97 protein-coding genes and 3 pseudogenes (1 of these 100 only partly in view) are annotated in these 115,343 nt (G+C 47.3%); 53 read left to right on the forward strand and 47 right to left on the reverse strand.

Annotation, left to right across the window (positions count from 1 at the left end):
• Nucleotides 1-92: 92 nt before the first annotated feature.
• Nucleotides 93-221 (reverse strand): annotated as a pseudogene (locus DWZ44_RS19335) (DUF6783 domain-containing protein).
• Between DWZ44_RS19335 and DWZ44_RS19340 the strand changes: the two are divergent.
• The 4 genes and pseudogenes from DWZ44_RS19340 to DWZ44_RS12000 all read left to right on the forward strand — a co-directional run.
• A pseudogene (locus DWZ44_RS19340) lies at nucleotides 171-290 on the forward strand (DUF6783 domain-containing protein); the annotation flags it as partial. The pseudogenes DWZ44_RS19335 and DWZ44_RS19340 overlap by 51 nt on opposite strands.
• 79 nt (nucleotides 291-369) lie before the next feature.
• Nucleotides 370-582, forward strand: a complete 213-nt coding sequence (locus DWZ44_RS11990) for a ferrous iron transport protein A (protein ID WP_022461118.1) — start codon at nucleotides 370-372, stop codon at nucleotides 580-582.
• Between the two features lie 229 nt (nucleotides 583-811).
• A complete protein-coding gene (locus DWZ44_RS11995; RefSeq protein ID WP_117804952.1) occupies nucleotides 812-2,050 on the forward strand; it encodes an MYG1 family protein in 1,239 nt (412 codons plus the stop codon).
• Between the two features lie 280 nt (nucleotides 2,051-2,330).
• A complete protein-coding gene (locus DWZ44_RS12000; RefSeq protein WP_117804953.1) occupies nucleotides 2,331-4,217 on the forward strand; it encodes a phage tail tip lysozyme in 1,887 nt (628 codons plus the stop codon).
• Between the two features lie 103 nt (nucleotides 4,218-4,320).
• On the opposite strand, the gene DWZ44_RS12005 is transcribed toward DWZ44_RS12000, so the two are convergent.
• On the reverse strand, nucleotides 4,321-5,001 hold the full coding sequence (locus tag DWZ44_RS12005) for an HAD family hydrolase (RefSeq protein WP_117804954.1): 681 nt from the start codon (nucleotides 4,999-5,001) through the stop codon (nucleotides 4,321-4,323).
• 314 nt (nucleotides 5,002-5,315) lie between these two features.
• On the opposite strand from DWZ44_RS12005, the gene DWZ44_RS12010 reads away from it, so the two are divergent.
• A complete protein-coding gene (locus tag DWZ44_RS12010) occupies nucleotides 5,316-6,440 on the forward strand; it encodes a DUF362 domain-containing protein (protein ID WP_117804955.1) in 1,125 nt (374 codons plus the stop codon).
• A gap of 87 nt (nucleotides 6,441-6,527) precedes the next feature.
• Here DWZ44_RS12010 and DWZ44_RS12015 read toward each other — a convergent pair whose 3' ends face one another.
• Nucleotides 6,528-7,925 carry an MATE family efflux transporter gene (locus DWZ44_RS12015; RefSeq protein WP_117508901.1) on the reverse strand — a complete coding sequence of 466 codons (1,398 nt, stop codon included), beginning with the start codon at nucleotides 7,923-7,925 and terminating at the stop codon, nucleotides 6,528-6,530.
• A 20-nt stretch (nucleotides 7,926-7,945) separates the two neighbouring features.
• The gene (locus tag DWZ44_RS12020; RefSeq protein ID WP_117804956.1) at nucleotides 7,946-10,351 is read right to left on the reverse strand and encodes a glycoside hydrolase family 2 TIM barrel-domain containing protein; all 2,406 of its coding nucleotides are present in this window, start codon (nucleotides 10,349-10,351) and stop codon (nucleotides 7,946-7,948) included.
• A gap of 223 nt (nucleotides 10,352-10,574) precedes the next feature.
• Here DWZ44_RS12020 and DWZ44_RS12025 point away from each other — a divergent pair, with 223 nt between their 5' ends.
• The 8 genes from DWZ44_RS12025 (at nucleotide 10,575) to DWZ44_RS12060 (ending at nucleotide 22,297) form a co-directional block, all read left to right on the forward strand.
• A complete protein-coding gene (locus DWZ44_RS12025) occupies nucleotides 10,575-11,600 on the forward strand; it encodes a LacI family DNA-binding transcriptional regulator (RefSeq protein WP_117508903.1) in 1,026 nt (341 codons plus the stop codon).
• 584 nt (nucleotides 11,601-12,184) lie between these two features.
• Nucleotides 12,185-13,156, forward strand: coding sequence for an ABC transporter permease (locus DWZ44_RS12030; protein WP_117508904.1), 972 nt, complete (start codon nucleotides 12,185-12,187; stop codon nucleotides 13,154-13,156).
• Nucleotides 13,157-13,168: 12 nt separating this feature from the next.
• The gene (locus DWZ44_RS12035; RefSeq protein ID WP_117508905.1) at nucleotides 13,169-14,071 is read left to right on the forward strand and encodes a carbohydrate ABC transporter permease; all 903 of its coding nucleotides are present in this window, start codon (nucleotides 13,169-13,171) and stop codon (nucleotides 14,069-14,071) included.
• 89 nt (nucleotides 14,072-14,160) lie between these two features.
• Nucleotides 14,161-15,792: an extracellular solute-binding protein gene (locus tag DWZ44_RS12040; RefSeq protein WP_117508906.1), complete on the forward strand. Its 1,632-nt coding sequence runs from the start codon at nucleotides 14,161-14,163 to the stop codon at nucleotides 15,790-15,792.
• Nucleotides 15,793-16,016: 224 nt separating this feature from the next.
• Nucleotides 16,017-17,762 carry a glycoside hydrolase family 35 protein gene (locus DWZ44_RS12045; protein ID WP_117804957.1) on the forward strand — a complete coding sequence of 582 codons (1,746 nt, stop codon included), beginning with the start codon at nucleotides 16,017-16,019 and terminating at the stop codon, nucleotides 17,760-17,762.
• Nucleotides 17,755-18,687: an AraC family transcriptional regulator gene (locus DWZ44_RS12050; RefSeq protein WP_158554945.1), complete on the forward strand. Its 933-nt coding sequence runs from the start codon at nucleotides 17,755-17,757 to the stop codon at nucleotides 18,685-18,687. The genes DWZ44_RS12045 and DWZ44_RS12050 overlap by 8 nt, the downstream gene beginning before the upstream one ends.
• Nucleotides 18,688-18,699: 12 nt before the next feature.
• Entirely contained in the window at nucleotides 18,700-20,487 is a 1,788-nt protein-coding gene (locus DWZ44_RS18725; RefSeq protein ID WP_117508909.1) for a family 43 glycosylhydrolase, read from the forward strand.
• A gap of 121 nt (nucleotides 20,488-20,608) precedes the next feature.
• The gene (locus DWZ44_RS12060; protein ID WP_117804958.1) at nucleotides 20,609-22,297 is read left to right on the forward strand and encodes a heparinase II/III domain-containing protein; all 1,689 of its coding nucleotides are present in this window, start codon (nucleotides 20,609-20,611) and stop codon (nucleotides 22,295-22,297) included.
• Between the two features lie 113 nt (nucleotides 22,298-22,410).
• Here DWZ44_RS12060 and pdxT read toward each other — a convergent pair whose 3' ends face one another.
• Both pdxT and pdxS read right to left on the reverse strand, forming a co-directional pair.
• Nucleotides 22,411-22,992 carry a pyridoxal 5'-phosphate synthase glutaminase subunit PdxT gene (gene pdxT, locus DWZ44_RS12065; RefSeq protein WP_117804959.1) on the reverse strand — a complete coding sequence of 194 codons (582 nt, stop codon included), beginning with the start codon at nucleotides 22,990-22,992 and terminating at the stop codon, nucleotides 22,411-22,413.
• The gene (gene pdxS, locus DWZ44_RS12070; protein WP_117804960.1) at nucleotides 22,992-23,873 is read right to left on the reverse strand and encodes a pyridoxal 5'-phosphate synthase lyase subunit PdxS; all 882 of its coding nucleotides are present in this window, start codon (nucleotides 23,871-23,873) and stop codon (nucleotides 22,992-22,994) included. Before pdxS ends, pdxT begins: the two co-directional genes overlap by 1 nt.
• A gap of 157 nt (nucleotides 23,874-24,030) precedes the next feature.
• Here pdxS and pdxR point away from each other — a divergent pair, with 157 nt between their 5' ends.
• Entirely contained in the window at nucleotides 24,031-25,446 is a 1,416-nt protein-coding gene (gene pdxR / locus DWZ44_RS12075; RefSeq protein ID WP_117804961.1) for a MocR-like pyridoxine biosynthesis transcription factor PdxR, read from the forward strand.
• Between the two features lie 124 nt (nucleotides 25,447-25,570).
• Nucleotides 25,571-26,338 carry a GNAT family N-acetyltransferase gene (locus DWZ44_RS12080; protein WP_117804962.1) on the forward strand — a complete coding sequence of 256 codons (768 nt, stop codon included), beginning with the start codon at nucleotides 25,571-25,573 and terminating at the stop codon, nucleotides 26,336-26,338.
• On the opposite strand, the gene DWZ44_RS12085 is transcribed toward DWZ44_RS12080, so the two are convergent.
• Nucleotides 26,333-27,334: a LacI family DNA-binding transcriptional regulator gene (locus tag DWZ44_RS12085; RefSeq protein WP_117804963.1), complete on the reverse strand. Its 1,002-nt coding sequence runs from the start codon at nucleotides 27,332-27,334 to the stop codon at nucleotides 26,333-26,335. The genes DWZ44_RS12080 and DWZ44_RS12085 overlap by 6 nt on opposite strands.
• A gap of 344 nt (nucleotides 27,335-27,678) precedes the next feature.
• On the opposite strand from DWZ44_RS12085, the gene DWZ44_RS12090 reads away from it, so the two are divergent.
• On the forward strand, nucleotides 27,679-29,433 hold the full coding sequence (locus DWZ44_RS12090; RefSeq protein ID WP_117761516.1) for a glycoside hydrolase family 13 protein: 1,755 nt from the start codon (nucleotides 27,679-27,681) through the stop codon (nucleotides 29,431-29,433).
• 204 nt (nucleotides 29,434-29,637) lie between these two features.
• On the opposite strand, the gene DWZ44_RS12095 is transcribed toward DWZ44_RS12090, so the two are convergent.
• On the reverse strand, nucleotides 29,638-31,038 hold the full coding sequence (locus tag DWZ44_RS12095; protein WP_117508917.1) for a sodium-dependent transporter: 1,401 nt from the start codon (nucleotides 31,036-31,038) through the stop codon (nucleotides 29,638-29,640).
• A gap of 190 nt (nucleotides 31,039-31,228) precedes the next feature.
• Between DWZ44_RS12095 and DWZ44_RS12100 the strand changes: the two genes are divergently transcribed.
• The 33 genes from DWZ44_RS12100 to rsmH all read left to right on the forward strand — a co-directional run bounded on the left by DWZ44_RS12100 (nucleotide 31,229) and on the right by rsmH (nucleotide 67,709).
• A complete protein-coding gene (locus DWZ44_RS12100) occupies nucleotides 31,229-31,741 on the forward strand; it encodes a MarR family winged helix-turn-helix transcriptional regulator (protein WP_117804964.1) in 513 nt (170 codons plus the stop codon).
• Nucleotides 31,731-33,461 (forward strand): ABC transporter ATP-binding protein, encoded by a 1,731-nt coding sequence (locus tag DWZ44_RS12105; RefSeq protein ID WP_117804965.1) that lies wholly within the window; start codon nucleotides 31,731-31,733, stop codon nucleotides 33,459-33,461. Before DWZ44_RS12100 ends, DWZ44_RS12105 begins: the two co-directional genes overlap by 11 nt.
• On the forward strand, nucleotides 33,461-35,095 hold the full coding sequence (locus DWZ44_RS12110) for an ABC transporter ATP-binding protein (protein ID WP_117804966.1): 1,635 nt from the start codon (nucleotides 33,461-33,463) through the stop codon (nucleotides 35,093-35,095). The genes DWZ44_RS12105 and DWZ44_RS12110 overlap by 1 nt, the downstream gene beginning before the upstream one ends.
• Nucleotides 35,096-35,283: 188 nt before the next feature.
• A complete protein-coding gene (locus tag DWZ44_RS12115) occupies nucleotides 35,284-36,381 on the forward strand; it encodes a hypothetical protein (protein WP_117508921.1) in 1,098 nt (365 codons plus the stop codon).
• 22 nt (nucleotides 36,382-36,403) lie between these two features.
• Nucleotides 36,404-37,069 carry a hypothetical protein gene (locus tag DWZ44_RS12120; RefSeq protein ID WP_055228134.1) on the forward strand — a complete coding sequence of 222 codons (666 nt, stop codon included), beginning with the start codon at nucleotides 36,404-36,406 and terminating at the stop codon, nucleotides 37,067-37,069.
• 18 nt (nucleotides 37,070-37,087) lie between these two features.
• On the forward strand, nucleotides 37,088-37,855 hold the full coding sequence (locus tag DWZ44_RS12125) for a hypothetical protein (protein ID WP_117508922.1): 768 nt from the start codon (nucleotides 37,088-37,090) through the stop codon (nucleotides 37,853-37,855).
• A gap of 280 nt (nucleotides 37,856-38,135) precedes the next feature.
• Complete coding sequence (mutS, locus tag DWZ44_RS12130; protein WP_117509147.1) at nucleotides 38,136-40,772, forward strand: DNA mismatch repair protein MutS; 2,637 nt, start codon at nucleotides 38,136-38,138, stop codon at nucleotides 40,770-40,772.
• 55 nt (nucleotides 40,773-40,827) lie between these two features.
• Nucleotides 40,828-42,858, forward strand: coding sequence for a DNA mismatch repair endonuclease MutL (gene mutL / locus DWZ44_RS12135; RefSeq protein ID WP_117508923.1), 2,031 nt, complete (start codon nucleotides 40,828-40,830; stop codon nucleotides 42,856-42,858).
• A 9-nt stretch (nucleotides 42,859-42,867) separates the two neighbouring features.
• Complete coding sequence (miaA, locus tag DWZ44_RS12140) at nucleotides 42,868-43,845, forward strand: tRNA (adenosine(37)-N6)-dimethylallyltransferase MiaA (RefSeq protein ID WP_117509148.1); 978 nt, start codon at nucleotides 42,868-42,870, stop codon at nucleotides 43,843-43,845.
• Nucleotides 43,839-45,125 carry a methionine gamma-lyase family protein gene (locus DWZ44_RS12145; RefSeq protein ID WP_117804967.1) on the forward strand — a complete coding sequence of 429 codons (1,287 nt, stop codon included), beginning with the start codon at nucleotides 43,839-43,841 and terminating at the stop codon, nucleotides 45,123-45,125. Before miaA ends, DWZ44_RS12145 begins: the two co-directional genes overlap by 7 nt.
• Nucleotides 45,125-46,312: an NAD(P)/FAD-dependent oxidoreductase gene (locus DWZ44_RS12150; RefSeq protein ID WP_173813255.1), complete on the forward strand. Its 1,188-nt coding sequence runs from the start codon at nucleotides 45,125-45,127 to the stop codon at nucleotides 46,310-46,312. The genes DWZ44_RS12145 and DWZ44_RS12150 overlap by 1 nt, the downstream gene beginning before the upstream one ends.
• Nucleotides 46,309-47,922 carry an NAD(P)/FAD-dependent oxidoreductase gene (locus tag DWZ44_RS12155; protein ID WP_117508924.1) on the forward strand — a complete coding sequence of 538 codons (1,614 nt, stop codon included), beginning with the start codon at nucleotides 46,309-46,311 and terminating at the stop codon, nucleotides 47,920-47,922. Before DWZ44_RS12150 ends, DWZ44_RS12155 begins: the two co-directional genes overlap by 4 nt.
• Before the next feature lie 94 nt (nucleotides 47,923-48,016).
• On the forward strand, nucleotides 48,017-48,706 hold the full coding sequence (gene radC / locus DWZ44_RS12160) for a RadC family protein (protein ID WP_022462847.1): 690 nt from the start codon (nucleotides 48,017-48,019) through the stop codon (nucleotides 48,704-48,706).
• A 56-nt stretch (nucleotides 48,707-48,762) separates the two neighbouring features.
• A complete protein-coding gene (locus DWZ44_RS12165; protein ID WP_055217830.1) occupies nucleotides 48,763-49,776 on the forward strand; it encodes a rod shape-determining protein in 1,014 nt (337 codons plus the stop codon).
• 21 nt (nucleotides 49,777-49,797) lie between these two features.
• Nucleotides 49,798-50,649, forward strand: a complete 852-nt coding sequence (gene mreC, locus DWZ44_RS12170) for a rod shape-determining protein MreC (protein WP_055228139.1) — start codon at nucleotides 49,798-49,800, stop codon at nucleotides 50,647-50,649.
• Nucleotides 50,650-51,177: a rod shape-determining protein MreD gene (mreD, locus tag DWZ44_RS12175; protein WP_022462850.1), complete on the forward strand. Its 528-nt coding sequence runs from the start codon at nucleotides 50,650-50,652 to the stop codon at nucleotides 51,175-51,177.
• Nucleotides 51,162-54,146: a penicillin-binding transpeptidase domain-containing protein gene (locus tag DWZ44_RS12180; RefSeq protein WP_117508925.1), complete on the forward strand. Its 2,985-nt coding sequence runs from the start codon at nucleotides 51,162-51,164 to the stop codon at nucleotides 54,144-54,146. The genes mreD and DWZ44_RS12180 overlap by 16 nt, the downstream gene beginning before the upstream one ends.
• 129 nt (nucleotides 54,147-54,275) lie before the next feature.
• On the forward strand, nucleotides 54,276-55,055 hold the full coding sequence (minD, locus tag DWZ44_RS12185; RefSeq protein ID WP_022462852.1) for a septum site-determining protein MinD: 780 nt from the start codon (nucleotides 54,276-54,278) through the stop codon (nucleotides 55,053-55,055).
• Nucleotides 55,056-55,067: 12 nt separating this feature from the next.
• Complete coding sequence (locus DWZ44_RS12190) at nucleotides 55,068-55,328, forward strand: cell division topological specificity factor MinE (RefSeq protein ID WP_022462853.1); 261 nt, start codon at nucleotides 55,068-55,070, stop codon at nucleotides 55,326-55,328.
• Nucleotides 55,312-56,508, forward strand: a complete 1,197-nt coding sequence (locus DWZ44_RS12195; RefSeq protein WP_022462854.1) for an FtsW/RodA/SpoVE family cell cycle protein — start codon at nucleotides 55,312-55,314, stop codon at nucleotides 56,506-56,508. Before DWZ44_RS12190 ends, DWZ44_RS12195 begins: the two co-directional genes overlap by 17 nt.
• Entirely contained in the window at nucleotides 56,483-56,887 is a 405-nt protein-coding gene (gene mgsA / locus DWZ44_RS12200; RefSeq protein ID WP_022462855.1) for a methylglyoxal synthase, read from the forward strand. The genes DWZ44_RS12195 and mgsA overlap by 26 nt, the downstream gene beginning before the upstream one ends.
• Nucleotides 56,862-57,947 carry a D-alanyl-D-alanine carboxypeptidase family protein gene (locus DWZ44_RS12205; protein WP_242991096.1) on the forward strand — a complete coding sequence of 362 codons (1,086 nt, stop codon included), beginning with the start codon at nucleotides 56,862-56,864 and terminating at the stop codon, nucleotides 57,945-57,947. The genes mgsA and DWZ44_RS12205 overlap by 26 nt, the downstream gene beginning before the upstream one ends.
• Nucleotides 57,948-58,168: 221 nt before the next feature.
• Entirely contained in the window at nucleotides 58,169-58,588 is a 420-nt protein-coding gene (locus tag DWZ44_RS12210; RefSeq protein WP_022462857.1) for a hypothetical protein, read from the forward strand.
• Between the two features lie 205 nt (nucleotides 58,589-58,793).
• Nucleotides 58,794-60,077: an HlyD family efflux transporter periplasmic adaptor subunit gene (locus DWZ44_RS12215; RefSeq protein WP_147326089.1), complete on the forward strand. Its 1,284-nt coding sequence runs from the start codon at nucleotides 58,794-58,796 to the stop codon at nucleotides 60,075-60,077.
• A 20-nt stretch (nucleotides 60,078-60,097) separates the two neighbouring features.
• On the forward strand, nucleotides 60,098-60,793 hold the full coding sequence (locus DWZ44_RS12220) for a YggS family pyridoxal phosphate-dependent enzyme (RefSeq protein WP_022462859.1): 696 nt from the start codon (nucleotides 60,098-60,100) through the stop codon (nucleotides 60,791-60,793).
• A gap of 89 nt (nucleotides 60,794-60,882) precedes the next feature.
• Entirely contained in the window at nucleotides 60,883-61,494 is a 612-nt protein-coding gene (locus DWZ44_RS12225) for a cell division protein SepF (protein WP_117508927.1), read from the forward strand.
• 133 nt (nucleotides 61,495-61,627) lie between these two features.
• A complete protein-coding gene (aroB, locus tag DWZ44_RS12230; RefSeq protein WP_117508928.1) occupies nucleotides 61,628-62,740 on the forward strand; it encodes a 3-dehydroquinate synthase in 1,113 nt (370 codons plus the stop codon).
• Nucleotides 62,730-63,266: a signal peptidase II gene (lspA, locus tag DWZ44_RS12235; RefSeq protein ID WP_022462862.1), complete on the forward strand. Its 537-nt coding sequence runs from the start codon at nucleotides 62,730-62,732 to the stop codon at nucleotides 63,264-63,266. Before aroB ends, lspA begins: the two co-directional genes overlap by 11 nt.
• Nucleotides 63,259-64,188 carry an RluA family pseudouridine synthase gene (locus DWZ44_RS12240; RefSeq protein ID WP_117804968.1) on the forward strand — a complete coding sequence of 310 codons (930 nt, stop codon included), beginning with the start codon at nucleotides 63,259-63,261 and terminating at the stop codon, nucleotides 64,186-64,188. The genes lspA and DWZ44_RS12240 overlap by 8 nt, the downstream gene beginning before the upstream one ends.
• Before the next feature lie 173 nt (nucleotides 64,189-64,361).
• A complete protein-coding gene (locus DWZ44_RS12245) occupies nucleotides 64,362-65,000 on the forward strand; it encodes a cytidylate kinase-like family protein (protein WP_117508930.1) in 639 nt (212 codons plus the stop codon).
• Between the two features lie 75 nt (nucleotides 65,001-65,075).
• Nucleotides 65,076-65,516: a D-aminoacyl-tRNA deacylase gene (gene dtd / locus DWZ44_RS12250; RefSeq protein ID WP_022462865.1), complete on the forward strand. Its 441-nt coding sequence runs from the start codon at nucleotides 65,076-65,078 to the stop codon at nucleotides 65,514-65,516.
• 166 nt (nucleotides 65,517-65,682) lie between these two features.
• The gene (locus DWZ44_RS12255; RefSeq protein ID WP_117508931.1) at nucleotides 65,683-66,630 is read left to right on the forward strand and encodes an RluA family pseudouridine synthase; all 948 of its coding nucleotides are present in this window, start codon (nucleotides 65,683-65,685) and stop codon (nucleotides 66,628-66,630) included.
• A gap of 29 nt (nucleotides 66,631-66,659) precedes the next feature.
• Nucleotides 66,660-67,709, forward strand: a complete 1,050-nt coding sequence (gene rsmH, locus DWZ44_RS12260; protein ID WP_117508932.1) for a 16S rRNA (cytosine(1402)-N(4))-methyltransferase RsmH — start codon at nucleotides 66,660-66,662, stop codon at nucleotides 67,707-67,709.
• A gap of 97 nt (nucleotides 67,710-67,806) precedes the next feature.
• Here rsmH and DWZ44_RS12265 read toward each other — a convergent pair whose 3' ends face one another.
• A complete protein-coding gene (locus DWZ44_RS12265) occupies nucleotides 67,807-68,883 on the reverse strand; it encodes a tyrosine-type recombinase/integrase (RefSeq protein WP_022462868.1) in 1,077 nt (358 codons plus the stop codon).
• A gap of 206 nt (nucleotides 68,884-69,089) precedes the next feature.
• On the reverse strand, nucleotides 69,090-69,758 hold the full coding sequence (gene lexA, locus DWZ44_RS12270; protein ID WP_055217843.1) for a transcriptional repressor LexA: 669 nt from the start codon (nucleotides 69,756-69,758) through the stop codon (nucleotides 69,090-69,092).
• A 253-nt stretch (nucleotides 69,759-70,011) separates the two neighbouring features.
• On the opposite strand from lexA, the gene DWZ44_RS12275 reads away from it, so the two are divergent.
• Entirely contained in the window at nucleotides 70,012-70,386 is a 375-nt protein-coding gene (locus DWZ44_RS12275; protein ID WP_022462870.1) for a LysM peptidoglycan-binding domain-containing protein, read from the forward strand.
• 193 nt (nucleotides 70,387-70,579) lie between these two features.
• Here the strand turns inward: DWZ44_RS12275 and DWZ44_RS12280 are convergent, their stop codons facing one another.
• The 4 genes from DWZ44_RS12280 to DWZ44_RS12300 form a co-directional block, all read right to left on the reverse strand.
• Nucleotides 70,580-70,954 carry an ArsR/SmtB family transcription factor gene (locus tag DWZ44_RS12280; protein ID WP_117761503.1) on the reverse strand — a complete coding sequence of 125 codons (375 nt, stop codon included), beginning with the start codon at nucleotides 70,952-70,954 and terminating at the stop codon, nucleotides 70,580-70,582.
• Nucleotides 70,955-70,971: 17 nt separating this feature from the next.
• On the reverse strand, nucleotides 70,972-72,840 hold the full coding sequence (locus tag DWZ44_RS12285; protein ID WP_117804969.1) for a heavy metal translocating P-type ATPase: 1,869 nt from the start codon (nucleotides 72,838-72,840) through the stop codon (nucleotides 70,972-70,974).
• Between the two features lie 186 nt (nucleotides 72,841-73,026).
• Entirely contained in the window at nucleotides 73,027-73,245 is a 219-nt protein-coding gene (locus DWZ44_RS12295; RefSeq protein WP_055266075.1) for a cation transporter, read from the reverse strand.
• 195 nt (nucleotides 73,246-73,440) lie between these two features.
• Nucleotides 73,441-75,174 (reverse strand): glycoside hydrolase family 5 protein, encoded by a 1,734-nt coding sequence (locus DWZ44_RS12300; RefSeq protein WP_117804970.1) that lies wholly within the window; start codon nucleotides 75,172-75,174, stop codon nucleotides 73,441-73,443.
• 607 nt (nucleotides 75,175-75,781) lie between these two features.
• Between DWZ44_RS12300 and DWZ44_RS12305 the strand changes: the two genes are divergently transcribed.
• Complete coding sequence (locus DWZ44_RS12305) at nucleotides 75,782-77,479, forward strand: carbon starvation CstA family protein (protein ID WP_022462875.1); 1,698 nt, start codon at nucleotides 75,782-75,784, stop codon at nucleotides 77,477-77,479.
• 168 nt (nucleotides 77,480-77,647) lie between these two features.
• Here DWZ44_RS12305 and DWZ44_RS12310 read toward each other — a convergent pair.
• The 8 genes and pseudogenes from DWZ44_RS12310 to DWZ44_RS12340 all read right to left on the reverse strand — a co-directional run.
• Nucleotides 77,648-77,791 (reverse strand): annotated as a pseudogene (locus DWZ44_RS12310) (aldo/keto reductase); the annotation flags it as partial.
• The gene (locus DWZ44_RS18240) at nucleotides 77,792-77,956 is read right to left on the reverse strand and encodes a hypothetical protein (RefSeq protein ID WP_022462877.1); all 165 of its coding nucleotides are present in this window, start codon (nucleotides 77,954-77,956) and stop codon (nucleotides 77,792-77,794) included. It lies immediately after the preceding pseudogene.
• Between the two features lie 46 nt (nucleotides 77,957-78,002).
• Nucleotides 78,003-78,497, reverse strand: a complete 495-nt coding sequence (locus DWZ44_RS12315) for an HD domain-containing protein (protein ID WP_117508936.1) — start codon at nucleotides 78,495-78,497, stop codon at nucleotides 78,003-78,005.
• Nucleotides 78,498-78,650: 153 nt separating this feature from the next.
• Nucleotides 78,651-79,526: a phosphoribosylaminoimidazolesuccinocarboxamide synthase gene (locus tag DWZ44_RS12320; protein ID WP_055217859.1), complete on the reverse strand. Its 876-nt coding sequence runs from the start codon at nucleotides 79,524-79,526 to the stop codon at nucleotides 78,651-78,653.
• Between the two features lie 159 nt (nucleotides 79,527-79,685).
• Entirely contained in the window at nucleotides 79,686-80,279 is a 594-nt protein-coding gene (locus tag DWZ44_RS12325; protein WP_117804971.1) for a family 1 glycosylhydrolase, read from the reverse strand.
• A gap of 27 nt (nucleotides 80,280-80,306) precedes the next feature.
• Nucleotides 80,307-81,353 (reverse strand): electron transporter RnfD, encoded by a 1,047-nt coding sequence (locus DWZ44_RS12330; protein ID WP_117804972.1) that lies wholly within the window; start codon nucleotides 81,351-81,353, stop codon nucleotides 80,307-80,309.
• Between the two features lie 174 nt (nucleotides 81,354-81,527).
• Complete coding sequence (locus DWZ44_RS12335; RefSeq protein WP_147342480.1) at nucleotides 81,528-81,941, reverse strand: SGNH/GDSL hydrolase family protein; 414 nt, start codon at nucleotides 81,939-81,941, stop codon at nucleotides 81,528-81,530.
• A 57-nt stretch (nucleotides 81,942-81,998) separates the two neighbouring features.
• Nucleotides 81,999-85,106 (reverse strand): glycoside hydrolase family 2 TIM barrel-domain containing protein, encoded by a 3,108-nt coding sequence (locus DWZ44_RS12340; protein WP_158565896.1) that lies wholly within the window; start codon nucleotides 85,104-85,106, stop codon nucleotides 81,999-82,001.
• Nucleotides 85,107-85,332: 226 nt separating this feature from the next.
• Between DWZ44_RS12340 and DWZ44_RS12345 the strand changes: the two genes are divergently transcribed.
• A complete protein-coding gene (locus tag DWZ44_RS12345) occupies nucleotides 85,333-86,202 on the forward strand; it encodes a helix-turn-helix domain-containing protein (protein ID WP_158565898.1) in 870 nt (289 codons plus the stop codon).
• Here the strand turns inward: DWZ44_RS12345 and DWZ44_RS12350 are convergent.
• From DWZ44_RS12350 to DWZ44_RS12465, 25 genes are all read right to left on the reverse strand, one after another.
• A complete protein-coding gene (locus DWZ44_RS12350; RefSeq protein WP_117508939.1) occupies nucleotides 86,188-86,724 on the reverse strand; it encodes a nitroreductase family protein in 537 nt (178 codons plus the stop codon). The genes DWZ44_RS12345 and DWZ44_RS12350 overlap by 15 nt on opposite strands.
• Nucleotides 86,725-86,744: 20 nt before the next feature.
• Nucleotides 86,745-87,281 carry a DUF3877 family protein gene (locus DWZ44_RS12355; protein WP_055266095.1) on the reverse strand — a complete coding sequence of 179 codons (537 nt, stop codon included), beginning with the start codon at nucleotides 87,279-87,281 and terminating at the stop codon, nucleotides 86,745-86,747.
• Nucleotides 87,282-87,501: 220 nt separating this feature from the next.
• A complete protein-coding gene (locus tag DWZ44_RS12360; protein ID WP_117804977.1) occupies nucleotides 87,502-92,349 on the reverse strand; it encodes a penicillin-binding Tp47 domain C-containing protein in 4,848 nt (1,615 codons plus the stop codon).
• A 282-nt stretch (nucleotides 92,350-92,631) separates the two neighbouring features.
• Entirely contained in the window at nucleotides 92,632-93,156 is a 525-nt protein-coding gene (locus DWZ44_RS12365; RefSeq protein ID WP_055266099.1) for a Gx transporter family protein, read from the reverse strand.
• 30 nt (nucleotides 93,157-93,186) lie between these two features.
• On the reverse strand, nucleotides 93,187-93,570 hold the full coding sequence (locus DWZ44_RS12370) for a NusG domain II-containing protein (protein WP_117804978.1): 384 nt from the start codon (nucleotides 93,568-93,570) through the stop codon (nucleotides 93,187-93,189).
• 20 nt (nucleotides 93,571-93,590) lie between these two features.
• Entirely contained in the window at nucleotides 93,591-94,463 is an 873-nt protein-coding gene (locus DWZ44_RS12375; RefSeq protein ID WP_117761496.1) for a 4Fe-4S binding protein, read from the reverse strand.
• A gap of 1 nt (nucleotide 94,464) precedes the next feature.
• Nucleotides 94,465-94,953 carry an FMN-binding protein gene (locus DWZ44_RS12380; RefSeq protein WP_055228158.1) on the reverse strand — a complete coding sequence of 163 codons (489 nt, stop codon included), beginning with the start codon at nucleotides 94,951-94,953 and terminating at the stop codon, nucleotides 94,465-94,467.
• A 12-nt stretch (nucleotides 94,954-94,965) separates the two neighbouring features.
• Complete coding sequence (locus DWZ44_RS12385) at nucleotides 94,966-97,005, reverse strand: FMN-binding protein (protein ID WP_117761495.1); 2,040 nt, start codon at nucleotides 97,003-97,005, stop codon at nucleotides 94,966-94,968.
• 2 nt (nucleotides 97,006-97,007) lie between these two features.
• Nucleotides 97,008-98,171: an FAD:protein FMN transferase gene (locus DWZ44_RS12390; RefSeq protein ID WP_117804979.1), complete on the reverse strand. Its 1,164-nt coding sequence runs from the start codon at nucleotides 98,169-98,171 to the stop codon at nucleotides 97,008-97,010.
• A gap of 246 nt (nucleotides 98,172-98,417) precedes the next feature.
• The gene (gene pflB, locus DWZ44_RS12395) at nucleotides 98,418-100,670 is read right to left on the reverse strand and encodes a formate C-acetyltransferase (protein WP_117508947.1); all 2,253 of its coding nucleotides are present in this window, start codon (nucleotides 100,668-100,670) and stop codon (nucleotides 98,418-98,420) included.
• A gap of 195 nt (nucleotides 100,671-100,865) precedes the next feature.
• Complete coding sequence (locus DWZ44_RS12400; RefSeq protein WP_055267920.1) at nucleotides 100,866-102,746, reverse strand: DUF5696 domain-containing protein; 1,881 nt, start codon at nucleotides 102,744-102,746, stop codon at nucleotides 100,866-100,868.
• A gap of 116 nt (nucleotides 102,747-102,862) precedes the next feature.
• A complete protein-coding gene (gene rsfS / locus DWZ44_RS18460) occupies nucleotides 102,863-103,216 on the reverse strand; it encodes a ribosome silencing factor (RefSeq protein ID WP_055267907.1) in 354 nt (117 codons plus the stop codon).
• Entirely contained in the window at nucleotides 103,217-103,819 is a 603-nt protein-coding gene (gene yqeK, locus DWZ44_RS18465) for a bis(5'-nucleosyl)-tetraphosphatase (symmetrical) YqeK (RefSeq protein ID WP_055217892.1), read from the reverse strand. It abuts the gene before it with no gap.
• Nucleotides 103,820-103,831: 12 nt separating this feature from the next.
• Nucleotides 103,832-104,452, reverse strand: coding sequence for a nicotinate-nucleotide adenylyltransferase (nadD, locus tag DWZ44_RS12410; RefSeq protein WP_117804980.1), 621 nt, complete (start codon nucleotides 104,450-104,452; stop codon nucleotides 103,832-103,834).
• A gap of 67 nt (nucleotides 104,453-104,519) precedes the next feature.
• Nucleotides 104,520-104,813, reverse strand: coding sequence for a ribosome assembly RNA-binding protein YhbY (gene yhbY, locus DWZ44_RS12415; protein ID WP_022462902.1), 294 nt, complete (start codon nucleotides 104,811-104,813; stop codon nucleotides 104,520-104,522).
• A 28-nt stretch (nucleotides 104,814-104,841) separates the two neighbouring features.
• Complete coding sequence (obgE, locus tag DWZ44_RS12420) at nucleotides 104,842-106,140, reverse strand: GTPase ObgE (RefSeq protein ID WP_022462903.1); 1,299 nt, start codon at nucleotides 106,138-106,140, stop codon at nucleotides 104,842-104,844.
• Between the two features lie 110 nt (nucleotides 106,141-106,250).
• Nucleotides 106,251-106,541 carry a 50S ribosomal protein L27 gene (gene rpmA / locus DWZ44_RS12425; protein WP_022462904.1) on the reverse strand — a complete coding sequence of 97 codons (291 nt, stop codon included), beginning with the start codon at nucleotides 106,539-106,541 and terminating at the stop codon, nucleotides 106,251-106,253.
• A gap of 4 nt (nucleotides 106,542-106,545) precedes the next feature.
• Nucleotides 106,546-106,866 carry a ribosomal-processing cysteine protease Prp gene (locus DWZ44_RS12430; RefSeq protein ID WP_055228163.1) on the reverse strand — a complete coding sequence of 107 codons (321 nt, stop codon included), beginning with the start codon at nucleotides 106,864-106,866 and terminating at the stop codon, nucleotides 106,546-106,548.
• Nucleotides 106,867-106,871: 5 nt separating this feature from the next.
• Entirely contained in the window at nucleotides 106,872-107,177 is a 306-nt protein-coding gene (rplU, locus tag DWZ44_RS12435; protein WP_022462906.1) for a 50S ribosomal protein L21, read from the reverse strand.
• Nucleotides 107,178-107,293: 116 nt separating this feature from the next.
• Nucleotides 107,294-108,169 carry a DegV family protein gene (locus DWZ44_RS12440; RefSeq protein WP_117804981.1) on the reverse strand — a complete coding sequence of 292 codons (876 nt, stop codon included), beginning with the start codon at nucleotides 108,167-108,169 and terminating at the stop codon, nucleotides 107,294-107,296.
• 157 nt (nucleotides 108,170-108,326) lie between these two features.
• Nucleotides 108,327-109,337, reverse strand: a complete 1,011-nt coding sequence (locus DWZ44_RS12445; protein ID WP_158565900.1) for a type II CAAX endopeptidase family protein — start codon at nucleotides 109,335-109,337, stop codon at nucleotides 108,327-108,329.
• A 27-nt stretch (nucleotides 109,338-109,364) separates the two neighbouring features.
• Complete coding sequence (locus DWZ44_RS12450) at nucleotides 109,365-110,564, reverse strand: ribonuclease E/G (protein WP_117761490.1); 1,200 nt, start codon at nucleotides 110,562-110,564, stop codon at nucleotides 109,365-109,367.
• Nucleotides 110,557-111,264, reverse strand: a complete 708-nt coding sequence (locus DWZ44_RS12455; protein ID WP_117508951.1) for a TIGR03936 family radical SAM-associated protein — start codon at nucleotides 111,262-111,264, stop codon at nucleotides 110,557-110,559. The genes DWZ44_RS12450 and DWZ44_RS12455 overlap by 8 nt, the downstream gene beginning before the upstream one ends.
• A complete protein-coding gene (locus DWZ44_RS12460; protein WP_117761489.1) occupies nucleotides 111,248-113,113 on the reverse strand; it encodes a TIGR03960 family B12-binding radical SAM protein in 1,866 nt (621 codons plus the stop codon). Before DWZ44_RS12460 ends, DWZ44_RS12455 begins: the two co-directional genes overlap by 17 nt.
• Before the next feature lie 25 nt (nucleotides 113,114-113,138).
• Entirely contained in the window at nucleotides 113,139-114,185 is a 1,047-nt protein-coding gene (locus tag DWZ44_RS12465; RefSeq protein WP_117804983.1) for a M42 family metallopeptidase, read from the reverse strand.
• A gap of 294 nt (nucleotides 114,186-114,479) precedes the next feature.
• Between DWZ44_RS12465 and DWZ44_RS12470 the strand changes: the two genes are divergently transcribed.
• Nucleotides 114,480-115,343: the 5' portion of a YitT family protein gene (locus DWZ44_RS12470; RefSeq protein WP_117508953.1), read on the forward strand. The gene runs 12 nt beyond the window's last position; 864 of the gene's 876 nt are visible here — the first part of the coding sequence; the start codon lies at nucleotides 114,480-114,482; the stop codon falls past the right edge of the window.

Here is a 115,343-nt window from a genome sequence, read left to right on the forward strand (position 1 = left end):
ATCCGCGCAAGATCTAAGAAACAGGCGTATCCGCCGATATTTTGTCTGCCGCCTAAAGCGGTCTGAAGCACGTGACTTTAGTCATGTGAGGTTCACAAACTAGAGTGTGTTTGAAAAACCATTTCCGCAGCCTGCACGCCCCGCTTTGCGGTATATTTTGCCCTCATTCAGTCGCCGTAGCCCGCTACGCCTCCTTCATTCAGACAAAATCTCCCACAAATTGGAACATGCAGACTACGAAAAGCCTTTTTCAAACACACTCTAGCGCTTTGCACACAAACTTTAGTTAGAAGCGTATCCCAATTGTTCTTATTGACTAAATATTTCCTCAGGGAATACAATATAGAAAAAGTAAAAAGGAGGGATACCATGCAGGCACTTTCAAAGAAAAAAACCGGTGATATCTGTACCATCAAATGGATGTTTGGAATCCCTGATGTTCTGGATTTCCTCCGAAGCCGTAAAATCAAAGAAGGCAGCACCGTACAGGTCATCCAGAGAATAAACGGTGGATTGATCCTTGGCATGGATGGAAAACGGATTGCAATGTGTGATGCAGCTGCAGACCGGATTCAGGTATGAAAGGAAGAAAAATCAAAATGAGCGGAACCTTGGAAGAGGAGCCGCTCATTTTGATTTTCCAAATACCCACAAAAGAATTTTCGTAGATAAGTGTGCAGACTACGGAAATGATTTTTAATAAAGATGTGCCAGGAAGTTTTCAAGTTTTTCTTTACATAGAACCGTTGCGAAACAGCCGCCAGATAGAGTAAAATAGAGCAGATCTTAAGAAAAAGGAAGTTGGAATTTTATGACATTATTAGAACAGATACAAAAAGAACATGCCGCTGCTTTTACGCACGGCGGAAAATTTCATGCGGATGATGTGTTCTCTGCGGCACTGCTTCTGCATTTTAATCCGCAGCTTACCATCCAGCGCGGAAATCGTGTGCCGGAGGATTTTGACGGGATTGTTTTTGATATTGGAAGAGGAGAATACGACCATCACCAGAAAGACAGCCGGATCCGGGAAAACCAGGTTCCGTACGCGGCGTTTGGCCTTTTATGGGAGGCACTTGGCACAGAAATTTTAAGTCCGGAGATGGCCGCGCGGTTTGACGAGAAGTTTGTACAGCCGCTCGATCTCAATGATAATACAGGAGAAAAGAATGAACTCGCCAGTATGATCGGCATGTTCAATCCGGTATGGGATGATAACAGCGGAAGCGATGCAGCTTTCCTGGAAGCGGTGGCAGTGGCCGGACGGATTTTGGAACATAAATGGGAGCGTTTTCGTGCGGATGAGCGGGCGGAGCAGCAGTTTGCAGCTCTTCTTGCCGAACACAGGAAGCGGATCGCAGCGGAGAAAAAGGCAGGAACAATGGATGAAAAGATTCTGATTCTGTCGGAATTTTTTCCATGTCAGAAACAGCTTTCCGCGACTGAAATTGCATTTCTGATATTCCCATCGAACCGCGGCGGTTGCTGCGTGCAGCCGGTTCGAAAAGAAAATTCATTCAATTACAAGTATGATTTTCCGGAAACATGGCTTGGCCTGGAAAAAGAAGCACTGCAGGAAGCGACGGGGCTTTCCGATGTGTCTTTCTGCCACAAAGGAGGATTTCTTCTCACCGCAGAAACGCTTGACGATGCCGTCGCTGCCTGTCGCATCAGCCTTGCGGGAATGCCAAAAGCACCGGTTCTGATCCACATCGGTACCGATGCGATCGATGCGGATGACGCGCTTTTGCGGCAGATGCCGGGCATGGAGCATGCAGTTATTCTTCATAAACCGCTGCCGGAGGCCCCGGAACTGAACATCTGTGGCAGTTATGCCGTGTCATCACTTGAAAAAGCAGAATGGAAGATACGCCTGCGGGAATACCTGTCGGACTTGTTAAAAGAAAAGCCGGAGGCTGTCTGTGTCAGCGGTGATCTCTTTGCGGCCTATCCGGTCATGCACCAGCTCCGCAAGAAACATATTCCGGTTCTGACGGTATCAGAGCAGAATGGAAAACGGCTGCTGGTCCGCATTCCGTCCGGTTCCTGAGAATTTACAGAGAATCTCTCTCAATTTCACGCGTTAAACAGAAAAATTCCTCAATATGTGATTTGTTTCTTTGCATCTGCTGTTGTCTGTGATACAATATAGAAAATACGTGAAATTTTTTGCACAATGAAAACGAATGATATCATTTTTGGTTTATCTTCAAAAAAAGAGGCCAGACTTTACAGGAACGATACGTTTTTGTGATTTCATCCGAACGGCCTCAAAAGCAGAAAATGGCAGGCAGAAATCGACAAACAGCAGAGAGGAGAGCAAAACATATATGATTTCAAAGAAAAAATTTGGCACAACGGTAACAGCGTTCGGCGTGGCAGCCGGAATGCTTCTCGGTTCGGCTGCACCGGCGCATGCAGAGGAGACAGCGAAAACGGTGCAGGAAACGCAGAAAGATCAGGCGGATGCACTGGCCACGCAAAGTGAAACGGAAAACGGAAACACAGAAGAAGCCGTTGTTCCGGCTGTAGAAACACAGAAAACCGAGACACCAGCAGAAGAACCGTCCGTACCATCTCAGGATGAAAATGCCGCTTCCACAGAGGAGCCAGAAGTACCGGAAACGCCAGAACCGACAGAGGATCCGACTCCAACGGAGACACCGGAAGACCCGAATCCAGGCGAGATGCCGGAGCCATCTCCAAGTGAAACCCCGGAACCAACTCCAGGCGAAACTCCAGAACCGTCGGTAACGCCATCCCCAAGTGAAACGCCGACTCCAGCTCCGTCCGAAACCCCGGAACCAACAGAAACACCGGTGCCAACCGAGACACCTGCACCAGCACCGACAGAAACACCGAAAAATGATGAGACACAGGCGGATGACTGGATTCAGACGATTGATTACGGAAAATATATCAGCTCCATGAAAAAAGATCTCCGCGCAGGTTTCGCACAGGTCGACAAAGCGTACGCCTACGCAAAGGTCGATACCAGATTAAACGTCCGCGAAAGCGGTTCCACCAGCGCACGGATCGTGGGAACACTTCCGGCAAAGGCACTCTGCTTTGTGATCGCCGATGCGGATCAGGAGTGGGTTTATATTGAATCGGGCGATGTCCGCGGTTTTGTCCGTACGGATTATCTGCAGCAGGGAAAAGAGGCGCTGGAATATGTAACCGGCACCGGAGAGGATCAGATGAAACTGGCGGATCAGGTGATTGATCCGTCTGAAAATGAAGCCTTTCCCTATAAAAAAGAAACGGTTTATGAAGTAAAAACCTCAACCGGAAACGGTATTATCACATTTGCAAAACAGTTCGTTGGCAGACCATACGTCTGGGGTGGAAACTCCCTGACGGACGGTATTGACTGCTCTCATTTTGTATGGCAGATTCTGACCCGTTGCGGTGCGTACGATGGTGAATATACGACCTCCGGCGGATGGCGCAGCCTTGGAACGGAGGTTGCAAGCCTGGATGAGGCACGCGCAGGCGATGTTATTTGCTATAATGGCCATGTGGCGCTGTATGACGGAGAAGGAAAAATCGTAGAAGCGCTGAATGAAAACGCCGGTATCACCTGCGACCGCCCGGTGGACTGTGACACGATTCTGACGATCCGTCGTTTTGCAGCCGACGATGAAATCGGAGAAACGAACGCAGAAAAGATCTGGAATTACTTCTTGATGCACGGATTTACAAAAGAAGGAGCCGCCGGTATTATGGGAAATATTGCAAACGAGGCATCCACAGACCTCAATCCGACACTGCTTGAGTATGGCTCTACCAGCCGCACAAGCCTGAGCGGAGAGCAGTACACGAACCTTGTTGATGCCGGAATCATTTCCCGTGACGAAGTGATCCGAAGTTCCCGTTTTGGCCTTTACAGTGGCGGAAGATATGGATATGGTCTCTGTGGTTTTACAGATCCAACGATCAAAGAGTATCTGTGCCGATATACCATTGATCTTGGAAAGAGCCTTGGAAGTCTGTCCGGCCAGCTCGACAGTCTGATGGCCTACCTTTCCGACTACAATCCGAATCTGCTGGACAGATTGAAAAATGCCGAAGATGTTGACACCGCAGCAACTGCCTTCATGCGTGAATACGAAAAATGCGCAAACCAGAGCACACAGCAGAAACTGCGTACAACAGCAGCAGAACAGATCTACAATGTTATGGAATCGTATGATTCGCCGGTAGATGTAGAATAAACGAACAGATGATGAAGACGTGTTAAGGAAAGTCCTCCGCAGCAGAAAGATTCTGTGTGGAGGACTTTCTTACAGTAAAATAATTGAATTTATGTATGATTTTTTACTTCCAGCTTTTCAGTTTGTCCGCTTCCGGAGTCTGCAGCAGAATTTCTTTACAGTCCAAAAGAGAAGGACTCACATAATCACAAAATGGAAAAAGCTCTTTTGTATACGGTGTCAGATCCGGGATCATGCAGGAGATGGCACCAGCTGCACGCGCGGCCTTCAGACCATTGATGCTGTCTTCGGCTACTATGCATGCAGCAATCGGAACTTTCAGAAGAGACGCTGCTTTTAAGAAAATTTCCGGATCCGGCTTGCTGTTGATTACCTCATCCCCGCAGACTGAAGCATCGATATACTGGTCAATGCCAGACTGTTTCCAGTATCCTTCCGCAACGCGCCGTGTTGTGGAAGTGGCAACCGCAACTTTAATCGAATGTTCCTTCAGCCAGGAAAGAAACTCGTGAAGTCCCGGCTTTTCCGGTACACCATTTCGCTGAATATAATCATTCAGATACGCCGAGCGGATCGCGCGTCCCTCATCGTATGTCACCTTTCCGTGAAACCACTCCTCAAACAGCTTTCTGCTCCGTGGAAGCGCGCTGCCGCGCATCTGTGAGAGATGTTCCTCCGTGAGCGTAAAATTCAGCTCCCGGGCAGCTTTTTGCCAGCCCTCTTTCATTACAATCTCGGTGTCAAACAGGATACCATCCATATCGAATAATACTGCCTTTATCATAAATGCGACCTCCCAGGGAGTAAAAGAAAACAGACGGTTTTCGTTTACTCTGTACTCTGATTTTTTTAAAACTACCTTCAGTATACGAAAAATCCTGAAAAAAGACAAGTGCATGAACTTTACAGAATACTACAAATCTTCCTTTTACGAAGCAAAACTTTCTATGAGGACTGCAAATATTACAGATTGCTGGGTAGCAGTAAACTGTAACATTCGGGCATGACTGGATCCATGCATATTACAATCACACTTGACTTCAAGTAAGCTTAAAGTGCTATTCTGATAAAAAAGGACAAATTAGGAGGAATAACAGAATGGAAAAGTCAACGGTTTATTTTACCGACTTTCGATGTCCTGTGGGAACGAGTCAGCTTGACAAGCTGAAAAAACTCTGTATCGCTGCTGGCGTCAAAGACATTGATATGGAAGGTAAATTTGTTGCAATCAAAATGCATTTTGGCGAACTGGGAAACATGGCGTTTCTTCGTCCGAATTATGCGAAAGTGGTTGCAGATCTCTGTAAAGAGCAGGGAGGTCTTCCGTTCCTGACAGACTGCAATACGTTATATCCGGGCAGCAGAAAAAATGCCCTGGAGCACCTTGACTGCGCAAATCTGAACGGATTCAATACCATTACCACAGGATGCCAGATTATCATCGGAGATGGACTGCGAGGAACCGATGAAATTGAGGTTCCGGTTGTCAACGGAGAATACTGCAAAACAGCATTGATTGGCCATGCGATCATGGACGCAGATATTTTTATCAGTCTGAGCCATTTCAAAGGCCATGAAGCAACGGGCTTTGGCGGTGCACTGAAAAATATCGGTATGGGATGCGGAAGCCGCGCCGGAAAGATGCAGCAGCATGCCAGTGGAAAACCGGCGATCAATACGGATGTCTGTCGTGGCTGCCACCGCTGTGCAAAAGAATGCGGAAGCGATGCAATTTCCTATGTGGATAAAAAAGCAGTCATTGACTATGACAAATGCAAAGGATGCGGCCGCTGCATCGGTGCCTGCAGTTTTGATGCGGTTTATAATCCAAACAGCAGTGCAAACGAGCTTCTCGACCGGAAAATGGCTGAGTATGCACAGGCTGTCTGTCATGGACGTCCGTGTTTCCATATCTCTCTGGTACAGGATATCAGCCCGAACTGTGACTGCCATGGGGAGAACGATGCTCCGATCCTGCCGGATATCGGAATGTTTGCAAGCTTCGACCCGGTTGCCATTGACCAGGCGTGTGCCGATGCCTGCCTGAAGGCAACTCCGATCGAAAACAGTCAGCTTGGCGAGCATCTTGCAGAGCCGGGATGGCATTGCCACCACGATCATTTCAAGGATTCCAATCCGAATATTGAATGGCAGGCAACCCTTGACCAGGCAGAGAAAATTGGTCTTGGTACGAGACAGTATGAACTGAAACGTATCAAATAATAATACAAAAAAATGCTTTAGGGCAGATGAACAACAGCGGAAAGCTCCAGCTTCTCGAATGAAAAATCAACGAGAAGCTGGAGCCTTTTAAGGCCAGATTGTATTTTCTTCAGAAATAACAACGGTTTTTTTCATCCATTTGCGTGATCGCCACCGGATCAGATAATTTACACCACGGAACGCCTCATCCATGCCAAAAGCGATCCAGCATCCGAATAATCCGAATCCCATTTTTACACCAAGCAGATAGGAGAAGAATACACTCATCAGCCAGCAGGAGAGAATGGAAACACCCATAGGGAAAACCACATCGCCTGCTCCGCGCAAGGAATTTTCCTCAATGTGATTAAAGCCTCGAAAAATTTCCACGAAAATATCAAAAAACAAAATGGTATGTCCGATCGAAAGGATCGCAGGATCGTCTGTAAAGATCCGCAGCAGCACGGAACCAAAGCAGGCAAGGAGCGTGGATAGGCAGGCATTCAGCAAAATTGTGATTTTTAAATTCTGCAAATTCAGCTGATAAGCCTGTTCGTATTTTCCGGCGCCGGTAAGCCAGCTGATCAGCAACGAGGTCGAAAGACCAAGGGAGAGGCCTAGGACATACACGTAAAAAACAAGTGTGGAAACATAAATTTTGGCGGAAACAGCCTGCACACCGACAAGTGCAATAATGGAGGTTGTCACTACCTGGGATACAGAATAGGAAAGCGTACTGATACCGCCTGGAATTCCGATTTGAAGCACTTTTGGTAAAATCCGGAAACTGCTGCGTATGGACTTATGACGGAAGTCAAGGCCAAGCGGAAGAACCAGGAGCAGCAGAAGCATGGTAAAAGCGGCACAGCCCTCACTGAAGGCATAGGCACAGGCAATCCCTTCTACGCCGTGAAGCGGCAGTTCGACCGGCTGAAAGACGATCAGATAATTTAAAAGGGCATTCAGCGCATTCATTCCAAGGGTAACAAATACCGATATTTTGGGCTTTCCATAGCTTTTAAATATGGCACTGCAGATGGACACGAACGCGGCAAAAAAGGAAACACGAATGCAGATTCTCAGGTAAGAAGAGGCATATGTTAATACCTGGCCGGATAAATTCATCTGCCGCATCAGGGGCATGGAAAAGAACGAAAGTGTAGCACCAAGGAGAACGCTTAACCCGGCACCTGCAAACAGCGCACAGAAAGCAGCATCGGATGCATTTTTTTCCTTTTTGGCACCAAGATTCTGGCTGATTACGATGGACGCACCGGTACTGATTACGGAATAGAAATTCAGAATCATGCCCATAAACTGTCCGGCGGAACCAACGGCAGCAACTGCTTCATCGGAATAAAAGGACAAAGTAAAAGTATTGACGGTGCTCATCAGATTCATCAAAAACATTTCCAGAAACAGGGGAAGAAAAATCTTTGGGAGAGTCATCGTTCCCTGTGGCGTTTCTACTTTGCCCAGATCTGGATTGTAAAAGGATTTCCACATAAAGTCTGTCGTTACTCCTTTCAGAAAATAGTAACAGAATTGGATTTTAGCAGTTCTGAAGAAACCTGCACGGTAACCGGGTGATCTGCAAAAGAGCGGCGGACATAGAAAATCAGTCGTCCATGGTACAACCGGCGGCAGGAAGAAGCATACTCGGTGCAGTCTGCAGCATTTCCGTTTTCAATTCCAAGAAGGACGCCTCCGTCTGTCGTTACCTGAACCATGGAGGAATCTCCGAAGCAGAAAGCACCATCTCTGTCGGCGGCATAAACTTCGAACTGCAGAAGCGGATTTTCCGGTAAAACAGCGGAATTTTCTTTGGACGGCTTCCAGGGTCGGATCTGCAGGGCACAAGGCATAGAAGTCGTTTTCAGCTCATCCTTTGCTTCAAAAGTACAGGAAGCCCCGCCCTTTTGTGCCGCAAGCTTTCCAGAAGCAAGAACCATCAGCGTGCCCGGCTGAAAGGGAACGATCCAGCGAATCGAATCTTCAGTATAGGAAGCCTCCTTTTTGCCGAGACTGATTCCGTTTAAGAATAATTCCGCTTCGGAAAGGTTTGTGTAGCAGCGGACTTCGATATCTTCTCCATCACAGTAATTCCAGCTTTCGAATAATGGCTGCCAGCTTTCTCTCATGGAGTCTGCCCGCTGTGTGGAAAGATGGCACATCGGTTTGGATGACCAGAAGCTCATCCGCCGGTAAAACCCGGATTTTTCAAAGCCAGCCATCGTAAGAAGCCCGGCTTCAGAAGCTCGAAGCGGCCATCCGTGTGCCTCTCCCATATAATCAATGCCTGTCCAGAGAAACTGTCCGCTGATATATTCGTTTTCGGTTACCGCATGCCAGGCAGCAAGATCATGTCCGTTTTCGCTGCCTAAAAATGGGAGCGAAGGAAAATCACAGTGGCTTTCCTCGTATAAATGTTCTTTATAATTGTATCCGGCAACATCGAGGGCATCCAGAAAACCGATCTTTGCAGAGAGCTCCGGAAAAGCGGCAGCCAGTGTAACCGGGCGCGTAGGATCCACTGCGCGTACTTCGTAAGCAAGCATGGAAGCCAGTGCTTTTAATCGCTCTGCATTCGGCCGATCCGGATTGTATACGCGCTCTGCGGCAGGCTTGTTTGCATCATTGTTTCCGGTCATGGTCTGAAACAGAGGATGGCAGTAAGGATCATTTGGATAATCAATTTCATTTCCAATGCTCCAGAGAATTACACTTGGATGATTTCGGTCGCGCAATACCATAGCAGACAGATCTTCTTTCTGGTACTGAGGAAAGTACTTGTAATATCCCTGATGCTTTGGAGGATAAACATTATGACCGGTAGACCATTTGTTTTTTGGCCCTTCCCACTCATCAAATGCTTCATCCATAACAAGAAAGCCCATTTCATCACATAGATCGTACAGTTCCGGCATATGCGGATTATGGCTCATACGGATGGCATTGCAGCCCATTTCTTTGAGCTTTTCAAGGCGGCGTATCCAGATTTCTTTTGTAACGGCGGCACCGAGTGCACCGGCATCGTGGTGAACGCAGACCCCCTTAATTTTCATGGGGATTTCATTCAGAAAGAATCCATAATCGGCATCAAAACGGAAGGTGCGGATACCTACACGGAACTTGTCTGCAAGAAAGGCGGAGTCATCCTTGGCTTTGTGGAGCCATGTTTCGAGTGTATATAAAGATGGATGTTTCGGAGACCACAGTGTTGGCTGTGCTACCGTTCCTTCAGTCTTTAGTTTTGCGGTTTCTCCAGGAAGAAGAGTGGCTCTCTGCTCGGCGAAAAACACCGTGTTTCCATTTTGATCACGCAGATACTGGACCAGTGAAAAAGAGGTTTCCTGATCTTCCATATTACAGATCTCTGTTGTGATAGAAAGATCCGCTGAGATTTTATCTGCCCTGTTTATGGAAAAGCAGGTGCCATATGGTGTAACGTGAAGAAGATCTGTAACAAGGAGCGTTACCTTTCTTGTGATTCCGGAACCGGTAAACCATCGGGAATCTGAAATCTCTGTCCGGTCTACACGGACGCTGATTTCATTGATACCATCTGTACCAAAAACAGCCTGGGATGTTATGTCATAGAAAAAAGGTGTGTATCCATTGGGATGAAAGCCGTGATAATAACTGTTGAACCAGACCTGGCTTTCTTTGTAGACACCGTCAAACAGCAGCACGATGCGTTTTCCACGATACTTCTCAGGCAGGGAAAAGGTTCCACGATACCATCCGATGCCGCCGGCTGCATATCCGGTGCCGCTGGAATAGGATCTGGAAAATGGCATTGCAACAGACCAGTCATGTGGAAGCTCGACAGCTGTCCAGCCAGTATCATCATAGTCTTTTTTCCAGGCATCCGGCTCTTCGCCATAGTGAAATTTCCAGGAATGATGGAGATAAATTGTTTGGGTATTCATAGATTTATAACCTCCTGTTTTTATCATGATATTTCAATTTTTATACGTTCCTATGGTTTTTATTATAAAGAGTTCATCTGAAAAATCCATGGAAAAGAGAGGGATTTTTTGTAAAATAGCGACTTTAGGATTGACTTTTACGTGCAAAAAGTCTATCCTTGAATTTGAAATGAAAAGGGTTTCAAAAAATTGGAATAGAGTAAGAGTTTCAAGAGGGCGATTTATGAAAAAAGAAAAAAACATTTATACTATTGCAAAAGAAGCAGGCGTTTCGCCGGCGACGGTGTCTCGGGTCATGACGAAAAATGCCCGGGTAAGCGAGGAAAAAAGAAAAAAAGTGGAGGAAATCATACAAAAATATGATTATCGCCCCAATGCGCTAGCACAGGGGCTGACAAATGCAAGAACAAAAATCATTGGCATTCTTGCAGCGGATATGATGAATCCCTTTTATGCACAGCTTGTGGACGAATGCGTAAAGGAAATTGGTGCAAGTGGATATGTTCCCATGATATTTTCATCTCAGAGCAGTTATGAAATGGAAGAACAGTATTTGCAGAAGATGTTTGACCTGCGTGTGGATGCAATTATTTTAATGGGAGGAAAATCAGACCAGCTCGTTACAGATTTGGAATATGTGGATTTGCTTGATCGAATCACAGACACTACACCGATTATTACAACTGGAAAAATAGAAGGATCTCTTTGTTATCAGGTATGCATTGATGAAATGGCGAGTGTAGACCTTGCCATGGAGCATCTTTTTTCGCTTGGCCATCGGCATATTGCACTGATCGGCGGGAAAAATCACATCCGGTCAACATATGATAAACGAATGCGGTATCGTATGCTGCTTCGTAAAAATGGAATCACATACAGAGAACGCTATGTAACGGATTCGGATTACAACATCGAAGGGGGGTACCAGTGTATGGAAAAACTCTTTCAGGAAAATCGTACGATGCCGACTGCCGTAATTGCAATCAATGATTTCAGCGCAATCGGAATTCTTCGGTGTATTGAGGAACATCATTTGTCTGTTCCGCAGGATATATCGCTTGTCAGCTTTGACGGAACCTTTCTGTCAGATATTGTTAACCCGAAGCTTACCAGCGTTTGCTATGATTATGCTTCTTTTGGAAAAATGCTGGCTGCGTCTGCGGTAAAACTTCTTTCAGGAGAAGAGATTCCGAAAATTCAGCAATGTGTGTCGCGTTTAATCGTACGCGAATCCACGATATTGCAATAATATCACATTATCGATTCAGAAGCATGTAATTTCATATAGCCAGATAATTCTTCTCTTTGATTTTAAAAGACCATCAGAGAGAAGAATTTTTTTGCACTAATTTTGGAATGTTTGCAGACATGGTGATATTGATCCTGGAACAGATTTTGGCTTTTGTAAGAGAGATACCGACAGATCAAAATGGCGGTAAATAGCGCGTTTTCAGAAAGAAAAAAAGTGGATATACATAGAGGAATAAAGGGGTGATTTGTCAAATTGTCAACTAATTCAGATGGCTTTAAAAAAAAGAAAGCAAATTATACAAAAAACAAGTTGACAAATCAAAGCGGAAGGAGTATAGTACGAAATATGAAAAGGGTTTCACGAAAGTGCCAATTAAAAAGATATGTGATTTGGAAAGATGTATAAGTTAAGTGCTTTTTAGATGGAATCATCGTTATAATATACAGGAAAAGCAGTAAAAGCAAAGATACATTCATCATGATCACTTTTATTTTTGGAAAAACGTGAAAACGGTTTCATATAAAGGCTGCAAATTATGTGCAGACAAATTTTCACAAACTGCAAAATAGGAGGAACGCAACGTGAAAGGAAAAAGGAACCAAACGACAGCAGCTCTTCCGGCTGTCCCCAGTAAAAAGAATCGAGCATGGAAGACTTTTCGCAACAACAAAACACTTCTTCTGATGTGTTTGCCAGCAGTCATCTTTTTTATCGTGTTTAACTATTGCCCATTGCCGGGCGTATGGATTGCATTCACGAGTTACAATTTTCGGGATGGTATTTTTGGAAGCCCTTTTGTAGGATTATCAAACTTTGAATTTTTGATTTCTTCCGGTGAATTGTGGACTTTAACGAAAAATACAATTTTATACAATCTGGTTTTTATTCTTCTTGGAAATGTTTTTCAGATCGTAATTGCTCTTATGCTGAATGAAATCAGAAGTAAATTTTTTAAAAAGGTATCACAGACAATCATGTTCCTTCCGTATTTTATTTCTGCTGTACTGATTGGGGCGATCGCATTTAATATTCTGAATTATGACACGGGTGCATTAAATGCACTTCTTCGTGAAACGGGTGCTGACCCAATACAGATTTACAGCAAAGCTGGTTTATGGCCCTTCATCATTATTTTCTGTAACATGTGGCAGCAAACAGGTTATGGTTCTGTTGTTTATTTCGCGGCAATCTGCGGTATTGATTCCAGTATGGTAGAAGCAGCAGAGGTAGATGGCGCTACCAGCTGGCAGAGAATTCGTTACATCATTCTTCCTTCCCTGAAAGGAACCTTTATCATTCTGCTTCTGTTTGCGCTTGGCGGAATCATGAAAGGAAACTTTGGTTTGTTCTGGAACCTGACAGGTGGTGCGAATTCACAGTTGTTCCCGACAACTGATATCATTGAAACCTTTGTATACCGTACAATGACGACACAGAATAACTTTGCAACATCTTCTGCCGTAGGTTTGTATCAGTCTATTTTTGGATTTGTTCTGGTTATGTTCAGCAACTGGGTGGTAAAACGACTTGATCCGGACTATGCACTGTTTTAGGAGGAGAAGAAAATGAAAAATCGTAATAAAATCAAACTGGATCCAGGGACGCGAGCTTTACGAATTATCTCCTACGTATTTGTGAGTATTTGGGCGCTCATCTGCTTACTTCCATTTATCCTGGTTATTTCTGCATCTTTCAGTACCGAGAGTATTGTAGCGAAAGAGGGATTTGGGCTTTTACCCAAAGGGTTTACTCTGAGTGCATATGAACTGGTATTTCGTTCACCTAAAATGATTCTTGGCTCATACGGAGTTACCATTGCACTGACGGTATGCGGAACAGTTGTTGGTCTGTTTATCATTGCGATGACCGGTTATGCATTACAAAGAAAGGACTTTCCGTTTCGAAATGCATTGTCATTTTTTATTTACTTTACAACACTGTTTTCCGCCGGTATGGCACCAACCTATATCTGGGTTTCCAGGTACCTGAAATTAAACGGAAGTTATATGGCAGTATTTTTACAGCTGTTAATGTCTCCGTGGCTGATCATTCTGATGAAGAATTTTGCAAAATCGGTACCATATGAAATTACAGAATCCGGAAAAATTGACGGAGCGGGAGACTTTAAAATTTTCGTATCACTGATTTTCCCGATGTTAAAGCCGGCACTTGCAACGGTAGGACTTTTTCTGGCACTGGGATACTGGAATGAATGGTATCTTTCTTCTCTGTATCTGAACAGTTCTGTAACCTATAAACCATTACAGTACTACTTATATCAGATCATCAATACAGCAAATGCACTGAAAAACTCTGTAGCAGGTGCAAATGTCAGTGTGGCAGACCTTCCATCTAACACATTGAAAATGGCAACAGCAGTTGTTGCAACCGGACCGATCATCTTTCTGTATCCGTTTGTACAGAAATACTTTATCTCTGGTATTACAGTAGGCGCGGTCAAAGGCTGACCATGGAAAAAGTATGATGTGAGATTCCCCTGTGTTTTGATGGGGATTCACATAAAATTCCGAAAAAGCAGGAAAAGAAGGAGGACGCTATGAGAAAACGCGTAACAGGTAAAAAGGCAGTAGCACTGGTAATGGCTTCCCTGATGATTGCAAGTATGGCAGGATGCGGAAGCAGTGGGTCCGAAAGCAGCGGATCCGGCAACACAAGCGTAAAGGAAGATGGAAGTATTGATACTTCCAAGCATGAAGTAATTAACATGCTGGTGCTGGGAAACAAACCGACCAATGGCAGACTGGAAGCCATGCTGGACAAACTGAATCCGATTTTGACGGAAAAAGTAAATGCAGAACTCGAGTTTACGTACATAGAATGGACAGACTGGCAGACACAGTATAATCTGAAGCTGTTGAGTGGAGACAGCAGTCTGGATTTGATTTGTACGGCAACGGACTGGCTGTACGGATGGGAAAATACAAAGAAGGGCGCATTTCTTCCACTTTCCGAGGATATGCTGAAAACATATGCGCCAAAGACCTGGGAACAGGTATCCGCAGACGGAGACTGGGATATCTGCAAATATAACGATGAAATTTATTTCATACCGGAAGATCACTATACACAGTATACGAACCATGGTATGTTCTATCGTGGAGACTGGGCAAAAGAAGCAGGTCTGGAAAATGGAAAAATTACAAAATTTGAAGATCTGACGACGTATTTCCAGTATATTAAAGATAATAAGGAAGATGTTATTCCGTGGGATATCGCTGGCAAAAACCAGACGGGAGGTATTCTTGGCGGCTATATTACTTCGAAAAAGGAATATACGGCATTCAATTGCGCCAGTGTTGGTATTTACACAGACTTCTGGGGTGTTATGCAGGACGATCCGACAACCGTTATGTCTCCGTATGTAGAGGATGACAGCCTTTATGATGCGGCAGAGCTGATGAAAGAATGGAATGACATGGGTGTATGGAGAAAAGATGTCCTGAACTTTGACGGAGACACCAGAGAAGAGTTTTATGCCGGAACAACCGGTGCGGATCAGCATCATGCCCAGACCTATTATTCTACGATTGTTCCGAATATGGAGAAGAAACAGCCGGGTTCCGATCCGCAGTTCTATTACTGGGGCGAAGAAAATCAGAACGTACAGCATCCGCTGAAAGAGCATGGTGCATGTGCTATCAGTGCAAACTCCACACATCCGGAACGCGCCCTGATGGTATATGATCTGTTAAGAAATGATGAAGAGTGCTATCGTCTGTTAAACTATGGTATTGAAGGTGAGGATTATATTGTAACAGAAGATGGCAAGCTGGGCAGACCAGATGGATTTGATTCCAGTACAGATGCCCTGGATTCCAATTTCTGGATGGGACGTAATGATGATCTGGAACTGCAGGATGAAAGCTGGTGGGATGGAACCGATGATCTGATCAGTTCGCTGGATAAAATCGGTTATGATTATCCATTTGAAAACCTGATTGTTGATACAACTGCAATTGAGGCAAAGCAGGCAGCACTGGCTAATGTTCTCGCAAAATATATCCCGCAGCTGGCATATGGTCAGGTAGATGATCCGAAGGCAACTGTCGATCAGATGAGAGAAGAACTGAAAGCGGCCGGTTATGACGATGTAAAGGCAGCAATTCAGAAAGATTTAGATGCTTTTGTAGAGGAAAATGGAACACCGGATTTCACAAGAGGTGAATAAAAAAGGTGTTCACTTGACCGTAGAACAAGAAAGGTTAGCGACAAAACCTGGCAGATAATTCTGTGATTTCATGATAAGCAAGATAAGGGAGATACCGGAAAAGACATGATGCCTCTGGTGTCTCCCTTTTGCGAGTCAAATGTTTCCGTTCCGGTCACGGGAAATTTGGCAGACATATTATTTTTAACATAAAAAAGATGGAAATTTCAGAAACAGGAGGAACTATGAAGACGTTTGAAGTAAAAGAAGATTTTTATCTGGACGGAAAGAAAGTAAAAATCATTTCCGGAGGTATGCATTATTTTCGTACTGTGCCGGAATACTGGCGCGACCGACTGGAAAAATTAAAAGCTCTGGGCTGCAATACGGTGGAAACGTATATTCCATGGAATCTTCACGAAAAAGAGAAAGGAAAGTTTGATTTTTCCGGAATTCTGGATATTACCAGATTTGTAAAACTGGCCCAGGAGCTTGGTTTGATGGTGATTCTCCGGCCATCTCCCTATATTTGTGCAGAATGGGAGTTTGGCGGATTGCCATACTGGCTGCTGAAGGAAGACGGCATGCGCCTTCGCTGTTTCTATCCGCCATTTCTACAACATGTGAAAGAATATTATGAAAAATTATTTGAAGTGATCGCACCGCTTCAGATTACACGGGGCGGTTCTGTTATTCTGATGCAGGTGGAAAATGAATATGGATATTTCGGAGATGACAAATCGTATCTGGATTACATGAAACAGCTGATGATTGACTGCGGCTGTGAAGTGCCGATGGTTACATCGGATGGTCCTTGGGGAGATGCTTTTGACTGCGGAAAAGTGGAAGGTGTTTTACAGACCGGAAATTTTGGTTCCAAAGGAAAAGAGCAGTTTGCCGTCATGAAAAAGAAAATCGGCGATAAACCGCTGATGTGTATGGAATTCTGGGTTGGATGGTTTGATAACTGGGGTGTAGAAACGCATCAGACCGGTGATTTAGAAGAACATGCAAAAGATCTGGACGAAATTCTTTCCGAGGGCCATGTGAATATCTACATGTTTGAAGGTGGAACCAATTTTGGTTTTACGAATGGATCCAATTACTATGATGAGCTGACACCGGATGTTACTTCTTATGATTATGATGCACTGCTGACGGAAGACGGTCAGATTACGGCGAAGTATACGGCATTCCAGAATGTAATCCGGAAATATACCGAAATTCCGGAAGTAAAACTTAGTACAGAAATTCGCAGAAAATCATATGGAAAACTTCGTGTCAAAAGAAGCACATCTTTATTCGGAAACAAAGACCGGATTAGTAAAGCGATGGAGAGTGTATACCCGGTGTCAATGGAAAAACTGGATCAGGGATACGGATATATTTTATACGAAAGCCAGTTGAAAGATGAAGGGCCATTGGAAACACTGCGGCTGTGGGGAGCTAACGACAGAGCTAACATTTTTGTGGATGAAATCCCAACTGTTACACTGTATGACAGAGAACTTCTTGATGAAATAAAATGGGAGGAGAATAAACCGGAAGGACAGAAACTTTCTATTTTGATGGAAAATATGGGAAGAGTAAATTTCGGTCCGAATCTCGAAAGACAGAGAAAAGGGATTGATGGAAGCGTACAGGTTAATGGTCATAATCACTATTATTGGAAAGAATATACGCTTCCGATGGAACATCTGGAACATCTTGATTTTACAATTCCATCCGTTCCTGGTACACCGGGATTTTATGAATTTAGCTTCGAAGCAGATGAGACGGGAGATACCTTCCTTGATTTTACCGGATGGGGAAAAGGTTGCATTCTTGTAAATGGATTTAATATTGGAAGATTCTGGGAAATTGGGCCACAGAAACGATTATATATTCCGGGTCCGATTTTAAAAAAAGGAACGAATACGATTCTGATTTTTGAAACAGAAGGAAAAGTGCCGGGAATCATTACACTCTGCGATGAACCGGATCTTGGCTAAAAGAATGAAGGAAAACATTTATTATCAGTATGACAGCAGTCAACTACCGGAAATTAGCCTGGCAGATACGGCGGTGATTGAACCGCCGTATATTCATAAAAGAAGAATGCCGTTGGAATACATTATTTATCTGGTGCGTCAGGGTGAGATGTTTCTTTTGGAGGATGGTGTACGGTATCATTTAACACCGGGGGATTTTTTAATTCTGGATCCGGATAAAATACATGTGGGGGAAAGAGCAACACATTGTGAATACCATTATATTCATTTCCATCAGAAATCCATAAAAAAAAACAAGATGACAAATGAGCAGACAACTGAGATAATTTTAAGAAAGAGAACGCAGTCCATGCAAAGTGATTCCTGTACCCTTTCCGGACAGGAACGCGTCAGTCTTTCGCTTCTTGCGTTGCCCAAATATATGCATCTTTCCGACACTTCTTCTTATTCTGAAATTCTGCAGAAAATCAATGATGGAATTACCTGTCAGAAAAATCGTATGGAAGGTTATTACAATTTGTGTGCCTGTCAGATTTTGGAGATGATGATTTTGGTTTCCAGACAGTTTGTAACATCGCTTGCCCAGGAAAAAACCGGAGTGGTCGGAAGCTACCGGAAAATATATGATCTTTTGGATTATCTGAATAACTGCTATCGCGAGCCAATTTCCGGAGTATTGATTGAAGAGCAGCTTGGTGGAAACTTTGATTATCTAAATCGGATTTTTCGTCAGACAACAGGAAAAACGATTTTTCAGTACCTGACGGAAGTCAGAATTTCCCATGCCAAGGAGCTTCTTGGTACAACTTCGCTTAAAATTTCGCAGGTCAGCGAAAAAGTCGGATTTTCCGATGAAAGTTATTTCAGTAAAGTCTTTAAAAAAATGACTGGAATGACACCTATGAACTATATGAAAAGCAGATAAGGAGAACAAAATATGGCAGGCTATTTATTTGTACATTTTACCGGAGAACAAAAGGATGGAGAACAGATTTATTTTTCCATCAGCAGGGATGGACTTCACTGGGAGGATCTGAATGACGGACAGCCAGTCTTATATTCTCATCTTGGAATGCAAGGTGTTCGCGATCCGTTTCTGCTGCGTGATCCAAAGCAGAAGAAATTTTATCTGATAGCAACCGATTTACGGATCGAAGCAGGAGAAGGCTGGGATACGGCACAATATCGCGGAAGCCGTGATCTGATTGTCTGGGAATCGAAGGATCTGGTTCACTGGAGTGCGGAGCGTGCCAGTACCATAGGTGTTCCGGGAGCCGGATGCGTCTGGGCACCGGAAGGAATCTATGACTCAAAAAGAGAGCAGTTTCTGGTTTTCTGGGCATCTATGGTAAAACTTTCCGGTGATACGGAAGCCAAACAGCGGATCTATGCATCCTGGACATCTGATTTTCAAAGTTTTTCCGAGCCATTTATTTACATGGAGCGGAAAGAACATGTGATTGATACAACGATGGTAGAATCAGAAGGTGTATACTATCGGATTTCCAAGGATGAGACGAATAAATGTCTGCTGTTGGAGTCCTGTGACTCCCTGACGGGCAATTTTCAGGAGATCCCATCAGAAACACTTTCTTCGCTGTTTGGCGTAGAAGGACCGGAATGTTATCTGCTACCGGATCAGAAGACATGGTGTCTGATTGCGGATCAGTTTGCGGAGGGAAAAGGATATCTTCCTCTTTTAACGGATGATCTTTCTTCGGGAAAATTCCGTATTTTAAAGGAAAAGGAATATGCTCTTGGAAAAACAAAAAAACGCCACGGTGGCGTTCTTGCAGTTACTGACGAGGAGCTTGCCTTGCTGGAACGATTTTTTGATCACAAAAAGCCGGTCGTAGAAGGGCTCTTTGCAGATCCGGATCTTGCCTGTTTTGACGGAACGTATTACCTGTATCCGACAACGGATGGCTTTACCGACTGGTCCGGTACGAAATTTTCTGTTTTTGCATCGAAGGATCTGAGAAAATTTCAGAAGGCTGCTGATATTTTCGACATGGCAGATGGAGATGTTCCGTGGGCGGTAGGAAGTGCCTGGGCGCCGTGCATTGCAGAAAAAGATGGAAAGTATTACTACTATTTCTGTGGAAAGCGTGTTGATGGCAAATCCTGCATTGGAGCAGCAGTATCTGATTATCCGGAGGGACCGTTTGTGCCTGCAGCAGAACCCATGATCACCATGGAAATGATGGAAACGTATCAGATCCAGATGAGTCAGACGATTGATCCGTCGATCTATCAGGAAAACGGCGAAACATATCTCCTGTTTGGAAATGGTTATGCGGCCATTGCAAAACTGACACCGGATATGATGCATATTGTTCCGGAGACGATGAAAAATCTGGAAGGACTGTACGATTTCCGTGAGGCGGTTACGGTTCTGAAGCGGGATGAAATTTACCATTTTACCTGGTCCTGTGATGATACAGGAAGTGAAAATTATCATGTAAACTATGGAACGTCCGATTCCCTGTACGGACCGGTTCGGTTTGAAAAGACGATTCTTCAGAAAGATGTGCAAAAAGGTGTTCTTGGAACGGGTCATCACAGCATCTGTAAGGTGCCTGGAAAAGATGCATACTGGATTGCTTACCATCGTTTTGGCACACCGCTTGCGCAGTATCCGGAGGGAAAGGGATTCCACCGGGAAACCTGCGTGGCCCCGCTGGAGTTTGACGAAGCCGGAAAAATGATGGAAGTGATTGTCTAGGTTTACGGAGAAAAAATATATGAACGGAAGAACAGAACAAGAATTGCAGCAGTATTTTTTCTAATATGAAACAGAGCTTTCAAGAGAAGCCGAAACGCTTTCTCTTTTGGATTTCCCTGTTTTGACAGAGGAGCTTTTTTCTCTGTTTGAAAAGACGGGGAACCGGCTGCGGTATGAAGAAGCTTACTTTGGACGCCGGAAATACCTCGTTGCTTTTGCGTTCAATGCATTGTTTGCAAAAGAGAGGGACATTTCTATGGATCTTTCCGGCCTGGAATGGGTTCTGGAGCAGATTTGTGCGGAAACTTGCTGGGCGCTGCCGGCACATGTGAACCGGAAAAAGGATGAAAAGTGGAAGATTACATTGGATCTTTTTGCGTGCGAGACTGCACAGTCACTTCTGGAAATTGCGTTTCTACTTCGAAACGATCTGCGGCCGGAGTTACTGTGTCGGATCTGGAAGGAAAGCAGCAGGAGAGTGTTGCAGCCGTTTCTTATACAGGAAAACGGTGCATTCTGGTGGGAAACGAGTAAAAGTAACTGGAATGCTGTTTGCTGTGGATCCGTAGGAGCAGCCGCCTGCTATGCATCTGAGCTTTTTCCTGTTCTTTTTCCGAATGCGGAAAGCATCGAGAGTATCAATCAAAACTGTGAACAGATCTTGACGCGCGTGACCCGGGATCTTTCCTGCTTTCTTGCGAGCTTCGGCGAGGACGGCGCCTGCATGGAAGGTCTTGGCTATTGGGAATATGGAATGAGTTATTTTTCCATGTTCGCGGAACTTCTGAAAGAAAAAACGGGCGGGAAAACTGACTTGCTGGATGGAAAAAAGCAGCGGAAAATCATGGAATTTCAGCAGAAATGCTATTTCCCGGGCGGAAATACGTTAAGCTTTTCTGACGGAGACAGCAAAAGCCGTTACCGGATGGGACTTACCTGCCATTTTGCAATGCTGGATCCAAATGTTAAAATCCCGCCGCTGGTACGGGCAATGCATTTTGGGGAAGATCCGTGTTATCGCTGGAATGCCGCATATAGGGACTGGATCTGGACGAAGCAATATCTGAATGTGTTAAAAAGCAGGTCGGACGGTTCCGAGAATGCTGCAGAGGAACGGGTATGTTCCGGCACGTTTACTTATCTGGCGGATGCCGAATGGGCAATTGCAACTGGAAAGCATCAGACCGCATTCGCAATCAAAGGTGGAAACAACGGGGAGCCGCACAATCATAACGATGTCGGCAGCTTTCTGTATTTTATCGGGGAAGAAGAAATTATCAGTGATCTTGGAGCCGGAGAATACACGAAAGCATATTTTGGCCCCGAACGATATTCCGTACTCTGCTGTAGTTCACGTGGCCATAGCGTTCCGATTTTGGATGGAAAGGAACAGTGCAAAGGGGAAACATATCGTGCCGATGCAGTGAATTACTCCGAGACAGGAGAAATTTCGATTTCCTTTGCTGGGGCATATGAGAAAGAAAGCAGGAAAAAACTGATACGGACTGCTGTTTTTTGCAGGGAAACCGGTGAACTTCAGATCAAAGATTGCCTGAAGACCGCTCCTTTGGATAATGGCTTCACGGAAAATCTTGTCACACGGCAGAACGTAAGTCGGGAAAAAGACCGGATTCGAATCGGTGACAGGGGAACTCTGAAAATAGATGGTGTTTCTCCGGAAAAGATTCAAATTATTCCATGCATTCATAGAGATCATCAAGGAAAAATGGAAACTGTGTTTCTGATTCAATGGGAAGCTGACGGAAAAGAAAATATCTGGCGAAGCCGATTTGTACTTTGCCCGGAATAATACAAAAGCTCCTGACGTTGTTAGAAGGAAGATATTCAGTGAGGCTGCATTGCGGTACGAAAACAGAGCAAAAGACTGTGCAAATGAATTTATGATTTGCACAGTCTTTTGCTTTATACGTTGCTGATCATCGAAAGAAATGTCTTATGAATCCTCATATCCGGGTCGAGTTCTGGATGGAAGGAGAAGGCCATCTGGTTTTTATATTTTACACCGACAATCCGCTCTTCCACAACCGCGAGCACTTCCACGCCGTTCCCCACAGATGCAATATACGGCGCACGGATAAACGTCATCGGCACTGTTCCGATGCCCACAACCGATGCTTCTGTGTGGAAGCTGCCTAACTGTCGGCCGTAGGCGTTCCGCTTGATGCACATGGGAATCGTGCCGAAATACTGCTCTGGCTGTCCCTTCATCTGTCCGTCGATCGTTTCTGCCAGAAGAATTGCACCGGCACAGGTTGCGAGGACCGGCATGCCATTTTGAATCTGGCTTTTGATCGTATCGAACATGCTAAGCTCTTTTAAAAGCTTTCCCTGAACGGTACTCTCGCCGCCCGGCAGTACAAGTGCATCGTAAGGCTCGGCAAGATCGCGGGCCTGCCGCAGTTCGATGCATTCGGCGCCAAGCTGTTCTAATACTTTTTCATGTTCTGCAAATGCGCCCTGCAATGCAAGCACTCCAATTTTCATTATTTTCCTCTTTCTGCCATCAGTAAGGCGATTTCCTGCTCGTTGATGCCGACCATAGCCTCGCCGAGATCAGCGGAGAGTTCTGCGATCCGTTTGGCATCGGTGTAGTTGGTAACAGCTTTTACGATGGAAGCGGCACGTTTTGCCGGGTTGCCGGATTTGAAGATACCGGATCCGACGAAGACGCCTTCTGCTCCAAGCTGCATCATCAGTGCTGCATCGGCAGGAGTTGCCACACCGCCGGCTGCAAAGTTGACAACCGGGAGACGGCCGTTATCATGAACATACTGAACAAGATCGTATGGAACCTGCAGGACCTTGGCTGCCTCAAACAGCTCATCCTCACGCATTGAGGTCAGTTTCTGAATTTCGCTGTTCATTTTTCTCATATGGCGGACCGCTTGTACGATATCGCCGGTTCCCGGCTCACCTTTGGTACGGATCATAGACGCTCCCTCGTTGATCCGGCGGAGTGCCTCGCCGAGATCCTTTGCACCGCAGACAAACGGTACTTTGAAATTTCGTTTGTTGATATGGTAGGCATCATCCGCCGGGGAGAGAACCTCACTCTCGTCGATGTAGTCGATTTCGATGGCTTCAAGAACCTGTGCCTCTACAAAGTGGCCGATGCGGCATTTTGCCATAACCGGAATGGAAACGGCTTCCTGAATGCCGCGGATCATCTTCGGATCGCTCATACGGGAAACGCCGCCGGCTGCACGGATGTCTGCAGGAATCCGCTCCAGTGCCATAACGGCACAGGCACCAGCTTCCTCTGCGATGTGGGCCTGTTCCGGTGTGGTAACATCCATGATCACACCACCTTTTAACATCTGTGCCAGTTCTTTGTTCAGTTTGTATCTCTCATTTGCTGCTGTCATAATAATCTCCTCCCTGCCTGAGAAATATCAGGTGATAAATTTTGTTTCTGTTTTGGCTTTACTTTTGTTCTGCCTCACAGTATACTGGTAAAGTGACTATAAAAAAATCGCCAAAACAAATATATTCAGTAAGGTCAGATGAGAGGAGAGCGGTCGGATGCTGACGTATAATTTTTCCAATATAGGGTCAGATTCCCTGTATGAATATTTATATAAATGTATCAAAAACGACATATTACTGGGAAACATCCGTCCGGGAGAGAAGCTGCCGTCGAAACGAACGTTTGCAAAAAATCTGGGTATCAGCGTCATTACCGTCGAGAATGCCTATGCGCAGCTTGTTGCGGAAGGCTATCTGTACTCCATGCCAAAGCGCGGCTTTTATGCGGCTGATCTGGAAATTGAGGATTCCATGCGGGATGCGGTGCCAAAAGAGATCCTGCAGGTGGCAAACGGGGAGACTTCCTATTTTGCGGATTTTTCCAGCAACCAGACGGACAGCGAGATTTTTCCCTTCACAATCTGGACGCGGACGGTGCGTGCTGTTCTGAATGATAACCGGATCCAGCTGATGATCAATTCCCCGTGCGCCGGGATTTTAAAGCTGCGCAGTGCGATTGCAAAATATCTGCGCGAGTTTCGTGGAATGCAGGTGCTGCCGGAGCAGATTATTGTCGGCGCAGGAACGGAGTATCTGCATAACCTTCTGATTCAGCTTCTCGGGAACGATCTTGTTTATGGAGTAGAGGATCCCGGGTATCACAAAATTGCGCGGATTTATGAGAGTATGAAGGTGCGGTACGAGCCAGTGCCGCTCGACCAGGACGGTGTTTCGGTGCAGGAACTGGAAAAAAGATCGGTTGATATTATTCATACATCCCCGTCCCATCACTTTCCAACCGGGACAGTCATGCCGGTCAGCCGCCGTTATGAACTGCTCGGCTGGGCGGCAAAATCAGATCATCACTATATCATTGAGGACGATTATGACAGTGAGCTGCGTCTCGGCGGAAAGCCGTTTCCAACGCTGCAGAGCATCGATGTATCGGACAAGGTCATCTATATGAATACGTTTACGAAAACACTTGCCTCCACGGTACGGATCAGCTATATGGTGCTGCCGCAGACACTGGCGGAGAGATTTTACCGTGAGCTGTCGTTTTATTCTTGCACCGTTTCTAACTTTGAGCAGTACACACTGGCAGAGTTTATTGAGAACGGCAGTTTCGAAAAACATATCAACCGGCTGCGGAACTATTATCAGAACAAACGAGATCTGATTTTGCAGGCGCTTGAAAAGAAGCCGCTCGGTGATTACGTAACCATCGAAGAGGAAGAAGCAGGCGTCCATTTCCTGATGCATCTTTGCACCGATCAAAAAGAAGAGGAGATCGTCACGCAGGCGAAATCCCGCGGCGTAAAATTAAAGCCGCTCTCCGGCTATTACGCAGACACAGCGGAGGCGGCAAAGCAGGAAAATACGTATGTCATGAATTATTCCTCCATTGATCCGGCAGCAATGGAGCGGGCAGCGGGAGTGCTGCTTCATATTCTGCAGATACCTGGCAGATGATCTGCGAAACGAAAAGAATCGGAAGGATTGGGTGGCCGGATGCAGAGAATGATAGACACTGTTTCCAAAATGGACATGTCTGCGCATCCCCAAGTTACTGAACTGATAGAATGGAGAAAAGCATATGACGAATCGTGAAATGATGGAGATTGCCATGAGGCAGTCTGCGGAAGATATGGGATGCCATGTAGAAGATTTCAAGGCGGACAAAAATGTTGTTGTTCCCATAAATTTAGGAAAGAAAGCTCGCAAATATTTGAAAGAGCCTATTACCTGCAATCTGGTTTCCTATGGAAATAATATCATGGCAGCTTCCATACCGGAGACTATGGATCTGGTATCTGCGTATGTAGACAACTTCGAGTTTTACCACTGTTTTGAGACACCAAACATGCATTGGCTGAATGAACGTTTAGTTGAAAAAGGGCACAAAATATGTTTCATGGCAGAATACTATCTGCCGGACATCAGCCGGATACCGACTCTTTCCTGTGCCTATGTGACACGAGTATTAACACAGGAAGCTTTTGCGGATTTGTATCTGCCGGAATGGAGCAATGCGCTTTGCGAAGATCGGAAGAATCTGGATGTACTTGGCGTCGGCGCATATGATGGAAGCACGCTGGTGGGACTTGCCGCCTGTTCTGCCGATTGCGACGATATGTGGCAGATTGGTGTGGATGTCTTGCCTGAATACAGACGACAGGGGATTGCCTCTGCACTGACAAGCAGACTTACAAAAGAGATCATAAACAGGGGAAAAGTACCTTTTTACTGTACCGCCTGGTCTAATGTCAGATCTGTAAGAAACGCTGTCAAAAGCGGTTTTATACCGGCATGGGTAGAAATGACTGCAAAACCGGCAAATATTGTTGATGAGATGAATTTATGAAGGAACCTTCCCTGTCGATTCCCGCTGAATCAGCTGTGCATGCAACAAATACGTACTGATTGGGATGTGATTGAGAAGACTTGACAATGCAAAAAATCCACTTTTTCCGAGCTCCAGCCGATCTTGTCTGATGGTTGTAAGGGGCGGTGACGTACAAGCAGCAATCGGCAGATCATCAAATCCGATAATGCTGATATCATCAGGAATCTGGAATCCCAGCTGCTGACATTGCGTGAGCGTTGCACTAGCAAGGGTATCCTGGTTGCAAATAATAGCAGTGATTCCGTTTTCCAGAAAACGGGGAAGATGCTTTTCCATACATTCTGACAGATAATAAGAACAGCCGATAGCAGCAGGAGAAGTCTTCAGTCCATGCTGGTGCATGGAACGGAGAAAGGCAGCATGGCGTGCCTGGAGAACCCGGGCACCGAGGGAGCTGCTCAGATAGGCGATCTTCCGGTGTCCAAGTCCGGCAAGATAAGAGACGGCAAGCTCCATTCCCTCCTCATTATCAATACCTACATAAGCGGTGGAAGGATTCCCTACTATATAGTTGTCGAAAAGAACAGCCGGTGTGCGGCTGATTTTAAAGTCTTGAATCCAGGGATCGCTCAGGGAAAAGCCGACCACAAAAGCTCCTATATAATCATGCTCCAGCATAAAAACATCATAATGCTGGTTTCTTTGGGTCTTAATATCAACGGGTACAATTTCAACATCAAATCCGGCAGGTTCTGCCATCTGACGAAAACCCACCAGGATATCATAGGCAAAATGATGCGGTTCCTGATACCGCATATTTTCTTTTTCTATTATAATACAGACTTTTTTCGTTGGTTTCTTATAACGCCGCAGCTTCGTATAACCCAGAGCTACGGCAGTTTCCAAAACCTGTTTCCGTAAAGCATCGCTGATATCAGGCGCGTCATTGAGCGCTTTGGATACCGTGCTCTTGGAAACTCCCATTTTATCAGCAATATCCTGAATGGTAGTCATAATCGGCAATCCTTTCACAAAACAAAAAATGTAAACTCCCAGCTATCATAGGTGTCAAAAGACCTTTTGATCCCGGTATCATTATATAAAATCATAAGATAAAAAGCAATCAATACCTTGAAAAAGAAATGTTTCGTTAAGTTTCGAAAAAAGAAAGCATCCTGCACAAAAATCATCCTGAAAATTATCTGAATTTTACGAAAGCGCAGGGAAAAATGGAAATTGATTGACGAAGAAATAAAAAAGGCTTATAGTAAAGTTACGAAACAATGCGAAACAAAAGTGATCGTGTTTCTTACAAGGATGCAAAAAACAGCTTTAGAGCTATACGGGAGGAAAATGAGATGGAATTTAGCGGTGTATACCATAAAACTTCAGAACAGATGAGTTATGCCCTGGATGAGGACAGACTGATTGTCAATATCAAGACAGGATATGATGTAAAACAGGTTTTTATCCATTACGGAGATCCTTATGAAGCCGGAATTTTGGGCGGAAAAGAAAAGTGGATCGGAAAAAGAGAGGAAATGATATATAAAAAACGTCTGCCTTATCAGATCTGGTGGACAACAACGCTTCTTCCGGAATACAAAAGATGCAAATATTATTTCGAGCTGCGGACGGAAAAGGAAGTCTGGTATTATTTTGAGGATGGTTTCCTGACAGAAGAACAGCTCCGGATGGATGGCCGTATGCAGCAGTGCTTTATTGTACCCTGGATGAACCCGGCAGATATCAATCGCACACCGGCATGGGTAAACGAAACGATCTGGTATCAGATTTTCCCGGATCGGTTCTGCAACGGGACACCGGAAAAAAACGGAGATGATATCACACCCTGGAGAAATCACGGAACCGTAACAAACGAAGAAAAATTCGGAGGAAATCTGGAAGGGATCCGTCAGAGATTATCGTATCTGCAGGAACTTGGGATTACCGGTATTTATCTGAATCCGATTATGAAAGCAGAGTCCAACCACAAATATGATACGACCGATTATACAAAAATAGATCCGTCCTTTGGCGATGCAGAGACGATGAAAGCGCTTTGCAGAGAAGCACATGAAAAAGGAATCCGTATTATGGTAGATGCGGTGTTTAATCATAGTGGAAGAAAATTTGAGCCGTGGATAGATATCCTGGAGCATGGAAAAGAGTCTCGTTATGCGGACTGGTTTATGGTAGAAGGCTGGGAACAGGTTCAAAAAAGGGGAGATACCAGAGACCGACGGTTCTATTCCTTTGCATTTACAGACGGGATGCCAAAGCTGAATACAAACAACGAAGAGGTGATACAGTATTTCTGTAAAATCTGTGAGGACTGGGTACGGGAGTTTGATATCGACGGAATTCGTTTCGATGTAGGAAACGAAGTGTCGCACAGGTTCTTAAAGCGGATAAGGGAGCATTTAAAAACGATAAAGCCGGATATTTATCTTCTGGGGGAAATCTGGCATGATGCAAGCCAGTGGCTGCAGGGAGATGAATATGATTCTGTCATGAACTACCCGCTGCTGAGCGGAATCCATGATTTCTTTCTTGATAAAACAATGAAAAAAGAAGAATTTGAATATATGGTAAACCGTTGCTATACCATGTATATGCAGCAAAATAACGATGTACTTTTTAATCTCCTGGATTCCCACGATACCGAGAGGCTGATGAACCGTTTTCACGATCTGGACAAGTTCTACCAGCAGCTTGCAATCCTTTTTACGCTTCCGGGAAGCCCCTGTATTTATTATGGAACGGAGATCGCAATGGAAGGCGCTCATGATCCGGACTGCAGAAGATGTATGCCTTGGAGTGAAATTGAAAGCGAAGAGAATCAGAAAAAAATTGCAACGATGCGGAAACTGATCATGCTTCGAAGAAATGAAAAAGTGTGCAGAAGCCTGCATTTCCATTTTCCGAATGGTTATGAAAATGATCGGTGTGTAGAGTATATTAAACTAGACGAAGAGGGAAATAAAATCGAAGTTCTGCTCAACGCATCGGATGAGGAGATAAAAGTAAAAGGAGACGGGGAAGTACTTTTTGCCCGGGAATTTGATGGAGAGATACTTGGTGTAAATGGAACGTTAATTCGCAGGATGTAAGGGTTTCACCTGTTAGAAATATGTGCAGACAGGCACAAAAAAAGCATGTTTTCTGGAAAAGCCACCGGAAAACATGCTTTTTTGATCTCTTGACTCGCCAAAAACATAAGTAAGGAGCCATTTTTCGAAGGAAAATGAGCGGATTACGAATGTTTTTGAAGATTGCGTGAGTGCAAAGCACATAGCAATCTGGTATCGCAGTGATCAGACGTTTAAAATACCGAACGACTGCAGCAGCAGCGCGGCAAGGAGCACGGGTGCAATAAACTTCACCATGACGATATACAGCCTCTTTCGACCGAACTTATATCCTCCCAGCGTCACCTCATCGATGATGACCTGCGGCTTTACAACCCATCCGATCAGAATACAGGAGAGAAGTGCAACAAGCGGCATCAGAAGGTTATTGCTGATAAAATCCATGACATCCAGGATCTGAGCCGTTGCGCCATTTGGAAGCTTCAGTTCAAAATAAAGCGCATTGTAGCCGAGGCATACGATGATACCGACGAGACATGCATAAACGGTTACAATAACCGTGCTTTTCTTTCTGCTGATGTGAAATTTGTCGATCATACAGGAAACAATGGACTCCATGACCGATACGGAAGATGTAATGGCTGCAAAGGAGACCATAAGAAAGAAAATGGTTCCGATTACGCCGCCTGCTGCTCCCATGGACTGAAAGACCTTCGGCAGGGAGACAAACATCAGACCAGGGCCAGCGGACATACCCTCTGCTCCCATAAAGGTAAATACAGCAGGAACGATCATCAAACCGGCAAGCAGCGCAACAATGGTGTCAAAAATCTCAATCTGATTGATCGATTTCATCAGGTTTGTTTCTTTTTTTACGTAGGAACCGTAGGCAACCATGATACCCATCGCAACGCTGATCGAAAAGAAAAGCTGTCCGAGTGCATCGACAAAGACGGTGAAAAATTTCTGCGGCGTCATTCCCTTAAAATTCGGAACGAGATAAATTTTCATACCCTGCAGTCCCGTACGGACGACACCGTCTGCATCGGTATGGGTCAGGGTCAGAGAAAAAACAGAAATTCCGATGATTAAAATCAGAAGGATCGGCATCAGAATTTTGCTGTAGTTTTCAATTCCCTTATTGACACCACGATATACAACGAATGCGGTAAGAAAAAGATAGATTCCCAACCACACAATCGGCTGCCATGTACCGGTAATATAGCCGGTAAAGTAACCATCCTCGGCAGCAGCAGTGCCATGTCCGGTGAGAAACACAGACAGGTATTTTAATACCCAGCCGCCAATGGAGCAGTAGTAAGGCAGGATGACAACCGGCACGATACTGGCGAGAAGGCCAAGACCGTTCCAGCCCGGGTGAATTTTACCGTAAGCGACAAGCGGACTTTGTCCGGTTTTTCTTCCGATGGCAATATCAGTTGTCAGCAGGGTAAATCCAAAGGTCAGAGCCAGTACGATATAAACTAAAATAAAGGTTCCGCCTCCGTCTTTTGCGGCAAGATAAGGGAAACGCCAGATATTTCCCAGTCCAACCGCGCTTCCTGCAGCAGCAAGCACGAAGCCGATCGATCCGGTAAAGCTGCCGCGCGTATGTTTCTTTTCCATATAAGATACATCTCCTTATTGATAGACTGACTGTTTTTAACAGCCGAATACTTCTATTATAAAGTTCGGACGATACTTCGTCAACCAGAAGATCTATAGATTGACAATTTCGATTAGTTGTACTATCATCTAATTAGTTGTATATGCATCTATTTGAAACAGATCGAGAATGGACAGGAGGAACAGAAAAATGGATCCAACAGAACGGAAAATAACAAAAATAGCGCGGGAAGCCGGGAAATTTACGGTGCAGGCAATGAAAGAAGAAGGCATCGGTACGGCAGAATTTGACTTTATCCATCTGGTGCGCCATCATCCAGGCATCACCCAGACGGAAGTGCGCGAACAGTTAAAGATTGATAAAGGAGCCGCTGCAAGGCGCGCTGCAAGCCTTGAGACAAAGGGATATCTGATCCGGAAACCGAATCCGTGGGACGGCAGAAGCCAGCTTCTGTATGCTACGGAAAAAGCAGAATCCTTGAAAAATTCCAAAGCAGAAATTGAAACGGTTTTTTATGAATGGCTGCTTTTGGAGCTTCCGGAAAAGGAGGCAGAAAGCTTCTGCGAAACACTGGACAAGCTGTACTGGAAATCGAAGAGAGAACGGCAGAATCATTTTGCGGAACTTTCAAAAATTTTAAGGGAAAAAGCAGATAAAACAATAAAAGCAACAGCAGAAGGAGGCAGCAGCGATGAAGGATGAAACCTTTCGCCCGAACCGGATGCTCTCTTACTTTCAGGAAGAATGGAAAATTCTCTTTTTTGTTACGGTTTCCGGTCTCATCTATAATCTGGGACTTCTTGCAGGCCCCTGGTTTGAGGGAAAAATGACAGGAAAGCTGGTTGATCTCCTCGGCGGCACAGGAACCTTCCACCAGATGCTGATGCTGGTCACGGCCTATGTCGTGAGTATTGGCATTGTGCAGGTTTCCCGCTATTTCAAACGGTTCTATGTCAGAAGATTTGCCAACAACGTCAACCGGCATATGAAGCAGATTCTTTACGGAACGCTGGTTCGCAAAAGCCGTTTGGAGCTGGAAGCGGAAGGTACCGGAAATATACTGACGAAGGCCATTCTCGATGTAGACGATTGCGTAGAAGGAATGCGGAAATTTACAACGGAAATCTTTGATACCGGTGTTGCTCTTCTCGCCTATGCGTGTATGCTGCTCTGGTACGACTGGCGCCTGGCTCTTCTCTGCATGATTTTCCCACCCATTTCCTACGTGATTGCCGAAAAGATGAAGGTCATGGTACAGAAAACGGGCGCTGCCTATAAGGTACAGTCGGGTGCATTAAGTGCTGCAACCCTGGACCGTGCGACAAATGCCATCACGTATCGTGTCTTTGGCTGTGAGGAGGACAGAAAGGCCGCTTATGAGGAGAATCTTTCGGCTTACGAATCTGCCGCTGTGCGCGCCAATATCTGGAACACAGCTATGCCGCCGATTTATCGTATGATCTCGATGACGAGCATTCTGTTTATCCTGTATTTTGGAGGCAGGAACGTCCTGCATGAGGGTTGGACACCGTGGACCATTGCTGTATTTACCACATTTTTGTCCTGCTACACGAAGCTTGCCACCAAATCATCGAGCGCTGCGAAACTTTTTAATGCGGTACATAAAGCGCAGGTTTCCTGGAAACGAATTAAACCTTTGCTGCAGAATTCCAAAACAGAACCGGAGCTTCCGGCCGCAGCACCTGCAGAGCTTAACGTCGATCACCTGCATTTTGCTTATCCAAACGGAAAAGAGATCATCCATGACCTGTCGTTTCAAGCGTCTCCTGGCCAGATCATCGGTGTGACGGGACCTGTCGCATGCGGAAAGTCAACGCTTGGAAAGACTTTTCTCTGCGAGTCGCCGTATGAGGGAAGCATCACCTTCGGCGGAAAAGAACTTGGAAAAATGGAAAAAGCAGACCGGAACCGCATGGTCGGTTATCTTGGCCATGACCAGGAGCTGTTCCATGGAAGTGTGGAAGAGAATATCCGTCTCGGGGGAAAAGAGGGCGCAGAGGAGATGATCCGAGTCGTCTGCCTGGAAGATGAAGTGAAAGCAATGGAAAACGGAATCCATACCCTGGTCGGAACGGGCGGTATCCGCCTCTCCGGTGGTCAGGCGCAGCGCCTTGCCCTTGCGCGAACCCTGTACCACAAACGGCCGGTTCTGGTTCTCGACGATCCGTTTTCGGCACTCGACAAAGAGACGGAGGCACAAATTTTTGTAAATTTAAAGGAGCTGGCAAAAGACTCTATTATAATCCTCATTTCCCATCGCCTCTATCTGTTCGACCAGATGGATCAGGTCATCTGGATGGATGAGTGCCATACGAAGGTCGGCACACATGAAGAACTCCTTGCAACGGTTCCGTCCTACGCAGAGCTCTGCAGCAATCAGACGAAGGGAGGAAGCTTTTGATGCAAAAGAAAGAATCTGTATTGCGGGTAATCAAAGAAACCGTTCGAAAACACGGCGTTTTATCAGCCGCACTTTTGGGAGTCGTCTGTGGTGCGGTTATTTTCGCACTGCTCCCGCCTCTTGTGCTGGCACAGCTGATTGACCTTTTGACAAAGAAGCATACCCTCTGGATGGAAGGAATTCTGCTGTATTTCGGACTTCTTGCCCTGACGGGTCTTCTGGAGTCGGCACGAGAGAGTCTTCTGACGGTATTCGGCCAGAAAATTACACATGCACTCCGAAGCAGTCTGATGGAAAAGTTCGGACGCCTTTCCGCCAACGAGCTGAACCGCCAGGAGCCGGGCGCTCTCGTATCAAGATTTGTCGGTGACGTCGACACAGTGGAAAACCTGTTTACCTCCGGGATCATCAGTATGTTTGCCGATGCGTGCAAAATCTTAAGCATTCTTGCCGTCATCTGGGTGACTAATCGTGGACTTACGATTGTTCTGATTATTTTACTCCCTGTTCTGTTCCTCTTTACCCGTTACATCCAGAAAAACATGCTGACCTCCCAGATTGCCAATCGCCGTGCAGTCAGCCGTGCTTCGGGTCACGTTCCGGAGACGCTGCACAACATCCGTACCATCCACTGTCTGCAGAAAGAGACGTATATGGAGCAGCAGTATGCGCACTATATTGATGACAGCTACAGCGCAATGGAGAAGACCAATTTTTACGATGCCGTCTATTCTCCGGTCATCCTGATTTTAAATGCCATTGTTGTTGCTGTTGTCATGCTGCTTTCGGCCTCCGGCAATTCGACCGTTTTAAAGCTGTTCGGCATGTCCGCCGGAACCGCCGTTGCTGTTATAAACTATATTTCCCAGATCTTTGCTCCGGTCGAAAGTCTTGGTATGGAAATCCAGACAATTCAGTCTGCGTTTGCCGGTATGGAAAGAATCAATGAATTTTACAGCCTGGAAGAGAAGAAAGAGCCGGCTGCGCTGACTGAAAATACAGATTACGGCATAGCGGCTGAGCTAAAAAATGTGACGTTTGGATATGACGAAAGCCAGGTCATCTTAAACGATGTAAGTCTGCAGATCAAAAAAGGCGAGCAGGTAACACTTTTGGGACGAACGGGTGCCGGAAAGAGTACTATTTTCAAACTGCTGCTCGGTTTATATGAGCCACAGAAAGGAATGGTTCTGATTTGGGGCGTTCCATCTGTCGATCTGCCGGATGCGAAGAAACGAAAGGTTTTCGGCTATGTGGAGCAGTCGTTCCACATGGTGCCGGGATCGGTAAAAGACCAGATTACTTTGTATGATGCAAAGATTTCGGATACAGATGTAAAAAAAGCAGCAGAGCTGACCGGACTTGCAAAGACCATCGAGGCGCTTCCGGACCAATATGATACGATCTGTACACAGGATCTCTTCTCACAGGGTCAGTGGCAGCTCCTCTCGATTGCCCGTGCAGCCGCAGCGGAGCCTGAAATTCTGCTCCTCGATGAGATTACCGCAAACCTTGATGCAGAGACGGAAAAAATGGTATTAAATGCATTGCAAAGGGTTTCCAAAAACCGTACCGTAATTTCCATTTCCCACCGAACTATGGCAGAAACGGGACGCGTGATTCCAATTTCATAATTTCTTTTCGTTCATTAAATTTTTGAAACAAAGCGTGCCGGATGCATTCTGACAAAAAAAGATGCGCCGACACGCTTTCTTTGTCCCGCCAGGCAGAACAAAATAGAGCGGAGGAGCGAGTTTCAATTGACACAAAAAAGGGGAGCAAGTACAATAAAAGTAACGAAAAGAGAGGAGGCGGTATTCAGTTGAAAAAGAGAAAATGGAAATTCCGCATCGCAGGCGGCGCTGTCACGCTGCTGGGCATCTATCTGATGGCGGTCGGCTACGGAGAGACGATCACACTCACCATCGCCACGGTTGTCCTGATTTTCGGCATTGCCATCTGGTCCATGGCAACCCCGGAGAACTACAATTCCATGACGGATATGATTGCCATGATCTCCATGGAGAAGCCGCGGAAAATCGAAGAATTTTATGAGGCTTACAAGAACGTCGATACACCGTTCGGTTCTGCATGGCTTGCAAAATTCTACACGATGCGGCAGAAAGCACTCGTTTTCGGACCGGACGCCAAGGGAGAATATCTCTACTTCTGGCTGACCAAAGACGGTCATGTCGGTTATTTGGGATATTCCTTCATCGAAGGCTTTATCAAAAAGAAACTCACCACACCCGTGTATCCGATTCATGAAGATGTTGCAGAGAACCTCGCAGACCATCTAAGCTACCATTCCGATCTGATGATGTTCCAGAGCGAATTAAAAGCGAATCTGGAGCATTTCGTCAAAACTGGAACGGTACAGCCGTTTCAGAAGATTTCGGCGTCCCAGATTTACACTTTCACGGAGGATTACCGCCTGACGGGCCAGCATTTCGATCTGGAGGATACAGACGGAAACCTGGTTTACGAGATCGACAGCACCGTGCCGCTGAAAACATTTTATATCTACGATGCGATGCACACCGAAATCTTCCGTATGACGAAGGAACTGCTCCACGCGCTGCCGACGTACCGTTTTTATCTGTACGGCGAGCCGTATGGTGTGTTGAAAAAGCAGTTTGCACTCGTACGGGATCAGTTCTCGATGGAACTGCCGGAGGGAAAACTGGAACTCCGGGAATACGCCGGCTCCATCGGCCACAATTACTCGGTAAAACTGAACGGAACTATGATCGGCGCCATCGTCGACAATATGGATCTTACCGTCGGAAACATCATGTTCGACAATGCGTTTCTGATTGTCTACGATGCAAAATATCTGCCGCAGCTGACCGCACTCGCTGTGATGGCGGCAAGAGAACTGGCACGCGACAAAGACGGCGGTCTTTCCAATCGGTCCTGACAAAAGAAAGAGAGGGGAATCTATGAGAAAAACGACAAAATTGTTTTTGGGTTTTACAGCAGGACTTCTGCTTCTGTGCGGCTGCTCGGCGGCAGAAGAAAAGTTAGGGTATGAAAACGCGGATGTGGCAAAAGAAGCCCTTGCATCGGCTTCGTCCGTCCGCATGCGCTGTGATCTGGATAACGTTGACGCTTCGGGAAACATTTATGCGGATGAAAAGGCTGCCGCGTATATGAAAAACAGCGGTCTCTTTGATCAGACCTGGACGATCTCTATTTCCGGCGAAGAATGGTTCCATATGAAAATTGTGACGGACGAAGAAATCAATAAGATGACAAAATCCGCTACTACCTATGCATTCTATGATCCGGACAACAACCTGCTTGGCTATGCACAGGAGCGCGTGACGACACCGGATCAGATGCCGGAAGCGTATTACATTATTTTTCTCGATGCAGATCTGAACGAAAAACCATATTACGCATCAGAGGATGGACATACCATTTATACAGAGGGCGGAACGGTGATCGGTTCTGCGAAAAAAGAGATGGACTGGTCCGGTTCACAGTGCAATCTCTATGTGAACCTGGAGGATAACGGTACGCAGGTGATGGATTTCCAGGATAAATACGCCTTGCTCGATATGATGTACGATGAGGCAAATGAGTATTACAAAGATAACAAGTAAGGCGGAGGAAAAAGGCAGTTGAAAAAGAGAATATATACAGCCGCTGGTCTTTTTCTTGCCGCCGCTCTGGTGCTTGGCGGCTGCGGAAAAGAAAGAGTGCCGGAATCTGAGTTTGCAACTGCGGATGAGGCAAAAGAGGCGCTTACATCGGCAGAAACCATAGAAATCTACTTTGACCTGTATGGAAGTAAACGAAAGACGAAGATTGTGGCAGACGGAAAAGTGGCGGGCTATCTTCAGAAGAATACGGTCTATATCAACGAGGAGGAGTGGTTTTCGATTGACTATGTGGAGGATGAGCCCATCAATGACAGAGAAGGCTCCGGCACGACGTACGGCTATTACGACGCATCCGGTACGTGTCTTGGCTATGCGCAGGAGCAGTATGTGGATACCTCCTATGGAAAAGATACAAGACTGATTTTCCTTGATGTAGATGAAACGCCGCTCGATTACCAGAGTTCGAGAAGCGGCAGGATTCTGTATGATGAAAATGACGAGGAGATCGGCAGCGGAAAGATCGGGCGATCAGGGGTCAGTCTTCTTGACCAGTGGTACACGAATCTTTACTGTGCCGTCTTTAAGACCGAGACGGACGGCACGCGGCAGATTGATTTCATGGACCGGATGGCGATGCTGTGGCGTCTGGAGCGCGATTACCGCTCAATTGACGACAATCCTGTCAACACCGGCGTGCAGATTTATGAAACGGTTGCCGTTGTTTTTGTGCTGATCCTGTTGATTGGTTCGTCTTTCTCAAAATGGAGACAAAAAAAGAAAAATTAAAGGGAATGCTCGCTTCCTGGACGGCTGGTTTTGAGAAAAAACCACTGACAGGAAGGGGGCATTTTATACGCTTGTGAATCTTGCACAATTTCTGGTTTCATGCTAAAATTGTGCAGGTATGACGTTTGTTATACTTCTTATATTTATTCTTGAGAAAAGGTATGAAATACAAATGAACGATACAGAAACAAAAAACACAGCGGTAAAAGCGCCGGCACTGATGTCCACGCGGCCTGTGACAGCACAGGATGCGCTGGATCAGTGTGAGAAGCTTTCGCCTATGATGGTACATTATTGCCAGACGAAGACGGGCTTGACTGACCCGGCTAATACCATTTTGTTTTACCGCTTAGGTGATTTCTACGAAATGTTCTTCGAAGATGCCACCCTGGTATCCAAAGAACTTGAGCTTACGCTGACCGGAAAGGACTGCGGCATGGAGGAGCGCGCTCCGATGTGCGGTATCCCGTATCACGCTGCAGAAGGGTATATCAACCGTCTTGTAGAGAACGGCCATAAGGTTGCGATCTGCGAGCAGATGGAGGACCCAAAGCAGGCAAAGGGCATGGTAAAGCGCGAAGTCATCCGCGTTGTCACACCGGGTACGACGCTGATCCCGCAGGGACTTGATGAGACGAAGAACAACTACATCATGTCGATCGTCTGCATGGAGGGATGCTTCGGTATCTCTACGGCAGATATCTCCACCGGCCAGTGCCTCGTCACGGAAATGGACAAGCCTCGCCGCCTTGTGGATGAGATCACGAAGTTTATGCCGGCGGAAATCATCTGCAATCAGTCGTTCCTGCTCTGCGGGATCGATGTGGAGGATCTCCGGACCCGCCTTCATATCTGCGTGAATGCATTGGAAGACTGGTATTTCGACGATGATATCTGCCGCCGTACGCTGCAGGAACAGTTCCATGCTGCTACGATGGAAGGCCTTGGCATCGCCGATTACAACTGCGGAACAATTGCAGCCGGTGCGCTGTTCCAGTATCTGCACGAGACACAGAAATCGGATCTGTCTCACATGAACTCGATTACACCGTATGTGACGGACAAATATATGCTGATCGACAGCTCCAGCCGCCGGAATCTGGAACTGGTGGAAACGCTGCGGGAGAAGCAGAAACGCGGCTCCCTCCTCTGGGTTCTCGACAAAACCCGCACGGCGATGGGCGCGCGTCTTCTGCGAAGCTACGTGGAGCAGCCATTGATCGACGAGGATGAAATCAATGCAAGACTCGATGCTGTAGAGGCTCTAACGGGGCAGGCGATGCTCCGCGAGGAAATCCGTGAATACCTCCGTCCGGTTTATGACCTTGAGCGTCTCGTCGGAAGAATCAGCTACCAGTCCGCGAATCCGCGTGACCTGATCGCCTTTAAATCGTCGCTGCAGATGCTGCCTTACATCAAGCAGCTCTTAAACTCGTTTGACGGCGGCGCTTTGGCGCAGATTCAGGAGGATCTCGACCCGCTGGAAGACCTCTATCAGCTTGTCGATGCGGCAATCGTGGATGATCCACCGTATCTGATGCGCGACGGCGGTATGATCAAAGACGGCTACAACGAGATGGTCGATAATTACCGCCATGCAAAGACAGAAGGAAAGCAGTGGCTGAGTGAACTTGAGGCGAGTGAGCGGGAGAAAACCGGTATCAAAAACATGAAGGTCAAGTACAACAAGGTATTTGGCTATTATCTGGAAGTTACGAACTCGTTTAAAGACCTTGTACCGGATTACTATACCAGAAAACAGACGCTGACGAACGCCGAGCGCTACATCACACCGCGTCTGAAGGAGTTGGAAGATACGATTCTTGGCGCAGAGGACAAGCTGTACGCTCTGGAATATGATCTTTTCTGTACGGTGCGCGATACGGTTGCCGGTGAGGCGGAGCGGATTCAGCGCACGGCGCAGGCTCTGGCACGGCTCGATGTGTATGCATCACTTTCCTACGTTGCCGAGCACAATCACTATGTGCGTCCGAAGCTGAACAGCCGAGGAAAGATTGATATCAAGGATGGCCGTCACCCAGTGGTCGAGAAGATGATTCCAAACGATATGTTTATCGCAAACGATACCCTGCTTGACAACGGTGACCACCGCGTTTCCGTCATCACCGGACCGAACATGGCCGGTAAATCGACGTATATGCGCCAGACGGCCCTCATTGTGCTGATGGCACAGATCGGTTCGTTTGTTCCGGCTTCGAAGGCAAACATCGGTATTGTGGACCGGATCTTTACCCGTGTCGGCGCATCCGATGACCTGGCAAGCGGCCAGAGTACGTTTATGGTTGAGATGACGGAGGTGGCGAATATTCTTCGGAATGCAACCTCGAACAGTCTGCTGATTCTCGATGAGATCGGAAGAGGAACGAGTACGTTCGACGGTCTTTCGATCGCCTGGGCGGTGATTGAGCATGTGGCGAATCCGAAGCTGCTCGGCGCAAAGACACTGTTCGCTACGCATTACCATGAGCTGACTGAGCTTGAAGGAAAGCTTCCGGGCGTGCACAACTACTGTATTGCCGTCAAGGAAAAGGGCGACGATATCGTATTCCTGCGTAAAATTGTACAGGGCGGCGCAGATAAGAGCTACGGTATCCAGGTAGCGCGTCTTGCGGGAGTGCCGGAGTCAGTGCTCTCCCGGGCGCAGGAGCTGGTGGAGCAGCTGAGCGATGCCGATATCACTGCTGCGGTCAAGGATCTGACCATGCAGAAGAAACCGAAGGCAAAGCCGGTTCACTACGACGAGGTCGATATGGCACAGATGTCGCTGTTCGATACGGTGCAGGACGATGATATCATCAAAGAGCTCTCGGAGCTTGATATCTCGAATATGACACCGATGGATGCTTTAAATACCCTGTACCGTTTCCAGGGAAAGGTGAAAAACCGCTGGAAATAGGGGAATACTGGATCAGAACATAAGTTAGAATCAATCCGAAACAGAAAGGAACAACATGGCTACCATAGCAGTACTGGATCAGAATACGATCGATAAAATTGCGGCCGGTGAGGTCGTGGAACGGCCGGCTTCCGTGGTAAAGGAGCTGGTGGAAAATGCAATGGACGCCGGTGCGACGGCGATCACCGTGGAAATCCGCGACGGCGGTATCTCGCTGGTGCGGATCACGGACAATGGAAGCGGCATTCCGGCCGAACAGGTGCCGCTCGCTTTTCTGCGCCACGCGACGAGCAAGATCCGTTCCGTGGAAGAACTCGTGCAGATTGCATCTCTTGGCTTCCGCGGCGAGGCGCTCTCGAGTATCTCGGCGGTTGCGCAGATCGAGATGATTACGAAAACGCCGGATGCGCTGACGGGAACGCGGTATGTGATTGAGGGCGGCGCGGAGAAGGCCAATGAGGAGGTCGGTGCCCCGACCGGAACAACCTTTCTGGTCCGGAATCTTTTTTACAACACGCCGGCTCGTCAGAAATTCTTAAAAACGCCGGTTACGGAGGCGAATGCGGTGACTTCCGTTGTGGAGCAGCTTGCGCTGTCGCATCCGGGGATTTCGTTTAAATATATGGTGAATTCACAGGTGAAGCTCCATACGAGCGGCAACCGGAATTTAAAAGAACTGGTCTATAATATTTACGGCCGCGACATTGCGCGGGAGCTGATCGAGATTCACTCGGAAAGCCCGCTGATGACGATCGACGGCTTTATCGGAAAACCGGTGATCTCGAGGGGAAACCGGAATTTTGAAAATTATTACGTGAATGGACGGTATGTGCGGAGCAAGCTGCTCGCCCGTGCGATTGAGGACGGATATCAAACATCGATGATGCAGCATAAATATCCGTTTACGCTGTTCTATGTCCAGATGGATGGAGAGGCGGTGGATGTCAATGTGCATCCGACGAAGATGGAACTTCGTTTTTCTCATCAGGAGGAGATTTACCGTCAGATGCGCGATATGATCTCAGGTGCGCTGAATCACAGGGAGCAGATTGTGAATGTTTCGCTTTCTTCCGACAGGGAACGGAAAGCAGAGGAAAAAGCGGCACGGAAAGAACAGATTGTTGTTCCGGAACCGTTCGAGCAGAAACGGCAGGTAAAAGAAGGCTTTGCACGGCAGTCCCTTCCGGTGGAGCCGGTTTCCAGCCAGAGCAGAAGAATGCCAATTTTCCCGGAGGTGGAACGAAATGGATACCGCGCAGCGAAAACGTATGTGCCGGTTCAGCAGATGACGGGAATGACGCGGGAAGAGGAAGAACTGTTTGAGCCGGGTGCAGGAAACGTGCCAAAGACGGCAGACCTCTCAAACGCGGACGCAATACAGCATCAGCAGGAGCCAGATGCAGCTCCAACGGTATCTTCCATGCCGGAAGAATCCTCATCTGCATCTGCTTCGCCTGAGCCAGAAGGCCAGATGCAGCTCTTTGATGAGCAGTTTCTTACCCCGGAGGCAGAGAAATCGCACCGCATCATCGGCCAGGTTTTCGATACGTACTGGCTGATTCAGTACGGCGAGAATCTCTACATCATCGATCAGCATGCCGCGCACGAAAAGGTACTGTTCGAGCGGATGATGAAAAATTACCGGGAAAAGAACGTCACCTCCCAGATGGTGAGTCCTCCGCTGATCGTCTCCTTAACGCCGCAGGAAGCAGATCTTGTGACCCGTTACATGGACGTTTTCCAGTCCTTCGGCTACGAAATTTCCCCGTTCGGCGGAAAAGACTATGCGATCAACGCCGTGCCGCACAACCTGTACGGTATTGCGACGGAGGAGCTGTTTATCGAGATTCTCGACAATCTTGAGGAGGTCCGCGAAAAGCCGCTGGAGATTTTAAAAGACCGTCTGGCGACGATGTCGTGCAAGGCCGCCGTAAAGGGCAACAATCATCTTTCCTATGCAGAGGCGGAGCAGCTCATTGCCGAGCTTTTGACGCTCGAAGATCCGTATCACTGCCCGCACGGCCGGCCGACGATCATTTCCCTCTCGAAACGGGAACTGGAAAAGAAATTTAAGAGAATTGTGTAGGTGATTTTTTTGAAAAAACCTTTGATTATCCTGACCGGTCCGACCGCTGTCGGTAAGACGAAGCTGTCGATTTCGCTTGCCCAAGCGGTGAATGGGGCCATTATCTCCGCGGATTCCATGCAGGTCTACCGCCATATGGATATCGGATCTGCCAAAATCCGCCCGGAGGAGATGTGCGGCGTTCCGCATTATCTGATCGATGTGCTCGATCCTTCCGAAGAGTTTCACGTCGTGAAGTTTGTGGAACTGGCGCATGAAGCGATGGAAAAAATATACGCCGCCGGACAGATTCCGATCGTGACGGGCGGCACCGGCTTTTATATCCAGGCGCTTTTAAAAGAAGTTGATTTTACGGAATCGCACGGTGAACTGCCGATCCGGAAACAGCTGGAAGAAAAAGCAGCAACGGAGGAAGGCGCGGCAGAACTGTACCGGGAACTTTCCGAGGTTGATCCTGCTTCCGCGGAGACGATTCACCCGAATAATGTAAAACGTGTAATCCGGGCGCTGGAATATTATCACGAGACAGGACAGAAGATTTCGGAGCACAACGAGGAGCAGAAGCAGAAGGAATCTCCGTACTGTTCTGCTTATTTTGTGCTGAACGACGAACGTTCGATTCTGTATGACCGCATTGACAGGCGCGTCGATCAGATGATCTGCGACGGACTGGTTGATGAAGTTTTCCGTTTGAAAGAAATGGGATACACAAGAGATCTTGTCTCCATGCAGGGACTGGGCTACAAAGAACTGTTCCCGTATCTTGCGGGCGAATGCACGCTGGAGGAGGCCGTCTATATCATCAAGCGGGACACCCGTCATTTTGCCAAACGGCAGCTGACCTGGTTCCGACGGGAAAAGGATGTGATCTGGCTGAACAAGCCGGATTTTGACTACGACGAAGAAAAAATATTATCATATATGCTGGATCGCTGGAACGAAATCGTTTCGGCCGATGCAAAGGAAGAAGGAGAACAATCATGTTGACAGAAAAAGCTGCTATGTACAGCACACTTGGCATTTCCAAAGAGGTTTTCGCATTTGGAACGAAAATTGAGGAAGAATTAAAAGAGCGTTTTGCAAAAATTGATGAAATCGCAGAATACAACCAGTTAAAGGTCATCCACGCCATGCAGGCAAGCAAGGTCAGCGAGGCATGCTTATATGGAACCACAGGATACGGATACAATGACCTGGGACGTGATACGCTGGAGCAGGTCTATGCAACGTGCTTCGGCACTGAGGATGCACTGGTACGCCCGCAGATCGCCTGCGGAACCCATGCGCTTGCAACGGCGCTTTCCGGAAATCTCCGCCCGGGCGACGAACTGCTTTCTCCTGTTGGAAAACCGTACGACACCCTTGAGGAAGTGATCGGCATCCGCCCGTCCGTCGGATCTCTTGCGGAATATGGCGTAACTTACCGCCAGGTAGATTTAAAAGAGGACGGCTCTTTCGATTACGAAGGAATCAAAAATGCCATCAACAAAAAGACAAAGATGGTGACGATTCAGAGGTCGAAAGGATATCAGACCAGACCGACGCTTTCTGTTACCCGCATCGGTGAACTGATTGCATTTATTAAAAATATCAAACCAGATGTCATCTGTATGGTCGATAACTGCTACGGCGAGTTCGTGGAGACGATCGAACCGACCAATGTCGGTGCAGATCTGATGGTCGGATCCCTGATCAAAAACCCGGGCGGCGGACTGGCTCCGGCCGGCGGTTACATTGTTGGAAAGAAAAAGTACGTGGAAAATGCAGCATACCGTCTGCTCTCCCCGGGACTTGGAAAAGAGGTTGGCGCAACACTCGGTGTGAACGGTTCCTTCTACCAGGGATTCTTCCTGGCACCGACCGTTACCGCAGCGGCATTAAAAGGTGCTGTCTTTGCTGCAAATGTTTATGAGAAACTGGGATTTGCCGTTGTTCCAAACGGAACCGAGAGCCGTCACGACATCATTCAGGCGGTAACCTTTGGAAAACCGGAAGGCGTCATCGCATTCTGCCAGGGTATCCAGGCAGCTGCCCCGGTCGACAGCTTCGTTTCCCCGGAACCTTGGGATATGCCAGGTTACGACAGCCCAGTTATCATGGCAGCTGGCGCTTTCGTGCAGGGCTCTTCCATTGAACTTTCTGCCGATGGCCCGATCAAACCGCCGTACGCTGTCTATTTTCAGGGTGGGATTACGTGGCAGCACGCAAAATTCGGTATTCTGATGAGTCTTCAGAAACTCGTCGATGCCGGTATGGTGACATTATAATGGCAAAAAATGTGGTAATTATCGGCGGCGGCGCGAGCGGACTGATGGCGGCAATTTGGGCCTCACGTCTCGGTGCCGCGGTCACCGTTCTGGAAAAGAACGATAAACCGGGCAGAAAGCTTCTTGCGACCGGAAACGGACGGTGTAATTTTACCAATCGTTATCAGGATGCATCGTGCTACCGCACGGGAAATCAGGAGCGTGCATCACGGGTTCTCGAACAGTTTACCGAACAGGACACCGAACAGTTTTTTGAACAGCTCGGCATCCGCATCCGGAGCCGTGAAGGCTGGCTTTATCCGGCCAGCGAGCAGGCACAGTCCGTTCTTGAGCTGCTGATTTTGGAAGCCAGATTCCGAAAGGTAAAAATCAAGACACGGGAAACGGCTGTTGCAGTGGAAAAAGCCGAAAATGGTTATCTGGTGCGCACCGAAGGATGGCAGTACCCGGCTGACAGCGTCATCATCTGCTGCGGAAGCTGTGCTTCCCAGATCGCCGGTTCCGACGGAGATACACTTCGATTTGCCGATCAGCTTCAGCTCGCTTCGATTCCGTTTTTCCCGGCCCTCTGCCCGCTCCGCTGCAAAGGAAACCAGTTTTCCTCCTGGGCGGGTGTTCGGGTGCGCGCGAAGATTACGCTTCTGGTTGAAAATCAGGAGATTCTGACGGAACAGGGAGAGCTGCAGCTTACCGACTACGGTGTCTCCGGCATCCCGGTATTCCAGATTTCCCGGTTCGCTGTGCGCGCCTGCATGCAGAAAAAACGCGTTGAACTTCTCGTAGACTTCTTTCCGGAACTGACGGAATCGGAGCTTACTGCAGAACTTGTCAGACGGCAGGAAATCTGCCCGTATAAAGCGCCAAAAGAGCTTCTGATCGGTCTTCTTCCAGAAAAACTCATTCCGGTTCTGATCGGAAAGAAAAAGACTCCGGAAGAAATGGCAGGCGCCATCAAATCATATCGTTTACAGATCACCGGCCAGACCGACTTTGGAAAAGCCCAGGTGTGTGCGGGCGGCATCACGCTCGACCAGCTTACGGATTCTCTGGAATCGGTACAGCACCCTGGTATTTTCTTTGCGGGAGAAGCCCTGGACGTCGACGGCGTCTGCGGCGGCTACAATCTCCAGTGGGCCTGGTCCAGCGGAAGTGCAGCCGGAAGAGCTGCAGCAGGAGAACATGCATGATTCGGATACAGCAATTAAAGCTTCCAGTCACCCACACACAGGAGGAACTGGAACAGAAAATAAGAAAAACACTGAAAATCGGAAAACACGATCTGCAGGAAATTGAGCTCTTACGCCGCTCAATTGATGCCAGAAAGAAATCCGAATTAAAATACGTTTATCAGCTTGATGTAAAAGTAAAAGATGAGAATGCCGTACTGCGGAAGGCGAAAAATAACCAGATCGTAAAAGCGGAGAAAAAGCCACATGTGTTCCCAAAATCTGGAGAACAGACTCTTGTTCACCGGCCGGTTATTATCGGAAGCGGTCCGGCAGGACTTTTTTGTGCCTATGTTCTCGCAAAGCATGGCTACCGTCCGCTCGTTCTGGAGCGCGGCGAATCTGCAGAACAGAGAAAGAAAAGTGTCGATGCGTTCTGGAAAACCGGCGTTCTGAACCCGGAATCGAACGTACAGTTCGGAGAGGGCGGCGCCGGTACGTTTTCGGATGGAAAATTAAACACTTCGGTGAAGGATCCATCCGGCAGAAACCGTGAGGTACTCCGGATCTTCACGGAATGCGGGGCACCGGAAGAAATTCTGTACGATCAGAAACCGCACCTTGGCACCGATCAGCTCATCGGAATTGTGACAACAATGCGGAAAAAGATCGAGGCATGGGGCGGAGAAGTCCGTTTCGGAGCAAAAGTGACGGACTTTGGGATTGAAAACGGCAGACTCACTTCTGTAACCGTCAATGAAACCGAGAAGATTGCCGCGGAGACTGCAGTCCTTGCGATCGGCCACTCTGCACGCGATACCTTCTTTAAACTCTGCGAAAATAAGATCTCCATGGAAGCAAAATCCTTCGCTGTCGGCGTCCGCATTGAGCATCCGCAGAAGATGATCACGGAGGATCAGTACGGACCGGAGGCACCGGATTTCCTTGGGGCAGCACCGTATAAGCTCACCAATCAGTGTGAAAACGGAAGAGGTGTGTACTCATTCTGCATGTGTCCCGGCGGCTATGTTGTCAACGCATCCTCGGAAGCGGAACGCACCTGCGTCAACGGTATGAGTTATTCTGACCGGGAAGGTAAAAATGCGAACAGCGCTATGATTGTCACCGTAACACCGGAAGACTACCGCCCGTACCATGTAGAGGGAACGCCGGACGTACTCGATGGTGTGGCATTCCAGAGAGCGCTTGAACACGCTGCGTGGGAAGCCGGAAAAGGCAAAGTTCCGGTGCAGCTTTTTGGTGATTTCTGTGAAAACAGAGTTTCTACAGCACTTGGAGAGGTAACCCCTTCCATCTGCGGAGAATGGACTTTCGCCAATCTGCGGGAAGTTCTTCCGACGTTTATCGGAGACTCCCTTGTGGAAGGCATTCGTGCATCTGAGCGGAAAATCCACGGCTTTTCCCGTCCGGACGCCGTTCTTTCCGGCGTGGAAGCGCGTACCTCGTCACCGGTCCGCATTGTAAGAAATGAAACGCTCGAAAGTCCGTCGCTTACCGGTCTTTACCCGTGCGGAGAGGGCGCAGGCTATGCGGGAGGCATCACTTCCGCAGCCATGGACGGATTAAAAACGGCAGAGGAAATTGCAAAAAAATATATGAATTTTTCATAATTCCTATACATCTGCGGAAAGTTGTGCTAGAATGATGGGTGATTCAAACCAATGTATTCCATGAAAATTCCCGGAAGAGTGGTGGGAGGAATACATGAGAAAAAATGGATTACGAAACCTGCCGACGATGGAACAGCCATATGAAAAATGCCTGGAAAACGGCCCGGAAAGCCTTTCCGACGCGGAGCTTCTGGCTGTCATTTTACGATGTGGGGCAAGGGGAAAAACATCCCTGGAGCTCGCAAGAGAAATTCTTTCCCTTCCCGGAAAAGAGGAGGGCCTGTTAGGACTCTATCACTGTACAAGACAGGAACTTCTGCAGATCCGCGGAGTCGGGGAAGTAAAAGCGATCCAGCTCCAGTGCATCGGTGAGCTTTCCAAACGAATGGCCGCGGCCGGAGCAAGAAAAGGTCTCTGCTTTCATGATCCGGCTTCCATTGCGGATTATTACATGGAACGTCTCCGCCACGAGGATCAGGAGGTTCTTCTCTGCATGATGCTGGACACAAAAAATCAGCTTCTCGGAGAAAAGGAAATCACAAGAGGAACGGTCAATGCGACGATGATTTCGCCGCGGGAGCTTTTTCTTGCGGCACTGCAGTTCCGTGCGGTTCATATTCTGCTGGTTCACAACCATCCAAGCGGAATCCCGGAACCAAGCGGTGACGATATTACCGTGACACGGCAGATCCGGCGGGCGGGCGAAATGCTCGGCATTACCCTGCTGGATCACATTATTATCGGGGATCACTGTTATACCAGTATGCTGGAACAGGGAATCTGATCCCGAAAATCCGAGGCAGAAATGCCCAAAGGAAGGGAACAAGTTAAAGGAGCACGATGCAGATTCGAAATGTATACGGCATAGACCTTGGCACCAGTACCGTCAAAATCTATGACCTGAAGAAAGACACAATCACAAAAGAAAAAAATATGATTGCCATACGCAACCGCGAACAGGTGATTGCCGTTGGAAATTACGCATATGAAATGCACGAGAGAACGCCTTCCAATATCGAGGTAATTACCCCCATGAGCAACGGACGCATTGCGAATGTATTGATGGTAGAAGCCGTTTTGCACACGCTTCTCCATCGCTGTACGCGCCACATGGGATACCGCCCGGAGCTGTATTTTTCAGTTCCCTGCGATATGACAGAGATTGAACGGCGTTCTTATTATACGATTGCACATAAGGGAGCCTTAAAAAACTGCCGCATGTATCTTGTGGATAAACCAATCGCGGATGCGCTGGCACTTGGCATTCCGATCAACCGCACGAAGGGTTCCATGATTGTCAACATCGGAGCGCAGAGCACAGAGATTTCTGTTATCGCCAACGCGAGGGTTATTTTTTCCAGAATCATCCCGGTAGGCGGAAAACAGTTCAACGAATCGATATGCAATCTGAACCGCCGCAAAAACAATTTCCAGATTGGCTCCAAAACAGCCAAACGTGTCAAGATTGCGCTGGCGGATCTTGGAACAGACAAAAAAGAGGCGCGGAAGGTGCGCGGCGTAGATGGTGCATCCGGTCTTCCAATGGAAGGGATCATTACTTCTTCCCTCGTAAACGAAGCACTCCTTTCCGGTGTTAATGAGATCGGCGAGGAAATCAAGCATGCGCTGGAGCGTACACCGCCGCAGATCCACGATCATATCCAGAAAGAGGGTATTTACATCACCGGCGGAAGCACAAGGATTCCGAACATTGACCGCTATCTTTCGAGACAGCTCGGCTGTCCGGTGCAGCTTTCCCAGTATTATGACCTCTGTACCATCTGTGGGCTCAAGGAACTGATCACGCACGATGCGCTGCATCGCTGGGCTTACACGGTAAATAAAAAGAAGTAAATCTATCAAAAAGGACCCGCTATGAATAAGAAGAAAAAATTTCAGCTAAAAAGCAAACATTTACTTTTCATCATGACGTTCCTGTGTCTCTCCGGCATTTTAGGCAGTGCAGCAGACAAAATGCCGGTCACGCCGATCCGGGAAGCCGCAGGCTTTGTGATCATCCCGTTTCAGAACGGAATTAACCAGATCGGTGCGTATTTGACAGACTGTCTGACCGGTTTCCAGAACGTCAAAAAACTGTCTGCCGAGAAAGAGGAGCTTGAACAGAAGGTCACGGATCTGACTGAGGAAAACAATCAGCTTGTACAGGAGCAGCAGGAGCTGCAGCGTCTTCAGGAGCTGTATCAGCTGGACCAGTCCTACTCGGAATATGAAAAAGTAGCAGCACAGGTCATCTCAAAGGATCCGGGCAACTGGTATGATACCTTTGTCATCAACAAAGGATCAAATGACGGGATTCAGAAAGATATGAACGTTATTGCAGACGGCGGCCTTGTTGGACTTGTTGAGGAGGTAAGTTCCAATTCCGCTACTGTCCGCTCTATCATTGATGACTCCAGTTCCGTGAGCGCCATGACAGCATCTACCTCAGATACGTGTATTGTATCGGGTGATCTGCGCCTGATCAGCGACGGAAAGCTTGCCTTTTCCCAGCTGAATACAACCGACACGGTAGCTGAGGGCGAAAAGATTGTGACATCGAACATCAGTGATAAATACCTCCGCGGTATTCTGATCGGCTATGTCAGTGAAATCACCGAGGACTCCAATCACCTGACGAAAAAGGGATACATCATTCCTGTTGTGGATTTTCAACATATTCAGGAAGTTCTCGTGATCAAAGAATTAAAACAGCAGGGAGGAGAGTAAATGCGCAGAAAAATCACGCTTGCCTTTCTGATTCTGGCAGCTTTCCTGTTACAGACAACTGTATTTCAGTATTTTCAGATCGCGTCCGTAACGCCGAACCTTCTTCTGATTCTGACGTCCGCCTTTGGGCTGATGCGCGGAAAAAAAGAGGGACTGATGGTCGGATTTTTCAGCGGTCTGATGATTGATCTGTTCTACGGCAGCCTGTTTGGATTTTACGCACTGCTCTACATGTATATCGGTTATCTGAATGGCTTTTTCTGCAAAGTCTTCTATGACGATGATATTAAGGTACACATTGTACTGGTCGCTGCCAGCGATCTTGTCTACAGTCTGCTGATGTATGTGCTGCAGTTCCTGCTGCGCGTGCGCCTGCACTTTTTCGATTATCTGGCGCATATTATTCTGCCGGAAATGGTATACACGGTAGTGCTCTCCATTCTGCTTTACCGGCTTTTATTTATCATCAACCGTAAACTGACCGAAAATGAAATGGAAGGACAACAGTCGCCATGGCTAAGAAGATAAGAAAACTTTTCCGCAGACTCGGTGAAAACCGCACCCTATTGCTTGGTGTGGTTTTCCTTGCTATGTTTGCCGTCCTGATCGGAAGACTTTTTATCCTGCAGGTGGTGCATGGAGAAGAGTATGCGGATAATTTTGAACTGCAAATCACAAAAACCAGAACCCTTGATAGTACAAGAGGAAATATTTATGACCGGAACGGAAAACTGATCGCTGGAAATAAGGTTTCCTACTCCGTAACCATCGAGGATAACGGAACGTACAACACGACAAAAGAACGTATTCTCTCTCTGAACGCAGAACTCTATCGTCTCTGTAAGCTGATTCGTGCAAACGGAGACTCGATTGACACCAGCACCTTCCCGATTGAAGTGGATGAGAACGGTGCGTTTGTTTTTACAGGTGAAGAGGGAACGACCCGCGACCGTTTCCGTGCAGACATTTATGGACAGAAGAAAATCGACGATATGACGGCAGAACAGAAGAGTTCCAGTGCCGAAACGCTGATGACATTTCTTGCCGGACCGGACGGCTTTGGCCTGGATGCCTATTCTGACGATGAAAAATACGCATATTCTGCCAAAGATTTTGAAGAGTATGGTCTTCCATACCAGACAGACGAATCCGGAAATGCGGTCCTTTCTCTTTCCAATCAGGAGCGTCTGGAAATTCTGGTGATCCGCTATAAGATGAAACAGACGAATTATCAGAAGTATGTCCGCGTGACAGTTGCTTCCGGCGTCAGCAGCAATACAACTGCATCGATTGCAGAGAATGAAGATGTTCTGCAGGGTGTCAGCATTTCGGAAGATTCCGAGCGTGTATATTATGACGGAAAGTATTTTTCCTCTCTGATCGGTTATACGGGCCAGGCGTCCTCAGACGAGCTGACAGAACTGAATGAAGAGCTGAAGAGCCAGGGAAAAGAAGAAACGTATTCCACGGAATCCATCGTCGGAAAATCTGGTCTGGAACAGTATATGGAGACAATCCTTCAGGGAACCGACGGATCAGAAGAGATTATCGTTAATAACGTCGGAAAAGAGCTGGAAACGGTAGAAGGATCCCTGGTTGAGCCAAAACAGGGAAATAACGTCTATCTTTCGATTGATTATGACCTGCAGATTGCGGTATATAAAATTCTGGAACAGAGAATTGCCGGCATTCTGAAACAGTATCTGAGTGATGTAAAATCTGTTGATATCTCAACACTTGCCAATACGGATGCCGTTCCGATTCCAATTTATGATGTATACAATGCACTGATCGAAAACAGCACGATTGATATTTCCCATTTCTCGGCGGCGGATGCCACGGAGCGTGAGCAGCGGATCTATGCACTGTTCCAGCAGAAGCTCCAGCAGGTGCTTGCCGAGATTACGCAGGAACTGACCGTTGAAACAGCAACCGTTTACAACGACCTCAGCGATGAAATGCAGGAATATGAGACCTTCATCGTGGATAAGCTGCTTTCCAGTACGATGGGTATTCTTTCTTCAACAGCAATTGATGAGAAAGACGCCACCTATCAGGCATGGAATGACGGAACGATTTCTCTTCGTGATTATCTGACGTATGCGGCAAGCCAGAACTGGATTGATGTCTCAGCACTGACGCAGGATGATGCCTACCTGGATTCTCAGGAGGTTTATCAGAAGCTGACGGAGGTTATTCTGGACCGTCTGGCAAACAATACAACATTTGCAAAAAAGATGTATCACTATATGCTGCTGCAGGATATGCTCGATGGCTATGATATCTGCAATCTGATGTATGATCAGAACCTTCTGACGAAAGAGGATGACGATTATGCCGCTTATGTTGCAGGAAATATGACACCGTTCCAGCTTCTGTCCGATAAAATCGCCAAACTGGAAATCACCCCGGCACAGCTTGCACTCGATCCGTGTTCCGGTTCTGCTGTCATTACGGACCCGAATACCGGTGCTATTTTAGCCTGTGTTTCCTATCCTGGCTACGACAACAACCGCCTGGCAAACCAGATGGATACCGCATACTGGGCAAAATTGAATACCGATGAATCCAGCCCGCTGTACAACAAAGCAACCCAGCAGAAGACGGCTCCTGGTTCCACCTTTAAACCGCTGATGGCGGTTGCCGGATTAAGCGAAGGCATAATTACTCCGACCAGTACCATCAACTGCAACGGTCTGTTCGGGGAAGGACTTGTCAACGAATCTGACTATGTCCACTGCCATCAGTTGAGCGGCCACGGAGATCTGAACATTGTCGGTGCCATCCAGAACTCCTGCAACGTGTTCTTCTGTACGATTGGATATCGTCTGGGACTCGATGAGAACGGCACCTTTAAACAGAAGCGCTCTCTGGAAATGATCCAGAAATATGCCGATATGTTTAAGCTGGATGAAAAGACTGGAATCGAAATTTCGGAAACCGATCCGAATGTAACCGATTCCCTCCCGATCCCTTCCTCGATTGGTCAGGGTACCAACAACTATACGACGACACAGCTTGCACGCTATGTCACAACGATTGCAAATTCCGGTACGGTTTATAATCTTTCCCTTCTGCAGAAAGCAACGGATTCGGATGGCAATGACATCGATATGGGCGCAGATTTCGGCCCGACGGTAAATTCAGAAATGGATGTTGATTCCAACATCTGGGATCTGGTACACGAAGGCATGCGAAAAGTAATCAGCGTATCCAATGCGACCATTTTCCCGGAATCCTGGCCGGTAGAGCTTTCCGGAAAAACCGGTACCGCGCAGGAAGACCGTACACGTGCAAACCATGGACTGTTTATCGGCTTCTCTCACTATGAGAGCAGAGACGATATTGCTCTTGCCGTCCGCATTCCGTTTGGATATTCTTCTATGAACGCAGAGTTGGTAGCTAAGGATATCTTAGATTATTACTATGGCCTCTCAGACGATATTCTGTCCGGTCAGGCAAACTCCAACGGTGTTGCAAGCGTGAGAGCAGACTAAGGAATTTTTCCGGCAGAAACGAAGCCTGGGAAGAAAGCTGCAAAAGAGAAAGGATGCGTTTTTAAACAAAGGTTTGGACGCATCCTGCGGCATGAAAATGCAGAACAGTTTTCAACAAGGAGGTTCCAGATGAGTGAAGTCATTGTAATTACATCAGGAAAAGGCGGCGTCGGAAAGACGACAACCGCAGCAAATATCGGAATCGGGCTGGCACAGCTTGGAAAGAAAGTTGTGATGGTAGATACCGACATCGGTCTTCGAAACCTGGATGTCGTGCTCGGCCTTGAAAACCGGATTGTCTACAATCTTGTGGATGTTGTGGAGGGCAACTGCCGGATGAAGCAGGCGCTAATCCGCGACAAACGGTACGAGCAGCTCTACCTTCTCCCGTCTGCCCAGACGAGGGACAAGACAAGCGTAACGCCCGAGCAGATGAAAAAACTCTGCGATGAATTAAAACAGAGCTTTGATTTTGTTCTTCTTGACTGTCCGGCAGGCATTGAGCAGGGATTTGCAAATGCAGTTGCCGGTGCCAATAAGGCAATTGTTGTGACTACGCCGGAGGTTTCGGCCATCCGGGACGCGGACCGCATCATCGGCCTTCTGGAGGCGCAGGATCTGAGGGATATCTCTCTTGTCATCAATCGTATCCGGCCGGATATGGTAAAACGCGGTGAAATGATGTCGGTGGATGATGTACAGGAAATTCTTGCTGTTCCGCTGCTCGGCATTCTGCCCGATGATGAGCAGGTAGTAATCGCCACCAACCAGGGCGAAGCGATCGCTGGAAGCGGTTCCAAGGCAGGAGAAGCCTTTACGAATATCAGCCACAGGATCCTCGGGGAGAGTGTTCCATACTTGGATCTTGACAGCAAAAAGGGATTTTTCCGCCGCGTATTCGGGCGATAGGAGGGAACTGGTATGGGTTTATTTTCAGGCAGAAAGCCGCACTCCGGCCTCGTTGCAAAAGAACGTCTGTCCAATCTTTTAATGGCAGAACGTCTGAACTGTTCTCCGGCATCGCTTCAGATGCTGAAAAATGATCTTTCTGCTGCTGCAGGAAAATACCTTACCGTTGAGGCGGATGAAATTTCCGTCACCATTACACAAACAACCCCTGTCATACTGACAGCGAAAATACCATTGAAAAGAAACGAGGAGTATCATGTTAAGACGATATAAGCTGAAAAATTATAATTTCCGGCTGGTCATTCTTCTGATTGCCATCAGCATTATTGGTGTGCTTCTGATCGGAAGTGCAGACAGTGCAGACCAGAAAAAACAGGCCATCGGAGTCGTATTGGGCGTAGTCATCATGATTATTGTCTCTTTGCTTGACTATAGCTGGCTTCTGAATTTTTACTGGGTTCTTTACATCGGAAATCTGATGATGCTTGGCGTTCTTTATCTCGGCGGTTCTACCGCAAAAAACACGTTTGGTGCGACCCGTTGGATTCAGATCGGAAGCTTTCAGTTTCAGCCGACCGAGCTGTCAAAAATCTTTCTGATCATGTTTTTTGCGATGTTTCTGATGAAGCATGAAGAAGATCTGAATACGGCGAAAACCATTTTTACCGCGATCGGGCTTCTGATTCCGCCGCTCGTTATGATTTACCGTCAGCCGGATTTGAAAAATACGATTACGGTCATGGTTCTGTTCTGCTTTATGATGTATGTGGCGGGCTTAAGCTACAAAGTTATCGCCGTTGTTCTGGTTTCCGGTTCAGCACTGGTACTTGCGCTTCTGCTTGTCATTACGCAGGTGAATTTCCAGCTTCCGGCGGCTCTTGACAAGACGATTGGTTATCAGCTTGGGCGAATTCAGGACTGGTTAAGCGATGATGCCGACAACGCCGACGGCCGTCTCCAGCAGCAGAATTCCATTACAGCCATCGGTTCCGGAAAGCTGACCGGAAAAGGACTCAACAACAATAAAGTTTCTTCCGCAAATAAGGGAAATTTCGTTTCCCAGAACCATAATGACTTTATTTTTGCAGTGGCAGGAGAGGAACTTGGTTTCTTTGGATGCTGCGGAATCATCCTGCTCCTGTTCCTGATTCTCGTCGAATGCATCCGGACTTCCCGGAAAGCAAAAGATCTGTCAGGAACGTTGATCTGCTGCGGTATGGCAGGACTCATTGCCTTTCAGAGCTTTCTGAATATCAGTGTTGCAACCGGAATCCTGCCGAACACCGGTACACCGCTTCCGTTCGTCAGCTATGGACTGACCTCCCTTGTAACACTTTACATCGGAATGGGGCTTGTCCTGAATGTCGGACTGCAGAACCGGGATTTTGTAACCAGAAACTATGAATTACTAAGGAGGAAAACCATCAATGAACATCGGATTGATCGCGCATGATGCAAAAAAAACGCTGCTTCAGAACTTGTGTATCGCCTACCGCTCGGTACTTGCCAAGCATACTCTTTACGCAACCGGAACTTCCGGCCGTCTGGTAGAAGAGGCAACCGGACTTAACGTCCGCAAATATCTGGCTGGACACGTTGGAGGCGTTCAGCAGATGGGTTCTCAGATTGAACAGAATGATCTGGATCTTGTGATTTTCCTGCGGGATCCGGAACAGCCGAAACAGCATGAGCCGGATGTCCATCGGATTATCCGTCTCTGCGACGTACACAGCATTCCGCTTGCCACCAATCTTGCAACGGCAGAAATGCTGATCAAATCATTAGACAGAGGAGAAATGGACTGGCGTGAAATCTACCGGAGAAACGACTAATACTACAGAAAAAGAACAGAAACTGCCTGTAACGGAGAAAAACGGGACTGCTCCGGAAAAAACCGAACATATTTTAAACCGCCTGATCATCGGCGCGGGTGTCTGTGTTGCTGTTATTGCGGTTCTGATCGGTGTGAAACTGTACCGTCAGGACCGCCAGATGGACATTACAGAGCCGTTTGCGCGAAGTATGGTGCTCGCCTCCGATCCGCTTTCGGCAGAAAAACGGTTTCAGGCTGAAACGCTCTCTGCCGATCTCTGTGTCGGTGAGACGAGCGTACCGCTGAATGATATCTCGTTTTCTTCACAGGTAAAGGCCGGACTGTTTGATCTGGATCACAAAAAAGTATTGTTCGCGCAGAATATGTATGATCAGGTCTACCCAGCCAGCATCACGAAGATCATGACGGCTCTCCTTGCCATGGAATACAACCAGCCGGATACGCAGGTAACGATCACGGAAGAGGATCTTGCGCTGGAAGATGGATCCCAGATGAGTGGACTGGCCGTGGGCGATACGGTAACGATGGATCAGCTTTTCCATGCATTGTTGATTTATTCTGCCAACGATGCTGCTATGGCGATTGCCCGCCAGGTAGGCGGAAGTGTAGAGAATTTCGTTCAGATGATGAATGATAAGGCAGCTTCCCTTGCCATGACCGGTACGCATTTTGCAAACCCGCACGGTCTTCACGATGAGAATCATTACACTACTGCATATGATGTTTATCTGATGCTGTATGCTGCCTATCAGCATACGGAATTCCAGAATACGATGTCAATGTCTTCCTACACGCTGAACATAACGCATGCGGACGGTACGGCGGGAACGATCTATTTAAGCTCCACGGACAAATATCTGACCGGAGAGAAAAACGCACCGGAAAATGTGACGGTGCTCGGCGGAAAAACCGGAACGACCGATGAGGCCGGTTCCTGCCTGGCACTGGTATCCCAGAATGCATACGGAGAACCGTTTATCTCTGTCATTCTTCATGCATCAACAAAAGTGGAACTGTACGAGGACATGAACACTCTTCTTTCCAATATCAACTCCTGACGTAATCTTTTTGCAATCCCCCGGACGGCGTTTTTTCTGCCTATCCGGGAGATTGTCGTATCCGTTTAGAAAAACAGAGCTCCTTTCCCTGCGAATTAGAAGATTTTTCAGAATTTTTTCATTTTACCATTGAAAACGTTGGTGAATTGTACTATAATTAAACCATGAACTTAAAGGTTTTTGGTGAAAATATCTTATTCTAATCTAAGGAGGAAACTGCTATGGTTCAATTAATTGTAGGCAAGAAGGGAAAAGGCAAAACAAAACAGCTGTTAGACAAAGTAAATGCAGAGGTAAAAACCGCAAACGGAAATATCGTGTATATTGACAAGAGCACAAAGCACATGTTTGAATTAAACAACAAAGTACGTCTGATTTCCGCAACCGACTATCCTCTGAAAAACAGTGATGAATTTATCGGATTTATCTGCGGTATCGTTTCTCAGGACCACGATCTCGCAAGCGTTTATCTCGACAGCTTCCTGAAAGTAGCAAAACTGGAAGGAGAGGACATCACAGATTGTGTTGAACAGCTGGAAGGCATTGGCAAGCAGTATAACATTACCTTCGTATTAAGTGTCTCCATGGATAAGGAAGAGCTTCCGGAAGGCATGCAGGATAAGATTATCGTTGCACTGTAACCGAAACTGTATTATAATAATTGCATAGCGACAAAACCAAAGGACGGCGCTTACGGCACCGTCCTTTTAGCGCATGGATTAAACAATAAAAGGAGCATACATTTTGTCTAAGCAGAAAAAGAACAGCCGCCGGCATTCGAGAATCCGTTTCCCTTTTCCGGCGTTGAATATTGGAAATATCATCTTTGGAGCCCTTTTTTTCTATATGGCAGTTTCACTTTTCTTTTACCTGACCGCCGATCATATCAAATCTTTTCAGGTTGTGCAGGGAACTTTATCCCGGAATGATACCTATACCGCATTCGCCATGCGGACAGAGAGTGTGCAGCTTTCCTCCGGCAGCGGATATGTTCAGTTCTATACCCCAAATGCATCGAAAATCAGCCGCGGAAGCGCTGTTTATGGGATTTCCGCAACAGAAAATGCCGATACCTCTGGTATTTCGGCAGATGCGGCAACGAGAACGTCGCTTCGTTCCTCGCTCGCACGTTTTTCTTCTGATTATGATTCCAGTTCCTTTTCCGGCATTTATCAGCTGAAAACAGAACTTTCCGCAAAGCTGCTTGCCGCTGCCGCTGAAAACGGAGATTCCTCATTACAGACGATATTTTATGCAGATCAGGACGGTGTTGTCGTCTACGGCAGTGATGGATATGAAAGCTATACGGAGGACAGCCTTACGCCGGAGCTTTTCTCTACGAAAGCCTCTGTGGTTTCCTTTGATTCCGGCGCGCAGACGGAGCCTGGAAATGCAGTATACCGTCTGGTGACAGATGAGCAGTGGGAAATTGCCGTTCCGGTGACGAATAAGCAGGTCGTTACACTTTCCAATTTCAGTACGATAAAAGTTAAATTTCTGAAAGACGGAAAAACACAGACGGGAACACTGAACCTAAAGTCCATTAACGATCAGAACTATGCTGTCATTTCGTTTACAAGCGGGATGATCCGTTATGCGGAAGACCGTTTTCTTTCAATAGAGCTGGTCACAAACAATGGAAGCGGACTGAAAATTCCAAATACTGCCATCACGGAAAAAGATTTCTATAAAATCCCGGCGCAGATGCTCGTACAGGGCGGAGACAGCAATTCTTCCGGTTTCCTGCGGGAAAAGACCGATAAAAAAGGAAATGTCATGCTGGATGATAACGGACAGCCGGTGACAGAATTTGTAAACGCCACGATCTATGAGCAGGTCAATGATGAAAATGATAATCCGGTCGAATATTACGTCGACATGGCCGCTTTTAATGATGGAGATATACTTCGTGCACAGGATTCCGCCACAACGTATCAGATTGGAGAAACGGTTCCGCTGCAGGGTGTTTACTGCATCAACAAAGGATATGCTGTATTCCGCAAAATTCAGATCGTCGATCAGAATGCGGAGTATTCTATCATAAAAAAACAAACGCAATACGGCATTTCGCAGTATGATTATATTGTGGAAAATGCATCCACCGTCAGTGAAGAAGATATTGTGCATTAAATACTGGAGGTTAGAAAGATATGCTGAAAGAGAACTATGAAGAAGTCCAGAAGAAAATTACAGAAGCCTGCAAAAGAGCCGGACGGAACCGGGAGGAAGTTACCCTGATTGCGGTCAGCAAGACAAAACCGGTCGAAATGCTTTCCGAAATCTATGATCTTGGCGAACGCAATTTCGGTGAAAACAAAGTGCAGGAGCTGACAGAAAAAGAGGAAGTGCTGCCAAAGGATATCCACTGGCACATGATCGGTCATCTGCAGCGGAATAAAGTAAAATACATTGCAGGAAAAGTTGCCCTGATTCATTCTGTCGATTCTCTTCGTCTGGCAAAAACGATCAGTGAGGAAGCGGTAAAGCACAACTGCGAAATCCCGATCCTGATCGAGGTAAACGTTGCCGGCGAGGAAAGCAAGTTTGGTGTCTCCGTAGAGGAAACCCTTCCATTGATTGAAGAAATCGCAAAACTTCCGGCAATTCATGTGGAGGGACTTATGACCATTGCACCGTATGTGGAAGATCCAGAAGAAAATCGTCCGGTTTTTCGCAAATTAAAGGAATTAAGTGTTGACATTGCCGCCAAAAACATTAATAATGTACGTATGGCCATTTTGAGCATGGGCATGACCGGCGATTACGAAGTAGCAGTAGAAGAAGGCGCCACTTTAGTACGGGTTGGAACCGGAGTCTTTGGCGAACGGGATTACAGTAAAAGATAACAGGAAGCCTTTCCAAGAAGAGTGACCCCGCGCATTCTGCACGGCTGTCTGGCCAAATGCCACAGGACTAAAAATAGGAGAGTATAAGAATGAGTGTTTTAGACAAATTTCTGGATGCCATCCGGCTGAACGACGATTACGAGGAAGAGGATGCTGATTCGGATAGCTTCTTCGATGAAGAAGACGATGATATAGAAGAAAAACCAAAGAAACGTTTCTTCCGTAAACTGGAGAACGAGGATGAGGACGAAGAGGAAGAGCTGCAGGCGAAACCGGTTCACACTGCACCGCGTAAACAGCCGGCGCCAAAGACCACCGCTTCAAGCCAGGCTGCTGCTGCACGAGCTCCAAAGCCAGCTGCCCCGGTTTCCTCGAAAGTTACTCCAATGAGAAAGAAAGCAGGTGCATTAAATATGGAAGTATGCGTCATCAAACCGGCTTCCATGGAGGATACCCGTGAAATCGCGGATACGCTTCTGGCCGGATGTACCGTTGTCCTTAACTTAGAAGGCATTGATGTGGATATTGCCCAGAGAATCATTGATTTCTGCTGTGGTGCATGCTACTGCATGAGCGGAAGTCTGCAGAAAGTTTCCAGCTATATTTTCATCCTGACACCGTCCAGTGTAGAAATTTCCGGCGACATCCAGGATATCTTAAGCGGAGCTTTTGATCTTCCAAATATCCGTACCGATTATTAAAGAAAATTATCTTTGCAGTAAATTAAAATGGATCCACTGGATCAATTATTGATTTACTTAGTAACAAAGGAAAAGCATCAGATGCAGGATTCTGATGCTTTTTTCATGAAAGAACATACAGGAGGCATAATTTATGAAAACACTTACCGTTAAAAGAGAAGGCACATCTACTGAATTTTCTTATGAAATTGTCTGGGACGGCAGCTACGAACGCCTCGCCGGCTGTGTGGAGAACTTAAAACTCCCTGCAAAAAAGGCCTGCATTGTCACAGACAGCACGGTTTCAGAACTGTATCTGGAAGAGGTAAAAAATGTACTGTCCCCGCTGTTTGAGACCGTAACCGCATTTGTTTTCCCGGCTGGTGAAGCAAGCAAAAATCTGGATACTGTCAAAGATCTGTACACGCATCTGATTGAAAACCACTTTGAGAGAAAAGACATTTTATTCGCACTCGGCGGCGGTGTCGTTGGGGATCTGACCGGCTATGCGGCGGCAACGTATCTGCGCGGCATTGATTTCATCCAGCTTCCGACGACACTGCTTGCACAGGTAGATTCCAGCGTTGGAGGAAAAACGGGCGTCGATTTCGACCAGTACAAAAATATGGTCGGTGCATTCCATCATCCACGTCTTGTCTATATGAATATGGCAACCTTAAAATCCCTGAACGGCGATCAGTTTGCCTGCGGTATGGGAGAAGTCCTGAAAACAGGTCTGATCCGCGATGAAAAATTCTACATCTGGACCATCAATCACATGTCTGAGATCGAAGAGCGGATTGAGCCGGTATTAACGAAAATGATTCAGAAATGCTGCGATATCAAACGCCAGGTTGTAGAAAATGACCCAACAGAACAGGGAGAGCGTGCCGTTTTAAATCTTGGCCATACGATCGGCCATGCCATTGAAAAACTCAAAAACTTCGAACTGCTCCATGGCCAGTGCGTTGCACTTGGAACCGTTGCTGCTGCCTATATTTCCTACAAGAGAAGTTATCTCTCCGATGAAGAGTTTTACGAGATTCGTGATATGAACGTCGGTTTCTATCTGCCAATCACTGTGGACGGCCTGAAATCGGAAGATATTCTGGCTGCAACAAAATCGGACAAGAAAATGGAACAGGGTACGATCAAATTCATCCTTCTGGAGTCTGTCGGCCATGCTGTGGTGGACCGCACGGTTACAGATGAAGAAATGCTGGAAGCTATCAATTCTATTAATGGAGATCTGATCGATGAAGAGTAAAAAACTTTCTCCGCTGGCCGTTTATCTGGTTTGCGCGGCAGCGATTGTCCTTCTGCTTGCAGCAGATCAGTATACAAAATCACTGGCAGTGCAGTATCTGAAGGACCAGCCGTCGATCGAGCTCATTCCAGGGGTTTTGGAGCTGTTTTATCTGGAAAACCGCGGTATGGCATTCGGACTTCTGCAGGATCAGTACTGGCTGTTTGCTATGATGACGGTATTGTTTCTGATCGTCATGGTGATTGTCTTTTACAAGCTTCCAAAGACACGCCGCTTTTTACCGCTTTTTGCCGTGCTGACTGTTCTGACGGCTGGTGCGGTCGGAAATTTTTACGATCGTTTTCTGAATCACTATGTCGTTGATTTCATCTACGTTTCGCTGATCAACTTTCCGGTTTTTAACGTAGCTGATATTTATGTCACCGTATCGGTCGCTGTCTTTTTACTGCTGTATCTGTTGTACTACAAGGACGAAGACTTCGCATTTCTGCATAAAAACGCCAAAAAGGAGGAGTCCGATGGCTGAAGAAGAACGGATTTTGGAAGTTACACCGGATTTTGACGGAAAACGGATTGATCAGTGCCTGGCCGCATCTTTTTCGGACTGTTCCCGTTCTTTTCTGCAGAAGCTTTTAAAAGACGGAAAGGTTTCGATCAACGGAAAAACGCAGAAAGCAAGCAGTAAGGTTGCCGCCGGTGATGCCGTTCTGGTGCTTCTGCCGGAACCGGAAAAACTGAACGTGGAGCCAGAAAACATTCCGCTTGATATTCTGTACGAGGATGATGATCTTCTGGTCGTCAATAAGCCCAAGGGGATGGTCGTACATCCGGCGGCAGGCCACAGCAACGGAACACTGGTCAATGCGGTTCTGTATCACTGCCGCGGAAATCTCTCCGGCATCAACGGCGTTCTGCGCCCCGGAATCGTCCACAGAATCGATATGGACACAACGGGTGCCCTGGTTATCTGTAAGAGCGATTTCGCCCACCAGAGCCTCGCAGAACAGCTCTCTGTACATTCCATTACCCGAAAGTACCGGGCAATTGTCCATGGGAATCTGAAAGAGGACGAGGGAACCGTGCGCGGTGCAATCGGCCGCCATCCGACAGACCGGAAAAAGATGGCGATTAATGAACGGAACGGAAAACCGGCGGTCACACATTACCGTGTGCTGGAACGCTTTGGAAATTATACGTATATTGAATGCCAGCTGGAAACCGGCCGGACGCATCAGATCCGTGTCCATATGGCAAGTATCGGGCATCCGCTGCTTGGCGATGCGGTTTATGGCCCGAAGAAATGCCCGGTGAAAAACCTGCAGGGACAGACGCTGCATGCGATGGTACTTGGATTTATCCATCCACGGACCGGTGCCTATATGGAGTTTGAGGCGCCGATTCCGGAATATTTTTCCAATCTGTTGCTGCAGTTTCGAAAAAATGTCTGAAACTGCTTAAAAAGAATGATATTTCAAAAAGTATATAGTTAATTTGTATAAGTTTTATCAAAATGTTCTGTACTTTCTGTGAATTCTGTAGTATACTGGATGTAACGAAAAAACGCGAGTTACTACATCTGTGAAAGCAGATTATTGTGACGGAATGGAAAGGAGCGGATTATATGAAAACTATCATAACGATTGGACGTCAGTACGGAAGCGCCGGACATTCCATTGGTAAGATTTTAGCGGATGACCTGGGAATCAAGTACTATGACAAAGAGCTGCTGGAGAGAGCAGCAAAGGACAGCGGATTATGCCAGGAATTGTTCGAAAACCACGATGAAAAACCAACCAACAGCTTTTTATACTCTCTGGTTATGGACAGTTACTCCTTCGGCTATGGATCTACCATGATGGATATGCCGCTGAACCAGAAGGTATTTCTGGCACAGTTTGATGCCATCAAGAAGATTTCGCAGGACGGTCCGTGTGTCATCGTAGGCCGCTGTGCAGATTATGCACTGGAGGAAAATCCGAACGTGCTGAGCATCTTTATTAAAGCTGATATGCAGGATCGCATCCGCCGTATCGCAAAGCTGTATGATCTTTCCGATGCAAAAGCAAAAGACAAGATCACAAAGATCGACAAACAGCGTGCAAGCTACTACAATTACTACACCAGCAAACGCTGGGGCGAGGTAGACAGCTACGACCTGTGCCTGAACAGCAGTGTATTCGGTATCGATGGAACCGTAGATATGATCAAACAGGCAATTGAAGTTAAAGAAGCGGGAATCCGCAAGATTTTCAGCACCTGATCAAAACAGAACATAGGAGAAACGACCCTCCTCTTAAAAATAAGAGGAGGGTCATTTTATGAAAGGATTTTAAAGATGAGAATTGTTATACAACGTGTAAAAAGAGCAAGTGTTTCGGTGGAAGAGAAGGTTGTCGGATCGATTCAGAAAGGTTTTCTGGTTCTGATCGGTGTCGGCCAGGGGGACGATGAAGCAACAGCAGACAAGTATATGAAAAAACTGCTGGGACTGCGTATTTTTGAAGATGAAAATGGAAAGACGAACAAGTCCCTGGCAGATGTGGATGGACAGCTTCTGATGGTTTCACAGTTTACCCTGTATGCCAACTGTAAAAAAGGAAACCGTCCAAGCTTCACGGAAGCAGGCGAGCCGCACAGAGCAGAAGAACTGTATGAATATATGGTCGCGAAAGCACGGGAACAGGTTCCTGTTGTCGAAACGGGAGTGTTCGGGGCTGAGATGGAAGTATCACTGGTGAATGATGGGCCGTTTACGGTGATCTTAGAGGATCTGTAAATAAAATTTTTTTGTTTGCCGAATCGGTAAAACAGAACGTGGTTTGCGAGATCTGTGAAACCTGTTTTTGTCTAGAGATAGTGTACCATCATCGTACTGAATTGTTTGTATTTATATAGTTTACATAAAATGATTATGTGAACTTGTGAAGAGGAGAAAATCTTTTATGCCGCAATTTGACTATCAGCAGCTGTGTCACTTTGTCCTTCCGGAACAGGGGGGACTGTCGGTGGAAACAATTCTAAAACGTTTTCTGCACCTGACACCACGTGAAATCCGCCATGCCAAATATATTCCGGATGGAATTCAGAAAAACGGTGTTTCCTGCCGCACGAATGCAGTCGTTCAGACTGGAGATACAATCACTTTTCGATATGAGCAGAAGTGTCCCCACCTTTCCGAAGATCAGGTTCTGCCGGTATCAGGTGATTCTGCCGGCGTACGGATTCTCTATGAGGACAGTGATCTCTGTGTCGCAGACAAGCCATCCGGTATGGTCTGCCACGCTTCCCACGGCCATTATTCCGATTCCCTGACACATGCTGCCGCATCCCTGTTAAAAACACCGACAGCGCCTTCTGAACTCCGCTGCATCGGCCGTCTTGACAAAGATACATCGGGTCTGGTACTATTTGCAAAGAATCAGCTGGCTGCTGCCAGACTGTCCCGGCAGCGGGAGAGCGGCGCGCTGAAAAAAGAATACCTGGCTCTGGTACACCATCCCTTTTCCGAAGAAACGCAAAAAGAAACCATTCGTCTTTCCATGGAGCAAATTCCAGGAGATGACCCTGATTCTTTCGATCCGTCTGGGAAACGTATCACTAAAATGCGTATCTGTAAAGAAGGGAACGGCCTGTGGGCTATTACACACTACGAGGCTGTCCTTCAGGATCCTTTCTGGGCCGTCGTGTGCTGCCGTCTGGAAACCGGCCGCACGCATCAGATCCGCCTTCACATGGCATCTATTGGACATCCACTTTTCGGAGATCCGCTCTACGGAGTCCGCGACGGCGGTACCCGTGCCGCGCTCCATGCCTGGAAACTGCACTTTCTGCAGCCGATGACAGGAGAACCAATTGATCTGGAAAATATTCGAACGCACATGTTCGATTAAATATATTTGAAGTATAAGGAGAACATTTTATGGAAGAACAGAAAGAACACAAACGCCGCGTCCGCTACAAAGGCACACATCCGCGGAATTACAATGAGAAATACAAAGAACTGAATCCGGAGAAATATCAGGGGACCATTGAGCATGTGATCCAAAAGGGAAGCACACCGGCCGGCATGCATATCCCGATTCTCGTAGATGAAATCCTCGATTTTCTCAAGATCGAGCCGGGACAGAACGGACTTGATGCAACACTCGGATACGGCGGCCACAGCTCCCGTATGCTTGCATGCCTGCAGGGAAAAGGGCATCTCTGTGCGCTGGATGTCGATCCGATCGAGATGGCAAAAACAAAAGAACGACTGGCCGCGCAGGGGTACGGCCCTGAGATTTTAACGATTCTTCATCAGAATTTTGCCAATATTGATCAGGTTGCTGCCAAATACGGCCCCTTTGACTTCATTCTGGCGGATCTTGGTGTTTCCTCCATGCAGATTGATAATCCGGAGCGCGGCTTTTCCTACAAATATGATGGACCGCTGGATCTTCGCCTGAATCCGGAGGCAGGAATTTCCGCGGCCGAGCGTCTGCGCACGGTTGCACGCGATGAACTGGAAGGCATGCTCATTGAAAACGCCGATGAACCGTATGCAAAAGAAATTTCCCAGGCTGTTACGCGGGCACTTCGGAAAGGAAAGAAAATTGACACTACGTTTGCACTGCGTGATCTGATCGCTGAAGCACTGGATTTTCTTCCGAAAGACGAGAAAAAAGAAGCCATCAAAAAATCCTGCGCCCGCACCTTCCAGGCACTGCGGATCGATGTAAACAACGAATATGAGGTTCTGGAAGCATTCATGGAAAAACTTCCGGATGCTCTTGCTCCGGGCGGCAGAGCGGCAATTCTGACGTTCCATTCCGGCGAAGACCGGCTTGTGAAAAAGTCCATGAAGGGACTGTATCAGATCGGTATTTATTCCGAATATTCAAAAGAAGTCATTCGTCCTTCCAAAGAAGAATGCATCCGCAACAGCCGTGCAAGTTCAACGAAAATGCGCTGGGCAATTAAGGCGGAGTAACTAAAAAAAGCAGGAGAGAAGTCGTCTCCATAAAAAAGAGGAATCAACGAATGGGATATAATCCCTGTTGATTCCTCTTTTGGTTTCTGATATGTTTTTATTCCTCATGCTCCGGCATGGACTCCCGCAGCCGTACCGCTGTGGCAGCCTGACGGCGCCTTGCATCGTCCATGGCAGCATAATGCTTCTTCGTCGTATTGACATCCTTATGGCCGAGAACATCCGCAACAAGATAAATATCGCCTGTTTCCTGATACAGCGTCGTACCGTACGTACTACGCAGTTTATGCGGCGTAATTTTCTTCGTTGTCGTCACCTGGGACGCATATTTCTTCACCAGATTTTCCACCGTCTTGACGTTGATCCGTTTTCTCTGCGCCGAATAGAAGAGTGCGTGTTCGTGTCCTGCCACAGGCGTAATACCTGCGCGGACTTCGATATACTTTTTCAGTGCCTCGGCAACTTCATCTCCAAAGTAGACAAACATTTCATTTCCACCTTTTCGAAGCACTTTGATGCCATTGTTTTTAAAATCGACATCCTCAATATCTAACCCGACACATTCCGACACACGGATTCCCGTGCCAAGCAGAAGAGTAATGATTGCAAAATCACGTTCCTTTGTTTTTTCATAGTAGGCCCGCTGATGATTGCTCAGCCCGTCGCCGCAGGATTCAATAAAATCGAGAAGCTCCGCAACCTCATTTGGCTCCAGACGGATAATTTCTTTTTCATGGAGCTTCGGCATATCGATAAGCAGCGTAGGATTTGTCTCAATCAGTTCCTTTTTGAAATAATAGGAATAGAACGTCCGAAGTGCCGACAATTTTCGTTTCAGTCCTTTTTCCCCGTTGGTGGTATAAGATTCCTGGGAACCGATATAAGCCTTTAAATATTCTGTGTATTCCTCAAGATCAAGTGCAGTGACCTGGTCAAGCACATCAACGGACATCTGATCCATGGGAATTTTGGCAAGTTCCGGATTTTCTTTCTGCAGATACTGAAAAAAGATCCGAAGGTCATATGCATATTTGATCCGTGTGCTGGTCGATGTCGTTGTGCTGATGCCGCGGAAAAATTCGGAAGTAAAAGAGGGAAGCGTCTTCAGAACCTCGCGGAGCTTCAGTGTATTTTCCATATCGGTTTGTTCGTGATACGTAATTTTTGATTTCATAACCGCAAATGAGCCTTTCTAAACAGAAAAACCGGGAAAATGAAAGAAGTATTTCTTCTATATAACTATTCGGGAAACGCAGGTTTTTCGAATAGTTGAAGAGTTACTTTCAGAAATCACCGGTTTTTCCTCTGAAACCGCCGAATTTTACAGGCCGATTTCTTGTTCGTTTTTTCACAACATTTTTTATTTTCTTCTTTTATTTTTCAGGATAAAAATCTTAATACTCCGATTACCTTTCCTACGATCTGCAGATCATTCACAAGGATCGGATCCATCTCATCGTTTTCCGGCTGCAGGCGGAAATAACCGTCTTCCTTGTAGAATGTTTTTACTGTAGCGGAATCATTGACCAGAGCGACAATTTTTTCTCCATTTTCCGCAGTTGCCTGTTGTTCCACAAGAACAAGGTCACCGTCTAAAATACCTGCATTTACCATGCTTTCGCCCTGTACCTTTAAAAGGAACGTTTCTGCGTTTGGCAGACGGTCTACCGGCATTGGGAAATATCCTTCAATATTCTCTACCGCAAGAATCGGTTCTCCGGCAGCTACTTTGCCGATCAGCGGAATCTGTGCAACCTCACTCTGGGATGCGGTGTCTTCCGATGCAATTCCCTGGATTGCACCAAGGCGGCCGGTATGGAATCCTTCATCGCAGATTTCAATGGCTCTCGGTTTTGTTGCATCTCGTTTGATATAGCCTTTCCGCTCCAGTGTTTCCAGATGTGCATGTACCGAGGATGTAGAACGAAGGGAAACCGCTTCGCAGATCTCACGCACAGACGGCGGGAATCCTCTCTGCAAAATTTCCTGTTTTAAATATTCGAGAATCTGTCTCTGTTTCTCTGTCAGTTTATTTTTGTCTCCAGCCATCGTATGTTCCTCCTGTCGTTTCGTTTTTTATATGAATTAGGGTAGTCCCCTCTTTCTATACGATATTTGCTTAAAATATACCAAATAAATTTTACCATAAATCCCACCGGAACGCAAACAAAAGTTTCGAAAATTTGTTCGTATTTCGTATTGACAAACATACGTTCTTTTATTATAATGAACATATATTCGAAAGAACAAATGTTCACATAGCACAACTACTCTTCTATCACAAATCAAGGGGGAATTTTACATGAGTACCAATGCAAAGAAAAGAAAATCACTGAGAGAAAGACGAAAAATCCAGAGAAGAAAACTGCAGATCCGCGCAGCCGCCGCTCTCCTGTCTCTGGTTGCCGTCACATTTCTTTTAATCTTCCACTTCACGCCGCAGAATACGCAGGCAGACAGTGAGCCGAAAGCTCCAACCTACAAATACTACACCAGTATCCGCGTTTCTTCCGGCGATACACTGTGGGACATCGCCAAAGAATACCGTACAGAAGAATACTCCGATATTTCCAGTTACATTGCTGAGGTCCGTGAGATTAATCACCTGAGTTCCAACCAGATCACGGACGGTATGTATCTCTGCATTCCGTATTACTCCGAGGAGTATAAATCATGAAATTCAAGAAATGCTTTACATAATTCTGTTATGTAAACAAAGTAAAAAAACAGCTTCCAAAATGCACGGAACCTTCTAAAACAGCATGTTCGGGAAGCATGGTTTACCAAATAAAGAATGAATGTGAAAAGCAGAAACGTCCCGCAGATGAAATTTCTCATCTGCGGGACGTTTCTGCTATCTTATGCTTTTTTTAATCCTCTTCAATATGCTCCTGTCCCTGTGCGATGATTGTCCGTACATGACCATCTGCAAGAGAGTAGAACACCGATTTTCCTTCTCGTCTGCTCTTTACCAGCTTATTCTGCTTCAGAATGCGAAGCTGGTGGGAAATTGCGGACTGTGTCATGTGCAGTGCTTCTGCCAGGTCGCAGACGCATACCTCTGCCTCAAACAGGACAAACAGGATCTGGATCCGCGTGGAATCACCAAATACCTTGAAAAGCTCTGCCAGATCGTAAAGCTCTGTTTCATCCGGCATGGTCTCATTGACAATCTTTACCAGATTTTCATGAACCTCACAGGAGTCACAGCACAGATCAGCTTCTTCCAGATTGATTTTTGCCATTTTGTGTCCTCGTCTTTCTATAGATTTTTCACAAACAGAGCACGAATTGCATTCAGAACCGCCAGAATCATAACTCCGACATCTGCGAAAATTGCCATCCACATGTTAGCGATACCGATGGCTCCCAGAAGCAGGAACAATACTTTGATACCAATTGCAAAATAAATATTCTCATAAACAATGTGAATACATTTTCTGGAAATGTGAATTGCTTTGGAAATCTTGAGCGGATCGTCGTCCATCAGAACGATATCAGCTGCTTCAATTGCTGCGTCGGAACCAAGTGCTCCCATCGCAATACCGATATCGGCACGGGACAGTACCGGTGCATCATTGATGCCGTCACCTACGAAGGCAAGTTTTTCTTTTTCTGTCTTTGCGGCAAGCAGCTCTTCCACTTTACTTACTTTGTCACCAGGAAGCAGTTCGCTGTAAACTTCATCAATTCCAAGATCTGCAGCTACCTGATCGGCTATCCGCCTGGAGTCTCCGGTCAGCATAATCGTCTTTTTAATACCGGATTTCCGCAGCGCCTGAATCGCCTCTTTCGCATGCGGTTTGATCATATCACAGATCAGGATATGTCCGGCATACTTGCCGTCTACAGCAACATGGACGATGGTGCCGACGCTGTGGCAGTCGATATAATCAACGCCAAGGCGCTCCATCAGTTTTGCATTTCCGGCAGCGACATTTTTACCGTCTACCTTTGCTGTTACACCGTTTCCGCTGATCTCTTCGATGTTCGTGACACGGCTTCGGTCGATCAGTTTTCCATATGCTCTCTGCAGACTCTTGCTGATCGGATGGCTCGAAGCACACTCAGCAAGTGCTGCGTATTCCAGAACATCTTCCTGACTGATCGTATTGTGGTGAATACCGGCTACTTCAAAGACACCCTGTGTCATGGTACCGGTTTTATCGAATACAACGTATTTGGTCTGGGAAAGCGTTTCCAGATAGTTGGAACCTTTCACCAGGACACCTTCATGGCTTGCGCCGCCGATACCGGCGAAGAAGCTGAGCGGAATACTGATGACCAGTGCACAAGGGCAGCTGATAACCAGGAAGGTCAGCGCACGGTAAATCCATACGCTCCACTCAGGAGCGGCACTTAAAAACAGCATCCGTACCAGCGGCGGCAGGATTGCCAGCGCCAGCGCACCGTAGCAGACGGCCGGTGTATAGTATTTCGCAAATTTGGAAATAAAGTTCTCGGATCTTGATTTCTTGGAGCTGGAGTTTTCCACAAGGTCCAGAATTTTGGATACGGTGGACTCTCCAAACTCTTTCGTTGTTTTTACTTTAATCAGACCGGACATATTGATACATCCGCTGATGACTTCGTCTCCCTCCCGGGCGTCACGCGGAACACTCTCTCCGGTCAGGGCACTGGTATTCAGTGTGGTGTTTCCTTCTTCGATCACACCATCGATCGGAATCTTTTCACCAGGCTGTACAACGATGATTGTGCCAACCTCAACTTCATCCGGATCAACCTGCTCGAGTTTTCCGTCTACCTCGATATTTGCATAATCCGGGCGGATATCCATCAGTTCGCTGATGTTCCGGCGGCTCTTTCCGACAGCATAGCTCTGGAACAGTTCGCCGATCTGGTAAAACAGCATAACGGCTACGCCCTCCGGATACTCGCCAAGCAGAATGGCACCGACCGTTGCAACAGCCATCAGAAAGTTTTCATCAAATACCTGTTTGTTCAGGATTCCCTTCCAGGCCTTTTTCAGGATATCGTATCCGATGACCAGATAAGGAACCATAAAGGTTGCAAATCGCACATAGCCGGTTGTCGGCAGTACCGCGCAGAGAATCAGAAGAACCGATGCAACGATGACGCGGATGAGAACCTTTTTCTGTTTCTTATTCATACATATGCCTCCTTTGTTCTTACCGCCGGATGAAAAAATCCAGCATTTCATCCCAGAGATTTACAGATCCAAATCCGCTGCTCCAGAGAGAAAATACTGGATTTTTCTCGAGCTGAACCGCAGACAGGTTTTAGAATCTATTCTGCTCCAGCTTTTTCTTCCATCCGCCGATGAAAGTTTTTTATTTTAGAGGAAGATCTCGCAGTCATCCTCAACTTTTTTGCAGTTTTTCAGAACATCCTGCATAACGCTCTTTGGATCCTGTCCGTCTTCGAACTCAACGATCATTTTGAGCATCATAAAGTTTACGGTAGCATCCTTTACACCTGCTGTGTTTTTTGCAGCCTCTTCCATTTTGTTTGCACAGTTTGCGCAGTCAACATCGATCTTATACGTTTTCTTCATCGCTTTTGATCTCCTTTTTCATTTTCACTGTTCATATGAACATTTATTCATATGTTTGTTTTTATTATAGCACCAGTGATGCAATTGTCAATGGAAAACTGAAAAAAATCAAAAAAATCTGCCCGTCGGATTTTTTTGATTCCTGCGGGCAGATAGATCTGTTATTTATTCCTCATAAAGAAACGTTATGTTCTGCTATTTTTCACTTTTCCGAATCACAATCTGTCCGAACCGTGCACATCCGTCCAGAACCTCTATTTTCAGAATGCCTTCTCCTGTAACGGTACCGAGTGTGAACCGTTCGAGTGTGTTCGGTGCTGTTTCATATGCAAAATATGGATGAACATCCGAAGTTACTTTCTCACCGGCAGGAGGCATTACCCCTTCAAAAAGAGTCTCTCCCTGAATAGCTGCCTGTACCTTCACCTCTTTGTCTGCACAGTAAGTTACAGAAACGGTATAGGTTTCTTTTTCACGGATTGTATAGGAAGCATACTCTCCTGCTCCCAGCTGAAGCTGTACATGATCTCTCGGATGTTTGATCGGACCCGGTGCGGCAAACCCGGCCGGTTCAGGATGATATCCTTTTTCATAAACCAATTCAAACCGGTCATACAGACGATATCCTGCAGCATTCGGAAGATCACTAAGACCACGGTGTGAATCCATCGGCAGCGCGTTGTAGCCGATCGCCGGGATCTCAAAATTGCCCTCTCGAAGCAGATAAGGATGATACTGCGTATTTTCTTTGCATTTATCGACCGCCAGGCATTCCAGGTAGCTGTCCCAGATGGCCTGCGCATGCTCGTAGGACGGTTTTGCAGCTCCATTAATTGCATAATCGGTAATCAGATGCCATTCATCCGGAACATTAAAGTTCAGAATCGAAGCACATCCTGCTCCCTCTACCGTTTTCCAGCACCACAGATTATAACCGGCGTGGTACTCGGCAAGAATCTCATACATCGTTGTCTGCCATGCGTGCTCATTTCTTCCTCCTGTCTCGCCCATCCACAGGCAGATCTTCTGTTCCCGGCAGGTACGGAGAACACTGGCAAGAGAAGCTACCTCCGGAACAACCATCTCATACGCATGAAGACTGATGCCCCAGTTGTGGTATTCCGGGTCAAACTCATGATCAAAGAAATATGTAAGAGAGGAAAACTGTGTACCATTCAGCAAAAATAAGTGTTTCTGGTCGATCTTTCTGCAGCGGCGGATCATTTTCTCGTAAAAATAGACCAGCTTCGGTGTCAGCTCCTCGCGGCGCGGCGTCATGGAGATCGGCTCGTTGATACAGTCATATGCGCCGATGATCCAGCGGTCTTTGTATCTTCTCATAAACTCTTCCATCAGAAGAAACATCCGCTCCATCGATTCTTCATCGTCATACAGATGCTGTCCATTGTCCACGCCGTCATCACACGGAATTCCGGACTGGCCTGCCGTTGCCGCATGGAAATCTACGACAGCATAAACCTGATACGTCTCACACCAGTCGAGAACATCATTCAGCATGGCAAAGGAATCTTCATTATACGTAATCCCCGGCTCCTCATACAGAAAGCTTCCTGCGCGGATCGGCAGACGCACGGAATTGTAACCGCGTCTGGAGAGAAGTGCAATATCCTCCTCCGTCAGATACAGCCGTCTCCAGCGTTTCCAGAACTCCTCCGCATATTTCGTTCCGCAGGTCTCCCGTAGAATCTGGTCCATACTTCTTCCACGGTCCATACGTCCCATCGGCGCATATTTTCCAGGCTCGAACAGTCCAAAGCCGCTCTGGGTGCCGAGCATAAATCCTTCCGGATTATCCCAGTTTCCCATGCCCCAGCCGCGGAGAATCACCTCTTCTCCGAAATCATTCACAATAATACCGTCCTGATTGTGCAAAAATCCCCTTACACGTTCTTTGTCATAATACCCCATACAAAAATACCACCTTTCCGCAGAAGCCTTCTGGTTCTGCGCTTTTTCTTCTATTATAAAAATTCTGGTTTTCTGTGTCAAGAAATAGATTTTTACTATTTTCAGGGAAAAAACATGATATTTTTTTTAAAATTGCTTGACAAACCGAAAAATGAGACTATAATGCAAAGTGTTCAAAAGAAAAAAGGGATCAGAAAAAAGCAATGAGCAGGACAACATTTTTCGGGTGAGCCTTTGCAGAGAACCATCGGCTGGTGCGAGATGGCAGGTATCCCAAAGAACAATCCCCTGTGAGCTGTACAGACGAAACCAGAAATGGAAAGTAGTCCGGACCGGCCTCTCACCGTTAGCAGAGAAGAGATTCACCGGAAAGTGTATCAAATGGTTTCGGGGATCTTGTCTGAGTGATCGACCAAAAGAAACAGCCGATAATTAGAAGTGGTAACGCGGAGCGTTTTTTGAAAGCTTCGTCTTCTTGCATAAGTCAGGGAGACGAAGCTTTTTTTGTTTCCAAGCATACCAACACAATTGCCTTTTCCCTTTTCTTTTTCCATTTGAAATCCATGTAAACTGGAAATATCATTTTTGAACGAGGAGGAATTTTATTATGAACACGTTGGTTATTGTACTGATCGCCGCTGTATGTCTGATAGCAGGTTATACCTTCTACGGAAGCTGGCTGGCAAAGAAATGGGGCATCGATCCCAAAGCAAAAACACCTGCCGTTGCAAAAAATGACGGTCAGGATTACGTCCCTACCGATGGATGGACCGTATTCGCCCATCAGTTTTCTTCAATCGCAGGTGCAGGCCCTGTCACCGGTGCCATTCAGGCCGCTGTCTTTGGATGGGTTCCCGTCCTTTTATGGATCCTGATCGGCGGTATCTTCTTTGGTGCTGTTACCGATTTCGGTGCGCTGTATGCGAGTGTCAAAAACGAAGGAAAATCCATGGGACTTCTCATTGAGAAATACATCGGCAAAACAGGAAAAAAACTGTTTCTTCTCTTCTGCTGGCTCTTTACACTGATCGTTATCGCCGCCTTTGCCGATATGGTTGCCGGAACATTTAATGCTTACGAAACGGTTGACGGCGTCACAAAGCTTTCTGCCCAGGCAACTGTAAACGGCGCTGCCGGAAGCATCTCCCTGCTGTTTATCGCTTTTGCTGTTGTCTTCGGACTGCTCCAGAAAAAACTGCAGTGGAAAGGCTGGAAAGAAATGGTACTCGGCCTTGCATGCACCGTTGCAGCTTTTGCAATCGGCATGAATGTACCGCTTGTAACAAGCAAAGCAACCTGGACTTATCTGGTATTTGCCTACATCTTTCTTGCCGCTGTCCTTCCGATGTGGCTTCTGATGCAGCCGCGTGACTTTATGACAACCTTTATGTTTGCCGGCATGATCCTTGGCGCTGTTGTCGGACTTGTTGTTGCACACCCGAAAATGAATCTTCCAATGTACACCGGTTTCCACAATGCGGCATCCGGAGATCTGTTCCCGATCCTGTTTGTCACCGTTGCCTGTGGTGCTGTTTCCGGATTCCACAGCCTGGTATCGTCTGGAACCTCTTCGAAAACCATTGCGAATGAAAAAGATATGCAGAAAGTCGGATACGGAGCTATGGTTCTGGAGAGCCTGCTTGCCGTCCTCGCCCTCTGCGTTGCCGGTGCTGCTGCTTCTGCAGACGGTACGGCTGCTGTCGGAACGCCATTTGCGATCTTTTCTTCCGGTGTTGCCGGATTTCTGGAAATGTTCGGCATCCCGGTATACGGAGCACAGTGCTTCATGACGATGTGTGTATCGGCGCTGGCACTTACCAGTCTTGACTCCGTTGCACGAATCGGCCGTATGTCCTTCCAGGAACTGTTCACTGTCGATGATATGGAACATGCTGCCGGATGGAGAAAGCTGCTCTGCAATAAATATTTCTCTACCATTGTTACTCTGCTCTGCGGCTACATCCTGACCCAGATCGGATATGCCAATATCTGGCCGCTGTTCGGAAGTGCAAACCAGATGCTGAGTGCACTCGTTCTGATCACGCTCTGTGTCTTCCTGAAAGTCACCGGCCGTGAAAACAGAACCCTGTTCCCGCCGCTCATCATCATGCTCTGTGTCACCTTTACCGCACTGGTAGAGCGTGTCATTGCACTTGTAAAAGCGTATGGAGCAGGAACCGCTGTCTTCCTCGTTGAGGGACTGCAGCTCATCATCGCCATTCTGCTGATGGTTCTTGGTGTCATCATTGTCATCAGCTGTGGAAAAGAACTGTTCCGGAAGAAAGCGGGACAGGAAACGAAATAATATAGATGTTTCTTCAAAGAGCTTCCTAACGTAAAACGCCGTCAGACTACAACAAGTCTGACGGCGTTTTACATGCCATAGTTTTTTACGAAACAATTGCCGCCTTGGTCGCACCGATAATCGGGGAGCTGACTCCCTTCGCCCATTGCCATGCCAGTGCGGTCATACATTCAGGGCTTCCATTGTTTCCTCAATCGGAGTTTCGTAGTCAAAACGGTGAATGATATACAGATCCAGATAATCTGTTCCCAGCCGTTTCAGTGTACCGTCAATCTCTCTGTGAATGGCTTCTGCCGACAGATTGCCAAAATTTTACTCCGTATAATACTGTGCCTGCGCATTCCAAAGCTCATAGTATTTGCCGTTTGTATCCACAAATCCCCTGTTCCATAAGGTAGCATCCAGATACTTCGGGATCTCCCGGTTGACCGCCATAAAGGTTAAATGCCCCCGGCTGTCCTGCTGTAAAAGTGACATCCTCCACCACCTGTAGAGGTGGTGGAGGATGTCACACTTCATGACCTTATTCCTTCTCCGGAAACATACTCTTCAACAGATGCGTTCCCGCTTCCGTCCGAAATACTTTTCTGCAGAAATTTTCAATCGCCTGTTTTGAATATTCGCTCTCGCCGGCATTGACCAGAAAATCGGCTTCCAGCAGGATCTGGTAATCCATTCCCTCTACATTTGTATAGGTATGATGATGCGTAACCAGCCATGTGATGCGTTCGACATCCAGTTCTCCTGCCGGTACATCTTTGAAAAATTCTGCAACGAGCGGCGCACTTTCCTCTTCCTGATGCTTTCCGCTGGTATTTCCGTATTTTTCCCGACACAGCGGGCAGGCAATATCATGGACAACAGCTGCCATCTCCAGCGTTTCCTGTGTTTTTGGATCCAGTCCTTCCGCCTCGCCGATGTTCTTTGCAAAGGCCCATACCTTCAGAAAATGATAAATATCATGAATATTTCCCTTATAAAAATCTGTCATTTTTTCAATTGCAGCAGCAATTTTCATATCGTGTTTCCTCCTTCGCATCCTGTCTTTCTTCCCATTATATCACATGTTTCACGCATTTGAGTATCAGATTATCATCTGATCTTATCACAAAATATGCAAAAACAGGAGGCAGAACCTGCCTCCTGTAGCTTTTTAACACTATGATGTTCTTTATGCCAGCGGTTTTCCTGTCAGCATCTCATATGCCTGAAGATATTTCTCGATCGTCTTGTCTACGATTTCCTGCGGCAGAGTCCAGTCGTGGTTTCCATCGTTGGCTTTGAGCCAGTCGCGCGCGAACTGTTTGTCAAAAGATGGCTGACCATGGCCTGGTTCATAACCATCTGCAGGCCAGAAGCGGGAGCTGTCCGGAGTCAGCATCTCGTCGCCGATTACGATATTTCCGTTTTCATCAAGACCAAACTCAAATTTTGTGTCTGCAATGATAATGCCTTTGCTTAAAGCATAATCGGCACATTTTTTATACAGAGCGATGGTGTAGTCGCGAAGCTTCTCTGCATACTCGGCTCCTTTTCCCGGGAAGTATTTTTCCAGATGGGCGATGCTCTGCTCATAAGAGATATTTTCGTCATGATCTCCGATTTCAGCCTTTGTGGACGGAGTGTAGATTGGCTCAGGAAGCTTGTCAGATTCTTTTAATCCTTCCGGAAGCTCGATGCCACATACTTTTCCTGTTTTCTGATAGCTTGCCCAGCCGCTTCCGGTAATGTAGCCGCGGACAATGCACTCGATAGGAAGCATTTCCAGCTTACGGCACATCATGCTGTTTCCGTCAAATTTCTCCTGCTGGAAAAATTCCGGCATGTCTTTTACGTCTACAGAGATCATATGATTCGGAAGGATGTCTTCTGTCAGATCGAACCAGAATTTGGACATCTGGGTCAGAACGGTACCTTTTTTTGTTACCACATTGTTCAGAATGACATCAAAACAGCTAATACGGTCGGTTGCTACCATGATCAGGCTGTCGCCGTTATCATAAATCTCGCGTACCTTACCCTCTTTGATTGGCTTTAATTCTTTCATCATGAATACCTCTTCTTTTCGTATAGGATAGTGAACGGAATTACACCCAATCCGGTGAAATTCCTTTGACACCTTTACCCTACACCACTCCTTATAAATTGTCAAGTATTTATTATTAACGCTACTAAATAAACCCCAAAAGGGATCTTTTATTTCCATTTATAATTCTGCTCCGTTTGTTTCTATCACGTGTTTATACCGGAATGCGGAATCTTTCATAATTCTCTCCTGATTTCTGTAGTCCACATATACGAGTCCAAATCGATATGAGTAACCTTTGGCCCATTCAAAATTATCCATCAAAGACCACTGGAAATATCCTCTGATATCCGCTTCCTCTGCTGCTTTTCTCAGTTCTCGCAAATATCTTGCAAGAAAATCAATTCTGTTTGGATCATGCACTTTTCCATCTAATGAGATCACATCATGGCAGGATAATCCGTTCTCTGTGATGTAAATTGGCTTATGATATCTTTCATATAAAAACTTCGGTCCCCACTGCAGACATTCCGGTGTTACCGGCCATTGGATCGCAGTTTTAGGAAATCCTTCATATCGGCAAACCTCCTGTGGCTTTCCGTCTTCCCCCATACGGACGCATCTTCCATTATAAATATTCTGTCCATAGATATCGATCGGTTCTGAGATCAGACGCATATCTTCTTCTGTGATTTTCGGAAGATATTTTTCATAACGCACCAATCCCTCATCCGGATAATGTCCTAATAAAACCGGATCAGACCACCAGGATATCTTCCTCTTATTACTCTACTATTCTAATTATTTCCATTCCTCGATTCCCAGATTCTCTATATAATCAGCAAGTTCTCTCGCCATCTCATAGGTTTCTGGAATTCTGAGATGTCCTGGAGTCGCTGCTCCGTTTCTTTTAAAGATACAATGGGAAATCTTACTGTCTCCCATAGAAACCACTACATCGTCAATTGCTTTGTCCCAAGAACTGTCATGCTCAAGCAATGTCGTACAGCAGATGACCGATGCCTTCGGATATACCTGACGCAGTTTTTTTAAAAATTCTGTATAGTGTTCTCTCCAAAGAATTGCTTTCTCACACATATAGTCTTCTGACATGTAATCAAACGGATGATTATCATTCTGGCCAATTGCCACGACAACAACCTGCGGTGTATACTGATTAAAATCCCATTCTGTCAGTTCACCAAATGTTTTATTGAAGCGGATTTTATTCCAGGCACTTTCCATTCCAATCTGATCCGGCTCATGGAACCAGCCTTGTCCATCCAGCAATGCAATTCCGCCCTGTGCGATATCATGGATCTGTGCATTCAGCATACGTGCTGTCATCCATGCATAGGAATACCAGCTGTTAGAATAACCTCCCTGATGTTCAGGGTCCGTCTTTCCTGTATAATCCACTGCTTCTGTCACTTCTCCTGCTGATACAGAATCTCCGTAAACTTCAATTTTTCTTGTCTGTGCATCCGGAAGTTCCAATAATTTTGCTCCGTCTTCAATTTCAAATCCAAGGATGTGCATCTCATGGCAGGAATCCTGACGTTTAAAGAAAAGAACATGATGTTCTCCGTTTTCATTCTCAGGAACACGAATCTCTATTTCATTCTCTTTCTCGTTATCCAGATAATAACACGACTGCACTCCATCTAAAATACATCCAAGATAATTCTGCCAGTATTCATTTTTGTTTCTCAGGAAAATTTTCAAATATTTTCCTGTAAATTTAAATTCCACAGATGTACATGGATAAACCCAGATTGGTTCTTTTGGATTCGCCCAGTCAATCCTTCCGCTATAACGTATTTTTTTATTATCAGGATTAATTCTCATCTTATCTCCTCCATATTTTACAGTAAACTTGCTGCACCGATCATTCCAGCTTCATTTCCAAGTGCTGCTGTCTCAATCTCCAGAAACCTCTCCTTCAAAAATCTTATGCAATAATTAATGACATCAGATAAAATGGAGTTGTATCCGTTACCTCTTCCGGAAGAATTGTTATATCTACCGTATGAATTTTCTTTTCTCCACTGCACTGCAGGAAGCAGTCACCTCAAAATGAATAGAATCCCCGGCTTTTTTCCCGATCCATCCATTTTTAAAATGATCAAGATGTCCTGTTTTCTCTTCCATATCTGCATGAAATCCGCAAAGTTTTGGTGAAATTTCACGGATTGTCAGGCGTTTTGCATTCTCGTATGCATTCTCCGTCATTGCCTTCGGAAAAACAGGTTCTTTTTCCTCAACTTCTAATTCTGCTTTCACGCTTTCAAGGAATTTTTCAATTTCTTCTGCAACAAGTTTGTGTCCTTTATCATTTGGATGAAGTCCATCTGGTGTAAGTTCTTCCCTTATATATTCACCAGCCTTCATTCGCTGATAAATCGTATCTCTTGCTTCAACCTTTGCAGCATTCACGAGAAATCTGTAATTTGTTCCGTAAGAATCCAATAGGCAGTTGGCCGATTTTTTCTTTTATGCGAAATGGAAACGGAACGTATAGCTGTATCTTCCCTTGCATACACGATATTCCGGGTGAATATTTTTCGTCCAGCCGGTATCTCCGCCAAGGCCTGCGTGTGCTGCATCCAGGATCAGCCAGGTTCCTGTCGTATGCTCCGGAAGTTCTTCCTCATATGCGGCTTTTCGATATTCTGCCATAGAATATGGAAGCGCACTGAAATGGAAATCATCACTGCCTACAATCTGAACAGTATGTGTTCCATCTGAAAGAACGGCAAATCGCGTATCCTCATGGCCACCGCATTCGCAAGGTACTACAAACGGAACGTGCTGTTCTGCTACAGAAGATGTGTAAAATCCGGTAAAAGCTGCGTCCTTTCGGTCTGCATACGTCTCCCAGGGTCCTTTTCCATACCAGCTGAGCGTATCAAACGCTGCAGGAAGGCAGAACGACTGTCCGACTCTTGCGATGGTCTCAAGGCCGCTGTTGTTTGTTACTTCGTTTTTCAGCTCCATTCCCTCACTGCCGATGCGATACAGAGTATGAGCGGTAAAGAGTACTGCGTTGTCCGGCTCCGCGGTATAGGAAGCCTGCACTTCAAGAAGCACCTGATTTCCGGCACTGACAGCCGATACTGACTGTACTTTCTTTTTCAGACGATCCAGACCTTCCGCGCGCCAGATATCATCGTAATCACTTTCATGGGTTCCCTCATCAATACCGGTTGGGGCACGATAAAATTCATCTTTTCCGCCGGTCATAAAAGAAACGCTCTTTGCCTGATATCTGGTAAATTCACCTGTCTTTTTATCAAAGATAATTTCGGTCTCTTCGCCGGTGATGCGAACATGATTTTCATCCTCCGCTACGGTCAGTGGTTTCTCCACAATCGTTTTCTCGTCTGCCAGATAAACACCTGTAGTAACCGGAATCTGACGGCGGTATAGTTCTGTTCCCGCCGGTGCATAGAAGGTATCTTGGGCAAGCTCAACGTAATAATTTACATACGCCTCGCCATGCAGTTTCGCCGGAAGCTCCGGAAGCGGAAGCGTCTCTGTTGTTCCGGCTGCCGTGTAAAATGCCGGATAGCTGCCTTTTGCAAGCGTTTCGCCGTTCTGCACAATTTCATAGCGCACCTGCAGATGAGAAAGATCGAGGGTATGGTAGCGGTTTGCCAGCACCCATATAGTTTCGCCGGTATATGGATTTTTCACCTGCTCAATCGTAACCGGGGACTGGCCGTTTCTCACCTCATAGGCGCCCGGTTTATAGGAAAGATCGGCAAAGACAACACCATTCAGACACATATCCGGAACCGGATCGGTCACATCCTCTCCGAACGCTCCGCCGTAGCCGTATTTGATATTTCCGTCCTCCTCGTGGATCGCAATCGCCTTGTCCGCGAAATCCCAGATAAAGCCGCCCTGGAAACGCGGGTATTTATTGACATAGTCCCAAAACTCCTTGAAATTTCCGTTGCTGTTACTCTTTGCATAAGCGTATTCACACATAATGAACGGGCGGAGATCGGAATCGTCTGCCATCACATCCTCAAGCCAGCTCATCGTCGGATACATTGGGCAGATAACGTCGGAAATATTACTCTTTGGGTTGCCGGACTCATACTGAACGTATCTTGTCTTGTCGTATTCGCGGATCCAGCCGTGCATCGCGGCATGATTCGCCCCGGCACCGGATTCATTTCCAAGGGACCACAAGACGATGGAAGGATGGTTTTTATCACGCAGTACCATACGGGTTGCACGCTCCAGATAAGCGGCTGTCCACTCAGCGGATGCACTGAGCTGTCCGCCGTAACCGTGCGTCTCAAGATTTGTCTCATCGACAAGGTAAATGCCAAGCTCGTCACACAGATCATACCATTTCACCGCGTTCGGATAATGGCTGGTGCGGACGGCGTTGAAATTGAGACGTTTCATTACAGCAATTTCTTTTCGCATCTGCTCCTCAGAAACGGTACGTCCCGTCTCGGCGCAAAAATCGTGGCGGTCTACGCCGCGGATCACAAGGCGCTTGCCGTTCAGGGTCAGAACGCCGCGGCCGTTGATCTCCACCTGGCGGAAGCCGACCTTGCAGCTCTCGATATCAACCGTCTCATTCTCTTTGTTCTGCAGCTCGACAACGAGGGTGTAAAGTGTCGGAGTCTCTGCAGTCCAGAGTGCCGGGTTCTCTACCGGAGCAGTAACGGTTGCGATAAATTTCGGCATCAGATAGAAGCCGCACTCAGCAAACGGTCTCGAAGCCATCTCGGTTACTTTGTTCTGTTCTGCATCATACAGCGTCACTTTGGCATGATACTCGCCGTACAACGGTTTGGAGTTGTCCGGCCAGATCGTGACAGAGAGAGTAGCTTTCGTGTAATCCGGGTGTGTGAACAGTGTCTCTGCCTTATAGTCCAGGATGTGCTGCACCGGTTTCGATACGAGGCGGACATCGCGGTAGATACCGGACAGATGCCAGTAATCCTGATCTTCCAGGTAAGTACCGTCACAGTAGCGCATCACCTGTACGGCGAGGGTGTTCGTTCCCTCCTGCACATATTCGGTGATGTCAAATTCCGCGTTCACTTTGCTGTCCTGGGAATACCCCACCTGTTTTCCGTTGACCCAGAGATAGAAGCAGGACTCCACACCGCCGAAATCGATGAGAAGCTGTCTGCCAATATAGTCTGTTGGAACCTCGAAGGTTCTGAAATAGCAGCCAGTCAGATTTTTCTCCGGCACATACGGCGCATTCAGCTCGTAGGTGCCTTCGATAATCTCGATCTCAAATGCTTCGCCATTTGCCTCCCGTTTGAACGGATACAGCATATTGGTGTAAACCGGCTTTCCATATCCCTGCAATTCCCAGTTGGACGGCACCGGAATCGTATCCCATGCTGCGTGATCGAAATTCTCTTCATAAAATGCTTCCACCGCTTCCGGTGACGGATACATTTTGAATTTCCAGTCTCCGTTCAGATCCATTACAAAGCGGGACGCGTTCCGATTTCCGGCGAGCGCCTGCTCTACCGTCTCATACGCACCATACGGCGTATGCATCGGATAATGATTTTTCTGCGTTATATACTGATTTTCCCAGTCTCTTGTCTGTCTCATGTTCTTGAAACCCTCCTTGCCTTTGCTTTCGCATTTTCCGACTGCCTCTCTTCTTTTTATCCAGATTGGTGTTCCTTTTTTGCTTTCCTGTGATATAATACATCTGTGGATTTTCAGAAGATTCATGCAGTTATCTTATGATTCAGTATAAAACACTGCACGTGGATGAGAAATAGTTGATCTGGTGTTTCTTTTATCCAAAATGGGAAAGCAAAGGAGAAGTCGTATGATACCGGAATATCTGCTTGCAAAAATAGAAAAGAGCGATGTTATCTATCGCTGTATTGGAAATGAAATGAAGAACGGGATTCTGGCATGCGGTTTTATGCGGAAAGAGACGGCGGACCGCTCGCAGTATCATTTTTCGAACGAGTATTACAGCTGTTTCGTGCTGCTGCGCGGGAGCGGGGAATATATTGCCGAGGACGGCACCTCCTATCCGCTGCAGGCGGGAAGTATGGTCCAGCGTCTACCGGGTGTGCCGCATTCCACACGCGTAGACCCCGATGGGAAATGGCTGGAATTTTTTATCTCGATTGGGAAACCGTTTTTTGATTCTTTCTGCTCGCTTTCGGTTCTGAACCGGGAGCCGGTGTTAAAGGCAGAGCTGCTTCCCGGCGATCTCGAGCGGTATCAGAAGCTTCTGCAGTCGTTAAAGGCCACACCGGACAGTCTGCTGCCTTTGCGGATTCCGGAGATGGAAAAAGAGATTCTGCGAATGTACGGCTACCATGCGCACCGGGTGAATCTGCAGCGGGATCCGATCGAGGCCGCCTGCGATATGCTCTCGCAGAATCTTGATGAAGAAATTTCTCTCGAAGAGCTTGCCCGGTCACTCCAGATCGGTTATGAGACGTTTCGAAAAGTATTTAAAAAACAGACCGGCGTCTCTCCTGCACGGTACCGCACCAGGAAGAAAATGGAGCAGGCCCGTATTCTTCTCGAGGGCGGCGTACCGATGAAGGAAATTGCCGGTCTTGTCGGATATGGCGATGTCTATGCGTTCAGCAAGCAGTTTTCCCGGTTCTTTGGATTCCCGCCTGGAAAGTACCGCGCACGTCTTCACACGGATGCGCCGGATTTAGAACAGTTTTAAGATATCGTCCACGGTTTTACGTTTCGGCTTGTCCGGGTTGATGGCACGGTAGCCGACAGCAATGACAGCACCAAGGAGCTCATTCTCCGGAATGGAGAGGGCTTCACGGATAGCTTTCTCATCACGGATTCCCATAATCAGAGTATCAAGGCCGAGTTCTCTTGCGCGCAGGATCAGGTTTTCGTCATGCAGGCCAAGATCGTAATAGCCCCAGCCGTTTCCGACTTCATTGTCCGGTGTTCCGTCCTGCGTGAAGCCGGAGCGGTCTTTTACGAATGCTGTTACGACAAGTGCGGCTCCCTTTGAACTCTTCTGATTGAATTCTGGAAGGCATTTTGCGGAAAATTCTTCGACTTTCTCCGGTGTTACAAGGGCATAGTACCGTGTTGTCTGTGAGTTTTTCCAGGATGGTGCCTGAATCGCTGCCTGTACGATCTCCTGGATCTGCTCTGCGGTTACGTGTTTCTCCGGATCAAACGCGCGGATGCTTCTTCTTTCTTCCAGCAGTTTTGTAAATTCCATGGTGTATATCCTCCTTTTATTTATAAAGCCTCGTAATCTTCCCGTGAAAAACGGTGATACGTCAGGCCGAATTCATTTTCTTCGACACAGTAACAGTATTCATCTACAGACGGGTCTGAAAAAGAAAATACATGGCCCATCTCATGCTCCTCGGATGCGTTTTCTTCCACGGTAGTATGCATTTTCTCTGCATAGGAAGAAAAGCAGTTTCGAACCTGTTCCATTGTGTTTCCAGGCGTTGTGATCACCTGCAGAAGGTTCTGCAGGAGCTCCGGAACAGGAATTTTCCGCTCGATATAAGAACATCCCTCCTCCGGGATTTCCATGCAGTAGCGGTCCTTGACCGCTGAAATCGCAAGTGTTCCAAGACGCGGCTGTACTTCCTTACAGAACGCGGCAAGTGCCGCATCCAGGTCTTCTGTTTCGTCTAAAGAAAGGGAACGGCGCAGGGACTCCGCCGGGTAGTAGAGCTTCATCGTACCGCCCTCATAGCCGATCTTCACCTGCCATTCCCGAATCGTATCGGTAATATGTTTTTCCAACAGTTTTGCTGTCATGTTTTCTAAGTCACCTCCATTGTGCTGCATGTGCAAAAAACACAGTATTATTATCGCACGAATTGGGCATTGTGTGAACACTTAATTTTTTGTTTTTTACAAAAAGAAAAGAATCACTTTTTTACTCCTCGAAACGGCAGAAACCTCCGCCAGAAAAGCTGGAACAGAGGTTTCTGTGATTTCTTATGTCAGAAGAATTTCTCAGTTATTTCGTTCTGAATTACTCTTCGTCTTCGTTTTTCTTTCTGCCGCGGAGTTTGAATCCAAGTCCGCCGGCACCAAGAGATGCAACTGCCATGCTTACCCATCCCCAGATGTTGGTAGCATCACCGGTCTTTGCATTATCGCTCTTCTTGGAAGTAGAAGTATTGGATACTTTATTACTTGCAAGCGGAGTAGATGTTGCTTTCGGGGTGCTTGTCGGGGTCTTCGTCGGCTGCGTCGTAGGTATTGTGGTAGGAGCAGTCGTCGGGGTTGTGGTTGGTGCTGTTGTAGGTGTAACCGTCGGAGTCTCAGTTGGGGTTACGGTCGGGGTTTCCGTCGGGGTAACAGTCGGAGTCTCGGTCGGGGTTACGGTTGGGGTCTCTGTAGGAGTAGGAGTCGGCTCTTCTGCTGATTTCTTCCAGGTGAAGCTAAGATCCTGATATCCCAGTGAAGAAACTGTAATTTCAAAGGAATCGCCCTCTGCGAACGGTGCTGCATCTGTCTTTAAGGAACCATCCTCATTGAACAGTACAACAGCTCCTCTTCCGCTTGCTGCATATGCTTTTCCATTTACAGTAACAGAGGTAATGTTCTTCAGATAATCTGCAAACTCTTCATCTGTTGCATCCCCGTTCTTAAACAGACCCGGTGTTGTCGTATCTTCGTTAAATGCTGCCGGCATCTCTTCCGTGTAAAGGATAAAGTCTGCGGAAAGATCTGCATATTTACCATTCTTATCGCTGACAGTCAATGTATAAGAACCTTTCTCTGCATTCTTGAAGTACAGAGTATCACCGGACACGGTTCCCGTCAGACCTTCTACTGTATAGACAGCATCGTAATCATCCGGCAGGCCTTCCAGTTTAACAGAAGCATTTCCAGATGTGACAGACGCATTTTCTACAGAAAATTCATATGCAAACTTAACCGGTACATATACATCTGCGTCGACTTCGTAAATTCCCTTGCTGGTGTAATAGGTAATTTTGTTGATGGTCTGTCCCATCATGCTCTTGTAATGTTCCGAGGAGGTCGGGCAGTTATGAACGCTTGTCGTAAATCCAGTGCTCCATGCCAGCTCAGACACTCTCCAGATATTCTCCAGATGACGCATTCCGTAATCGTTGCCCTCTTTTGTGCTGACAACAACACCATATACGGTATCTTCGCCTGCTTTGATGGTATCAGTAAGACCATCCAGATCCAGCTGATAATCACCGTATTTGCTGTTAGTGGAGAGCTCTGCCGTTACATTTTCCAGCTTTGCTGCCTCGGTTCCCTGAACAGCACCAAAGGTTACATTGCCGTCTGCATCTACAGATGCTTCTTTGTAATAAGACGGAACCTCATGTAAAGTGTAATATGCATAGCTTGCATTCTCATACAGTGCATCTTTTCCGGTATACGTTGTGGTGGATGTTTGTCCACGGTTGGTAACGGTGATTTCTACAGAATCCTCATCTGTCACTTTCGTGTATTTGCTCAGATCCATATCCTCTGTTACTTTTACTGGGAAGGTGATACCTGTAATATCGCTTCCGTCTGCATTCACATGGTAAGATCCGCCGGAAAGTGAGGCTGTTCTTGTTTTGTTCTTGGTTGCGGAAGTAAATGCATCTACTGGAATATCGTTATGAACCTCTGCCTGATAGAACTCAGCATACGGAATGTTCATTAATACATACTGGGACTGAAGTGCTTCGATTGCTGCATTCAGATGCTCTGTTGCTTCGTCTACGGTTCCCTGGCTCTGTTTTTTCTCCAATGCTTCTTTTGCTTCTGCCAGTTCTGTCTGCATATTATTCCAGGAAGTTTCCGTGTAAAGCTCTTTATTCAGTGTATCTGCCTTTGCAATTGCCTCTTCCAGTGCTGCTGTGCTCTCTACCGGATCAGCTCCTACAATATTCGCTTTAGTTGCTTCAAAAGTGTAGGAAGCATCTGCATAGCCAAGTGCATGAATCGTAATCTTCCAATAACCGGTTCCATCCGTTCCCTCCGGTAAAGTGCAGCGCAGGGAATCGGTAAGGCCAAGCTGAATTCCCATTACTTTATGCATCCAGTTATCTGCTGCGAATTTTGTTCCATACGTTGCTTTTGCATTCGTATAAGTGGAATCATCACCGTAATAAGTCCAGGTTACGGTCTGCAGATTAGCAGCCAGATCGCCGTAATTTCCCGTTAAATCTACGCGAAGGAATTCTCCATAAGAACCTTTGGCTTCTTTCACGGTCAGTCCTACGGTCTCAGCATCCGGAGCTGTCTTCAGCGCCTGATCTTTGATTCCGGATTCACTTCCTGTTGTTCTTGCAGAGAAGGAGAAGCTTCCATCTGCATTTTTCACTGCTATCTTCAGACCGTTTGTGTTTTCTGTTACATCTGCAACCAGGCCTGTATAGCTCTGCAGTTTATTTTCAGAAAATCCACCGGAAAGTGTTCCGCCGTTTTCTACCACAACATACTTTTTGCAGAAATCTTCGTAATCATCTTCCGAAACTTTTACAGGCACATATTTCAGACCTTTTACTTCATAATGATCAATCTGGCTCTTATCGTAAGTTACGGTCTCGCCGTTGGTCAGAACTGCCGTGGTTGCTGCGGTATAATATGCCACATCATAGGTTGTGCCATCTTTCATGTAGATAGTCGCTGCGCACTGGAAGCTTCCTCTGTGCAGTCCATGGTTTGTGGTCGCACGGGTTACAACATCAAAAGCGCCTTTATCACTTTCTTCGCGACTGTCAGTTTCATCCGAACCAGCGTCGCTTCCTGCCGCCTGAACTCCTTCTGCTGCCCAATACTCAGCCCAGGTAAGACCTGCATATACATATTTATATGTTGTTTCTTTCTTCTCATAAGTAAAGGAAAGCGTCTTGTAACCTGTTGCAGTTACTTCGATTTCAAATTTATTTCCTTCTGCAAAAGCGGCAGCTGTCAGATCAAGCGTACCGTCTTCTTTGATCAGAATTGTTTTCCGTTTTCCAGTTGCTGCATATTCTTTTCCATTTACTTTTACCGAAGTGATGTTCTTGATATAATCAGCAAAGTCATCTTCTGATGCATTCTCTGCTTTTACAAGCGCCGGAGCACTTCCTTTTTCGTTGTAAGCAGCCGGCATTGCATCTGTATACAGAGTAAAGCTCTGTGTCAGATCTGCATAAACACCTTTTTTATCATGAATCGTCAGAGTATACATTCCTTTTTTCGCATTTGCGGAATAAGAAATGGTATTTCCGTCTACTGCAAATCCATCCAGACCATCTACGGAATATTCTGCATCATAATCAGCCGGAAGTCCGGTTACGGTCATCGTTGTCTTTCCAGTGGAAAGAGAAGCGTCTTCTACGGATACACTTGCCTCAAATTTTGTTGGAACAAAAATATCATTCACCGGAATCGTGTAGATTCCTTTGCTGGTATAATAAGTAACCTTATTGATATGCTGTCCCATCATGCTCTTGTAATGTGCAGAAGAAGTCGGGCATCCATGCACCTGTGTTGTAAATCCAGTTGACCATGCCAGCTCTGTTCCGCGCCAGATATTTTCCACATGACGCATACCATAGTCATTGCCTTCTTTTGTGCTGACAATAACACCATAGATCTGATCGGTTCCAACATCAATCGTGTTCTCCAGTCCGTCGAGATCCAGCTGATAATCTCCATATCTTGATTCAGTCATAAATTCCGGAGATACATTGGTCAGTTCAATTGCAGTTCCAACTGTTTTTCCAAAAGAAAGAGAGCCATCTGCATTTACCGTTGCTTCTTTGTAGTAAGAAGGTGCTTCGCTTAATACATAATATGCATAGTCTGAGTTTTCAAATAAGGCGTCTTTTCCAGTGTATGTCTGTGTAGATGTCTGACCACGGTTTGTTACTGTAATACTTACAGAGTCAGAATCTGTTACTTTCTTAAATTTGGAAAGATCCACTCCTGTTACTTTAACCGGGAAGGTAATTCCATTGATTGCACTTCCATCTGCATTGGTATGATAAGAACCACCGGCAAGAGTGGCTGTTCTTGTTTTGCTCTTCGTTGCGGAAGAAAATACATCCACTGGAACAGAGTTGTTTACATCTGCAGCATAAAATTCATCATACGGAATGTTCATCAGAACGTAAGCCACCTGCTCAGTTGGAGTCTCGGTCGGGGTCGCCGTTGGGGTTGCGGTTGGCGTTGCTGTCGGGGTCGCCGTCGGAGTCGGTGCTTTAACAAGGCCTTTTACTGCAGTATTCAGCGCATCTTTCGCGGTATCAACAGCGCTCTGGGATTCTTTTGCAGAAAGAGCAGATTTTGCTGCGGTAAGAGCAGTCTGGACAGCTTTCCAGGAGTCTGCGGTGTAGTCAGCTTCCTTTAATGCTTCGGCATCTGCGATTGCTTTTTCAAGTGCTGTGGTGTCTACTGCTTCTGGAGTCGGGGTTGCTTTTTGGGTTGCTGCAAGAGCCGCGGTTTTTACTGCATTCGAAGTTCTGGTTGCACCCGATACAATATCCCATCCTTCAATGTTTTCAATCGTTGCATCTTTTCCAAGAAGTTTCGTTTTGAATCCTTTGCTGTTTGTAGCTGCTTTTTTAAAATATGTAGCATTTTCTGTATTGTATCCAGAACCAGGTGTTACTGCAATATCAGAAAACTTACCGTCTGCAACTGTGATTTTGACATTAACGTCATATTCATCCCATGCATTCTCATCCTCATCGTCTTCTGCAGTTCTGGTAACATGAGCCGTAGACTCATAAGTGCCATCTGCCAGCACGCCACTTGTAGCATCCGCCAGTGCGGTTCCCGGGAGCAGGCTCATGGTCATGGAAGCTGCCATTACGGCTGCTAATGATTTTTTCTGAAGTTCTTTTCTTTTGATCATAACTTCCTCCTTTTTCCTTTTCCACAGTTTTGCAGGAAAAACAGGGGCAAAACTGTCCTTCATTATTATATTAGTTTTCACTAATCAATAATTGTTTTAACTAACCGTAGATTATTCTACTAATTTTTGATCGTTTTGTCTAACTCTTAACTGATTATTTTTTCTCAAAAGAGGCACAGATTCTGCTTATTGAGTATTTTTACTATTTAATGATCCGATACTGTGAAGTTTGTGGGATGATTTTCGTTCCCACACAGAAAAAATTCCGTAGATATGGAGTTTTCACCGCGAAGAACTCTTTCGTCCATCGCGTTTTACCGCAGAAAGAATGCGGTCCGAAAGGATTCCGATCAGCATTCCGGTGATGACTCCGGCCACGAGAAGCGCCGGCAGATAATAGAACAGTTTGCGGTTCTGCACCACGAGAGCCGCCACGCAGATCTGCGCGACATTGTGCGTCACGCCTCCTGCAATACTTACGCCGGTGATACTAAAGCCCTTGATGTGTTTCAGCAGAAGCATCACAAGAAAGCTCAAAAGCCCGCCGGCAAGGCTGTAAAGGATGGACATTCCATTTCCGAACAGATACCCCATCAGAAGAATGCGGGCGACGGAAATCATCAGGACTTCCCCTGCCGGAAGGAAAAAGAGGCCGACGACTACAACCAGATTGGCAATGCCGAGTTTGATTCCAGGAACACCGAGGTTGATCGGGATCAGTACCTCCACATAACTGAAGATCATGGCAAGTGCCATCAGCATGGCGCATAAGGCAATTTTTCTGCTTGCAGTGCGGCTGTCTCTCATAAATTCCAATTCCTTTCTTCTAAGCTGGTATTATTTTACAATCACATCCGGCGCATCGTCGGCGTCGTCCGTTGTGGATCCGTCACTTTCTACCTCCGCAACCAGCTTATGCGGCAGGCACACGATCGTCTCATTTACCTGGGAAATCGTACCCTGTCTTTTGCAGTAGCCGTCCGGGCAGTCAGCTTCTTCCATATGGGCACTTCCGTTTTCGATCACCAGGACATTCGTTCCGTGACCCGTCTGAATTTTCACGGTCTGATTTTCTGCGAGTGAATACGTTCCGTAGACCTCGCCGTCCACCGTGACTTTCATGGTATTTCCATTTTCCGTTTTCGGCAGCCGAAGTGCCAGGGCAAGGATTCCAGCCAAGAGCAGAACGGCGCCTGCCAGAATCAGATCTTTTTTCTTCATATAGTTTTCCTTATTCTGAATCAGATGCCAGCCCATAACAGCAGTGTCAGCAGGAATACAGCACGGAACAGCGTAAAGAGGATTTCATTTCCGTGAAATTCCTTTACCCCGCAGCGGATATTACCTTTCGGACACGTATCAATACATTTCTGGCACTGGAAACAGTCGCCGGAGATCTCCACGTATCCATCGGATGGCAGTTCCACCGCTGACGGGCACTGTCTCGTGCAGGCGCTGCAGCCGCGGATGCAGTTTTCGCGTTTCCGGTGCAGAGTAAAGAACGGCAGGATCGGAAGCAGAGAAAAGACAGCTCCCATTGGGCACAGGAAACGGCAGAAAAAGCGCTCCTCAAAGAACATGCCGACCAGGATCAGCACCAGAAGAACAATGCCTGGAATATAAGAGGAAAGTCGGAAATTTCCCGCATGCAGCATGGAAAAGACATCCCACGGGCTTGTTCCTCTTGCTTTCTGATAAACTCCTGCAAAGCAGCAAAGAGCAATCAGAAGCAGAATGCCGTATTTGACCAGCGCCAGTTTTTTTGCCAGCTCCGGTTTGATGCATCTGGGCTTCTTTTTACGTTTCTTACAGATTATACCATAAATTGCGTGCATTGCATCCCCCAGACTTCCAAAAGCGCATGCAAAACCGCAGAAAAATCTGCCGAAAACAATCGTAAATGCACAGACAAGAAGCAGAGCCGACACAAACGCGGTCATCTCAATTTTTTCACCCTGTCCAAGCTGCGTAAAAATGTATTTCACTCCGTTAAATGCAGCGGTAAATACTGACGGAAGAAACAGGAAATATAAAAGCTGGATTCCGGCACGCAGGCAGGAAACGATCTGTTTTCTCTTCTTTGCCGGTAATGTGGATAGATCTAAATTTTTCATGTTATTTCTCCGCCTTTTCTATTGCTTCCTGCGCCGCATTTCTGATACCGGTGGAGCTGAATGTTGCTCCGCTGATCGTATCAACATCGGCGGACTGTGCCTCAATAATCTTTGGAATGATCGCCTCCGCGTTTGACAGATACGCACTGTCCTCGCCGTCGGCGGATGTGATGGCAAGATCGGTAATCTGGCCGCCCTCTACGGTTACTTCAACTGCAATGGTGCCGCCGAAGCCGTCAGCTTCACCGTCATACGTACCGTCCACGTACTGCCCTTCTGCTTCTGCTGCTTCACTTGCGGCCGTATCCGCCGTGTTGGATGCAGCTGCTGCGGCCTGCAGATTTTCCTTCTGAAGCTGGGTCGTCTCAAGCTCTGCCGAGAGCCGCGCGATCTGATCCTCTTTGTCTCTTTTATCGAGTACGGTATTGTAGCCGATCAGAACAGCAGCAATGACAGCGACATTCAAAAAACGAACAATCAATTGTCTCATCTGTTTTCCCCTTTATTGCGTTACTTTCGCAGCATCCAGCGCATTCCGGCATGCCTCAAGAATGGCTTTTGAGGAGCAGGTTGCACGGGAAACGGTGTCGATGTTTTCAAGCGTTCCGGTTTCCAGAATCTGAGCGGAAACGCCTTTGATTTTGGAGGTTCCTTCGGATGCGCGGCGGATGTAGGAGGCATTCTGACTGTCTCCGTCACCGGTGATGTTGCTTAACGCTACGATTTTATCGTTTTCAATTGTTACCGTCACAGAAAGCTGATAAGCGGTAAAATCTTCATCTTCATCCGGCTCGCAGACGGCAATCGCTGTGTATTCGCCGTCCTGATAGATCTTTTGTTCCGGAGTTTCCGTCGGGGTTGGTGTTGGCGTCTCAGTTGGCTCCGGGATTTCGGTCGGGGTTGGTGTTTCCGTCGGTGTCGGGGTTGGATTTTTCTTTTCCTCAGTTACGCGTTCTGCCTCTTTTAAAGCTTCCTCGATTGCCGCAAGAATTCCCCTGGAGCTGTAGGTTGCGCCGGAAACGGTGTCAACTTCCAGTGTCTGGTTTTTCACAACGTCCTTTGCTGTCTGTTTTGCGCGTTTTAAGAATGCTTCGTCATCTTCACTCTCGGTCACGAGAATTGCCTTGATCGTCTCATCCTGAATGACAACTGCCGTTGTAATGTCTCCCAGATAGCCCTCGCCGGTTCCGTAGTAAATGCCTTCCTCGTATGGGAATTTTCCTTCCGGAATCGTTGTGGTTCCGCCGCTGCTCGTTCCGTTATCCGGAACGGTCTCGCCGTTTGTTGCCTTCTTCGCATTTTCCAGCGCCTGTTTTACTGCGTTCTGGATGCCGCGGGAGCTGTACGTTGCGCCGGATACGAGATCCACATCGGTTTTCTGTCCGTCTACGATGCGGTCCGCTACGACTTTGGCACGGTTGAAGAATGTCTCGTCATCTTCGTTTTCCAGAATCAGTACCGCTTTGATCGTCTGATCCTGCAGGGCTACCGCCACTTTGATGTCTCCCTGGAAACCGGCGGCCGTGCCGTAATAAATTCCGTCCTGATAAGGGAAACTTCCCTTGGATGCAGACGAATTGTTATTGTTCTGATTATTATTCTGGCTGTTGTTTCCGTTGTTTGTATTGCTCTGGCTTCCTCCGTTTGTACTGGAAGACCCGTTCACTGCCGCCTGACTTAAGGCACTCCGCACAGCTTCAATAATACCGCGGGAGCTGTATGTCGCGCCGGAGACCGTATCCACATTCGTACTCTGTGTTGAGATAATCGTCGAAATCAGAGAGGAAGCACTGGAAAGGTAGCTTGGCGTATCGCTGTTTTCCACAATATCAATCGAAGCAATTTTTCCGCCGCTGACAACAACGCAGACTTTCATTGTGCCGCCAAATCCTGTTCCGGTTCCGTAATACGTTCCATCCCGGTAGGCAGCCGGTTCTTCGATTTTAGATACTGTAACGGTTCCGCCGGCAGAGGCTCCGCCGCCTGCCGCTCCTGATGCGGATGCCGGTTCTGAAGTGTCCTCCTGACCGGTCAGTGCATTTTTCACGGCTGCAAGGATACCTTTTGAACTGAAAGTTGCACCGGAAACCGTGTCCACATCCACACTCTGGGATGCGATGATACGGTCGATAACTCCCTTCGCACGGTTCAGGAAAGCTGCGTCCTCGCCGGGAGCGCTTACAATCGAGATCGACTGAATCGTTTTGTCTTTCAATACGACAGAGACTGTAATCGTACCGCCAAAACCTGTTCCGCTTCCTTCGTACGTTCCGTCCGCCAGCTCAAAGCTGCCGGAACCGACGGCTGCGACAAGTTCTGCTTCGGTATCGGTTGTCTTTTTGGTATCGTCCTTCTTTTTTGTATCATCTTTCTTTTCCGCTGCATCGGTATCCTGTTCCGGCTCCGGTGTCACCAGTGCCTCCGGCTGCTCTACGGCGTAAACCGGTGCAGTGTAGCCGTTCAGCGAAATACCGGCACAGGCTGCTACGATAACTGCCGCGAGAGCCGGTGCAAATGCTGTCAGTTTTTTCCATTTTCCCATGGTTATGTATCACCGTCTTTCCTGATAATGTTTGTCTCGTGATCGGATGTGAAATCGTCAGCAATTCCTTCGGTTACATACAGAACGCCGTCCGCATCCTCCAGAATGGTGTCAAATTCATCGCTGTGTGCACGCCAGTATTCGGCCGCCTTGTCCTTCCCCATGATGAAAAGAGAAGTAGAAAGGCCATCCGCCAGTGTTCCGTCAGCACTTACGATCGTCACCGACACCAGACCGTTATTTGCCGGATGACCGGTCGATGGATCGATGATGTGATGATATTTCATGCCGTCCTGTTCGAAATACCGCTCATAGCCGCCAGAAGTAATAACCGCCCGGTTGGCCGTCGAGAGAATGCCGAGATAATCATCCTCTGCCTCCGGACTCTGCACGGCAACGCGCCATTTACTGCCGTCCGTTTTCGTGCCGACAACCTGAACGTTTCCGCCGAGGTTGATGAGCCCGCTCGTCACACCGCATTCCCGGTAAATATCGGCGATTCTGCCGGAGGTATAGCCCTTTGCGATTCCGCCGAAGTCAATTTTCATGCCGTCCTTGGCAAAGCTGATGGATGCGCTGTCCTTGTCGTATAGGATATCATTGGCATCGGTCAGCGGAAGGAGGCTTTCGATCGTCTCATCCGAAGGAATCGTATAATTTCCGGTTGTAAAACCCCAGGCGTCCATGATCGGATAAATTGCGATGTCGAAAACGCCGTTTGTGCTGTCATACAGATCCAGCGAGCGTTCCAGCAGATAGGTGGTATCCTCCGATAAGGTTCCGCCGCCGTTTGCATTGATCTGCGCTACTTCACTCGTCTTCTCTCCGGTCGACAGAAGTGCATCCAGCCGCTCAATCTCCTGCTGCGCCTGATCCACCGCCGTTTCTGCATTCGGACCATAGGCAGTGACCGTCATGTACGTATCCATCGCAAAAATATCTCGGCTGCTCGATGCATCTGCGGCATCGGAAGAAGCTGTGGATGATGCGGATTTCTGCGTGGAATTCTCTTCCGAAGCGTCAGAACTGCTCGAAGACTCCGAAACAGACGCCGGCTGTGTCTGACTTTCACTGCTCTCCGGCTGCGCTGCTGTCCCCGCACCGGAACATCCGCCGACCGTCATCACCATGGCAAGACAAAATGCTGCAACAATTTTCTTTTTCATAAATAAAACTCCATTTTTTCTTATGTTAGGAAATCCTAACTTTGGTATTATAACATTAACTCGTAACTTACGCTATGAATTACTTGATAAAAGTTTTTCAATTAGCGTTCTGCATCTGATAAATTTTCTCATTTTATGTACTCTAAATCAAGTGGATTTTACTGGAATTCAAGCAGCGATATACAAAAAGCCCCCACAGCCGCATTGCTGCGGCCGCGGGGGCTTTAGAAATAACATTTTCAGAAATTACATATGATCGTGGCAGGTACGTGCAATTACGTCCATCTGCTGCTCTTTTGTCAGGTCGATGAATTTAACTGCATAGCCGGATACACGGATTGTGAAGTTTGCATACTCCGGTTTCTCCGGGTGCTCCATTGCGTCGATCAGTTTTTCGGTTCCGAATACGTTTACGTTCAGGTGATGTGCACCCTGCTCGAAGTATCCGTCCAGAACGTGTACCAGGTTCTCGGTACGCTCTTCGTCGTTGTGGCCAAGTGCGCCCGGGTTGATGGTCTGGGTGTTGGAGATTCCGTCCAGAGCGTCCTCATACGGCAGTTTTGCTACAGAGTTCAGGGAAGCAAGAAGTCCGCTCTTCTCTGCGCCGTAAGACGGGTTAGCTCCCGGAGACAGAGGCTCACCGGCTTTTCTTCCGTCCGGCAGAGAACCAGTTGCTTTACCATATACAACGTTGGAAGTAATGGTAAGGATAGAGGTAGTCGGCTCAGAATCACGATAGGTATGGCAGTATTTCAGTTTGTCCATGAAGGTACGAAGCAGCCATACAGCGATCTCGTCTGCTCTGTCATCGTCGTTGCCGTATCTTGGGAAGTCGCCGGTTGTCTCGAAGTCAACAGCCATTCCTTCTTCGTCACGGATAACTTTAACTTTAGCGTATTTGATTGCGCTTAAGGAGTCTACTACGTGAGAGAATCCTGCGATACCGGTTGCAAAGGTACGTCTTACATCGGTGTCGATCAGAGCCATCTCTGCTGCCTCATAGTAGTATTTGTCATGCATGTAGTGGATCATGTTCAGAGTTCCAACGTACAGATGAGCCAGCCAGTCCATCATAACGTCGTATTTCTTCATAACCTCATCATAGTCCAGATACTCAGCAGTGATCGGCTGATATTCCGGAGCAACCTGCTGTTTTGTCTTCTCGTCTTTACCGCCGTTGATCGCGTACAGAAGGCATTTTGCAAGGTTTGCACGAGCGCCGAAGAACTGGATCTCCTTACCGGTCTCGGTAGCAGATACACAGCAGCAGATGGAGTAATCATCGCCCCATACCGGACGCATTACATCATCGTTCTCATACTGGATGGAGCTTGTCTGTACAGAAATATGAGCTGCATATTTCTTGAAAGCTTCCGGAAGATTCTCAGAGTACAGAACAGTAAGGTTCGGCTCTGGGGACGGTCCCATGTTTTCCAGTGTATGCAGGAAACGGAAATCGTTCTTTGTAACGATAGAACGTCCGTCGATTCCCATACCGGCAACTTCCAGAGTAGCCCATACCGGGTCACCGGAGAACAGCTGATTGTAAGACGGAATTCTTGCGAATTTAACCATACGGAATTTCATTACCAGATGGTCGATCAGCTCCTGAGCCTCTTTCTCGGTCAGGATTCCTTTTTCGATATCTCTTTCGATGTAGATGTCAAGGAAAGTAGATACACGGCCAACGCTCATTGCAGCACCGTTCTGAGTTTTGATAGCTGCAAGGTATCCGAAGTACAGCCACTGAACAGCTTCTCTTGCGTTCTTAGCCGGCTCGGAAATGTCATAGCCATAGGACTGTGCCATAACTTTCATATCCTGCAGTGCTCTGACCTGGTCAGCGATCTCTTCTCTTAACTGGAAGTCACCACGACGCATTCCCTGACGATTGGTTGCAGCGAAGTCTGCTTTTTTGCGCTCGATCAGGTAATCAATACCGTACAGAGCAACACGACGGTAGTCGCCTACGATACGGCCACGGCCATAGGTATCCGGCAGACCGGTCAGGATTTTATTATGACGGGCTTTCATCATCTCTGGTGTGTAGATGTCGAATACACCCTGGTTATGTGTTTTGTGATATTTAGTGAAAATTTCATGAAGCTTCTCACTTGGTTTGTAGCCGTAAGTCTCGCAGGACTGCTCAGCCATTTTAATTCCACCATACGGCATAAATGCACGTTTCAGCGGTTTGTCTGTCTGAAGACCAACTACCTGCTCCAGATCTTTCATGCTGTCATCGATATATGCTGCGCCGTAAGCTGTGATTCCGCTTACAACGTCTGTCTCCATATCCAGAACGCCGCCTTTTGCACGCTCTTCTTTCTGGAGTTCCTGTAATTTGCCCCACAGACGGTCTGTAGCCTCTGTTGGTCCCTCCAGGAATTTCTCATCTCCGTCATATGGAGTATAGTTGTTCTGAATAAAGTCACGTACGTCGATGCCTTCTTTCCAGAGTCTTCCGGTAAAGCCATCCCACTGTTCAAATTCTCTCATTTGCTTTGTTCCTTTCTGGTGTTATTTTGTTTCGTCACGCTCCGGCATCTTCTTTGCACCGGGCATGAACACCTCCGCATGCATAATATAACAAATCTCTGCTTTCCGCGCAAGATATGCACTTGAAAAAATACAAGGAAAACCACAAAATCTTGTATTTTTATAAGAACAAAATCTACATGTGGCGCTTTTCTTTTATGCCCCGTATCCGATTTCATATATCTGCTCTGCAAAGTCACAAATAACATATGTTCCATCGGAAAATTCACTCTTCTGTACGCTTCCGTCCACCGTCATACACTCGTGGCGTACCAGTTCCAGGAGTGCCGTTTTTTCATGCAGCTCCGTTACAACGCGGCATCTTTCTGTCATCTCTTCCAGACTGATTTTCTCCCCGTCAAATGCACCATCTGTATTCGGATATGCGCCGTCCCGTACAAGATACGGTGCACCGCCTGCAAGAAGCGCATACAGCATATAGTCCTCGTCTTTTGAAACACGGTCCATCATCCACGGCTCGATCACACAGTCATGATACACAAGATTAAAGAGCGGCACCGGGATTCCTTTTTTCGGTGTCTCTGCCGGGCGCAGCATAAAGTCGTACGGCGCATAATGGCAGAATACCAGATACGGAACGGCCCAGTCGCTGACCTCCTCGGAGCTTGAGAGAATCCCCTGTGATAGCAGCCAGGAGAAGCAGTTTCCGCGGTACGTATAGCAGTCTCTTCTCGTCATCACATGCTCCGGATTTGCGCACTCGTCGCCCTCGTTGCACGTAAACACATCGAGGTATGCACCGTCAAGCCGGATTCCGTTTTTCTTCAGCTCGGCAAAATTCCGTTTCACATAGAACGGTGCCTGCGTTGCACAGAGATAGCTCTGCGGTCCGCCCGCCCAGTAACTGTGTCCCGGTATCGTTCTATCCGGAAGGCGGCAGGCATAATTTTCATCGTAGCTCGGCGCTGCATGGTAATAATCGCGGTACTGGTCGTGAATACCGAATTTGTAGCCGAAATCATGCATCGTATCGACAAGCGATTTCATGTCTTCCCATCCGCCGGCCGCTTGGCATGCCGGTGTGTAGTCCGGATGCTGGTTGTCATACCCCGGTTCTGCCCAGCCGTCCAGATGAAGATAGACTTTCTCTACGCCGAGATCATGAATTTCGCGGATCTGCTGTTCGCGCACGGAAAACGGCACTACGCGGTTATTTTTCTCCGGATTCTGCGGATCGAAAAAGCCGGACTCTGGCTGCACAACCGTCTTGATTCCCGTATGAACAAAACACGTTCCCACAAGATCGTGAATGGACGGATTCTGTACTGCCTTTTCTTTCAAAGTGCGCAGATGGCCCTGTTCCCGTACATACTGACGGTATGTTTTGCAGAGGTCGTTATAATCGCAGTTATTTAAAAACGTATAACGGAATACGCGGCGGTAATTCATTGTTCCAAGGCTTGGCTCCAGCCATGCCCCCACGCTGGTATACGGGCCGCCTGCCGGGTGCTCTGCCTGATAACCGACGTTCCACGGTGTTGTACAGATCGCTGTATAGCCGCATCTTTCCTTCACCTGGCCAAACCACGGCATATAGCCGCCGGAGGTCTCAAATCTGCCGTCAAACGAAAGCTTTCCAAGTTCCGTCTTCCAGGTATTCGGAATCAGAAGTCCCTGTCCCTCGGTAAGGAGTGTATACCAGTCATCGCGCCCGTTTGTAAACTCCATTGCCGTCGGCCACAGCACCTTTACCGGATGCAGTCCCTCCTCGCAGAGCGGAATCCACTCCATCCAAAATGTTTCATCCACAGCTTCGATCCAGATAATCGTCTCGAAGGCATACGGTGTTCCCGCAAATCCCGCATAACGGCTCCGGATGCCGCATCCGACGCCGAAGGAATAGACCTCATGGGAAATCTCCTCTGCATCCAGGAAACGGTATGTTCCCTCTGCAAAAATCAGTTCCGGTGTCTTTTTCGGATCCGTATTCCAGACAACGCCGTCTTTTTCGATCCTAAGTCCCAGCGTCTCTTCATCGAGCATCACAGCAAGCGATCCGCTTTCTATTTTTTTCATCGTGTGATATTCCCCTTTTTCTTTATCATATGCGTTCCAAACACCAGAAAGGCGCAGAGAACCCGTCCGCCTTTCTCTGCACGGTTCCGGATTTTCTGCGCCTTTTTCCACCTAACTTACATAATCTCTTCTTTTTCTACGACTCTACCGTCTCTCCAGATTCTCTCCAGATCGTAGAACAGGCGGTTCTCCTCATCAAAGATGTGGATGACAACATCGCCGTAGTCCATCAGAATCCAGTTTGCGGTCTGATAGCCTTCGATCTGTTTTGGATGTACGCCGGCTTTTCCGAGTACCTCCTCTACGTTGTCTGCCATCGCCTGTACCTGGTTGCGGTTGCTTCCGCTGGCGATCATGAAATAATCTGCCAGAGTCGAAACATGGGTAATGTCCAGAATGCGGACATCCATTGCTTTTTTATCTTCCAGTGCTTCCAGTGCAAGTTTTGCAGTCTGTTTTGCTTCGCTCATTTATGCTTCCTCCTTTGCCGTCCGTTCCCGGTGCAGTGCCTCATAGAACTGATACGCCTGCTCCGTCATCGGGTCCATCGTCTTCGGGTTTTCCGACAGATACGCCATACTGTCTTTTAAAATTTCATACATGCATTCGTCGATATCGGTGAATGCCAGCTTCCGAAGGCGGGTAAGGTGTGGTGCCTTGTTTCGTGCCGGCTCGATATAATCTGCGATATAGATGATCTTCTCCAGCAATGTCATATCTTCTTTTCCTGTCGTATGCCAGGTGATGGCACTTAAGATCTCCGGATCTTCCACCTTATACTTGTCCTTCGCCAGAAATGCACCGAGCTTGGCATGGATCAAAAACGGATTGTTCCGCTCAAACTCAGTGATTTCAATCTTATTTTTCTCACACATGGTGATTTTTTTCTTATTCGGAATGCATTTTGCACAGTCGTGAAGCAGTCCCGCGACACGGGCTTTTTCGAGATCCTCGCCCCATACCATCGCCATGGATGCTGCGGTAAACATCACACCGAGCGTGTGATGATAGCGGTCTTCATCGACTTCCTTCTGGAGTTTTTTGTCCAGTTTCCATAAATCGTACTGTTCCATCCTGCTCTTCCTCTAATCCTGATAGATTTTCTGCTCCTGAATGTAGGAAATCACAGAATCCGGCAGATAGTATTTCACGGGTTTTCCTTCCCGGATCCATTCCCGCAGTTCGTGGGAAGAAACATCCAGATTCGGTGTGTCGAGTTTCAGAAAGGTACCGTGAAGTTTTTTTGCATTTCGTTCCATACAGGCCAGAAGCTCTTTCTCTTTTGCCCGATCCCTAGTCGCCACAAGGATCTTTGCCGCGGCGCAGATCCGCTCTGGATTTTTCCACTCATCAAAATAGAACAGGGAATCCGCTCCAATGATAAAGTAAAACTCCGTGCACGGATGTTCCTTCCGCATCGCCTCAAGCGTCCGATAACTGTAGGTATAGCCCTCATCTTTCATCTCTTTGGTGCAGAGCACAAAATGCGGATTGGATGCGATGGCACGGCGCACCATCTCGACACGCTGTGCATTCTTTGCCCGTCCCGCCCGGTTCCGTTTATGTGGCGGATTTCCGGCCGGAAGGAACCAGACTTCATCAAGCCCGAACTGCTCGTACGCCGCCTCGCCAAGGATCAGATGACCGATATGAATGGGATCGAATGTGCCTCCCATAATGCCAATTTTTCTGTTTTTCTTTTCCATACGTTTTCCTCAAAAAGCGCCGGAACTGCAGCGGTATGCTCCGGTCCCGGCGGTTCTTTCCTGCGGATTATTTCGGAAGCTGAATTTTCTTTTTCTCTTTTTTGCCCTCTTTGTACAGCACGATCTTTTTGCCGATCACCTGTACGACCTGGGAATTGGTGCGTTCTGCCAGAACTTCTGCGATCTCTCTTGGATCATCGAGGCAGTTCTGCAGTACATTGATTTTAATTAGTTCTCTCGCCTCAAGTGCCTCTGCTACAGCAGCGGTATGCTCCGGCGTGATGCTGCTTTTTCCTACCTGCAGGATCGGTTCCATGGTCATGGCAAGGCCTTTCAGGTATGCTCTCTGCTTGCTGGTCATACGTCTCCTCCTTCGTTATTTATTCGTTCTATTTATAATAATCAAATTCAAATCCATACATCTTGACGGTATCGCCTTCCTGGATGCCGGCCTGCTCGAGTTCGTCTAAGATACCGGTATCTTTTAAGAACCGCTGGAAGAAAGCAAAACCTTTCTCGGAATCCAGATTGGTGTAGCCGAGCATTTTCTCGATCTTCGGTCCCTCGATGATGAAGCGGTGCTCGTCCTCCGGGTCCTGCTCGACGGTGTACGGCAGGTTCTCGGCAAGAAGCATATCCTCCGGGAAGAATTCCTGCTCGAAGACCATACGCTCTTTCGGAAGCTCATCGAGTTTTTTCTGTACGGCATATAAAAGCTCTTTTAAGCCTTTTCCGCTGACGGCAGAAATCGGATAAACCGGGATGCCTTTCGGCTCGAACTCTTTTTTCAGACGTTCCACCGGATCCTCTTCGCCCTCTTCTACATAGATCGCATCGGTCTTATTGGCCGCGATGATCTGCGGGCGTTTTGCGATCTCCGGGTTATAGGCTTCGAGCTCTTTGTTGATCTTGTTGATATCATCCACCGGATCTCTTCCCTCGGTCGATGCAACGTCTACTACATGGATCATCACGCGGGTTCTCTCGATGTGGCGCAGGAATTCATGGCCGAGGCCGACTCCTTCCGATGCACCCTCGATCAGTCCCGGGATATCTGCGATAACAAATCCGCTGCAGCCCTCAAGGTCTACGACACCGAGGTTCGGGGAAAGCGTGGTAAAGTGATAATTTGCAATTTTCGGTTCTGCATTTGTCACGCGGGAAAGCAGGGTCGATTTTCCAACGTTCGGGAAGCCGACGAGTCCGACGTCCGCGATGACTTTCAGTTCCATTCTTACTTCCAGCTCCTGTGCCGGCTGGCCTGGCTGGGCGTATTTCGGAACCTGCATGGTAGCGGTTGCGTAATGCATATTTCCGTTTCCACCTTTTCCGCCTTTTAATACAACCTGACGGCGGTTTTCACCGGACATATCTGCGATGACTTTTCCGCTCGCAGCGTCCATAATGACGGTTCCTTCCGGTACTTTCAGGACAATATCTGCGCCGTTTCCGCCATGGCATCTGCGTTTTCCGCCCGGCTCGCCGTCGGTAGCAGAAAACTTTCTTCTGTGGCGGTAATCAACCAGTGTATTCAGTCCTTCGTCAACTTCAAAAATAACGTCTCCGCCTTTGCCGCCATCGCCGCCGTCCGGCCCGCCGTTCGGTACAAAAAGCTCTCTGCGGAAACTGACATGTCCGTCTCCGCCCTTACCGGAGCGGATCAGAATTTTTGCTCTGTCTGCAAACATGGTATTCTCCTGTCTTGTTTTATCTAAATCCAAATCGGTCTGTTGGACCTTTAATTATTATTAACAAAAACGGCTTCAAACCTCTTAAGATTTGAAGCCGCACCTTTGTCTTACTCTTCTGTTGCTACCGGATATACGGAAACCTGTTTTTTGTCACGTCCTTTTCTTTCGAAAGCTACGCGTCCGTCAACCATAGCGAATAAGGTATCGTCTTTTCCGATTCCTACGTTCACGCCTGGATGAATCTTGGTTCCACGCTGTCTGTAAAGAATGTTTCCAGCCTTTACAACCTGTCCGTCAGCTCTTTTTGCTCCTAATCTCTTGGACTCGGAATCTCTACCGTTCTTGGTAGAACCAACTCCTTTTTTATGAGCGAAAATCTGAAGGTTCATATTTAACATGGTATTACACCTCCTTGAATGCGATCTCTAAGTATTGTGCTCCATAATCGCGGCGAATACTTTCGAGGCCCAGCAAAAGTGATTTTACAAGAAGTGCGGTACTTTCAGAATACCCATTCGGGAATGAAAAATACACGTATCCATCTCCAGCCTCACTTATAATCAGATCCTCTGTCAATGTTTCCACGGAATTTACGGTGTTTACAATCAATGCGGAGACAGCGGCACAGATGATATCCTGCCCTTCCTCTGCATAGCCTGCATGACCGTTTGACTCCACGGAGATGTACTCGCCGTCAGACTCTGTTACGGTTATACAAATCATAAGACTTAAGCGTTGATTTTTTCAATCTTCACTTCAGTGTACTGCTGTCTGTGACCGTTTTTCTTATGATAACCAGTTTTTCTCTTATACTTGTAAACGATAACTTTTTTGCCTTTACCGTTTCCAACTACAGATGCGGTTACGGATGCATTTTTAACGTCCTCGCCAACTTTCAGTCCGTCATTGCTTACTGCAAGTACCTGATCAAAAGTTACGGTTTCTCCAGCTTCAACGCCAAGTTTCTCTACTCGGATAACATCGCCTTCAGCTACCTTGTACTGTTTACCACCTGTTGCAATAATTGCGTACATATGGCACCTCCCTATCAATTACTCGCCAGATTCGGTGGTCTTTCGACTCTTTTACCTCTCTGTGCGGCATACTTCTACAATATATCATCACGTCTGCTGTTTGTCAATAGTATTTTTCAGGAAATTGCAGATTTTTTTTCGCATGCAATTGCCAGTGCGCCAGGTCCGATGTGGCAGGCAACGCTTAAGGACAGCGGATGCGCATCGACTTCAAAATCCGGGAAGGCTTCTTTTACTTCGGCAATCCATCCATCGATTACTTCTTTGTCGTTTGCGGTATAGGCAATGTGAAGTCCCATGATGCCGGCTGCACGCTCTTTTGCGAAGCGTTTGTCCATATCTTTTTTCATAGCCTTGATCATGGCTTTCTTTGCCTGTTTCACACCGCGCGCTTTTTCAAACGCGTCAAGCTTCTCTCCCTGGATCGTCAGCACCGGTTTGATATTTAAAACGGTTCCGATCATGGCTGCTGCCGGCGTAACGCGGCCGCCTTTTTTCAGGTATTTTAACGTATCTACCATAATATAGATACTTGCATCCAGCGCATCCTCTTCCAGAATTGCTTTAATGTCTTTCGCTGCCACGCCGCGGTTTGCCATTTTCTTTGCATCCAGAACAGACTGCTGCTGCGTAACGGAGATTCTCTGGTTGTTGACAACCTGCACTTTTCCTTCGTAGTCCTCGGACAGCACGGTCGCTGTATCACAGGAGGTGGAAAGGCCGCTTGACATCGGAATGTAAACAATGTCATCGTACTCTTCGAGAATTTTGTTCCAAAAATCCATCAGATCTCCCGGAGACGGCTGAGATGTGGAAACAGCCGCATCCTCTGCCAGAATCTCGTAAAACTGTTCCTGTGTCAGGTCGATATCCTCAAACTGGATTTTTCCGCGCATGAAGAAAGGCATGGGAAGGACAAAAACGCCCAGCTCTTTCGCCTGACTCTGTGTAATACCGCTGTTGCTGTCGGTAGCAATAGCTGTTCTTGCCATAGTTCTTATTCCTGCTGTCTCTTTTTTAGGGAAACAGCTTTTCCTTTCTGTAATATCGTGTAACGCTTGATTTGCTGTTATTCTATCATAAATCGTACCTGTTTTCTACCCGGCTTAGACATTTCTGCAAAATTGCCCAAACTGCTTTTGATTCTTTTTACATCATACCAATACCAAGGAAAAACAGTCCGCCAAGGATCAGCAGAATGGTCGGAATTACGATTTTTGCAATGGTCTTTTTTCTTCTCTCCTTCGGGAAAAATCCTTCGCTTTTTGTCTGCTGGTACGTCAGAAGACGGCTTCCCATATAAAGACCGATCGGCATCAATGCCGCTTCGATCAGATACATGCCGATGTACGTTTCCGTTGCATATCCGCTGCCTGCTGCTGCGTTCCCCTGCAAGAACATATAGAGGAAGCTTGCCGCAATGCTCGCCACAATCGTCGATGCGTTGTGGACGAAATGGAACAGCGAGCTGTAAAACATGTTGTCGGTCTTCATCCGCACATACGAGAGAACGATTCCCATCATCATCATCGGAAGAAAACGGACGATGCTCATGTGGAAAGCGCCAAAATAAACGCCCATCAGAAGCAGCATCACCCATTTCTTTTTGATTCCGCGCAGGCTGTACTGCAGAAGACCGCGGTGCAGTGCTTCTTCACAGATGGCCGGTGTCAGCGCAACGACAAGCAGCTCGCCGAAATAGGAAAGGCCCGCCATACTGCTGTCCATGGATTCCGAGAGGCTTGCGTATTCCTGCGGGAAAATCCATTCCATCAGAAGGAAAAGGGCAAGCACACCGCGGTACGTCACATACCACATCAGAATGGTTCCGAGGATTCCGGCTCCATCCGGCTTTTTTAATGGGAACACTTCTTTTAACGGAATATGAAGTGCCCGTACGACGAGAATGGATCCGATCAGGAATACAATGATCTCGTCCAGCGCATTTCCATACATCCCTCCTGCAAGAACCAGCGGAATTCCGGCGAGATTAAAAAGAACCATCAGAAAGGCAAACACCAGCAGGCCCTGCCATGGTTTCAGTATCTTTTCTTTTTCCGCCGGATGCGGCCGTTTTGCCGGCATCTGGTTTCGAAAGGGTTCGTAAAGATATGGGGTATCATTTTCATTGAGGTGAATCGGTTTCTTTTGTGGTTCCATATTCATTCCTCCTTTGTAAGGTCACTGTCATTTCATCTGTTCTGCCAGCGGCCGGCGGATTTTCTTTCTCGTCAGTTCCACGAGATGAAGCGCCGTCATATCCACAACTTTGGTCGGAACGGGATCTTCCCGCACAAGACCCTGCAGGAAGCCGAGAAGGCGCTCCTCCTGCTCTTTTTCCGGCATGTTGATAAAGTCAACCAGGATCAGACCGGAAATCCCGCGCAGGCGGATCTGGCGGGCGATTTCGCGGGCTGCCTCCTGGTTTACGCTGTACAGAAACGTATTTTTCCGTCCGCCGAGCTGCTTTCCGCTGTTCACATCGATCGCGGTCAGCGCTTCGGTCGGTTCGATCACGAGGAATCCGCCGGAAGGCAGATCCACACGTTTGTCGAGTGCCTGTTTTACGTGATTTTCGAGATTTTCTTTCTTTGTCAGTGTGGTAAGCTGATCCTCATACCAGGTCAGGCGGCAGTCGTGAAAATCATGGCGCTCCAGATATTCTCTGCAGATCTCATACGTTTCTCTGTCATCTGTCACAAGTTCTGAAACTGACGGTGCATACCGTTTGACGAGCTCCGGCACGGCATCTGACGCCCGATACAGGCAGGAGTACAGGCTCCGCATTGTTCCATACTGGACAATCCGCGCGAGTTTTTCGGACAGCTCGAGATATTCCTGCCGGATCTCTTCTTCCGAAGCATCAGCGGATGCGGTGCGGAAGATCACGCCAAACGGAAGGCTTCCGCCGGAAAATTCTGGAAAGATCCGGCTTCCCAGTTCTTTTAACCGTTTTTTCTGCTCCGGCAGAAGGCGTCCCGAGCATGAGATTTCCGGCTTTCCATAATAGAGCGCCAGGGCACTTCCCGAAAGAGAAAGTTCTGCTGTCGCCGACGGAAGCTTCGTTTTCTGCGCTTCCCGCTGGATCTGCACGACAATTTCATCTCCGACATGCAGTTCTGTTCCCGGTGCTTTTTTCAGAAGATACCCTTCTTTTACACGGGACAGATCAAGAAAACAGCTCTGCTGCTCCGCAAACGAGACAAATGCCCCGCGGATCCCGGGCGCCAGTTTTTCCACCCGGCCGACATAGATATTGCCAAGCAGCGTTTCCTTCTCCCTGCAGAGGGCCGTCAGTTCGACCGGTCTTTCTCCTTCCACCAGCGTGTGTACCAGGTAATCTTTTCCCGCCCACGGCAGATGGGCAATGACAACTCGTTTACTCAACTTCTTCTCCTAATGCTTCCAGCGGAACCAGCTTTCGCTCTTCTTCCGTTCCGATGTCTGCGTAAACTTCCTCGCGCAGAATCGTGTATGCAAACGGCGGCAGTTCAACCCCGCACCATTTGCAGAACGCTTCCATCACGAGCTCCGGTTTCAGGTTCGAAACACTTCCGGTGGAGAGCTGCATCCAGACACCACTTTTCTTTGCTTTCATATCGTAAATCCATGGGCGGATATCGGTCAGCTTTTCGCTTCGTTTTGTCTTTCGCATGATCTCAATCTGCGGAAGTGCAAAAAACACCGGTACTTTCGTTTCCAGATCAATCTCCGGCATTTTTCCCTCGCGGAACTGCACGAGATAATCGGCTCCTGCTACGAGAGACATTGCCTTGCTTGCTTTTCCATCCGGCACATGGCGGGCGGAAAGCACTTCCATTCCCTCAACCATCGTCGCATTCAGACGTTTTACAATCTCGTCGGTTTTCATATCTTCCGCGAGCACCATATCGAAATATTCACCGGTGCTGCTGATGCCGACACCGAGCGGAGAAGCAAACGACAGCAGCATGTGCGGGCTGAAGCCCTCGGAATAAGCGATCGGAAGTTCCGCACGGCGGATTGCTTTCTGGAAGTAACGCATCACATCCAGATGACCCACAAATTTCATCACACCTGTTTTGGCAAACTTAATTCTGATTTTCATAGCAGACACCTCCTCCGAATGATTTTGCTCCGCAGCCGGAACACTGCATCTTACAGTTCGGGGTAACGGTTTCTTTCTGTGCCCGCTCCCATTCGCGGATCAGGAATTTTTTCGTCACGCCGATATCAAGGAAATCCCACGGAAGGATCTCATCGGTGCTGCGCTTACGGCAGGCATAGAACGAAACGTCAATGCCGGTCTCTGCAAACGCTTCTTCCCAGGCATCTTTCCGGAAATACTCGGACCAGGCATCGAAAATAGCACCTTTTCGGTACGCTTTTTCAATAACTTCGGCACATTTCCGGTCACCGCGTGCAAGGAATCCCTCCAGAAGGGAAATATCTGCCTCATGATAAATGTAACGGATGCTCTTCTGATTCAGCTGTGCGCGGACCTCTGCCTTTACAATCGCCGCTTTGTCAAGAAACTCCCTCTCCGTGTTCATCGGTGCCCACTGGAACGGAGTGAACGGCTTCGGAATAAAGAACGAGGAGCTTGCCGTAATCTGGCATTTTCCGTTTCTCTGGTCTTTCGGAATCTCATAGTAACGCTCTGCGATCTTTTCCGCCAGATGCGCAATTCCTTTGATATCATCCTCGGTCTCGGTCGGAAGGCCCAGCATGAAATACAGTTTTACTTTATTCCAGCCGCCCTCAAACGCTTTTCCGGCTCCGTCGAGAATGACTTCCTCGGTCAGACCTTTATTAATAACATTCCGCATCCGCTGGCTTCCCGCCTCCGGTGCGAAGGTCAGGCTGCTCTTTTTGATATCCTGTACCTTGCTCATGACATCGAGGGAAAATGCGTCGATTCGAAGAGACGGAAGGGAAATATTGACACCCTTTTCCGGGCAGCTGTCGATCAGATAGTTGACAAGCTCCGGAAGATGGCTGTAATCACTCGAGCTCAAAGAACTCAACGAAATCTCATCGTGGCCGGTATTGCGCAGCATATGGGTCGCAAGTTCTTTTAACTTCTCCACATCGCGCTCTCTTGTCGGACGGTACACCATACCCGCCTGGCAGAAACGGCAGCCGCGGATACAGCCGCGCTGGATCTCCAGAACGACACGGTCCTGTGTTGCCTTGATAAACGGCACGACCGGTTTCTCCGGATACGTTGCCTCGGTCATATCCATGACAAGCTGTTTTTTGATCTTTTCCGGTGCTTCCGGAATGGACGGCGTAAAGGCCGCGATCGTTCCGTCCTCGTGGTACGTTACTTCATAAAACTGCGGTACGTAAATACCAGGGATCCGGCATGCCTTTTTCAGGAAATCCTGACGGGTTCCGCCGTTCTTTTTATTTTCCAGATACGTGTCAAAAAGCTGGTCGTACACAACCTCACCCTCTCCGATGTAAAACAGATCGAAGAACGGAGCGATCGGCTCCGGGTTGTACGTACACGGGCCGCCGCCGATGACGATCGGGTCCTCGTCGGTACGCTCCACCGCATGCAGCGGGATTCCGGCAAGGTCGAGCGCCTGCAGAACGTTTGTATAACACATCTCATACTGCAGGGTGATGAACAGGAAATCCTCGTTTTTCACCGGCTCCTGGGATTCCAGACCGAACAGCGGAATGTTCTGTTCACGCATCACGCGGTCCAGATCCGGCCATGGGGAATAAACTCGCTCGCACCACATGTCCTCGCGTTTGTTGAACATATCGTACAGGATCTGGATGCCAAGGTGGGACATACCGATCTCATACACATCCGGGAACAGGAATGCGCCGCGCAGGGCTACTTTCTCTTTGTCTTTTACGACACTGTTGAATTCATTTCCAATATATCGCGCAGGCTGCTCAATCTGGAGCAGCACTTCTTCTGGCAATGCTAATTTTCTCATGCAATTCTCTCACTTGTTCTTATTTTTATTTGTCCAGATACGCCGCAAGCAGTTCCAGCGTATTCTTCACGCCGTCCACATGGCTTCTTTCATATCCATGGGATGCGTACACACCGGTGCCGATCAGGGCATGGCGTGCGTCTGCGCCGCCGCGGAGCGTTGCCTCCACGTCAGAGCCGTAGTGCGGGTAAACATCCGCCGCATAGTCGATTCCGTTTGCTTTTGCTGCCGCAATCAGCTCGCCGGTAAAATCGTAGCTGTAAGGGCCGCCGCTGTCTTTGACGCAGATGGATACCTGATGCTCTTTACACTCCAGTCCGTCGCCGACACAGCCCATATCAACAGAAAGAATATCTGTCACGCCCTCCGGAACGGAAGCAGATCCGCCGTGGCCGACCTCTTCGTATACGGTAATGTGCTGATAAACCGGGCGGGACGGTGTGACATTTTCTTCTTTTAAATACTTCGCATAGCCGAGCAGAATTGCAACGCTCAGTTTATCATCGAGGAAACGGCTCTTGATGTAGCCCTTCTCCGTGATGCGGGTTCTCGTCTCAAAGCAGACGATATCACCAGTCTCGATGCCGAGCGCTTTTGTCTCCTCTTTGGAGAAGACCATCTCATCCAGAACGACCTCCATATTGTCGTAGGTGCGGTCCTGCTGGTCGTAGGAACCGTTGACATGGATCGACGGGTTGTTCATCTGGAAGCAGCCCTCGTACCGTTTTCCGTCTCTTGTGATGACAACGCAGTTTTCCGTCTCCGCATTGTTCGGATTCATACCGCCGAGCGCGGTGAGACGAAGACGGCCGTTTCCTTTCACTTCCGCTACCATGCCGCCGAGCGTATCGGTATGTGTCTCCACAAGGACACCGCCGTTTCCTTCACAGCCTTTGGCAAGCTGCACCAGAAGGCCGCCCTTTGTGGTGATCACCGGCGCATAGCCCATCGCTTCGTACTCTGCTTTCAGCCATGCAATGGCATCTTTTGTGTAGCCGGTCGGGCTGTCGATGGAGAGCAGTTTTTTCAGTTTCTCTGTTATAAAATCAACATAAACCTTTGTATTTTTCATGTTTCTTCCTCCATTTTTGTTTCTGTTTTTTCTTCTTTTTTCGAAACATTTTGAAACAGAAACTGCAGATTTTTTTCTTTCCGAAAAAAGATCCTGCCCTTCATCATACCACAGAAATAAATTGGATACAACCATCGGAAAACGGAAAAATGGAAATAAGGAAAATGTAACTGGACAAACTACCCTATGCCATGCTATGTTTGAAGAGGGAGATACATTATTAGCTGTTATTCAAAAAAGTTTCTTCTATAATAAAATAAAGGTCGCCTCAAATTCAAATAAAGGAGCAAAAAAATGGACACAAAAGAACAGGCATCGCAGCCTGCATTACAAACGTTAAAAGAATATGCTGTCATTACCGCAGCTGTTCTGATCATGGACATTGGAATTTATGTTTTTAAATTCCCTAATAATTTTTCTTTCGGCGGTGTATCCGGTATGGCCGTTGTCATCTGCCGGTTTCTTCCGTTCACTGCCTCACAGATCAACCTTTTTATCAACCTGCTGCTTCTGCTGGTTGGTTTTGCTGTGCTGGGGCGGAACTTCGGCGTCAAGACAGCCTACGTGACCGTGCTTTCCTCGGTTCTTCTGAACATTTTTGAAAAGCTGTTTCCGATGGCACATCCGCTTACCGATGAGATCATGCTGGAGCTCTGCTTTGCCATTATTCTTCCGGCACTGGCGGCAGCACTGCTGTTTTTTGAGAATGCCTCCGGCGGCGGCACAGACATCATCGCCATGATTATTAAAAAATATTCTACAATGAATATTTCCACTGCCCTGCTGGTGACCGACCTCATCGTTGTCATCCTTGCTTTCCTGATTTTCGATACCTTAACCGGACTTTGTTCGGTTCTCGGTCTGATGGCGAAAACACTGCTGATTGACAAAACGATTGAGCGGATGAAGCTGAATAAATTTTTTACGATTATCTCCAACAATCCGCAGCCGATCTGCGATTTCATCACAAAGGATCTCAATCACAGCGCAACCCTTTACGACGCCGTCGGCGCTTACTCCGACCAGCAGCGGACAGTCATTCTCACGGTTGTGGATGTCAAGCAGGCCGTCTATCTTCAGCGGTTTATTCATGATACCGAGCCGACCGCGTTTATTGCGATCACAAAGAGCAGCGAAATTATCGGAAAAGGCTTCATG

Source organism: Blautia sp. AF32-4BH, assembly GCF_003460565.1.
In the GTDB taxonomy this organism is placed as follows: domain Bacteria; phylum Bacillota; class Clostridia; order Lachnospirales; family Lachnospiraceae; genus Fusicatenibacter; species Fusicatenibacter saccharivorans.

Bases quoted from the DNA above. Each gene is read 5' to 3' on its own strand.
- DWZ44_RS11990 (WP_022461118.1), top strand. From the start codon at position 370: ATGCAGGCACTTTCAAAGAAAAAAACCGGTGATATCTGTACCATCAAA.
- DWZ44_RS11995 (WP_117804952.1), top strand. From the start codon at position 812: ATGACATTATTAGAACAGATACAAAAAGAACATGCCGCTGCTTTTACG.
- DWZ44_RS12000 (WP_117804953.1), top strand. From the start codon at position 2,331: ATGATTTCAAAGAAAAAATTTGGCACAACGGTAACAGCGTTCGGCGTG.
- DWZ44_RS12005 (WP_117804954.1), bottom strand. From the start codon at position 5,001: ATGATAAAGGCAGTATTATTCGATATGGATGGTATCCTGTTTGACACC.
- DWZ44_RS12010 (WP_117804955.1), top strand. From the start codon at position 5,316: ATGGAAAAGTCAACGGTTTATTTTACCGACTTTCGATGTCCTGTGGGA.
- DWZ44_RS12015 (WP_117508901.1), bottom strand. From the start codon at position 7,925: ATGTGGAAATCCTTTTACAATCCAGATCTGGGCAAAGTAGAAACGCCA.
- DWZ44_RS12020 (WP_117804956.1), bottom strand. From the start codon at position 10,351: ATGAATACCCAAACAATTTATCTCCATCATTCCTGGAAATTTCACTAT.
- DWZ44_RS12025 (WP_117508903.1), top strand. From the start codon at position 10,575: ATGAAAAAAGAAAAAAACATTTATACTATTGCAAAAGAAGCAGGCGTT.
- DWZ44_RS12035 (WP_117508905.1), top strand. From the start codon at position 13,169: ATGAAAAATCGTAATAAAATCAAACTGGATCCAGGGACGCGAGCTTTA.
- DWZ44_RS12040 (WP_117508906.1), top strand. From the start codon at position 14,161: ATGAGAAAACGCGTAACAGGTAAAAAGGCAGTAGCACTGGTAATGGCT.
- DWZ44_RS12045 (WP_117804957.1), top strand. From the start codon at position 16,017: ATGAAGACGTTTGAAGTAAAAGAAGATTTTTATCTGGACGGAAAGAAA.
- DWZ44_RS18725 (WP_117508909.1), top strand. From the start codon at position 18,700: ATGGCAGGCTATTTATTTGTACATTTTACCGGAGAACAAAAGGATGGA.
- pdxT (WP_117804959.1), bottom strand. From the start codon at position 22,992: ATGAAAATTGGAGTGCTTGCATTGCAGGGCGCATTTGCAGAACATGAA.
- pdxS (WP_117804960.1), bottom strand. From the start codon at position 23,873: ATGACAGCAGCAAATGAGAGATACAAACTGAACAAAGAACTGGCACAG.
- pdxR (WP_117804961.1), top strand. From the start codon at position 24,031: ATGCTGACGTATAATTTTTCCAATATAGGGTCAGATTCCCTGTATGAA.
- DWZ44_RS12080 (WP_117804962.1), top strand. From the start codon at position 25,571: ATGACGAATCGTGAAATGATGGAGATTGCCATGAGGCAGTCTGCGGAA.
- DWZ44_RS12085 (WP_117804963.1), bottom strand. From the start codon at position 27,334: ATGACTACCATTCAGGATATTGCTGATAAAATGGGAGTTTCCAAGAGC.
- DWZ44_RS12090 (WP_117761516.1), top strand. From the start codon at position 27,679: ATGGAATTTAGCGGTGTATACCATAAAACTTCAGAACAGATGAGTTAT.
- DWZ44_RS12095 (WP_117508917.1), bottom strand. From the start codon at position 31,038: ATGGAAAAGAAACATACGCGCGGCAGCTTTACCGGATCGATCGGCTTC.
- DWZ44_RS12100 (WP_117804964.1), top strand. From the start codon at position 31,229: ATGGATCCAACAGAACGGAAAATAACAAAAATAGCGCGGGAAGCCGGG.
- DWZ44_RS12105 (WP_117804965.1), top strand. From the start codon at position 31,731: ATGAAGGATGAAACCTTTCGCCCGAACCGGATGCTCTCTTACTTTCAG.
- DWZ44_RS12110 (WP_117804966.1), top strand. From the start codon at position 33,461: ATGCAAAAGAAAGAATCTGTATTGCGGGTAATCAAAGAAACCGTTCGA.
- DWZ44_RS12120 (WP_055228134.1), top strand. From the start codon at position 36,404: ATGAGAAAAACGACAAAATTGTTTTTGGGTTTTACAGCAGGACTTCTG.
- mutS (WP_117509147.1), top strand. From the start codon at position 38,136: ATGATGGTACATTATTGCCAGACGAAGACGGGCTTGACTGACCCGGCT.
- mutL (WP_117508923.1), top strand. From the start codon at position 40,828: ATGGCTACCATAGCAGTACTGGATCAGAATACGATCGATAAAATTGCG.
- DWZ44_RS12145 (WP_117804967.1), top strand. From the start codon at position 43,839: ATGTTGACAGAAAAAGCTGCTATGTACAGCACACTTGGCATTTCCAAA.
- DWZ44_RS12150 (WP_173813255.1), top strand. From the start codon at position 45,125: ATGGCAAAAAATGTGGTAATTATCGGCGGCGGCGCGAGCGGACTGATG.
- DWZ44_RS12155 (WP_117508924.1), top strand. From the start codon at position 46,309: ATGATTCGGATACAGCAATTAAAGCTTCCAGTCACCCACACACAGGAG.
- radC (WP_022462847.1), top strand. From the start codon at position 48,017: ATGAGAAAAAATGGATTACGAAACCTGCCGACGATGGAACAGCCATAT.
- DWZ44_RS12165 (WP_055217830.1), top strand. From the start codon at position 48,763: ATGCAGATTCGAAATGTATACGGCATAGACCTTGGCACCAGTACCGTC.
- mreC (WP_055228139.1), top strand. From the start codon at position 49,798: ATGAATAAGAAGAAAAAATTTCAGCTAAAAAGCAAACATTTACTTTTC.
- mreD (WP_022462850.1), top strand. From the start codon at position 50,650: ATGCGCAGAAAAATCACGCTTGCCTTTCTGATTCTGGCAGCTTTCCTG.
- DWZ44_RS12180 (WP_117508925.1), top strand. From the start codon at position 51,162: ATGGCTAAGAAGATAAGAAAACTTTTCCGCAGACTCGGTGAAAACCGC.
- minD (WP_022462852.1), top strand. From the start codon at position 54,276: ATGAGTGAAGTCATTGTAATTACATCAGGAAAAGGCGGCGTCGGAAAG.
- DWZ44_RS12190 (WP_022462853.1), top strand. From the start codon at position 55,068: ATGGGTTTATTTTCAGGCAGAAAGCCGCACTCCGGCCTCGTTGCAAAA.
- DWZ44_RS12195 (WP_022462854.1), top strand. From the start codon at position 55,312: ATGTTAAGACGATATAAGCTGAAAAATTATAATTTCCGGCTGGTCATT.
- mgsA (WP_022462855.1), top strand. From the start codon at position 56,483: ATGAACATCGGATTGATCGCGCATGATGCAAAAAAAACGCTGCTTCAG.
- DWZ44_RS12210 (WP_022462857.1), top strand. From the start codon at position 58,169: ATGGTTCAATTAATTGTAGGCAAGAAGGGAAAAGGCAAAACAAAACAG.
- DWZ44_RS12215 (WP_147326089.1), top strand. From the start codon at position 58,794: ATGGCAGTTTCACTTTTCTTTTACCTGACCGCCGATCATATCAAATCT.
- DWZ44_RS12220 (WP_022462859.1), top strand. From the start codon at position 60,098: ATGCTGAAAGAGAACTATGAAGAAGTCCAGAAGAAAATTACAGAAGCC.
- DWZ44_RS12225 (WP_117508927.1), top strand. From the start codon at position 60,883: ATGAGTGTTTTAGACAAATTTCTGGATGCCATCCGGCTGAACGACGAT.
- aroB (WP_117508928.1), top strand. From the start codon at position 61,628: ATGAAAACACTTACCGTTAAAAGAGAAGGCACATCTACTGAATTTTCT.
- lspA (WP_022462862.1), top strand. From the start codon at position 62,730: ATGAAGAGTAAAAAACTTTCTCCGCTGGCCGTTTATCTGGTTTGCGCG.
- DWZ44_RS12240 (WP_117804968.1), top strand. From the start codon at position 63,259: ATGGCTGAAGAAGAACGGATTTTGGAAGTTACACCGGATTTTGACGGA.
- DWZ44_RS12245 (WP_117508930.1), top strand. From the start codon at position 64,362: ATGAAAACTATCATAACGATTGGACGTCAGTACGGAAGCGCCGGACAT.
- dtd (WP_022462865.1), top strand. From the start codon at position 65,076: ATGAGAATTGTTATACAACGTGTAAAAAGAGCAAGTGTTTCGGTGGAA.
- DWZ44_RS12255 (WP_117508931.1), top strand. From the start codon at position 65,683: ATGCCGCAATTTGACTATCAGCAGCTGTGTCACTTTGTCCTTCCGGAA.
- rsmH (WP_117508932.1), top strand. From the start codon at position 66,660: ATGGAAGAACAGAAAGAACACAAACGCCGCGTCCGCTACAAAGGCACA.
- DWZ44_RS12265 (WP_022462868.1), bottom strand. From the start codon at position 68,883: ATGAAATCAAAAATTACGTATCACGAACAAACCGATATGGAAAATACA.
- lexA (WP_055217843.1), bottom strand. From the start codon at position 69,758: ATGGCTGGAGACAAAAATAAACTGACAGAGAAACAGAGACAGATTCTC.
- DWZ44_RS12275 (WP_022462870.1), top strand. From the start codon at position 70,012: ATGAGTACCAATGCAAAGAAAAGAAAATCACTGAGAGAAAGACGAAAA.
- DWZ44_RS12280 (WP_117761503.1), bottom strand. From the start codon at position 70,954: ATGGCAAAAATCAATCTGGAAGAAGCTGATCTGTGCTGTGACTCCTGT.
- DWZ44_RS12285 (WP_117804969.1), bottom strand. From the start codon at position 72,840: ATGAATAAGAAACAGAAAAAGGTTCTCATCCGCGTCATCGTTGCATCG.
- DWZ44_RS12295 (WP_055266075.1), bottom strand. From the start codon at position 73,245: ATGAAGAAAACGTATAAGATCGATGTTGACTGCGCAAACTGTGCAAAC.
- DWZ44_RS12300 (WP_117804970.1), bottom strand. From the start codon at position 75,174: ATGGGGTATTATGACAAAGAACGTGTAAGGGGATTTTTGCACAATCAG.
- DWZ44_RS12305 (WP_022462875.1), top strand. From the start codon at position 75,782: ATGAACACGTTGGTTATTGTACTGATCGCCGCTGTATGTCTGATAGCA.
- DWZ44_RS18240 (WP_022462877.1), bottom strand. From the start codon at position 77,956: ATGTCACTTTTACAGCAGGACAGCCGGGGGCATTTAACCTTTATGGCG.
- DWZ44_RS12315 (WP_117508936.1), bottom strand. From the start codon at position 78,497: ATGAAAATTGCTGCTGCAATTGAAAAAATGACAGATTTTTATAAGGGA.
- DWZ44_RS12320 (WP_055217859.1), bottom strand. From the start codon at position 79,526: ATGAAAGAATTAAAGCCAATCAAAGAGGGTAAGGTACGCGAGATTTAT.
- DWZ44_RS12330 (WP_117804972.1), bottom strand. From the start codon at position 81,353: ATGAGAATTAATCCTGATAATAAAAAAATACGTTATAGCGGAAGGATT.
- DWZ44_RS12340 (WP_158565896.1), bottom strand. From the start codon at position 85,106: ATGAGACAGACAAGAGACTGGGAAAATCAGTATATAACGCAGAAAAAT.
- DWZ44_RS12345 (WP_158565898.1), top strand. From the start codon at position 85,333: ATGATACCGGAATATCTGCTTGCAAAAATAGAAAAGAGCGATGTTATC.
- DWZ44_RS12350 (WP_117508939.1), bottom strand. From the start codon at position 86,724: ATGGAATTTACAAAACTGCTGGAAGAAAGAAGAAGCATCCGCGCGTTT.
- DWZ44_RS12355 (WP_055266095.1), bottom strand. From the start codon at position 87,281: ATGACAGCAAAACTGTTGGAAAAACATATTACCGATACGATTCGGGAA.
- DWZ44_RS12360 (WP_117804977.1), bottom strand. From the start codon at position 92,349: ATGATCAAAAGAAAAGAACTTCAGAAAAAATCATTAGCAGCCGTAATG.
- DWZ44_RS12365 (WP_055266099.1), bottom strand. From the start codon at position 93,156: ATGAGAGACAGCCGCACTGCAAGCAGAAAAATTGCCTTATGCGCCATG.
- DWZ44_RS12370 (WP_117804978.1), bottom strand. From the start codon at position 93,570: ATGAAGAAAAAAGATCTGATTCTGGCAGGCGCCGTTCTGCTCTTGGCT.
- DWZ44_RS12375 (WP_117761496.1), bottom strand. From the start codon at position 94,463: ATGAAAAATTTAGATCTATCCACATTACCGGCAAAGAAGAGAAAACAG.
- DWZ44_RS12380 (WP_055228158.1), bottom strand. From the start codon at position 94,953: ATGAGACAATTGATTGTTCGTTTTTTGAATGTCGCTGTCATTGCTGCT.
- DWZ44_RS12385 (WP_117761495.1), bottom strand. From the start codon at position 97,005: ATGGGAAAATGGAAAAAACTGACAGCATTTGCACCGGCTCTCGCGGCA.
- DWZ44_RS12390 (WP_117804979.1), bottom strand. From the start codon at position 98,171: ATGAAAAAGAAAATTGTTGCAGCATTTTGTCTTGCCATGGTGATGACG.
- pflB (WP_117508947.1), bottom strand. From the start codon at position 100,670: ATGAGAGAATTTGAACAGTGGGATGGCTTTACCGGAAGACTCTGGAAA.
- DWZ44_RS12400 (WP_055267920.1), bottom strand. From the start codon at position 102,746: ATGAAAAAAATAGAAAGCGGATCGCTTGCTGTGATGCTCGATGAAGAG.
- rsfS (WP_055267907.1), bottom strand. From the start codon at position 103,216: ATGAGCGAAGCAAAACAGACTGCAAAACTTGCACTGGAAGCACTGGAA.
- yqeK (WP_055217892.1), bottom strand. From the start codon at position 103,819: ATGGAACAGTACGATTTATGGAAACTGGACAAAAAACTCCAGAAGGAA.
- nadD (WP_117804980.1), bottom strand. From the start codon at position 104,452: ATGGAAAAGAAAAACAGAAAAATTGGCATTATGGGAGGCACATTCGAT.
- yhbY (WP_022462902.1), bottom strand. From the start codon at position 104,813: ATGACCAGCAAGCAGAGAGCATACCTGAAAGGCCTTGCCATGACCATG.
- obgE (WP_022462903.1), bottom strand. From the start codon at position 106,140: ATGTTTGCAGACAGAGCAAAAATTCTGATCCGCTCCGGTAAGGGCGGA.
- rpmA (WP_022462904.1), bottom strand. From the start codon at position 106,541: ATGTTAAATATGAACCTTCAGATTTTCGCTCATAAAAAAGGAGTTGGT.
- DWZ44_RS12430 (WP_055228163.1), bottom strand. From the start codon at position 106,866: ATGATTTGTATAACCGTAACAGAGTCTGACGGCGAGTACATCTCCGTG.
- rplU (WP_022462906.1), bottom strand. From the start codon at position 107,177: ATGTACGCAATTATTGCAACAGGTGGTAAACAGTACAAGGTAGCTGAA.
- DWZ44_RS12440 (WP_117804981.1), bottom strand. From the start codon at position 108,169: ATGGCAAGAACAGCTATTGCTACCGACAGCAACAGCGGTATTACACAG.
- DWZ44_RS12445 (WP_158565900.1), bottom strand. From the start codon at position 109,337: ATGGAACCACAAAAGAAACCGATTCACCTCAATGAAAATGATACCCCA.
- DWZ44_RS12455 (WP_117508951.1), bottom strand. From the start codon at position 111,264: ATGAAAATCAGAATTAAGTTTGCCAAAACAGGTGTGATGAAATTTGTG.
- DWZ44_RS12460 (WP_117761489.1), bottom strand. From the start codon at position 113,113: ATGAGAAAATTAGCATTGCCAGAAGAAGTGCTGCTCCAGATTGAGCAG.
- DWZ44_RS12465 (WP_117804983.1), bottom strand. From the start codon at position 114,185: ATGAAAAATACAAAGGTTTATGTTGATTTTATAACAGAGAAACTGAAA.